87 protein-coding genes and 1 pseudogene (1 of these 88 running past the window's edge) are annotated in these 86402 nt (G+C 71.1%); 39 read left to right on the top strand and 49 right to left on the bottom strand.

Annotation, left to right across the window (positions count from 1 at the left end):
- Positions 1 to 1417 carry the 5' portion of a UPF0182 family protein gene (locus tag AB0C01_RS20825; RefSeq protein ID WP_357571856.1) on the bottom strand. Its footprint begins 1592 nt before the window's first position, so the window shows 1417 of its 3009 coding nt (coding positions 1-1417); its start codon is at positions 1415 to 1417; its stop codon lies beyond the left edge, outside the window.
- Positions 1418 to 1513: 96 nt separating this feature from the next.
- On the bottom strand, positions 1514 to 2527 hold the full coding sequence (locus AB0C01_RS20830) for a PDZ domain-containing protein (RefSeq protein ID WP_357246721.1): 1014 nt from the start codon (positions 2525 to 2527) through the stop codon (positions 1514 to 1516).
- Positions 2528 to 2642: 115 nt separating this feature from the next.
- Between AB0C01_RS20830 and AB0C01_RS20835 the strand changes: the two genes are divergently transcribed.
- Entirely contained in the window at positions 2643 to 3932 is a 1290-nt protein-coding gene (locus AB0C01_RS20835) for a zinc-dependent metalloprotease (RefSeq protein WP_357246723.1), read from the top strand.
- Positions 3933 to 4114: 182 nt separating this feature from the next.
- Here AB0C01_RS20835 and AB0C01_RS20840 read toward each other — a convergent pair whose 3' ends face one another.
- The gene (locus tag AB0C01_RS20840) at positions 4115 to 4723 is read right to left on the bottom strand and encodes a hypothetical protein (protein WP_357246725.1); all 609 of its coding nucleotides are present in this window, start codon (positions 4721 to 4723) and stop codon (positions 4115 to 4117) included.
- Between the two features lie 244 nt (positions 4724 to 4967).
- The gene (locus AB0C01_RS20845) at positions 4968 to 5498 is read right to left on the bottom strand and encodes a M48 family metallopeptidase (RefSeq protein WP_357246727.1); all 531 of its coding nucleotides are present in this window, start codon (positions 5496 to 5498) and stop codon (positions 4968 to 4970) included.
- 512 nt (positions 5499 to 6010) lie between these two features.
- Here AB0C01_RS20845 and AB0C01_RS20850 point away from each other — a divergent pair.
- From AB0C01_RS20850 to AB0C01_RS20860, 3 genes are all read left to right on the top strand, one after another.
- Positions 6011 to 6181: a DUF5679 domain-containing protein gene (locus tag AB0C01_RS20850; RefSeq protein ID WP_167457767.1), complete on the top strand. Its 171-nt coding sequence runs from the start codon at positions 6011 to 6013 to the stop codon at positions 6179 to 6181.
- A 216-nt stretch (positions 6182 to 6397) separates the two neighbouring features.
- Entirely contained in the window at positions 6398 to 7510 is a 1113-nt protein-coding gene (locus AB0C01_RS20855; RefSeq protein ID WP_357571857.1) for a hypothetical protein, read from the top strand.
- Entirely contained in the window at positions 7507 to 8853 is a 1347-nt protein-coding gene (locus AB0C01_RS20860) for an AarF/ABC1/UbiB kinase family protein (protein ID WP_357571858.1), read from the top strand. Before AB0C01_RS20855 ends, AB0C01_RS20860 begins: the two co-directional genes overlap by 4 nt.
- 300 nt (positions 8854 to 9153) lie before the next feature.
- On the opposite strand, the gene AB0C01_RS20865 is transcribed toward AB0C01_RS20860, so the two are convergent.
- The 3 genes from AB0C01_RS20865 to AB0C01_RS20875 form a co-directional block, all read right to left on the bottom strand.
- Positions 9154 to 9519 carry a WhiB family transcriptional regulator gene (locus tag AB0C01_RS20865; protein ID WP_328420094.1) on the bottom strand — a complete coding sequence of 122 codons (366 nt, stop codon included), beginning with the start codon at positions 9517 to 9519 and terminating at the stop codon, positions 9154 to 9156.
- Positions 9520 to 9649: 130 nt separating this feature from the next.
- Complete coding sequence (locus tag AB0C01_RS20870) at positions 9650 to 9898, bottom strand: hypothetical protein (protein WP_357246735.1); 249 nt, start codon at positions 9896 to 9898, stop codon at positions 9650 to 9652.
- A 122-nt stretch (positions 9899 to 10020) separates the two neighbouring features.
- The gene (locus tag AB0C01_RS20875; protein WP_357246738.1) at positions 10021 to 12186 is read right to left on the bottom strand and encodes an ATP-dependent DNA helicase UvrD2; all 2166 of its coding nucleotides are present in this window, start codon (positions 12184 to 12186) and stop codon (positions 10021 to 10023) included.
- A gap of 92 nt (positions 12187 to 12278) precedes the next feature.
- Between AB0C01_RS20875 and AB0C01_RS20880 the strand changes: the two genes are divergently transcribed.
- On the top strand, positions 12279 to 12521 hold the full coding sequence (locus tag AB0C01_RS20880) for a mycoredoxin (protein ID WP_357066605.1): 243 nt from the start codon (positions 12279 to 12281) through the stop codon (positions 12519 to 12521).
- 70 nt (positions 12522 to 12591) lie between these two features.
- Here AB0C01_RS20880 and AB0C01_RS20885 read toward each other — a convergent pair whose 3' ends face one another.
- Positions 12592 to 13896 carry an MFS transporter gene (locus tag AB0C01_RS20885; RefSeq protein WP_357247172.1) on the bottom strand — a complete coding sequence of 435 codons (1305 nt, stop codon included), beginning with the start codon at positions 13894 to 13896 and terminating at the stop codon, positions 12592 to 12594.
- A gap of 214 nt (positions 13897 to 14110) precedes the next feature.
- On the opposite strand from AB0C01_RS20885, the gene AB0C01_RS20890 reads away from it, so the two are divergent.
- The 3 genes from AB0C01_RS20890 (at position 14111) to AB0C01_RS20900 (ending at position 15892) form a co-directional block, all read left to right on the top strand.
- A complete protein-coding gene (locus tag AB0C01_RS20890; protein WP_357246741.1) occupies positions 14111 to 15091 on the top strand; it encodes a helix-turn-helix transcriptional regulator in 981 nt (326 codons plus the stop codon).
- A 74-nt stretch (positions 15092 to 15165) separates the two neighbouring features.
- Positions 15166 to 15405, top strand: a complete 240-nt coding sequence (locus tag AB0C01_RS20895) for a DUF397 domain-containing protein (protein ID WP_357246744.1) — start codon at positions 15166 to 15168, stop codon at positions 15403 to 15405.
- A 211-nt stretch (positions 15406 to 15616) separates the two neighbouring features.
- Positions 15617 to 15892 carry a hypothetical protein gene (locus AB0C01_RS20900; protein ID WP_357246746.1) on the top strand — a complete coding sequence of 92 codons (276 nt, stop codon included), beginning with the start codon at positions 15617 to 15619 and terminating at the stop codon, positions 15890 to 15892.
- 122 nt (positions 15893 to 16014) lie between these two features.
- On the opposite strand, the gene nudC is transcribed toward AB0C01_RS20900, so the two are convergent.
- The 4 genes from nudC to AB0C01_RS20920 all read right to left on the bottom strand — a co-directional run bounded on the left by nudC (position 16015) and on the right by AB0C01_RS20920 (position 20839).
- Positions 16015 to 16974 carry an NAD(+) diphosphatase gene (nudC, locus tag AB0C01_RS20905; RefSeq protein WP_357246749.1) on the bottom strand — a complete coding sequence of 320 codons (960 nt, stop codon included), beginning with the start codon at positions 16972 to 16974 and terminating at the stop codon, positions 16015 to 16017.
- 76 nt (positions 16975 to 17050) lie between these two features.
- Positions 17051 to 18406, bottom strand: coding sequence for a pitrilysin family protein (locus AB0C01_RS20910; protein ID WP_357246752.1), 1356 nt, complete (start codon positions 18404 to 18406; stop codon positions 17051 to 17053).
- Positions 18403 to 19713 carry a pitrilysin family protein gene (locus tag AB0C01_RS20915; protein WP_357246754.1) on the bottom strand — a complete coding sequence of 437 codons (1311 nt, stop codon included), beginning with the start codon at positions 19711 to 19713 and terminating at the stop codon, positions 18403 to 18405. The genes AB0C01_RS20910 and AB0C01_RS20915 overlap by 4 nt, the downstream gene beginning before the upstream one ends.
- A gap of 10 nt (positions 19714 to 19723) precedes the next feature.
- On the bottom strand, positions 19724 to 20839 hold the full coding sequence (locus AB0C01_RS20920; protein WP_357571859.1) for an LLM class flavin-dependent oxidoreductase: 1116 nt from the start codon (positions 20837 to 20839) through the stop codon (positions 19724 to 19726).
- 171 nt (positions 20840 to 21010) lie between these two features.
- Between AB0C01_RS20920 and AB0C01_RS20925 the strand changes: the two genes are divergently transcribed.
- From AB0C01_RS20925 to AB0C01_RS20940, 4 genes are read left to right on the top strand one after another with little or no spacing between them, the layout of a single operon-like run.
- Positions 21011 to 22078: an ABC transporter substrate-binding protein gene (locus AB0C01_RS20925; RefSeq protein WP_357571860.1), complete on the top strand. Its 1068-nt coding sequence runs from the start codon at positions 21011 to 21013 to the stop codon at positions 22076 to 22078.
- Positions 22075 to 22854, top strand: a complete 780-nt coding sequence (locus AB0C01_RS20930; RefSeq protein ID WP_357246763.1) for an ABC transporter ATP-binding protein — start codon at positions 22075 to 22077, stop codon at positions 22852 to 22854. The genes AB0C01_RS20925 and AB0C01_RS20930 overlap by 4 nt, the downstream gene beginning before the upstream one ends.
- Complete coding sequence (locus AB0C01_RS20935) at positions 22844 to 23728, top strand: ABC transporter permease (RefSeq protein ID WP_357571861.1); 885 nt, start codon at positions 22844 to 22846, stop codon at positions 23726 to 23728. The genes AB0C01_RS20930 and AB0C01_RS20935 overlap by 11 nt, the downstream gene beginning before the upstream one ends.
- Before the next feature lie 3 nt (positions 23729 to 23731).
- Positions 23732 to 24163, top strand: a complete 432-nt coding sequence (locus tag AB0C01_RS20940) for an Rrf2 family transcriptional regulator (RefSeq protein ID WP_357246769.1) — start codon at positions 23732 to 23734, stop codon at positions 24161 to 24163.
- A gap of 81 nt (positions 24164 to 24244) precedes the next feature.
- Here the strand turns inward: AB0C01_RS20940 and AB0C01_RS20945 are convergent, their stop codons facing one another.
- The 7 genes from AB0C01_RS20945 to AB0C01_RS20975 all read right to left on the bottom strand — a co-directional run bounded on the left by AB0C01_RS20945 (position 24245) and on the right by AB0C01_RS20975 (position 35422).
- On the bottom strand, positions 24245 to 24445 hold the full coding sequence (locus AB0C01_RS20945) for a hypothetical protein (RefSeq protein ID WP_357246772.1): 201 nt from the start codon (positions 24443 to 24445) through the stop codon (positions 24245 to 24247).
- Positions 24446 to 24661: 216 nt separating this feature from the next.
- Positions 24662 to 25975 carry a DEAD/DEAH box helicase gene (locus AB0C01_RS20950; protein WP_357246775.1) on the bottom strand — a complete coding sequence of 438 codons (1314 nt, stop codon included), beginning with the start codon at positions 25973 to 25975 and terminating at the stop codon, positions 24662 to 24664.
- A gap of 221 nt (positions 25976 to 26196) precedes the next feature.
- Positions 26197 to 26400 carry a cold-shock protein gene (locus tag AB0C01_RS20955; protein ID WP_007464836.1) on the bottom strand — a complete coding sequence of 68 codons (204 nt, stop codon included), beginning with the start codon at positions 26398 to 26400 and terminating at the stop codon, positions 26197 to 26199.
- Positions 26401 to 26626: 226 nt separating this feature from the next.
- Positions 26627 to 30127, bottom strand: coding sequence for an ATP-dependent DNA helicase (locus AB0C01_RS20960; protein ID WP_357571862.1), 3501 nt, complete (start codon positions 30125 to 30127; stop codon positions 26627 to 26629).
- A gap of 27 nt (positions 30128 to 30154) precedes the next feature.
- Positions 30155 to 33823, bottom strand: a complete 3669-nt coding sequence (locus tag AB0C01_RS20965; protein WP_357571863.1) for an ATP-dependent DNA helicase — start codon at positions 33821 to 33823, stop codon at positions 30155 to 30157.
- 187 nt (positions 33824 to 34010) lie between these two features.
- Positions 34011 to 34556: a TIGR00730 family Rossman fold protein gene (locus AB0C01_RS20970; RefSeq protein WP_357246783.1), complete on the bottom strand. Its 546-nt coding sequence runs from the start codon at positions 34554 to 34556 to the stop codon at positions 34011 to 34013.
- Positions 34556 to 35422: a TIGR00730 family Rossman fold protein gene (locus AB0C01_RS20975; RefSeq protein ID WP_357246786.1), complete on the bottom strand. Its 867-nt coding sequence runs from the start codon at positions 35420 to 35422 to the stop codon at positions 34556 to 34558. Before AB0C01_RS20975 ends, AB0C01_RS20970 begins: the two co-directional genes overlap by 1 nt.
- Positions 35423 to 35575: 153 nt before the next feature.
- Here AB0C01_RS20975 and AB0C01_RS20980 point away from each other — a divergent pair, with 153 nt between their 5' ends.
- Positions 35576 to 35749 carry a hypothetical protein gene (locus AB0C01_RS20980; protein WP_357246789.1) on the top strand — a complete coding sequence of 58 codons (174 nt, stop codon included), beginning with the start codon at positions 35576 to 35578 and terminating at the stop codon, positions 35747 to 35749.
- A gap of 42 nt (positions 35750 to 35791) precedes the next feature.
- Here AB0C01_RS20980 and dapE read toward each other — a convergent pair whose 3' ends face one another.
- The gene (gene dapE / locus AB0C01_RS20985) at positions 35792 to 36865 is read right to left on the bottom strand and encodes a succinyl-diaminopimelate desuccinylase (RefSeq protein ID WP_357246792.1); all 1074 of its coding nucleotides are present in this window, start codon (positions 36863 to 36865) and stop codon (positions 35792 to 35794) included.
- A 78-nt stretch (positions 36866 to 36943) separates the two neighbouring features.
- Between dapE and dapD the strand changes: the two genes are divergently transcribed.
- Positions 36944 to 37903, top strand: a complete 960-nt coding sequence (dapD, locus tag AB0C01_RS20990) for a 2,3,4,5-tetrahydropyridine-2,6-dicarboxylate N-succinyltransferase (protein ID WP_357246795.1) — start codon at positions 36944 to 36946, stop codon at positions 37901 to 37903.
- A 50-nt stretch (positions 37904 to 37953) separates the two neighbouring features.
- On the opposite strand, the gene AB0C01_RS20995 is transcribed toward dapD, so the two are convergent.
- Complete coding sequence (locus tag AB0C01_RS20995) at positions 37954 to 41298, bottom strand: S8 family serine peptidase (protein WP_357571864.1); 3345 nt, start codon at positions 41296 to 41298, stop codon at positions 37954 to 37956.
- Between the two features lie 159 nt (positions 41299 to 41457).
- Between AB0C01_RS20995 and AB0C01_RS21000 the strand changes: the two genes are divergently transcribed.
- Complete coding sequence (locus tag AB0C01_RS21000) at positions 41458 to 42015, top strand: sugar O-acetyltransferase (RefSeq protein ID WP_357571865.1); 558 nt, start codon at positions 41458 to 41460, stop codon at positions 42013 to 42015.
- Positions 42016 to 42096: 81 nt separating this feature from the next.
- Here the strand turns inward: AB0C01_RS21000 and AB0C01_RS21005 are convergent, their stop codons facing one another.
- The 5 genes from AB0C01_RS21005 to fdxA form a co-directional block, all read right to left on the bottom strand.
- The gene (locus tag AB0C01_RS21005; protein WP_357246803.1) at positions 42097 to 42744 is read right to left on the bottom strand and encodes a nucleoside/nucleotide kinase family protein; all 648 of its coding nucleotides are present in this window, start codon (positions 42742 to 42744) and stop codon (positions 42097 to 42099) included.
- Positions 42744 to 43394, bottom strand: a complete 651-nt coding sequence (locus tag AB0C01_RS21010) for an SIMPL domain-containing protein (RefSeq protein WP_357246806.1) — start codon at positions 43392 to 43394, stop codon at positions 42744 to 42746. The genes AB0C01_RS21005 and AB0C01_RS21010 overlap by 1 nt, the downstream gene beginning before the upstream one ends.
- Before the next feature lie 10 nt (positions 43395 to 43404).
- Positions 43405 to 44418: a prephenate dehydrogenase/arogenate dehydrogenase family protein gene (locus AB0C01_RS21015; protein ID WP_357246809.1), complete on the bottom strand. Its 1014-nt coding sequence runs from the start codon at positions 44416 to 44418 to the stop codon at positions 43405 to 43407.
- 154 nt (positions 44419 to 44572) lie between these two features.
- Entirely contained in the window at positions 44573 to 45682 is a 1110-nt protein-coding gene (gene dapC, locus AB0C01_RS21020) for a succinyldiaminopimelate transaminase (protein ID WP_357247175.1), read from the bottom strand.
- Positions 45679 to 46005 (bottom strand): ferredoxin, encoded by a 327-nt coding sequence (gene fdxA / locus AB0C01_RS21025; RefSeq protein WP_091422126.1) that lies wholly within the window; start codon positions 46003 to 46005, stop codon positions 45679 to 45681. Before fdxA ends, dapC begins: the two co-directional genes overlap by 4 nt.
- 97 nt (positions 46006 to 46102) lie before the next feature.
- Here fdxA and AB0C01_RS21030 point away from each other — a divergent pair, with 97 nt between their 5' ends.
- Positions 46103 to 47194 (top strand): GNAT family N-acetyltransferase, encoded by a 1092-nt coding sequence (locus AB0C01_RS21030; protein WP_357571895.1) that lies wholly within the window; start codon positions 46103 to 46105, stop codon positions 47192 to 47194.
- Positions 47195 to 47568: 374 nt separating this feature from the next.
- Here the strand turns inward: AB0C01_RS21030 and AB0C01_RS21035 are convergent, their stop codons facing one another.
- The 3 genes from AB0C01_RS21035 to mshB all read right to left on the bottom strand — a co-directional run bounded on the left by AB0C01_RS21035 (position 47569) and on the right by mshB (position 49597).
- Positions 47569 to 48033: a hypothetical protein gene (locus AB0C01_RS21035; RefSeq protein ID WP_357247178.1), complete on the bottom strand. Its 465-nt coding sequence runs from the start codon at positions 48031 to 48033 to the stop codon at positions 47569 to 47571.
- A gap of 65 nt (positions 48034 to 48098) precedes the next feature.
- On the bottom strand, positions 48099 to 48548 hold the full coding sequence (locus AB0C01_RS21040; RefSeq protein ID WP_357246814.1) for a hypothetical protein: 450 nt from the start codon (positions 48546 to 48548) through the stop codon (positions 48099 to 48101).
- Positions 48549 to 48562: 14 nt separating this feature from the next.
- A complete protein-coding gene (gene mshB / locus AB0C01_RS21045) occupies positions 48563 to 49597 on the bottom strand; it encodes an N-acetyl-1-D-myo-inositol-2-amino-2-deoxy-alpha-D-glucopyranoside deacetylase (protein ID WP_357571896.1) in 1035 nt (344 codons plus the stop codon).
- An 86-nt stretch (positions 49598 to 49683) separates the two neighbouring features.
- On the opposite strand from mshB, the gene AB0C01_RS21050 reads away from it, so the two are divergent.
- The 3 genes from AB0C01_RS21050 (at position 49684) to AB0C01_RS21060 (ending at position 53148) form a co-directional block, all read left to right on the top strand.
- Positions 49684 to 51828 carry a prolyl oligopeptidase family serine peptidase gene (locus AB0C01_RS21050; RefSeq protein ID WP_357246820.1) on the top strand — a complete coding sequence of 715 codons (2145 nt, stop codon included), beginning with the start codon at positions 49684 to 49686 and terminating at the stop codon, positions 51826 to 51828.
- A gap of 125 nt (positions 51829 to 51953) precedes the next feature.
- Positions 51954 to 52874 (top strand): alpha/beta hydrolase, encoded by a 921-nt coding sequence (locus tag AB0C01_RS21055; protein ID WP_357246822.1) that lies wholly within the window; start codon positions 51954 to 51956, stop codon positions 52872 to 52874.
- Positions 52875 to 52935: 61 nt separating this feature from the next.
- Positions 52936 to 53148 (top strand): DUF1737 domain-containing protein, encoded by a 213-nt coding sequence (locus AB0C01_RS21060; protein ID WP_357246825.1) that lies wholly within the window; start codon positions 52936 to 52938, stop codon positions 53146 to 53148.
- 19 nt (positions 53149 to 53167) lie between these two features.
- On the opposite strand, the gene AB0C01_RS21065 is transcribed toward AB0C01_RS21060, so the two are convergent.
- On the bottom strand, positions 53168 to 53581 hold the full coding sequence (locus AB0C01_RS21065) for a nuclear transport factor 2 family protein (protein WP_357571897.1): 414 nt from the start codon (positions 53579 to 53581) through the stop codon (positions 53168 to 53170).
- 73 nt (positions 53582 to 53654) lie between these two features.
- On the bottom strand, positions 53655 to 54053 hold the full coding sequence (locus tag AB0C01_RS21070) for a helix-turn-helix domain-containing protein (RefSeq protein WP_357246828.1): 399 nt from the start codon (positions 54051 to 54053) through the stop codon (positions 53655 to 53657).
- 104 nt (positions 54054 to 54157) lie between these two features.
- On the opposite strand from AB0C01_RS21070, the gene AB0C01_RS21075 reads away from it, so the two are divergent.
- Positions 54158 to 55060 carry an NADP-dependent oxidoreductase gene (locus AB0C01_RS21075; RefSeq protein ID WP_357571866.1) on the top strand — a complete coding sequence of 301 codons (903 nt, stop codon included), beginning with the start codon at positions 54158 to 54160 and terminating at the stop codon, positions 55058 to 55060.
- Between the two features lie 93 nt (positions 55061 to 55153).
- Here the strand turns inward: AB0C01_RS21075 and AB0C01_RS21080 are convergent, their stop codons facing one another.
- Entirely contained in the window at positions 55154 to 55993 is an 840-nt protein-coding gene (locus AB0C01_RS21080) for an NAD(P)H-binding protein (protein ID WP_357246834.1), read from the bottom strand.
- A gap of 108 nt (positions 55994 to 56101) precedes the next feature.
- Here AB0C01_RS21080 and AB0C01_RS21085 point away from each other — a divergent pair, with 108 nt between their 5' ends.
- Positions 56102 to 56464 (top strand): helix-turn-helix domain-containing protein, encoded by a 363-nt coding sequence (locus AB0C01_RS21085; protein WP_357246838.1) that lies wholly within the window; start codon positions 56102 to 56104, stop codon positions 56462 to 56464.
- A gap of 39 nt (positions 56465 to 56503) precedes the next feature.
- Here the strand turns inward: AB0C01_RS21085 and AB0C01_RS21090 are convergent, their stop codons facing one another.
- The 3 genes from AB0C01_RS21090 to AB0C01_RS21100 all read right to left on the bottom strand — a co-directional run bounded on the left by AB0C01_RS21090 (position 56504) and on the right by AB0C01_RS21100 (position 58777).
- The gene (locus AB0C01_RS21090; protein WP_357571867.1) at positions 56504 to 57499 is read right to left on the bottom strand and encodes a DUF1152 domain-containing protein; all 996 of its coding nucleotides are present in this window, start codon (positions 57497 to 57499) and stop codon (positions 56504 to 56506) included.
- A gap of 10 nt (positions 57500 to 57509) precedes the next feature.
- Positions 57510 to 58208: a hypothetical protein gene (locus tag AB0C01_RS21095; RefSeq protein ID WP_357571868.1), complete on the bottom strand. Its 699-nt coding sequence runs from the start codon at positions 58206 to 58208 to the stop codon at positions 57510 to 57512.
- A gap of 71 nt (positions 58209 to 58279) precedes the next feature.
- A complete protein-coding gene (locus AB0C01_RS21100; RefSeq protein ID WP_357246846.1) occupies positions 58280 to 58777 on the bottom strand; it encodes a response regulator transcription factor in 498 nt (165 codons plus the stop codon).
- Between the two features lie 423 nt (positions 58778 to 59200).
- Between AB0C01_RS21100 and AB0C01_RS21105 the strand changes: the two are divergent.
- Both AB0C01_RS21105 and AB0C01_RS21110 read left to right on the top strand, forming a co-directional pair.
- Positions 59201 to 59653 (top strand): annotated as a pseudogene (locus AB0C01_RS21105) (phosphotransferase); the annotation flags it as partial.
- A gap of 269 nt (positions 59654 to 59922) precedes the next feature.
- Positions 59923 to 60390 (top strand): nuclear transport factor 2 family protein, encoded by a 468-nt coding sequence (locus AB0C01_RS21110; RefSeq protein ID WP_357246849.1) that lies wholly within the window; start codon positions 59923 to 59925, stop codon positions 60388 to 60390.
- Positions 60391 to 60401: 11 nt separating this feature from the next.
- Here AB0C01_RS21110 and AB0C01_RS21115 read toward each other — a convergent pair whose 3' ends face one another.
- Together AB0C01_RS21115 and AB0C01_RS21120 are read right to left on the bottom strand one after the other, a co-directional pair.
- The gene (locus tag AB0C01_RS21115) at positions 60402 to 60941 is read right to left on the bottom strand and encodes a GNAT family protein (RefSeq protein WP_357571869.1); all 540 of its coding nucleotides are present in this window, start codon (positions 60939 to 60941) and stop codon (positions 60402 to 60404) included.
- A gap of 9 nt (positions 60942 to 60950) precedes the next feature.
- Positions 60951 to 61721 carry a hypothetical protein gene (locus AB0C01_RS21120; protein WP_357571870.1) on the bottom strand — a complete coding sequence of 257 codons (771 nt, stop codon included), beginning with the start codon at positions 61719 to 61721 and terminating at the stop codon, positions 60951 to 60953.
- 219 nt (positions 61722 to 61940) lie between these two features.
- Here AB0C01_RS21120 and AB0C01_RS21125 point away from each other — a divergent pair, with 219 nt between their 5' ends.
- The 3 genes from AB0C01_RS21125 to AB0C01_RS21135 all read left to right on the top strand — a co-directional run bounded on the left by AB0C01_RS21125 (position 61941) and on the right by AB0C01_RS21135 (position 63520).
- On the top strand, positions 61941 to 62813 hold the full coding sequence (locus AB0C01_RS21125; RefSeq protein ID WP_357246858.1) for a CPBP family intramembrane glutamic endopeptidase: 873 nt from the start codon (positions 61941 to 61943) through the stop codon (positions 62811 to 62813).
- Positions 62814 to 62891: 78 nt separating this feature from the next.
- Positions 62892 to 63140: a type II toxin-antitoxin system prevent-host-death family antitoxin gene (locus AB0C01_RS21130; RefSeq protein WP_357571871.1), complete on the top strand. Its 249-nt coding sequence runs from the start codon at positions 62892 to 62894 to the stop codon at positions 63138 to 63140.
- On the top strand, positions 63137 to 63520 hold the full coding sequence (locus tag AB0C01_RS21135; RefSeq protein WP_357246863.1) for a PIN domain-containing protein: 384 nt from the start codon (positions 63137 to 63139) through the stop codon (positions 63518 to 63520). The genes AB0C01_RS21130 and AB0C01_RS21135 overlap by 4 nt, the downstream gene beginning before the upstream one ends.
- Positions 63521 to 63646: 126 nt before the next feature.
- Here the strand turns inward: AB0C01_RS21135 and AB0C01_RS21140 are convergent, their stop codons facing one another.
- The 5 genes from AB0C01_RS21140 to AB0C01_RS21160 form a co-directional block, all read right to left on the bottom strand.
- The gene (locus AB0C01_RS21140) at positions 63647 to 65389 is read right to left on the bottom strand and encodes an ABC transporter substrate-binding protein (RefSeq protein WP_357571872.1); all 1743 of its coding nucleotides are present in this window, start codon (positions 65387 to 65389) and stop codon (positions 63647 to 63649) included.
- A 142-nt stretch (positions 65390 to 65531) separates the two neighbouring features.
- Complete coding sequence (locus tag AB0C01_RS21145; RefSeq protein ID WP_357571873.1) at positions 65532 to 66518, bottom strand: ABC transporter permease; 987 nt, start codon at positions 66516 to 66518, stop codon at positions 65532 to 65534.
- A 10-nt stretch (positions 66519 to 66528) separates the two neighbouring features.
- The gene (locus tag AB0C01_RS21150) at positions 66529 to 67536 is read right to left on the bottom strand and encodes an ABC transporter permease (RefSeq protein WP_357246872.1); all 1008 of its coding nucleotides are present in this window, start codon (positions 67534 to 67536) and stop codon (positions 66529 to 66531) included.
- Positions 67533 to 68561, bottom strand: coding sequence for a dipeptide ABC transporter ATP-binding protein (locus AB0C01_RS21155; RefSeq protein WP_357246875.1), 1029 nt, complete (start codon positions 68559 to 68561; stop codon positions 67533 to 67535). Before AB0C01_RS21155 ends, AB0C01_RS21150 begins: the two co-directional genes overlap by 4 nt.
- Complete coding sequence (locus AB0C01_RS21160; protein WP_357571874.1) at positions 68558 to 69601, bottom strand: ABC transporter ATP-binding protein; 1044 nt, start codon at positions 69599 to 69601, stop codon at positions 68558 to 68560. The genes AB0C01_RS21155 and AB0C01_RS21160 overlap by 4 nt, the downstream gene beginning before the upstream one ends.
- Positions 69602 to 69995: 394 nt before the next feature.
- On the opposite strand from AB0C01_RS21160, the gene AB0C01_RS21165 reads away from it, so the two are divergent.
- The 6 genes from AB0C01_RS21165 to AB0C01_RS21190 all read left to right on the top strand — a co-directional run bounded on the left by AB0C01_RS21165 (position 69996) and on the right by AB0C01_RS21190 (position 77230).
- Positions 69996 to 70184 (top strand): hypothetical protein, encoded by a 189-nt coding sequence (locus AB0C01_RS21165; protein WP_357246881.1) that lies wholly within the window; start codon positions 69996 to 69998, stop codon positions 70182 to 70184.
- Positions 70185 to 70216: 32 nt separating this feature from the next.
- Complete coding sequence (locus AB0C01_RS21170; RefSeq protein ID WP_357246884.1) at positions 70217 to 71653, top strand: TldD/PmbA family protein; 1437 nt, start codon at positions 70217 to 70219, stop codon at positions 71651 to 71653.
- Positions 71654 to 71797: 144 nt separating this feature from the next.
- Complete coding sequence (locus tag AB0C01_RS21175) at positions 71798 to 73180, top strand: metallopeptidase TldD-related protein (protein WP_357247184.1); 1383 nt, start codon at positions 71798 to 71800, stop codon at positions 73178 to 73180.
- A 241-nt stretch (positions 73181 to 73421) separates the two neighbouring features.
- The gene (locus AB0C01_RS21180) at positions 73422 to 74228 is read left to right on the top strand and encodes a hypothetical protein (protein WP_357246887.1); all 807 of its coding nucleotides are present in this window, start codon (positions 73422 to 73424) and stop codon (positions 74226 to 74228) included.
- Between the two features lie 12 nt (positions 74229 to 74240).
- Positions 74241 to 76169 carry a fumarate reductase/succinate dehydrogenase flavoprotein subunit gene (locus tag AB0C01_RS21185; RefSeq protein ID WP_357571875.1) on the top strand — a complete coding sequence of 643 codons (1929 nt, stop codon included), beginning with the start codon at positions 74241 to 74243 and terminating at the stop codon, positions 76167 to 76169.
- Complete coding sequence (locus AB0C01_RS21190) at positions 76166 to 77230, top strand: succinate dehydrogenase/fumarate reductase iron-sulfur subunit (protein WP_357571877.1); 1065 nt, start codon at positions 76166 to 76168, stop codon at positions 77228 to 77230. Before AB0C01_RS21185 ends, AB0C01_RS21190 begins: the two co-directional genes overlap by 4 nt.
- Before the next feature lie 211 nt (positions 77231 to 77441).
- Here the strand turns inward: AB0C01_RS21190 and AB0C01_RS21195 are convergent, their stop codons facing one another.
- Positions 77442 to 77882, bottom strand: a complete 441-nt coding sequence (locus tag AB0C01_RS21195) for a (deoxy)nucleoside triphosphate pyrophosphohydrolase (RefSeq protein ID WP_357246894.1) — start codon at positions 77880 to 77882, stop codon at positions 77442 to 77444.
- A gap of 183 nt (positions 77883 to 78065) precedes the next feature.
- Between AB0C01_RS21195 and AB0C01_RS21200 the strand changes: the two genes are divergently transcribed.
- Complete coding sequence (locus AB0C01_RS21200) at positions 78066 to 78374, top strand: 4a-hydroxytetrahydrobiopterin dehydratase (RefSeq protein ID WP_357246897.1); 309 nt, start codon at positions 78066 to 78068, stop codon at positions 78372 to 78374.
- On the opposite strand, the gene AB0C01_RS21205 is transcribed toward AB0C01_RS21200, so the two are convergent.
- Both AB0C01_RS21205 and AB0C01_RS21210 read right to left on the bottom strand, forming a co-directional pair.
- Positions 78361 to 78783, bottom strand: a complete 423-nt coding sequence (locus tag AB0C01_RS21205) for a VOC family protein (protein ID WP_357571878.1) — start codon at positions 78781 to 78783, stop codon at positions 78361 to 78363. The genes AB0C01_RS21200 and AB0C01_RS21205 overlap by 14 nt on opposite strands.
- Complete coding sequence (locus tag AB0C01_RS21210; RefSeq protein ID WP_357246903.1) at positions 78780 to 79133, bottom strand: DUF1801 domain-containing protein; 354 nt, start codon at positions 79131 to 79133, stop codon at positions 78780 to 78782. The genes AB0C01_RS21205 and AB0C01_RS21210 overlap by 4 nt, the downstream gene beginning before the upstream one ends.
- A 114-nt stretch (positions 79134 to 79247) precedes the next feature.
- Between AB0C01_RS21210 and AB0C01_RS21215 the strand changes: the two genes are divergently transcribed.
- From AB0C01_RS21215 to AB0C01_RS21225, 3 genes are all read left to right on the top strand, one after another.
- Positions 79248 to 80132, top strand: coding sequence for a LysR family transcriptional regulator (locus AB0C01_RS21215; RefSeq protein ID WP_357571898.1), 885 nt, complete (start codon positions 79248 to 79250; stop codon positions 80130 to 80132).
- A 101-nt stretch (positions 80133 to 80233) separates the two neighbouring features.
- The gene (locus AB0C01_RS21220) at positions 80234 to 80596 is read left to right on the top strand and encodes a PH domain-containing protein (protein ID WP_110563545.1); all 363 of its coding nucleotides are present in this window, start codon (positions 80234 to 80236) and stop codon (positions 80594 to 80596) included.
- Between the two features lie 234 nt (positions 80597 to 80830).
- On the top strand, positions 80831 to 81562 hold the full coding sequence (locus AB0C01_RS21225; protein WP_357246909.1) for a class I SAM-dependent methyltransferase: 732 nt from the start codon (positions 80831 to 80833) through the stop codon (positions 81560 to 81562).
- A gap of 113 nt (positions 81563 to 81675) precedes the next feature.
- Here AB0C01_RS21225 and AB0C01_RS21230 read toward each other — a convergent pair whose 3' ends face one another.
- Complete coding sequence (locus AB0C01_RS21230) at positions 81676 to 81987, bottom strand: hypothetical protein (RefSeq protein ID WP_357246912.1); 312 nt, start codon at positions 81985 to 81987, stop codon at positions 81676 to 81678.
- 272 nt (positions 81988 to 82259) lie between these two features.
- Between AB0C01_RS21230 and AB0C01_RS21235 the strand changes: the two genes are divergently transcribed.
- Positions 82260 to 83594, top strand: coding sequence for an MFS transporter (locus tag AB0C01_RS21235; protein WP_357571879.1), 1335 nt, complete (start codon positions 82260 to 82262; stop codon positions 83592 to 83594).
- On the opposite strand, the gene AB0C01_RS21240 is transcribed toward AB0C01_RS21235, so the two are convergent.
- The 3 genes from AB0C01_RS21240 to AB0C01_RS21250 are packed head-to-tail and all read right to left on the bottom strand — an operon-like array spanning position 83524 to position 84775.
- On the bottom strand, positions 83524 to 83967 hold the full coding sequence (locus tag AB0C01_RS21240) for an SRPBCC domain-containing protein (RefSeq protein ID WP_357571880.1): 444 nt from the start codon (positions 83965 to 83967) through the stop codon (positions 83524 to 83526). The two genes, AB0C01_RS21235 and AB0C01_RS21240, sit on opposite strands and share 71 nt — an antisense overlap.
- A gap of 2 nt (positions 83968 to 83969) precedes the next feature.
- Positions 83970 to 84320, bottom strand: a complete 351-nt coding sequence (locus tag AB0C01_RS21245) for a metalloregulator ArsR/SmtB family transcription factor (RefSeq protein WP_357246920.1) — start codon at positions 84318 to 84320, stop codon at positions 83970 to 83972.
- Entirely contained in the window at positions 84317 to 84775 is a 459-nt protein-coding gene (locus AB0C01_RS21250) for an SRPBCC domain-containing protein (protein WP_357571881.1), read from the bottom strand. The genes AB0C01_RS21245 and AB0C01_RS21250 overlap by 4 nt, the downstream gene beginning before the upstream one ends.
- A gap of 116 nt (positions 84776 to 84891) precedes the next feature.
- Between AB0C01_RS21250 and AB0C01_RS21255 the strand changes: the two genes are divergently transcribed.
- Entirely contained in the window at positions 84892 to 85263 is a 372-nt protein-coding gene (locus tag AB0C01_RS21255) for a VOC family protein (protein ID WP_357246926.1), read from the top strand.
- Positions 85264 to 85486: 223 nt separating this feature from the next.
- Entirely contained in the window at positions 85487 to 86293 is an 807-nt protein-coding gene (locus AB0C01_RS21260; protein WP_357571882.1) for a nucleotidyltransferase domain-containing protein, read from the top strand.
- Positions 86294 to 86402: the final 109 nt, after the last annotated feature.

The following is an 86402-nucleotide window of genomic DNA, read 5'->3' on the forward strand; positions in this document are numbered from 1 at the left end:
GCGAGGAGCACGCCTCCTGGGTCTTCTCGCCGAGGAAGCCGGACACGAAGAACGGCTGCCCGCCGCAGACCACCTGGTTGGCCGGGGCGGCGACCAGCCCGTACCCGTGGGTGTAGACGGTGTGCCGGTTGATCCAGGTGTTCTGCTGGTCGGTCAACTCGCCGTAGTTGATCTCCCGGACGCCGACCACGTAGTCGGAGACCTTTCCGTTCACCCCATAGCGGTCGATGTCCAGCTTGGGGCCGAAGTCGTAGAAGCCCCGCACCTGCTGGAGCTGGGTGTACGTCTCGCTGACCAACTGCGGGTCGAGCAGCCGCACGTTCGACACCACCGAGGTGTCGGTGGCCAGGTTTGCCGGTGGGGTGGAGTTGTTCGCCGCGAACGCGGTCGTCTCGGTGGCACCCAACCCGAACGCCGCTCGCGTCGCGTCGATGCTGCGCTGGATGTACGGCGCTTCCTTGTCCTTGGCGCTCGGCTTGACCTCGAAGGTCTGCACGGCCCAGGGGTAGATGCCGCCGATGGCCACCGCGGACACACCGAGCAGCGCCAGCGAGATCCCCGGCCAGACCAGGTTCCGCATCCAGGCGTTGGAGAACACGACGATCGCGATCGCCACCACGATCGAGATGTACGCCAGGATCTCCTTCGCCGGCAGCAGCGCGTTGACGTCGGCGTAGCCGGCGCCGTACAACTTGGCGCCCTCGTTGTACTCCAGCAACATCGCCCGCCGGTCCAGCACGTACGCGACGGCCTTCAACAGCACGAAGACCGCGACCAGGCTGCTCAGGTGCGCGCGGGCCGCGTTGCTCATCCGGTCCCCGACGCCCTGCAGGCGGACCCCACCGAACAGGTAGTGCACCGCCAGCGCGCCGATCACGGCCAGCACCACAGCGGTGAAGGCGACCCCGAGCAGGTAACGCCAGAACGGCAACTGGAAGACGTAGAAGCCGATGTCCACCCCGAACTCCGGGTCCTTCACCCCGAAGTCACCGCCGTTGCGGAAGAGCAGCCACTGGCTCCACCGGTTCTGCGCGGAGAGACCGGCGAAGAGCCCGACCACCGCGGCGGTCAGCGCGATCCAGGTGCCCAGTCGCGGGCTGAGCGCCATCCGATAACGCTCGAGCGTCGCCTGCTCCACCGAGTGCGGACGCAGCCGCGGACGCAACCGGTGCGCCAGCCACAGGTTGCCACCGACGACCACCGCCATGCCGAGACCGACGGCGAGGAAGAGCAACAGTCGGGTCACCAGCACACCGGTGAAGACCTCGGTGTAGCGGACCTCGTCGAACCACAGCCAGTCCGTCCACGCCTGGACACCCCAGCCGAGCAGGGTGAAGAGCACGAACACCCCGACCAGGACCGCGATGGTGACGCGCCCGCGCCGGCTCATCCTCGGAAGGGGGCTGCTGCTACGCATGACCACTGTTGGCTCCGCACGCTCGATGTGATCGGCTCCGACCAGGCACCCAGAGTACGGGGTGTTCCTGAGCGTGTCGGGGCACGGTCACACCGGTCAGCAACGAGTCGGCTGACCCCCCGCGCGCAACGTCTCCAGGGCGGTCATCGCCTCGTCCAACGAACCCACCCGCAACAGCGGCAGACCGGGCTGTGGATTGCGGACCGCCTCGGCGCAGTTGTCCGCCGGCACCAGAAAGACCTTCGCGCCGGCGCGCTTCGCGCCGACCAACTTCTGGGCGATCCCGCCGATCGGGCCGACGGTGCCCTCGTCGTCGATGGTGCCGGTACCGGCGATGATCTGGCCACCGGTGAGGTCGGCCGGGGTCAGCTTGTCGACGATCCCCAGGGCGAACATGAGACCGGCGCTCGGTCCGCCGATGTCGCCCAGGTCGATGCCGAGGGTGAACGGGTGCGGCTGCTGCTGATCGATCTCCACACCGATCCGCGGCCGGCCATCCTGCTCACGACTGGTGACCGTCGCCGTGGCCGGCGCGCCGTCGCGGGTGTAGGAGATGGACAACGCCGTACCCGCCGGCTTGGCCCGGATCAGTTCGGTGACCTTCGCGGCCACCGGCACCGGCTGACCGTCGACGGAGGTGATCACGTCACCGGCCTTCAACGCCCCGGCCGCCGGCCCGTCCCCGGCCACCGTCTTGATCACCACCTGCACCGGAAAGCCCAACTCCCGCAGCGCGGCCGTCTCCGCGCTGGTCTGCGACGCCTTGAAGTCCTCCGCGTTGCGCTGCTCGACCTGCTCGGTCGACTCCCCCGGCGGGTAGACCAACTCACGCGGCACGACGGCCTCGTCGTCGGAGAACCAACCCGCGATCGCCCCCCGCAACCGCACCGTGGGCTGCACACCCACCGTGGTCAGCCGCAACTGGCCGGCGGAGGTCGAGGTCTCCCGCCCGGAGACCTGGATGACCTCCTTGCCGTCCTCCGTGCCGAGGGTGTTGACCGTCGGGCCGGGGCCGAGCACCACGTACGGGATCGGCACCCGCAGCACCCCGATGCTCAGCAGGGCGGTGAACAGGGCACCGAGCAGGACCGTCAGGCCACGACGTCTCATGCCGCAGAGCGTACCGACCGGCCGGACGCCTCCTGCCGGATGCGCCACGCGACTTCGCCCTCAGCGCAACGCCAGCGGCGGCGACCTGGGGCGCGGTCCGCGTACCGTAGACGTCGTGCCTGATATTCCGTTCGGTTTCGCGCTCCCGGGTGGGCAACCACCAGACCCCAACGATCCCGCGCAGATGCAGCAGTTCATGTCGCAGTTGCAGCACCTGCTCTCCGCGCCGGGCAGCGGTCCGGTCAACTGGGACCTGGCCCGGCAGGTAGCTGCCAGCCAGCTCGCGGCCGCCGGCGACCCGGCGGTGTCACCGTTTGAGCGCAACGCGGTCGAGGAAGCGCTGCGCCTGGCCGACCTGTGGTTGGAGCCGGCCTCGTCCTGGCCGTCGGGCATCCAGTCACCGGTGTCCTGGAACCGCAACGAGTGGATCTTCAAGACGCTCGACGTGTGGCGCAAGCTGTGCGACCCGGTCGCCAGCCGGATGGTCGGCGCGATGGGCGACCTGGTGCCACCGGAGGCGCGCGCCCAACTCGGCCCGATGCAGTCGATGGTGGCCACCCTCGGCGGCGCGCTCTTCGGCGGCCAGCTCGGCCAGGCGCTCGGCTCGCTCGCCGCGGAGGTGCTCTCCGCCGGCGACATCGGGCTGCCGCTCGGCCCGGCCGGCACGGCCGCCCTGATCCCGGCCAACATCCGGGCGTACGGCGAGGGCCTGGAACTTCCCGAGGACGAGGTCCGCCTCTACGTGGCGCTGCGCGAGGCCGCCCACCAGCGGCTGTTCCAGCACGTCCCGTGGCTGCGCGGGCATGTGCTCAGCGCGGTCGAGATGTACGCCGCGGGCATCCGGGTCAACCGGGACGCGATCGAGGAGGCGATGGGCCGGGTCGACCCGACCGACCCGGAGTCGATGCAGGCGATCGCCCTGGAGGGCATCTTCACCCCGGAGGACACCCCGGCGCAGAAGGCCTCTCTGGCCCGACTGGAGACCGCACTGGCCCTGGTCGAGGGCTGGGTCTGCCACGTCGTGGACAGCGCCGCCAGCGACCGGCTGCCAAACGTCGTCCGGCTGGGTGAGGCGTTCCGTCGCCGCCGTGCCGCCGGAGGCCCCGCCGAGCAGACCTTCGCCGCACTCGTCGGCCTGGAACTGCGCCCGCGCCGTCTCCGCGAGGCCGCGGCACTCTGGGCCGCGCTCACCGAGCACCGCGGCATCGAGGGCCGCGACGCCGTCTGGGGTCACCCGGACCTGCTCCCCTCGGACGACGACTTCGCCGACCCGGTCGCCTTCGCGATGAACGACATGGACCTGAGCGAGCTGGACAGCTTCGACTTCACCGCCCCCGGCGGGGTGGAGGAGAAGGCTCCCGGTCAGCCCGACGAGACCGACGACGAGGGCGACGCCAAGCCCTGATGTCCGCGTAACGACGGCCTGCGCCCGGGTGCCCCCAGGATCGACAACGGGCACCCGGGCGCGCTGTCGGCAGGGCTGACAGCTCAGTCCGGCTGGCCGGGCACCGGCGGGGCCGGCGGGCTCGCGGGTAGCCGTGCCGGCGGGCAGTGGCACGGACCTTGTGGGCAGGCAGGCTGACGGGTTCAGGCGGGGCGGCCCGAGCCGGAGAGCAGGGCGCGGGTCGCTTCCCAACCCTCGAAGGCCGGGTCCAGCGTGGCCAGGTCAGCCGGGCCGCGCAGTCGACGCCAGCCCGCCGTGACCGCCACGTCAGCGGGGCGCGGGGCGTTGGCGCGCGCCTCGGCCGGCGTCGCCGTGTCCAGGTGCAGCGTCGGGAGCCAGTCCGGCGCGGGCAGTCGTACCGCCACCCCGAGCAGGCCCGGCCCGCCACCCTCGACCGGAGCCACCGCGACCGGTCGGGTGGTGAGGGGGCGCAGCAGCTTGCCGACGGTCAGCGCGGGCAGGTCAGGCACGTCCGCGACCAGCACCGCAGCCTGGTCGTAGCCCTCCAGCGCGGCGAACACGGCGTTCGGCGTGGCCTCGGCCACCTCGTACACCGCCGTGCCGGGCCACACCAGCGCGTCGGCCAGCGCCCGGTCGGCCGGGGTCACCGCGACCGCGACCTCCACCTCGTTGAGCGTGGCGAACAGGTCGATGACGTCTTCCGCGAGAGCCGCTCGCCATTCGGCCAGGTCGACGCCCGGCGGCGACCAGGGGACCGACCCGAGTAACGCCACTACCACCCGTCGCGCCATCCCCCGACCCTAGCGCCCCGCCCACCCCGACCCACCCGCCCGCCTGCCTGCCTGCCTGCCTGCCGAAGGACACGCCCCGGACAGCCGCCCCAAACCGCCGCCCCCGCCGGCACCGCAGTGCACACCCCGCACGGCCGCCACCGCGCCGCGCCCGCCGGCATGATCGACTCGATTTCATTGACAGCGCGGCCTCCGGAGGGCATCGACCGCGCGGCATTCAGGAAGCCGAGTGGATCTAGGTCGATCAGGTGGGGAGGGGAGCGCCGGAGGCGGCGGCAACACCTTCGAGGTAGCCGCGGGCACGTTCGGCTTTGGGGTAGCGGCCGACCAACGCCCAGAACCGCGCGTTGTGGCTGGGCACGATCAGGTGTGCCAGCTCGTGCAGCAGCACGTAGTCGATCACCCAGTCCGGCATTTCCTGAACGCGGTGTGAGATCCGGATGCTGCGGTCGGCAGGGGTGCACGAACCCCATCGGCCGTTCTGGTTGGTGACCCATCGGACGCTGGCGGGCACCGCCTTCGTGGCGTACCCGGGGAGGTAGAGGTCGATGAGCCGGGTGGCACGGGCCAGCAGCTCCGCGTCGGATCGGGCCAGGCGACCCTCGCGGGCGGCGAGCCGGGCGAGCATCCGGTCGACCCACTCGCTCTCCTCGGCCCGGGAGAACTGATCCGGGATGAGAACGACGACTCGCTCACCGTCACGGTACGCGGACACCGTACGTCGCCGACGCTGGCTGCGCCGCACCTCGACGACCGGCTTGCGCGTCCCCGCCATCACTGGCCCGCGCAGCCTCGGCTACGTGTCACGAAGGAAAGCTAATGCCCACTGACCAGGGGTCCGCAAGAGTCAACCACCCGACACGCGCCCGGAAAGTGGTGATTAGTCGACAGGCGTCCCGAAAATTTCTTGACCGCAGCGGCACCGCACCACCTCGTCACCCTTGGTGAACACCGATGGCGCCGGTACGCGGCACTTCCCCACCGTAAGTGATCACGGTGCCAAACGCCCCTCGGGGGTACTCGCACGGGTGTCTGTGGGGGTTTGGTCGGCGTGTCCCCGCCAAACTGACTTATCCGACCTATTTCGCCATGCACACTCTCGACGTCGACTAGCTCACAGTGTCGATGCACAGCTGACATGGAACCGCCCAGACCTGGGTAGGGTCCGCGGACCAGCGGTCACGTAGGTGGCCGTGGAGTGAGACCCAGCGCCGGCGCCCCGTGTGGCCCGCCGCCGGGCACCCCGCCGGGACGGCATCGACCGGCGGACGAGACGAGGAGGGCACCGTGGCCGACCAGGCCCAGACGACCTACAACGGTTACTGCGTGAAGTGCAAGGAGAAGCGGGACTTCGAGGGGCACGTCGAGGTCTCGAAGACCGGAATGAACATGGCAAAGGGCAAGTGTCCGGTATGCGGAACAACAGTGAACCGCATCCTGGGTAAGGCCAAGGTCTGACCCGTACGAGCGGCGGGGGCGGGGTGGCCGACGGTCACCCCGCCCCGTTGCCGTCTCTGCCGGTCGGCGGGTCGCCGGCGCCCTGTCGGTTGGCCGACAGCCCCGTCGAGGGGCTGTGGATAACCCGGCAAAGCCTGTGGACAACGCTGGACAGCGGCCTGAGCGTCTGTGGACAACGATCGACCGAGCGCGAAGAAGTGCTCACGATTGGTGACCATGAGCCGCACCGTTCTGCCCCGCCCCACGTTGCTGCCCGGCCTCAACCGGCTGTGGCGAGACCGCCACACCCTCCAGCTCGGCGTCGGCCCCGGGCCGGCGGTGCTGCTGGAGCTGGCCAACCCGCGTGCCGCCCATCTGCTCGACCTGCTCGACGGCACCCACAGCGAGCGCGCCGTGCTGGCTCGGGCGGCCGCCGCGCAGGTCACCCACGACGACGCGCGTACCCTGCTCGACGCCCTGCGTGTGGCCGGCCTGCTGGTGCCCGCGCACAGCCTGCTCCCCCGTGACCTGGCCGGCCCCGCCCGCGCCCGGCTCACCGCGGAGGCCGGCGCGCTGGCCCTCGCCGCCGCTCGGCTACCCGGCACCCCCGCCCAGGTCCTGCGTCGACGACGGGTCGCCCGAGTCGTGCTCACCGGCGCCGGGGCGCTTGGCGGGCCGCTGACGGTGGCGTTGGCGCAGGCCGGCGTCGGGCAGGTGGTTCCCCTCCTCACCGGCCCGGTGCGCCCCGTCGACCTGGTCGGCACCGGCGTTCCCGCCACCGAGCTGGGTCATCCGCTGGCGTCGGCGGTACGGACCGCGGTCGACCGCGTCGCGCCGGGCACCAACACCCAGCCGGTCCGAGCCGGCCGGGTGGACCTGGTGATCCAACTCGGCACGGACCGGCCGCCCGCGCTGCTCGCCGCCGGTCTCGCCCAGCGCCGACAGCCACACCTGCTGGTCACCCTGCGCGAGGGCGTACCGGTCATCGGGCCGCTGGTCTGCCCGCCCGCCGGACCCTGCCTGCACTGCGTCGAGCTGCACCGGGCCGACCGCGACCCGGACTGGCCGCGGCTCGCCGCCCAACTCGCCGCGGCCGACCCGGTGGCCGCCGGCGCGACCGGCACGCTGCTCGCGGCCATCGGGTACGCGCTGGCCGAGGCCCTGACACAGCTCGACGGCGGGCAGCCGGAGACGCTGGGCGCGGCCATGGAGATCACTGGTGCGGGTCGTTTCCGACGTCGAGGCTGGCCGCCACACCCGGCGTGTGAGTGCTCTGGTGGGCGAGTGTCCGCACCAGCCCGGCCGCAGAGCAGCAGCGAAGCCCTCCGGTCGGTAACAATGGCCGAGTGACCGACATCCCGCGCCGCGCCGTGTCCCGCACCGCCAAGCTCGCCGCCCTGCCGCTCGGCTTCGCCGGCCGGACCGTTCTCGGCATGGGAAAGCGCGTCACCGGGCTCGCCTCCGACGTGATCTCCGCGGAGATCCAGCAGCGCACCGCCGAGCAGCTGTTCAGCGTGTTGGGCCAGCTCAAGGGCGGGGCGATGAAGTTCGGCCAGGCGTTGTCGGTCTTCGAGGCCGCGTTGCCGGAGGAGATCGCCGCGCCGTATCGCCAGGCGCTGACCAAGCTCCAGGAGGCGGCGCCCCCGCTGCCGGTCGCCAGCGTGCACAAGGTGCTGGCCGAGCAGCTCGGCCCGGACTGGCGGGACCGGTTCGTCGAGTTCAACGACGTCCCGGCGGCCGCGGCCAGCATCGGCCAGGTGCACCGGGCGCGGTGGCGTGAGCCGGGGTTCGACGAGTCGGGCGCGCCGAACAGCCGCGACGTGGCTGTCAAGATCCAGTATCCGGGGGCCGGCGAGGCGCTGCTCTCCGACCTGAAGCAGCTCTCCCGCCTGGGCGGGATGTTCCGGGCCATCCAGCCCGGCCTGGACGTCAAGCCACTCCTTGTCGAGTTGCGGGAGCGGATCACCGAGGAACTGGACTACGAGTTGGAGGCCGAGTCGCAGCGCGCCTTCGCCGAGGCGTACGCCGACGACCCGGAGATCTACATCCCGAAGGTGATCAACGCGGCACCCCGGGTGCTGGTCACCGAGTGGGTGACGGGCACTCCGCTGGCCGACATCATCCGCGAGGGCACCGAGGAGGAGCGGGACGAGGCGGGCCGGTTGATGGCCACCCTGCACCTTTCCGCGCCGCAGCGGGCCGGGCTGCTGCACGCCGACCCGCACCCGGGAAACTTCCGGATGCTGCCGGACGGCCGACTCGGGGTGATCGACTTCGGCGCGGTGGCCCGGATGCCCGAGGGCACGCCGGAGCCGATCGGTCGCATCGCCGCGCTGGCCCTGCGCGGTGACGCCGACGAGGTGGTGGCCGGGCTGCGGTCGGAGGGCTTCATCGGCGCCACCGAGGAGATCGACGCCGAGGGGGTGCTCGACTTCGTCCGTCCGATGCTGGAGCCCATCGCGGCCGACGGGTTCCGGTTCACCCGGGCCTGGCTGCGGGGCGAGGCGGGCCGACTCGCCAGCCCCCGCTCCCCCACCTACCAGCTGAGCAGGCAGCTCAACCTGCCGCCGTCGTACCTGCTGATCCACCGGGTGACGCTCGGCTCGATCGGGGTCCTCTGCCAGTTGGAGGCGAAGGCCCCGTACCGCAGCATCCTGGAACGCTGGCTGCCCGGTTTCGCCCCGGTCGCCTGACCACGCACGTCGAAAAGGGCGGGTGCCGGTCGGCACCCACCCTTCCTCGCATCGGGGTGGTACTAGAGAACGCCCAGGTCGCGAGCCGTCTGGTTGCGGCTGTTCATAGCGACGGTACGGGCGGATCGGGTTGCCTCAGTGCGCGTGGTGGTACGACCGGCCTGAGGCCGACGCGTTCGAGCCCTGGACAACGCTTGGTGGAGTAGTTGCATCTCGAAGGCTCCGGTCGAAAGGTTGAACATCGTCATCTCGCTCACTGCCGGTGTGCCACCGGCGTAGTTGGTACGGGTCGGGAACATGTCAGGCTGCCAGCCGGACCGCGCCACGCACCTCGGACAGCCCACTGGCCGCCAGGCGCGCCTCGGCCTCGACCCGAAGCTCGGCGTCACGCGCGACGTCCTCCTTGCGCGGACGGCCACGGGGCCGCTTACGCGGAACAACCGCGCCACGCTCGAAGATCTCGCCGCCCCAGACGCCCCACGGTTCCGCACGCTCCACCGCCCCGGCCAGGCACTCGACGCGCAGCGGGCAGTCCCCGCAGAGCGACTTGGCCAGCTCGAGCTCGGCAGGCGAGTCGGAGAACCACAGGTCGGGGTCGAACTTCCGGCAGGGCAGGTTCGCCTCCATCTCGACGCTCACGTCGAGGGGGGCCAACGCCAGACTCATCTCCCGCTCACCTCTCTCTCACTTCGATCTCATGGATCGCATTCCGACGTACTGAAGACGGGCAAAAAACTGAGGCCGCGGATCCCGGTAAGCGGGTTCCGCGGCCTCGAGGTGAGCCGGTGTCTGATGGTCAGACCGGTTTACCTCGAGGCGGAACGCCGCGGACATCCGTGCGCTTCATGGCGACCTGGATGCCATTGCCAGTGGACCCACTGGTCCCCTCGACTCCGACTGGTGCGACGGTCAGGATCAGCTCGGCCTGAACCTGGTGCACCTGCGGAACCGACGGCCGTGCAGCCGCAAGGGCCACCCGGACAGCCGACAGCGGAGCGTGGACAGACGGCATCGCCGTCAGACGCTCATAGGTGAAGATCTTCACGGGTGCCACCTCCCTCACGTTCCTCGAATCGACTGAACCAACCCCCGTGAGCAGCCGGAATGGCGCCGCTCGCGTGGTGTGTCCTGAGGCTATTCCTCGCGCCGGGGCGAGGGCAAACGAATTTACGACTGGATTTCGAAAGTTTTCTCCGGGCAGACGTCGTCCACCCCGGCACCGTCCACGAGGGCCAGCACCGATTCCCCATAAAGGCCCAGCTTGCGGGGGCCGATACCGGCGATGGCGATCAACTCCTCGGGCCGGCCGGGCCGCCGCTCGGCCAACGCGACAAGCGTCGCGTCGGTGAAGACCACGTACGCCGGGACCTTCTGCGCCCCGGCCACCCGCTGCCGCCACTCGCGCAGCCGCTCGTGCAGCTCCTCGTCGATGTCGGACGGGCAGGTGGGGCAGCGGCCGAGCTTGCGGTCCGGGCCGGCGAGCAGGGTTGCGCCGCAGATCCGGCAGGAGACGATCTGGGTGCGCCGCCGCTCGGGACGGCGGGCCGGACCGGTGCCGGCGGTCGCCCGTTCGGTGCCGCCCGAGCGGTCCAGTTGGGGCAGGAACCGCGACGGCCGCCGGGCTCGTCCGCCCGGTGAGCGCGCGGCGGCGTACGACAGCCAGAGCCACTGCCGCGCGCGGGTGATGCCGACGTAGAGCAGCCGGCGTTCCTCCTCGACCTGCTCGACGGTCTTGGCGTACGTGGTCGGCAGCGTGCCCTCGGCGAGGCCGACCAGGAAGACCGCGTCCCACTCCAGACCCTTGGCCGAGTGCAACGAGGCGAGGGTCACCCCGTCCACCGTCGGTACGTGCTGCTGGGCGGCCCGCCGGGCCAACTCCTCGGTGAAGTCGGTGAGGGTGACGGGGCGTTCCACCGACGCGGCCTCGCCGATCGGCACCACCTCGGGGGTGGCCGCGTACTCCTCGGAGAGCTGGACCAGCGCGGACAGCGCCTCCCACCGCTCGCGGGCGGCGCCGCCGGCCGGGGGCGCGTCCGGGGCCCAGCCGACCGCGGTGAGCGCCTCGACGACGGCGGTCGGCAGCGGTGTCTCCCCGGGGATCGACCGGGTGGCCGACCGCAGCGCGACCATCGCCTGGCGCACCTCGGTCCGTTCGAAGAACCGCTCCGCGCCCTGCACGACGTACGGCACCTCGGCCTCGGTGAGCGCCTTCTCGTACGCCTCGGACTGCGCGTTGACCCGGAACAGCACGGCGATCTCCTTCGCCGGCGTACCCGAATCGATGAGGGACCGGCAGCGCGCGGCCACCGCGTTGGCCTCGGCCGGCTCGTCGGTGAAGATCCGCAGGTCCGGTTCCGGCCCGGGTGGGCGTTGCCCGCTCAACTCCAGCCGCAGCCGCGCCTCGGTGCCCCGGGCCTGGGCGATCACCGCGTTGGCCAGCCCGACCACCTGCGGGGTGGACCGGTAGTCGCGGACCAGCCGGACCACCGTGGCGCCCCGGTGCCGGCGGGGGAAGTCGACCAGGTACGCCGAGGTCGCCCCGGTGAACGAGTAGATCGTCTGGCTGGCGTCGCCGACCACGGTGAGGTCGTTGCGGCCGGCCAGCCAGGCGTCGAGCAGGCGCTGCTGGAGGGGGTTGACGTCCTGGTACTCGTCGACCACGAAGTGCCGGTACTGGGTGCGGACCTGCTCGCCGACGTCCGAGTGCTCCTCGATCCCCCACACCGCGGCCCGCAGCATGTCCTCGAAGTCGATCACCCCGTTCGACCGTTTGAGCTGCTCGTACGCGGTGAACACGTCGGCGACCTTCGCCGGTTCGTGCGGTGTGTCGCGCAGCGCCCGGGCCGCGGACACCACGTAGTCCGTCGGCTCTACCAACGACGACTTCGCCCACTCGATCTCACCGGCCAGGTCCCGCGCCGCGGCCCGGTCGGTGCGCAGGCCGACCCGGGCGGCGGCGAGGGTGACCAGCCGCACCTTGCTGTCCAGCAGCTCGGGCATGGCCCGGCCGGACAGCAGCCGGGGCGCGAAGTACCGCACCTGGCGCAGCGCGGCGGCGTGGAACGTGCGCGCCTGCACACCGCCCACCCCGAGCACGGTGAGCCGGCTCCGCATCTCGGCGGCGGCCCGGGCGGTGAAGGTGACCGCGAGCACGTGCCGGGGGGAGATCTCGCCGGAGAGCACCCGATGGGCGATCCGGGAGGTGATCGCCCGGGTCTTGCCGGTGCCGGCGCCGGCCAGGATGCAGACCGGGCCGGCGGGTGCGGTCACGGCGGAGCGTTGCTCCGGGTCCAGCCCGGCGAGCACCCGTTCCGACGCTGAGTGAACCACCACAACCAGGAATCATCTCAGCTCCTCCCAGCGTTGCAGCGAACAGCCTCGGCTTGATCCGCAAGCCGCGGCCGGAGGAGTTGGAGGATCCGAGGATGCTGACGATGTATTCCACCCCCTGGTGCGGCTACTGCCACCGCCTGAAGTCGCAGCTCGACCGGGAGGGCATCGGGTACGAGGTGGTCGACATCGAGCAGGACCCGAAGGCCGCGGAGTTCGTGATGAGCGTCAACGGCGGCAACCAGACGGTGCCGACGCTGCGCTTCGCCGACGGCAGCGCCCTGACGAACCCCTCGATCACCCAGGTCAAGCAACACCTTGAGACCCTCGACGCCTGATCGGCCGGGTCGCTTTCGGAACGAGCGGTCGCCCCAGTCGGGGCGACCGCTCGTTCGTGTCCGGTATCCGTCACCCGGGCGGTCGCCGGCGGGTGCCCGTCGACACCGGCCGCGCGGCGTCCTCGACCGGTCCCCGGGGCGCCGGGACCCTCGGGCCGGTCGGACGGGTCGGCGGCGTGGGTGGGCGGGTGCCGGGCGGGGCGCTCAGGTGCCGACCCCGCCAGAGGTAACTGCCGGCCGCCAGTGCGGCCATCCCCACCAGCACGAACAGCATCCGGTAGTCCACGAAACCGACGAGCAACGCGCCCGCCCCGATGGAGAACGCCTGCGGCCCGCTGACCACCGCCTGGGTGGCCGCGGCGACCCGACCGACAAGCGCCGGCGGGGTCCGGCGCTGGATCAGCGTGTGCAGACCCACCATCGTCAGGGGCAGGGAGACGCCGGCCAGCAGCACGGCCGCGAAGGCGAGCCGAAGATCGGGGTACGCGAGCACGAACGCGGCTGGCGAGAAGAAGGCCACCCCGGCGGCCAGGGTGCCGACCTCTCCGAACCGGCGGACCAGCGCCGGTGAGCAGAGTCCACCGAGTAGCCCGCCGACGCCCTGCACGGTGACCAGCACACCCACGAACGCGGCGTCGCGGTTGAGCCCCTGGTCGACGTACGCGAAGATGAGCGACTCGCTGAAGCCCATCACCAGTGACCCGAGCCCGTAGCCGAGCAGCGCCCGACGCAGGGCCGGCTCGCCGGCCAAATGCCGCAGGCCGGCACCCAACTCGGCCGGCCAGCGCAGTCGCGTGGGCGAGGGCGCCTGTTGCGGGGTGGGTAGCGCGGTCACCACCGCCGCCGCGGTCAGAAATCCGACCATGCCGATCCCGGCCAACGCCCACCCGCCGAGCGCCGCGTAGAGCGCCGCGCCGGCCAGCGGACCGATCAACCGCATCCCCTGCCGTACGGTCTGCAGCACGCCGTTCGCCTCCGCGAGCAACTCGACCGGCACCAACTCCCGGATGAGCCCGCTGAGCGCCGCGCCGAGGGTGATCGACGACAACCCGTACAGGGCCGCCACCAGGTAGACGACCCAGACGTCACCCGCGTCCGCGACGGTGAACAGGGGGGTGAGCACCACGGCGGTGACCACGTTGGCGGCGACGAAGAACGGCCGGCGTGGGTAGCGGTCGACGAACCAGCCGATCACCGGTGCCAGCGTCATCGGGGCGACGACGGCGAAGATGGTGCCGCCGGCGAGCCCGTTGGAGCCGGTCAGGTCCTTGACCCAGATCGCGAGCGCGAGCAGCAGGATCGACTCGGCGGTCATGCTGGCCAGCAGACCGCCGAAGAGCAGACGGAAGTCGGGGCGGCGCAGGACGGTGCGCATGGGTCCCTCCGGCGGGATGGCGTGCCCGGGTGGGCGTGGTCGACGGGGCTGCGACCGCAGGTCCGTCGTCATCCGGCATTCCTGTGGTCCATTTTTGTCAGACACGCCCCCGTCGGAACCTCCGACGCCGGTCGCGCCGTCCATACTGGCCGTGGGGGGCGAATTTCATACAGTTACCGTCGCGTCTGCGGCGGTCGACGGGAAAGAGGACACTGTGCCTCCTGCCGCACCCAGCCCGATAATGCGTCGTCGACGGTTGGGCCTGGAACTGCGCCGCCTGCGCGAGACCGCGGGGCTCACCGGCGATCAGGTCATCGAGAGGATCGGTTGGGCGTCGGCGTCCAAACTGTCCCGCCTGGAGAACGGCCGCAGCCGACCGGACCCGCAGGACGTCGGCGTACTGCTGGCCCTGTACGGGGCCGACGAGGCAACCCACGCGGAGCTGCTCGGCATCGCCGGCGAGGCCGGCGACATGCGGGGCTGGTTGAAGAACTTCCCGGTCATGACGCAGCAGCAGCGTAGCTGGGCCGAGCTGGAGGCGGGCTGCGCGGAGATCTCCGAGTACAACCCGGTGTTGGTGCCGGGCCTGTTGCAGACCCCCGGGTACGCCAAGGTGCGGCTCGTCTCGGCCCGCGAGGTGAGCGCGGGCGCCGGTGAACCGGAGCCGGGCGACGACCTCGACACCGAGGTGCAGGCGCGCATGGCCCGCCAGTCGCTGCTGACCCGGGAGCCGCACGCGCCGCGCTACACCGCGGTCCTGGAGGAGGCGGCCCTCGGTAACCGGGCCGGACCACCCGAGGTGCTGCACGAGCAACTGGTCCAGCTCTGCGAGCTGGCCCTGCTGCCCAACGTGACGCTGCACGTCCTGTTGCGGGACACCCCAGTCGGCAACTGGTACCTGCCGCCGACCGCGTTCTCCGTCTACCGGTTCGCCGATCCGCTCGATCCGGAGACATTGGCCATCGAAGGGGGGTTCACCGACGTCATGTCGACCGAGGTAATCCCACTAAATAGCTATAAAGTAGTGTTCGAGTGGCTATGCACGGCGGCACTAACCGCCTCGGAAACCCTCTCCTGGCTGATCGAGTCGACGGGACGGCTGACCGAGGCGGTGCCCCCATCCACAGTGGCGTTCGGGCCGGCAACGGCGCCGACCCAACGCCGCAGGGACTCGGGGCGGCTGACGGAACGGTGATCCACGGGGGCCCATCCGTCGGGACGTGCGACACCACTCGTCCCATCGGATCGGTTCACACCAGGAGCAGAACCATGAACGACATCCGCAACACGCCGTCCGTCTCCGCCCGCTCGTTGGCGGACGCCCCGTGGCGTACCAGCACACGAAGCCAGACCTCCAACTGCGTCGAGGTCGCCCCCCTGGGCACCGGCCGGCCCGCTGTCGCGCTGCGCGACAGCAAGGACCGAGGCGGCCCGGTGCTGCTGTTCAATCGGGCCGGATGGCTCGGCTTCATCGCCGGAGCGAAGGGCGGCCAGTTCGATCTGAACTGACCCGGTGACCGGGGCGGGGCCGTCGGCACACTGCCGGCGGCCCCGTCGCGTTCCGGGCGCAAGCCCGCTGAGCAGGCATCGGATGATCGGACGAGGCTCAGAATCAATAGGCGAGTTTGCGTTGCCGGGATGTTCACGCGGCGTAACATGGCCATCGAGTTCGTGGAACTTCCACACTGGCTCTTCCGTCGCGGTTCATCCGGAGACCCTCATGCGGTTCCTGATCGTTCGCACCGACATCCGCGCCGTCGCCGACGGGGACATCGCCGCCGCCTGGGCGGACGGCCACCGACTTCGCGACGAGACGACCGCGCCCGAGCCGCGACGGCAGATCGTGCACGCCGAGGACCGGGACGCCGCACTGCTGCTGGCTCGCGCCCTGGCCGCGGTCGGCGCGGTCCGCGCCGGCCGGCAACGGGTCAAGGTCCTGCCGCTGAGCGAGCCCCGCCCCGCCTTCCGCAACAGATCCAACCGCACCAGCACCTGACTCAGACGTCCGTCGTGGTCGGACCGGCTCCCCCGCCGCGTTCTACGCACCGCCGACCACGACGGCCCGTGTTCCCGGCCTGTGACCGCCGCGGCAACGGCGGCCACAGGCCGGGACCGTGCTCACCGGTCGGCGTCCACCCAACCGTCCAGCCAACGGTGGATGAGGAACAGCGCAATCGACGACGGTGGGGGCAGGATCAGCCGTGCCCCGTCACCCACGTCGACGGTCTGCCCGGCCAGCGCCGCCCCGATCTCCCGGCGCGTGAACCACCTCGCATACGCGATCTCGGACGGATCGACCCGCACCGGATCGGTCGGGTCGGCCGTGGCCAGGAAGCCCAACATCAGCGAGCCGGGGAACGGCCAGGCCTGACTGCCCACGTACCCGATGCGCTCGATCCCGATGCCCACCTCCTCGCGGACCTCGCGCAGCACGGCGGCCTCCGCCGACTCGCCCGGCTCGACGTAGCCGGCCAGACACGAGTAGCGCCGCCCGTCCGGGGTGCCCGCCCAGCCGGCGTTGTTGCCGAGCAGGCAGCGCCCGTCCGGGCCGTCCACGCCGTCGTGCACCAGCACGATCATCGCCGGGTCGGTGCGCGGCCAGATCCGCCCACCGTTGCGGTCCACCCGGGACCAGCCCGCCTCGTCCATGGCGGTCGGTGCCCCGGTGCTCGACGAGTAGCCGTGCCGGCTGTGCCAGTTGGTCAGGGCCAGCGCGGTCGTGAAGATACCGGCCTCCCGGTCGGCGAGCAGGTGACCCACCTCGCGCAGGTTGACCGCCCGGGTCCCCGGCAGCTCCGGCAACGGTGCGTCGACCGCGAAGACCGGCACCCCGTCCGGCTCGACACCGAGGAACATCGCCGTCGACTCCGACCCGGCCGGTACGTCGGCCGCGGCGAGCAGCACGAGCGCCGGCGGGGACGTGTCGGCGCGGGCCAGCGTGCGGCCCTCGGCGGACGAGTCGAGCACCAACACCCGGGCGCGTAGCCACGCCTCGGTCAACCACTGCGAGTCGCCCCGCCGGTGTGCCGCCCGATCCAGGGTGGACCGGGCCAACGGCGGCGCGGCCTCCCCGCTCACGCCCGCGCTCCGCTACGCTCCGCGCCGGCGCGAGACGGCCCGCTGCTGAGCCTCAGGGTTCGCTCACCACGCTCGCTCACGACACCGACTCGGTACGGATCGTGGTGAGCGCGGCCAGCCCCGGCGTGACCCGCTCGGCGTCGCCGAGCACCACGACCGCCGCCCGGGCCGGTGCCAGGTACCGGGCCGCCGCCCGCGCGACATCGTCGATGCTCGCCTTCGCCAACCTGGCCGAGTACTCGGCGAGGAAGTCCAGGCGCAGGCCGTTGCCGGCGTACGCGCTCGTCAACGCGGCCAGTCCCGCCTGGGTGGACATGCCGAGCTGAAGGGTGCCCAGGGCGTACTGACGGGCCTGCTCCAACTCATCGGGCTTCGGCGGCAGCGACGCCAGCCGACCCAGCTCGTACGTCGTCTCCAGCAACGCCGGCCCGGTGACCTCGGTGGCCACCTCGGCGGAGGCGACAAGCACCGACCCGGCCACGGAGTGCTCGATCCCCGAGTGCGGGCCGTACGTGTAGCCCTTGTCCTCGCGGATGTTCTCCACCCAACGGGAGGAGAAGTAGCCGCCGAAGATCAGGTTGGCCAGTTGCAGCGGAGCGTGGTCCGGATCGGTGCGGGACACCGCCGGAAGCGCGATCCGCAACGAGGACTGCACCGATCCGGGTCGGTCGACGAGCAACAGCGGCCCCGGCTCCAGCGGCGGCGTCGCCGGCAACTCCGCGACCCGCCCGGCGCCGGCCCAGTCGCCGAGCGCCCGCTCGGCCGCGTCCAGGGCCTTCTCCGGCTGCACGTCGCCGACCAGCACCAACTGCGCGCCGGCCGGGTGGACCCGCTCGCCGTGCAGGGTGCGCAGCGCCGCCGGCCGAACGGCGCGGATCTGGCCGGGCTCCGGGGTCTGCGTCGCGTACGGGTGCCGGCCGTAGATCCGCTTCAGCAGCGCCTCCCGGGCCAGGTGCGACGGTTGGCTCTGCGCCACCTGGATCCGGTCGACGAGCCGGTCCCGTTCGGTGGCCACCTCGTCGCCCGGGTAGCTGGCGCCGGTCAGCACCTCGGCCAGCAGTTCCAGCATCCGGTCCAGGCCGGTGACCAGGCCCGCGCCGGAGAGCATCAGCCGGTCCGGGTCGACGCCCGCGGAGAGCCCGCCGCCCACCTTCTGCAACTCCGCGGCGATCTGCACACTCGTCATCGACTCGGTGCCGGACAGCATGGTCTGCGAGAGCATCGCGCCGCGGGCCAGGTGGACCCGGCCGAACGGCACCCAGAGCCGCAACTCGACGAGCGGCACGGCGGGCCGGCGTACGGCGATCACCGTGAGGCCGTTGCGCAGCGTGCGCTCGGCCTGCTTGGGCACCTTGAGCTTGCGGGTCGGGCCGAGCGGAGGCAGCGTACGCGGCCCGGCGGGAGCGGTGGTGGTAGCAGTAGCAGCCGTCATCGGGCACCTCCGGCAATGACCTCGATCGCGGCGCGGCGTTCCGGGCGCACGGTGGCCGCGGCGGCCCGGACCTGCTCCTCGGTGACCTCGCCGACCAGCCGGGGCAGCTCGTTGAGCAGGCCCGGTTCGCCGCGTTGCTGCTCCAGCACGGCCATCCGCAGCGCCCGGCCGAGCACCGCGTCGGTGTCGCGCAGCAGGTGCGTCGCCATCCGGGCCTGGGTGCGGTCCAGCTCACCGTCGGTCAGCCCGTCGGTGGCCAGCCGGTCCAACTCCTCGTCGATGGTGCGCAGCACCTTGTCCACGTCGCCCCCGGGCGGCAGGTGCGCCTGCAACAGCAACGCCGTGGGATCGCGGACATCGAAGGGATCGCCCATGAAGCCGAGGTATCCGCCGAGGCTGGTCACCGTGCGGTCCCGCTGCACCAGGCGCTCGACGAGCCGCGACGCGTCACCGTCGGTGAGCACCTCGGCCAACACCACGTAGGGCAGGTAGCCGGCGAAATCGGTGATCGGGTCGGGCACCCGCCAGGCCCCGGCGACCGCCGGAAGCGGCGCCAGGGCATCGGTGTACGAGGTGCGCCGCTCGGCGGTCAGGTCGGGCTCGGTGAAGTCGGGCCGAACCGGTGCCGGGCGGGCCGGCACGTCACCGAAGTGCCTGTTGACCAGCTCGGTCGCCTCGGCCACGTCGATGTCCCCGCTGACCGCGAGGACCGCGTTGCCGCTGGCGTAGTAGCGGCGGAAGAAGTCCGCGGCGTCGGCGACGGTCGCCGACTCCAGGTCGTCGAAGGAGCCGTAGCCGTCGTGCGCGTTCGGGAAGGTGTCGAACATGACCGGCGGCAGGGTCAACCAGGGGAAACCGCCGTACGGTCGGTTGAGGACGTTGACCCGGATCTCCTCCTTGACCACGTCGACCTGGTTGCGCAGGTTCTCCTCGGTCAGCCGGGGGCCGCGCATCCGGTCCGCCTCCAGGAACAGCGCGCGTTCCAGCGCGTTGCTCGGCAGCGTCTCGAAGTAGTCGGTGTAGTCCAGGTGGGTGGAGCCGTTGAACGTCCCACCCGCCCCCTGCACGTGCCGGAAGTGGGCCAGCTTCTCCAGATTTTCCGAGCCCTGGAACATCAGGTGCTCGAAGAGGTGGGCGAAGCCGGTACGTCCCTCCGGTTCCGAACGGATGCCGACGTCGTAGACCACCGCCACCCCGATCACCGGGGCGCTGCGATCAGGGGTGAGCACCACCCGCAGGCCGTTGTCGAGGGTGAACCGCTCGACCGGATACTTCGTCGCTGGAATTCTGGATCTCCGCGCAGGCACGGAGTCGACCCTAGCGCGTCGACACCCCCACCACCCGCGACCTCAGCGGAGCCGCCGAAACCGGGGCGGTGACGAGGGGCAGCACCTCGGCGCCGACCCGCTCGGCCTCCTCCCGGTGGGGCCAGCCGGAGAGGATGAACTCGTCGACGCCGAGCGCGGCGTACTCGTCGATCCGGGCGGCGACCTCGGCGTAGCTGCCCACCAGCGCGGTGCCGGCACCCTCGCGGACGAGGCCGACACCTGCCCACAGGTTCGGTGCGACGGTGAGCCCGTCGGTGCGGCCGGCGTTGAGCGCGGCCATCCGGGCCTGTCCGACGGAGTCCATCCGGCGGAATCTGGCCTGGGCGGCGACGATCCGCTCCGGGCTCATCCCGGCCAGCAGCCGGTCGGCCTCCGCCCAGGCCTCGGCGCTTGTGGGCCGGGCGATGACGTGCAGTCGCAGTCCCGTGCGCAGGCTACGACCGTGTTCGGCGGCGAGCGCCCGGACGCGGGTGACCCGGGCCGCGATCGACGCCTGCGGCTCACCCCACATCAGGTAGACGTCGGCCTGTCGGGCGGCCACCGTCTCGGCGGCCGGGGACGCGCCGCCGAAGTAGACCGGCGGCGGCTCGGCCAGTGGGGTGGCCAGGCCGCCGCCCTCGACTCGATAGTGCGTGCCGGTGTAGTCGAAGGGCCGTCCGGCCCAGGCGCGGCGGAGCACCTCGATGAACTCACCGGTGCGCGCGTAGCGGTCGTCGTGCCCGAGGAAGTCGCCGTACGCCCGCTGCTCGGCCGGGTCGCCGCCGGTCACGATGTTGAGCGACAGCCGACCACCGGAGACGGCCTGGAACGCCTCGGCCTGCTGGGCGATCAGGGTGGGCAGCGCGAAGCCGGCCCGGACCGCGACCAGCATGCCGAGCCGCTCGGTGTGCTGGGCGATCGCCGCGCAGACGATCCACGGGTCGGGGCAGCCGGCGCCCACGGGCGTGAGGACGGCGGTGAAGCCGTGCGTCTCGGCGGCCCGGCCGACCTCGGCCAGGTACGCCACCGTGGCGGCGCGGTCGTGCCGGGCGGCACCCGCCGTGACGGTGGCGGCACCGACCTGGTCGCCGTCGCCGGAGGTGGGCAGGAACCAGTGGAAGGTCATCGCACAGTCGCCTCTCTGACAGTTGCCGGGCGCCGTACCCTAGCAAGCTGGTAGGAAATACCGACATAGGCGAGACGCACCTTCTCGGCATGTGGATGGGCCTTGACGCTGACCACGGGCTGGCCCACTCTTCCTACCAACTAAGTAGGAATACTGCGGATTGGATAGACGATGAGACGGCACCCCTTGCGCCGGTTGGTCACCCTGGCCACCCTTGCCGCCCTCGGGGCGGCGACTGTGGGCAGCGCCGCCGCGTGCGGCAACGACAGCGACGGCTCCGGCGGCGCCTCCGGCGGCCCGGTGACCCTACGTCTCGGCTACTTCCCCAACATCACCCACGCACCGGCGGTCGTCGGCGTGGAGAAGGGCATCTTCGCGGAGAAGCTCGGCGCCGACGTCAAGTTGGACCCGAAGACCTTCAACGCCGGCCCGGCCGCCATCGAGGCCATCTTCTCCGGCGCACTGGACGCCACCTACATCGGTCCGAACCCGACCGTGAACGCCTTCTCCAAGTCCAAGGGTGAGGCCGTCCGGGTCATCTCCGGCGCGGCCTCCGGCGGCGTGGCGCTCGTGGTCAAGCCCGGCATCACGGGCGTGCAGGACCTGAAGGGCAAGAAGATCTCCACCCCGCAGCTGGGCAACACCCAGGACGTGGCGGTCCGATACTGGCTCAAGCAGCAGGGTCTCACCACCACCAAGGAGGGTGGCGGCGACGTGAAGATCGTGCCGCAGGAGAACGCCCAGACGGTCGAGACGTTCAACAGTGGCGCGATCGACGGTGCCTGGGTGCCCGAGCCGTTCGTCTCCCGACTGGTCAACGCCGGCGGCAAGGTGCTCGTCGACGAGCGCGACCTGTGGCCGGACAAAAAGTTCGTCATCACCAACCTGCTGGTCAGCACGAAGTTCCTGAAGGCGCATCCGGACGTGGTGCAGAAGCTGGTCGACGGCCAGGTGGCCGCGAACGAGTTCGTCAACAGCAAGCCCGAGGAGGCCCAGCAGGCCATCTCCGACGCGATCGGCAAGATCACCGGCAAGCCGCTGGACCTGAAGCTGATCAAGCAGGCGTGGCCGACGTTGGAGTTCACCAACGACCCGATCCCCACGTCTTTGAAGGCGGGCCTCGACCACGCCGTCGAGGTCAAGCTGACCGAACCGGTCGACCTCAAGGGCCTGTACGACCTCAAGTACCTCAACAACGCCCTCAAGGCGGCCGGCAAGCCCGAGGTCACCCAGCCATGACGTCGACCACGACGACGCCGCAGAGCGCGACCACCGCGGTCGCGCTCTCCGGGGTGACCAAGGTGTACGGACGCGGGCCGAACGCCGTCCTGGCCCTCGACGGGGTGTCGTTGGACGTCGCGCCCGGCGAGTTCGTCTGTCTGGTCGGCGCGTCCGGCTGCGGCAAGAGCACCCTGCTCAACCTGGTGGCCGGGCTGGACCGGGTCAGCGGTGGGCAGATCACTCTGGCCGGTGGGGTCAACCCGGGCCTGATGTTCCAGGAGCCGGCGCTCTTTCCGTGGCTGACCGTCGACGCCAACGTGGAGGTGCCGCTGAAGCTGCGCCGGCTCCCCCGGGCCCAACGCCGCGAGCGGGTGGCCGAGCTGCTGCGTACGGTGCACCTGGCCGACTTCGGCCGCAAGCGCCCCCACGAACTCTCCGGAGGCATGCGGCAACGAGTCGCGCTGGCCCGTACGCTGGCCCTGGACACCCCGGTGCTGCTGATGGACGAGCCGTTCGGCGCGCTGGACGCGATGACCCGGGACATCCTGCACGACGAGCTGGAACGGATCTGGTCCGAGCGCAAGCTGTCAGTGCTCTTCGTGACGCACAACGTCCGCGAGGCCGCCCGACTGGCCGACCGGATCATCCTGCTCTCCAGCCGTCCCGGTCGGATCATCTACTCCACCGAGGTGAACATCCCGCGCCCTCGTCGGATCGACTCCCCCGAGGTCGCCGCCATCGCCGCCGAGGTCACCGAGCGGCTCCGTACGGAGGTGGGCCGCCATGGCCAATGACACCCTCACCAGCTCGGCGCGTACCGACGCGGAGATCTCCGGTCTGGACGCGCTGGAGATCGCCGGCCGGGACAAGGAGGTCTCCCGGGGCGCGCGCTTCTGGGCGGCCACCTGGCCCAAGTTGGCGGCGCTGGCCATCGCCATCGCCGCCTGGCAGCTCGTGGTCTGGTCGGGCTGGAAGCCGCCGTACTCGCTGCCCGGTCCGCTGGAGGTGGGCCGCGAGCTGGTGGAGCAGGCCCAGGGTCCCCAGCTCTGGGAGGGCCTGGTCACCACGCTCCGCCGGGCCGCCCTCGGATACGTCTTCTCGGTCGCCGTCGGCCTGCTGCTGGGCCTGGCGGTGGCCCAGTCCAAGGTGCTCCGGGCCGCCATCGGCTCGATGATCACCGCGTTGCAGACCATGCCGTCGATCGCCTGGTTCCCGCTGGCCATCCTGCTGTTCGAGCTGAGCGAGAAGGCGATCTTCTTCGTGGTGGTGCTCGGTGCCGCGCCGTCCATCGCCAACGGGGTGATCTCCGGCGTGGACTACGTACCGCCACTGCTCAAGCGCGCCGGCCGCAACCTGGGCGCCCGAGGGCTCAACCTCTACCGGTACGTCATCGCGCCGGCCGCCCTGCCGGCGATCGTCGCCGGTCTGAAGCAGGGGTGGGCCTTCTCCTGGCGCAGCCTGATGGCCGGTGAACTGCTCGTGGTCGGCATCTCACAGACGTCGCTCGGCGCCCAGCTCACCTACTCCCGCGAGTTGTCCGACGCGCCCTGGCTGCTCTCCACGATGATCGTGATTCTGGTCGTCGGCCTGGTCGTGGATGCCGCGTTCGGCGCGGCGGACAAGGCGATCCGGCGGCGCTGGGGCGTGCTCGACCAGGCGGGCAACTGAGCGGTGTACGTCTCCGCGCGCAGCGACTACGCGCTCCGGGCGATGCTCGCCGTCGCCGCCGGTGGCGGCGGCGGCGAGTTGGTCAAGGCGGCCAGCCTGGCCGAGGTGCAGGACATCCCGCTCAGCTTTCTCCAGGGCATCCTGCTCGACCTGCGCCGAGCGGGTCTGCTGCACAGTCACCGCGGCGCCGACGGCGGGTACGCCCTCACCCGCCCAGCCGACGAGATCACCGTGGGCGACGTGTTGCGGGCGGTCGGCGGTTCGCTCACCACGGTGCGCGGACTGCCGGCCGAGCGCGCCGGCTACCACGGAGTGGCCGCCGGGCTGACCGACGTCTGGCTGGCGGTGCACGGGGCGATCGCCACGGTGGTCGACAGCACCACCCTGGCCAATCTGCTCACCCACAACTCGACCGACCGCGCCCCCACCACCTGAAGCGGCGGAGGCGGTGTGGTCGGGTCGGCGCCCCGCCGACCCGACCACACCGCTGGCCCGCGCCGGCCCACCGGCCACCGCTCAGCCCACGTGTGCGACCACCGGGCCGAGGCCCGGGTCGTCGGGGCTGCGCAGCTCCACCAGGCTGCCGGGAGCGTTACCCGCCGAGGTGGCGTGCCAGGGCGCGAAGGCCGCAACCATGGCGAGCAACAGACCGGCGAGCGCGAGCGCGACCACCAGGATCAATTCGCGCACCGCACCCGAGCCGACCTCGCCCGCCATGGTCACCCCTCCCGCGCCGGGCCCCCCGCCCGACTTCCCCCGCTGGCCAGCTTCGACCACGGACAGCCAGGGCACAATCGGCCAGCCGACCCAGCCGAGGCTGATAACCGACTGAGCCGTGTGGTCGGCCGGCCGACCGGGCGGCGCGTCGCTCGCCGCAGACAGACCGACCCGCCTCGCCGAAGCGGGGCGGGTCGGTCGAAGCGCGAAAAGAGATCAGACGGTACGCGGGCGGCGCGGGCGGCGCGACCGACCCGACGCGCGGTGCGCCGGACGGGCGGTGCCGTCGGCGACCGCTCCGCCGCCGGTGCGGACCCGAGCGGCGGGCGCCGGCGGGGCGACGATGGTCACCGGCACGCCGGACGGCTCGCGGGCACCGGTCACCCGGGCCAGCGACCCGTCACCCGGACGCACCTGAACCGACTCGGGTCGGATGCCGGCAACTGCCATCAGTCGCGACACGTCCCGGCGCTGCTCGGGCAGGACCAGGGTGACCACGGAACCGGACTCGCCGGCCCGCGCGGTCCGGCCGCCCCGGTGCAGGTAGTCCTTCGCCTCGGTCGGCGGGTCCACGTTGACCACCATGTCCAGGCCGTCGACGTGGATACCCCGGGCCGCCACGTCGGTGGCCACCAGGGCGGTCACCTGACCGTTGCGGAACTGCTCCAGGATGCGGGTGCGCTGCGGCTGGGACTTGCCACCGTGCAGCGCGGCCGCGCGTACCCCCTTGGAGAGCAACTGGCGGGCGAGCCGGTCGGCGCGGTGCTTGGTGCCCATGAACAGGATGGTGCGGCCCTCACGGGCGGCGATCCGGGTCAGCGCGTCGGGCTTGTCCACGGCGTCGACGTGCAGCACGTGGTGGGTCATCGCGGTGACCGTGGCGGTGCCCGGGTCGACCGAGTGGGTGACCGGGTGGCTCAGGAAGCGGCGGACCAGCCGGTCCACGCCGCCGTCCAGGGTGGCGGAGAAGAGCATCCGCTGCCCCTGCGGCGCGACCTGCTCCAGCAGCTTGGTGACCTGCGGCAGGAAGCCCATGTCGGCCATCTGGTCGGCCTCGTCCAGCACGGTGATCTCGACCTGGTCGAGGCGGGCGTCGCCCCGGTTGATCAGATCGTGCAGCCGGCCGGGGGTGGCGACAACCACCTCGGCGCCGGCCCGCAGCGCGTCCGCCTGCCGCTGCAACGACAGCCCGCCGACGACCGTGGCGCAGCGCAGCCCGACGGCGCGGGCGTACGGGGCCAACGCGGTGGTGACCTGCTGGGCCAGCTCACGGGTCGGCACCAGCACCAGGGCCAGCGGACGACCCGGCCGGGCCTTACGGCCGGCGGTGCGGGACAGCAGCGGAAGCCCGAAGGCGAGCGTCTTGCCGGAGCCGGTACGACCGCGGCCCAGGACGTCCCGCCCGGCGAGCGAGTCGGGCAGCGTCGCCGTCTGGATCGGGAACGGCTCGGTGATGCCCTGCGCGGTCAGCGCGGTGAGCAGCGCCGGCGCCAGACCGGTATGAGCGAAAGAAGGAATAACTGTGGTCATGCGGAAGCCTTCCTCGACGCGGCACGTGTCGAGGGAGGGCGCCGAAGGTGGCGCTGTCACCGGCGGCCAGGGCAGCCAGGACTCACAAGCACGAACCGATTGGAGTACGGGCCGGCCCGCCGCCGGGCCGCCGCCTGCGTGTGCAGGCGGCGGCGAGGCGGGCCGGTCCCGTCACCGTCACACCCGGAGGGCGCGACAGGTAATGCTGACCGATCCGAAGATCAGAGCGGGCGGATGTTCTCCGCCTGCGGGCCCTTCTGGCCCTGGGTCACCTCGAACTCGACCCGCTGGTTCTCGTCCAGGCTCCGGTAGCCGGAGGACTGGATCGCCGAGAAGTGTGCGAAGACGTCAGCGCCGCCGCCGTCCGGGGTGATGAAGCCGAAGCCCTTGTCAGCGTTGAACCACTTCACGGTGCCAATAGCCATGTGTTTCGTCTCCTTGACGGAACGTCGGACACGCACGTGTTGCGTGCCCGAAGAGGAGCGCTCCGCGCGGGGATGCGCGAATCGCCTGTCGCTTCTGGTCGCCCCGCCCGGAGAACTCCGGACACAACAAAGAGCGCCTGGGGCCACAATCCCGCCAGGCGCACACAGAGTCTCTGGTAACCAAAACTGCAACCCGGTCAACGTATCATGGTTTTCCCGCGAGCGGTCAAGCTTGGGCAGAATCTTCGGGCAACTGGGCGATCATGGCCGTGAGCCCCGTCACATCCAACAGATCGGCGGGCCGAACCGTCACCCCGTGCCGGACGTAGTGGAACGCCGCGCCCACCCGGTCCACCGGCACACCAGCCAGGTCCGCCCAGGCCAACCGGTACACGGCCAACTGCACCGCGGCCACCTCCGCCGCCGGCCCCGAGGGCTGCGCGCCGGTCTTCCAGTCGACCACGTCGAACCGCCCACCGGGCCGGGCGAAGACCGCGTCCATCCGCCCCCGCACCACGACCCCGCCGATCACCGTCGCGAAGGGGACCTCCACCTCCACCGGTGACCGGTCGGCCCACTCGCTGGCCAGGAACCGCTCCTGAAGCTCCACCAGCGCCTCGTCGGGCGCGGCATCCGCGTCGGCCGCACCGGGCAGCTCGTCCAGGTCCAGCAGGCGGTCAGCACCGAAGCGCTGCTCCAACCAGGCGTGGAAGGCGGTGCCTCGGCGGGCGTACGGGTTGGGCTCGGCCGGCACCGGGCGGCGCAGCGTACGGGCCAGGGCCGCCGGGTCGCGCCGCAACGCCACCAGCTGGGTGACGCTCAACTGCCCGGGCAGGACCACCTCGACCGCACCGGAGAGCCGGGTCAGCTCGGCCCGCTCGGCCAGCAGCAGATCCGCCTCGCGCTGCCAGCGCGCCACCTCCGGGTCGACCTCCGGCTCGACCTCCGGCTCGACCGGCCCGACCGCCTCGGTCTCCGACCCGATCGGCGTCACCGGCCCGACCGCCTCGGTCTCCGACCCGATCGGCCCGGGGAGCACCGGCCCGACCGGCCCGGGGAGCACCGGCCCGACCGGCCCGGGGAGCACCGCGGCCGGCCCGTCGGCCATCAGGCGGCGTACCAGCCCGGCCGCCTCGGCCAACTCCGGTCGGCGGCCACCCAGCGGGTCGGCCGGCCACTCCGCGCGGACCACCACCTCGGCGGTGGGGTTCGTGGCATCCGGGGTCGGCTCCGGTGCCCAGGCGTCGATCAGGTGCCCCGGCCCACCGTCGAGACAGGCGTCGTACATCTCACGCAGGAAGACCGACGGACCGCGCGGTCGCTTCGTCCCCTCCCCCCACCAGTAACCGGAGCACAGCAGCAGCCGGCGCGGCCGGGTGACCGCCACGTACGTCAGGCGGCGTTCCTCCCGCTCGTCGTGTGCCCGCCAGGCGTCGGTGAAGTCGTTCACCGCCCGTGCCACGGCCCGCTGGTCGGCGGCCTCGTCGAGCGCCAGCTCGGGCAACCCGTCGGCGTCGCCGCGCAGGGGGAACGGCAGCACCCCCAGTCCGCCGAGCCAGTGGTCGGAGTTGCGCACCGGCCCCGGCCACGACCCCCGACACAGGCCGGCCACCGCCACCACGTCCCACTCCAGGCCCTTGGCGGCGTGCGCGGTGACCACCTGCACCGCGCCCTCCACGACCTCCACCTCACCCGGCGCCAGACCGCGCTCCTCGTCCTCGGCGGCGGCCAGGTAGGACAGGAACCCGGACAGTGTCGCGCCGGGCGTCTCCCCGCTGAAGCGGGCCGCCACGTCACCCAGCGCGTCCAGGTGACCCCGGGCCAGACCGGCGTCGCCGGCACCGTCCCGGCCGGCCCGCACCGCGACCTCCACGTCCAGGCCGATGGTCCGCTCGATGTCCGCGATCAGATCCGGCAGCGCCTGGTCCAGCCGGTACCGCAACAGCGCCAGCTCCATGCCGTACGCGCGCAGCCGCGCGAAGCCCTCCGCCGAGTACGCCTGCGCCGGGCCGAGATCGGCCAGCGCCTCCACCAGGGTCGCCTCGTCCAGCAGATCGGGGCTGATCTCCGCGTCGTCGTCGGCGGCCAACTGACGGCGGGCGTTGGCGATGGCGCGGGCCCGCCGGTGCAACGCCACCAGGTCACGCGGCCCGATCCGCCAGCGGGCGCCGGTGAGCAACCGCAGCAGAGCGGCCCCGTCGGTCGGGTCGGCCAGCACCCGCAGCGTGCAGACCACGTCGCGTACCTCGGGGGTGTCCAGCAGGCCGCCGAGCCCCACCACCTCGACCGGGAGGCCACGCTCACGCAGGGCCGACTCGATCGCCGGAATCTGACTGCGGACCCGGACCAGCACGGCGGTGGTCGGGCGCTGCGCCACCGGGATGTGTTCGGGGGCCGCGCCCGGCATCCGGGCCGCTCCCCGCCACGCGGCCAGCACACTGTCGGCGATCCAGTCCGCCTCGTCGGCGTACGTGGGCAGCAACGCGCAGTGCACCGTGCCGCCGGCCGCACCGCCGGGGCTGCGGTGCGGGATCGGCTCCCGGACGGTCAGCGCCGAGCGCAGCTCCGGCACCCGGGCACCCGCCGCCCGCAGCGGAGCCGACAACGCGTTCGCCACCCGGAGGATCTCCGGACGGTTACGCCAGCTCGTGGTGAGCCCGAGCGCCGGGGCCGGCTCACCGTCGGCGCGGGCGAACTCGGTGGGGAACCGGTCGAGGGTGCCGGCGCTGGCCCCCCGCCAGCCGTAGATGGACTGGCACGGGTCGCCCACCGCGGTCACCGGATGCCCACCGCCGAACAGGGCGTTGAGCAGCACCACCTGGGCGTGGCTGGTGTCCTGGTACTCGTCGAGCAGCACCGCCCGGAAGCGGTCCCGCTCGATCTCGCCGACCCCCGGGTGATCGCGGGCCACCCGGGCCGCCCGGGCGAGCTGGTCGGCGAAGTCCATCGCCTCGAAGTCCTCCTTGCGCCGGGCGTACGCCCGCACCAGCGGCAGCAGGCGCAGCCGGGTCTGTTGCAGGGTGAGCGCCTTGCGTACGTCGGCGTACACCCGGCCCGGCCGGGACTGCACCTCGGCGAAGAACCGACCGGTCCAGGCCGCCAGCTGGTCCGGGGCGACCAGGTGCTCGTCCAACTCCCCGGCGAGCGCCAGCACCGCGTCGGTGATGGTGCTCGGCATCCGGTCCACCTCGGACATGTCGCCGTCGTAGTTGCGCACCAGCAGGTCGACCAACTGCCAGCGGGACGCCTCGGTGAGCAGCCGGGTCGACGGCTCGTAGCCGGACCGCAGCCCGTGCTCGGTGACGATCCGCCCCGCGTAGGAGTGGTACGTGGAGACGGTGGGTTCACCGGCGAGCGGGTCGTCCAGCGGGTCGCGGCCCTGCCGGCCGAGTCGGCGGATCAGTTGGTCCAGCCGGGTGCGGACCCGGTGGGCAAGCTCACCGGCCGCCTTACGGGTGAAGGTCAGCCCGAGGATCTGCTCCGGGCGCACGTACGCGTTGGCCACCAGCCAGACCACCCGCGCGGCCATCGTCTCGGTCTTGCCCGACCCGGCTCCCGCGACCACCAGCAGCGGCTCCACCGGGGCGGCGATGATCGCGGCCTGCTCCCGGGTGGGCGCCGGCAACCGCAGCAGCTTGGCCAGCTCCACGGGCGTGTACCGGGGGCCGGAGTCCGCCAGTCGGGGCGCCGGCGTGGGACCCGCACCGAACAGGGTGGGTTGGCTCACGGTGCTGTCTCAGGATGCGACACCCGCTCACTCCTCGCCCTCACGGTTGCGTCGGACGGTCGGCGGCTCGACGACCTGACGCCCCTGCCCGGAGACCGGGCAGCTGGTGCGGACCGGGCAGACCCGGCACTTCGAGTTGGCCACCGCGGCGAACGTGGCGGCTGCCATCGTATCGGCGGTCCTCCGGACCAGCGCGGTCGCCCAACCGGCCGCCGGTCCCTCGCCGGCCGCCGGCTGGTTCTGTTCCCGGGCGTCCTTCGCGGAGGTGCCGAGTTGCACGAGCGCCGCGCCGCCGGACTCGTCACCGAACTCGGCGAACGCGCCCGCCTCCACCGCCGCCTGGTACGCGCCGAGCTGCGGGTGCTCGGCCAGGTCGGTGCCGGTGACGGCGGTGGACTTGCCGGTCTTCAGGTCGATCACCACGAGCCGTCCGGACTCGTCGACCTCCAGCCGGTCGACCCGGCCGGTCAGGTCGACGGGCCGGTGCGGGTCGTCCAACCGGACCGCGAACTCGTGCTCGATGGCGAGCAACCGACGCGGATTGGTGGCCAGCCAGCGCAGCAGCTTGTCGACCATCGCCTCGGCGCGTTCCCGCTCCGGCCCGGCCATCCACCGGGCGGCCAACTCGATGGCGTCGAACCGGGCGGCCACGTAGTCGAGCAGCGCACCCCGGTCGGCGCTGGCGTCCTCGGCGAGCATCGCGGCGGCGTGCACCAGGTTGCCCACCCCCTGCGCGGTGCTGGTCGGGCCACTGCCGCCGTGCCGTTCCAGCAACCACCGCAGGCTGCATCGCAGGGCGCTCTCCATGGCCGACGGGGTGACCCGCACCGGCTCCCCGTCCTCGACGAGCGGCCGGTCGTCGGAGAGCGCGCGCAACCCCCACCAGTCGTCCGGGTGCGCGCCGGGAACCCCGGCGGCGGCCAGCCGGGCCAACTGGGCCGCCGCCGCGCGCCGCCGGCCCGCCGGGGCGGCCGGGTCGGTGATGGCGGTACGCAGTTCGGCCACCAGCGCCGGCAGCGTCAGCGCCCGAGGTGGACGGGTCACCGGCAGTGCCCCGGGACGGTCCGACTCACCGTCATCGCCGGTCGTGCCGTTCGTCGCACCGGCCGCGGCAGTGGTCGTGCCGGCAGTCGCGCCGTTCGTTGCGCCACCGTTCGCGCTGTTCGGCGCTCCATCGGCGGCGGGCGTGGCCTCAGGTGGGCTGGGGGCGGGGTCCTCGGTGCGCGGACCCGGTGGCGGGGGCGGGTCGGCCGGCCCGGCACTCGGCGGGCTGGGCGGCCCGGCACTCGGCGGGCTGGGCGGCCCGGCACTCGGCGGGCTGGGCGGCCCGGCACTCGGTGGGGTGGGACCCAGCTCGTGCAGGAACCGGCTCGGCTGCTCCTGGTGGTCGTCACCGCCGACGGCGGCGGAGGCCACGGCGCTGACCAGCAGCCGGTGCCGGGCCCGGCTGATGGCGACGTGGAAGAGCCGGCGTTCCTCGTCCAGCAACGCCGAGGTCTGGCCCACCACGTTCGCCCTGGTGGCGCCGTCGACAGAGCGGCCGGCCAGCACGTCGACCAGCCGCTCGGAGCCGAGCAGGCTGCCGCGCAGTCGCAGGTCCGGCCAGATGCCCTCCTGGACGCCGGCCACCGCGACCAGGTCCCATTCCAGGCCCTTGGCAGCGTGCGCGGTGAGCAGGCGTACCGCCGCACCCCGGTCGGCGGTCGGCGCGATGGTGTCGGCCGGCAGGTCCTGGGCGAGCACGTGGTCGAGGAAGACCTCGGTGCGGGCACCCGGCAGCCGGTCGGTGAACCGGGCCGCCGCGTCGAAGAGAACCAGGACGGCGTCGAGGTCCCGGTCGGCCGCCTCGGCCCGCCGCCGCCGGGCCAGGTCCCCCTCGCCGGCCGCCGGCCGCCCCTGGTTGATCGCACCCGCCCAGCGCTCGGCGAGACCGCTGGCCTCCCACACGGCCCAGAGCACGTCCTCGGCGGTCGCGCCCGGCCGGGCGGCGGCTTCGCGTGCGATGGCCAGCAGCCCGGCCACCGCCTGCGCCGGCTCCGCCCAGCGCCGCTCGATGCCGGCCAACTCCTCCGGGTCCTGCAACGCCTCGACGATGAGTTCCCCGGACGGGCGGCGGTCACCGCCGGCCAACGCGAGGGCTCGCAGGCCCTGCCGCAGCCGCCGCTCGGCCAGCGGGTCGGCCCCGCCCAGCGACGAGTGCAGCAGCGCGACCGCCGACTCCTCGTCCAGTCGCTCCGGCTCCAGCGCGCAGCGCAGCAGGAGCAGCAGCGGGGCGACCGCCGGTTGCAGGTGCAGGGGCAGATCCTCACCGTGCACCACGGTGGGTACGCCGGCGGCGTGCAGCGCCCGTCGCAGGGTGGGCAGCTGCAACGCGGTGGACCGCACCAGCACCGCCATCCGCGACCAGGGCACGCCGTCGAGCAGGTGGGCCGAGCGCAGCGCGTGGGCCAGCCAGGCGGCCTCACTTGTCGCCGACCGGAAGGTGTGCACCTCGACGGTCCCGGGTGGCGCGTCCGGCAGTGGGTGCAGCCGGCGGTGTGCGGCCGGGCCACGCAGCCGGCGGCCCAGCCGGGCCAGGGCGGCGAGCAGACCAGACCCGGCCCGGTACGACGTGGTCAGCAGCACCTGCGCGGCGGGCGCTCCGGAGGCGGTCCGGAAGCGGTGCGCGAACGTGGTCACCCCGGCCGGGTCGGCGCCGCGGAAGGCGTACGTGGAGGAGTCGGGGTCGGCGAACGCGACGAGCGACTTGCCACCGCCGGCGATCACCGAGAGCAGCTCCAGTTGGGCGGGGTCGGTGTCGGCCAGCTCGTCGAGGTACACGTACGCGAGCCGACGGCGCTCGGCGGCCAGCAGCTCCTCGTCGTCGCGCAGCAGCCCGGTGGCCGCCCGGACCAGCTCCGCCGGGTCGTACGCGATCGAGCCCCGGTTGCTGACGTCGCGCAGCGCGAGCACGGCGACGTACTCCCGGAGGAAGCGGGCGGCGGCCGGCCAGTCGGCGCGGCCGAGCTTCTCACCCAGCCGGGCCAGGTCCATCGGACCCACGCCGCGCTCGGCGGCGCGCATGAGCAGGTCGCGCAGCTGACCGGCGAAGGCCCGGGTCCGCAGGGCCGGGCGCAGGTCGGTCGGCCAGCCGACCGGGTCGTCCTCGGGTTCCTCGCCCACCACGTCCAGCAGCTCGCGGATGATCAGATCCTGCTCCGGGCCGGTCAGCAGGCGGGGTGACGGCTCGCCTCGTTCGGCGGCGGCTCGGCGCAGCAACCCGAAGGCGTACGCCGGGAAGGTGCGCACCAGCGGCTCGCGCAGCACCCGGTGGCCGTCCTGCGCGACCCGGGCCTCGATGCGTTGACGCAGGGCGGTGGCCCCTCGACGGCCGAAGGTCAGCACCAGGATCCGTTCGGGGTCGACCCCCTCGCTCACCCGGGCGGCGACCGCCTCGACAAGCGTGCTGGTCTTGCCGGTGCCGGGGCCGCCGAGCACGAGCATCGGCCCGTTGGTGTGCCCGACCACCTCGGCCTGCACCGGATCGGCCCGCCAACCGCCGCCGTCGACCGTCAGCTCGGACCCGGCCACGCGATCGGGCTCAGCCGACGCGCCACCGGACGTGCCCCCGCGGGCGGGCACGGAAGCGCCGTCCGGCGTCGTCCCGTCCCCCCGCGGCGGTCCCCCGGACCGCCGCACCAACCGGTACGCCTGCATCAGCTCATCCCATCAGACCCATACGACACCCACCCAATCCCCCACGCCACCCCAACCCCACCCCATCCACCCCCGTCGATCATGAGGTTAGCGGCGCGACACGCCGACAACAGCACCGCCAACTCCATGATCACCGGGGCCGGGCCGGGCCGGGGTGGGGTGGGGTGGGGTGTCGGGGCAGGGTGGGTCAGGTTAGGCGGGACTCCAGGGCGTCCAGGGCTTCGGGGACTGTGGTGGTCACCGTCAGGAGGTTGCGGCCTGCTGATCTGAGGAAGTTCTGGTTGGTCAGGCTGTCCAGCCAGTCCAGCAGGGGGCGGTAGAACCCGTCGGTGTCGATCAGCACCATCGGCTTCGCGTGCAGGGCGAGGGTCGCGGTCGTCCAGACCTCGAACAGCTCGTCCAGGGTGCCCAGCCCGCCGGGCAGGGTGAGGAACGCGTCCGACTTGTCGATCATCAGGGTCTTGCGGCCGGCCATCGAGTCGGTCACCAGCAGCTCGTCCGACGCCAGGTCGGCGACCTCCAGATCGACGAGCGACTGCGGGATCACCCCCAGGGTGCGTCCGCCGGCGGAGCGGGCGCCGTCCGCCAGCGCGCCCATCATGCCGACGCAGCCGCCGCCGCTGACCAGCGTGTGGCCGCGCCGGGCCAGCTCCGCACCGGTCTCGGTGGCCAGGTCCAACCAGCGCTGGTCCAGCGTGCGGGAGGACGCGCAGAAGACGCAGATCGCGGCCATCACCTGTCCCGTGGCTGGTCGGCCGCCTGCGCGGCGGCGGCCTGCTGGTCCGCGCCGGTACGCGCGACCGCCTCGTCGCGGACCGCCTCCTGCTCGACGGAGAGCGCGGCCTCCGCCTCGACGATGTACCGCACCGCGGCGCCGACGTCGTCGGTGAGACAGATCAGGTCCAGGTCGACCGGCCCGATCTTGCCACCGGCGGCCATCGTGTCGCGCATCCAGTTGAGCAGGCCCTGCCAGTAGTCGACTCCCATGAGCACCACCGGGAACCGGGTGACCTTGCCGGTCTGCACCAGGGTGAGCGCCTCGAACAGCTCGTCCATGGTGCCGAACCCACCGGGCAGCACGACGAACGCCTGTGCGTACTTGACGAACATGGTCTTGCGGGCGAAGAAGTAGCGGAAGTCGATCGCCAGGTCGACCCACTCGTTGAGGCCCTGCTCGAACGGCAGCTCGATGCCGAGCCCGACGGAGAGACCACCGGCCTCGCTGGCGCCGCGGTTGGCGGCCTCCATCACGCCCGGCCCACCCCCGGTGATCACCGCGTAGCCGGCTCGGGCCAGCGCGCCGCCCACCTGCTCGGCCAGCTGGCACTCGGCGCTGTCCGGGCCGCTGCGGGCGGAGCCGAACACGCTGACCGCGGGCGGCAGATCGGCGAGGGTGTCGAAACCTTCGACGAACTCGGAGAGGATGCGCAGCGCGCGCCAGGCGTCCCTGGTCTTCCAGTCGCTCCGCCCACGCGAGTCCAACAACCGTTGATCAGCGGTACTGCTCGGGATCGACCCCCTGCGCAGCGTGACCGCGCCGCGGTGTCGTTCCTGCCCCGGACCGCGACCGGCCTCCCGCCCGTTGTTGCTCTGGCTCATGGGGCAACCGTAGTGGAGCGGCACCTCGCAGGTGTGCGGGGCGGGGACGCCGCGAAATAGTTCGGGATCATGGGCAACTAATTCGCTCCCCCGTACGTCTTACTATTCACATACCGGGTATGCCCGGCGCGCGCCTTCGGGGGAGGAGACAGCGTGATCAGTAACAGCGAGATGATCCGGATCCGTCGCCAGATGCAGCGACGGATCCGAGACGTGGTGGCCGAACGCCGCCGCACCCGACTGCAGGACCCACCCCTGGTCTCCCCCGCCGCCGCGCCCGCAGGAGCCGATCAAGAGGTTTGCGTCGCCGACAACGGGCCCGGCTGACGCAAACCTCTTGATCACCGGGGCGAGCCGGGTCAGGCCGGGTCAGGCCGGGGCCAGCCAGCGGTGCAGGGTTGCCGCGCCGTCGCGGATCTTGCTGATCTCGACGTGCTCGTCCTTGTGGTGGGCCAGGTTCGGGTCGCCGGGACCGAAGTTCAGCGCCGGGATCCCCATGGCCGCGAACCGGGCCACGTCCGTCCAGCCCAGCTTGCCGATCGGCGCCGCGCCCACCGCCGCCAGGAACTCCTTCGCCGGAGCCGCCTCCAACCCGGGGGTCGCACCGGCAGCCGCGTCGGTCACCACCACGTCGAAGCCAGCGAACACCTCCCGCAGGTGCGCCTCCGCACCCGCCGGGTCGCGATCCGGCGCGTACCGGTAGTTGACCTCGATCTCGCACCGGTCGGGGATCACGTTGCCGGCGACCCCGCCGATGATCCGTACCGCGTTCATGCCCTCGCGGTAGTCGCACCCCTCGATGGTGACCCGGCGCGCCTCGTACGTCTGGAGACGCCGCAGCACTTCGGTGGCCGCGTGGATGGCGTTCACCCCGTGCCAGGAGCGCGCCGCGTGCGCCCGCTCGCCCGTCGTCGTCACGAGCGCGCGCATGGTGCCCTGGCAACCCGCCTCGACGATGCCGTACGTCGGCTCCAGCAGCACCGCGAAGTCCGCCTCCAGCCACTCCGGGTAGGCCTGGGCCACCAGGTTGAGCCCGTTGTACCGCGACTCGATCTCCTCGGCCTCGTAGAAGAAGTACGTCACGTCGTAGCGCGGGGCGGGCAGGGTCACCGCCAGGTGCAGCGCGTACGCGGTGCCGGACTTCATGTCCGAGGTGCCGCAGCCGTACATCAGGTCGCCGCGCATGGTCGACGGGAAGTTGTTGTTGAGCGGCACCGTGTCGAGGTGCCCGGCCAACACGACGCGCTGCGCCCGACCGAGGTCGGTACGCGCCATCACGGTGTTGCCGTGCCGGTGGGTGGTCAGGTGCGGTACGCCCCGCAGCACCTCTTCGACACAGTCGGCGATCGCCTTCTCGTTGAGGGACACGGACTCTATGTCGACCAGCGCGCGGGTCAGCTGTACCGGATCGGCGAGGACCTCGGGGGTCAGCGGGTTCTCCATGGTTCGCACGGTACCTTCAGGTCTGTCCGCGCGAGGAGTGAGCTGAGGCCGACCCGGCCGCGACCGAGAGGTGTAACAGTGACGTCCGCAGATTCCGCCTGGGGTATTGGCCTGGCCACGGTCACGGCAGATGAGCAGGTGCTCGACACCTGGTACCCGACCGGCAAGCTGGGCCTCGGTGAGCTGCCGCTGGTCGCCGGGGAGGACAAGTCGGACGTGCTCGACCTGCCGCCGGCGGCGCTCGGTGACCGGGCACTGCCCGGTCTGCGTACCGTCCAGGTGGTCACCGTGATCGGCTCGCTCGACGACCCGATCAAGGACGCCCCGGACGCGTACCTCCGGTTGCACCTGCTCTCGCACCGCCTGGTGCGGCCCAACCAGCTCAACCTCGACGGCATCTTCGCCAAGCTGGCCAACGTGGCCTGGACGTCCGCCGGGCCGTGCCCACCGGAGCGGGTGGACGAGCTGCGGGTGATCGAGCGGGCCGCCGGCCGCCACCTGTCGGTGTACGGGGTCGACAAGTTCCCCCGGATGACCGACTACGTGGTGCCGTCCGGGGTGCGGATCGCCGACGCCGACCGGGTCCGCCTGGGCGCGCACCTGGCGGCCGGCACCACCGTGATGCACGAGGGCTTCGTGAACTTCAACGCCGGCACCGTCGGCACCTCCATGGTCGAGGGGCGGATCGTGCAGGGCGTGCTGGTCGGCGACGGCTCCGACATCGGCGGTGGGGCCTCCATCATGGGCACCCTCTCCGGCGGCGGCACCGACAAGATCAGCATCGGTGAGCGGAGCCTGGTCGGCGCGAACGCCGGCGTCGGGATCTCGCTCGGCGACGACTGTGTGGTCGAGGCCGGCTGCTACATCACCGCCGCGTCGAAGATCACGCTCCCCGACGGCCGGGTGGTCAAGGCCCGTGAGCTGTCCGGCGTCGACGGCCTGCTGTTCTGGCGCAACTCGGTGACCGGCGGGCTGGAGGCCCGGCCCCGCACCGGCCGGGGCATCGAGCTGAACGCCGCCCTGCACGTCAACAACTGACGGACCCGCCGGGTCCGCGGCACTCGGCCGCGGACCCGACGGGGTACGCCTCAGCGCAACCGGTACGCCTGGATGATCCGCTGCGTCACCGTGTTACCCGCGGTGTCCCGGGCGGTGGCCCGCAGCGACACGTGACCGGTGCCCGCCGGATGCCGCAGCAGAGCCGACCAGCCGTTGGCGGAGGAGCGGACCAGCTTCGCCGTGGCCCAGGTCTTCCCGCCGTCGTACGAGACGTCGACAGTGAGCTTCTGCACCCGGGCGGCCGGCGCGCCGGGCTGCCGCTGCACCCGCACCGGGACGACGAAGTCCTGACCCGCGGGTGCGCTGTTGTCGACCCGCAACGGCGGGGTGAAGCGCACCGCCGACAGCGGCAGTCGGGCCGGTGTGTCACCGGTGACGTGCCGCGACCGGAAGGTCCAGGTGGATTCCACCTCGGTGCTCAGGTCGGTGAAGCTTCGCTTCGAGGACGCGACGAGGCGGTAGTCCGCCCTACCCGGCGGCACGGTGAACTCTCCGTAGCCGGCGTACTCGCTCTCGCCGACCAGCTCGCCGTTGCGCCAGAGCGTGGTGTGCTCACTGTCGCTCAGTGACGCGCCCGGGTGCCCGGCCGCGTCGCTGAACATCGGCACGTCGGCCAGGATGGTGTCGCCGACCCGGCTGACGCTCTGGTGCGGCCAGCGCGGGTTCGGGAAGGACGGCGAGTACGGGGCCTGGTTCCAGATCTCCTGCACCGTCCGCCCGGCCCGGTACGCGGTGGCGGTGGAGAAGAGCGCTGCCCGCGGGTTCAACCAGCCCTCCTCGTCCCGCGTTCCGAAGTAGATGTCGGTCTCCCACTTCACGCCCCTGGTGTTGTAGTGCTCGACCCGCTGGCCGGGCACGACGGTGGGCAGGACCAGGGCGGAGCCGCCGACGTTGTACTCCAGGACGGGGTACACGGTCCGCTCGGCCTCCAGGTCCGGGTAGCCACCGCGGAAGCGGTGCACGACGGTGGCCAGATCCCGTCGGGTGTAGTCGCGGACGAACCCCGTGGGCATCCGGCCGGGGATCGCCTCGGCCAACGCGTACAGGTACGGGCTGTTGGCCGTGTCCGGCTTGGTCCACTGGCTGCTGACGGTGGCGACGAACCGGTCGGCGGAGACCGCCTTGCCGAGCTGGCCACTGGTCAGGCCGGTGAACGTGTCCGCCCAGAGCCCGACGCCGTATCCACTGCCGTCGTCGGCCGTGAAGTTGCCACTGATGTCGATCAACTCCGGGGCGGCCCCCCGCTCGGGGACGGTCGTCCGTACCGGCTTCGCCCGGCGGGCGTCCACGACTATCCGGGTGTCCCGTTCGACGGTCAGTTCGGGCTGCACCAGGACGGACACCCCACCCGACTCATCGTCCGGCGCCGGCTCGAAGATAATGCTGCTCAGGCCGTAGTGCCCCTTGGGCAGTCGCACGGTGGAGACTCCGTCGACGCCCTCAAGGTCCCACCAGGCGAAACCGTCCAACCCGACCAGGCTGCTCGAATGGTCAGCGGTGCGCTCGCCGGCGCGGTTCAGGTGCTCCATGGTCAGCGTGTAGCTCTCCACCTCCCGGTGCACAGCCAGCGGGGTGACCGCGACCGCCGCCCCGGACCGGGCCACGATCCGCCCGGTCCAGTAGCCGTCGGCGTCGCCGAGCCGGGTGTCCGCGGTGACGGTCGTGGCGGCCGTACCGCCCGCCGGCACGGTGAGTTGGTTGGCGCCCAACACGAACAGACCGGCCGGCAGCGCACGACCGCCGGGGCCGGCGCCCTCGACGCCCAGGTCCACGGTGACCGGGTCCGGACCGTCGTTTCGCCAGGTCACCGTGCGGATGATCGGGGCGTCGTCGGCGTGCGGCCAGAGCGCACGCCCGAACGAGACGCTCACCGGGTCGCTGGTGATCGCCTGGGTGGTCGCGTGCGCGACGTCGACCCGCCCGGCGCCCTGCTGGTAGGCGGTCTGGTCCGGGTGCGGCTTGGCGGCGGCCATCAGGGTGGCCTTGAGCCGGTCGGCCCGCCACCCGGGGTGCTGCTGGGCCAGCAGCGCGGCCGAACCGGCCACGTGCGGGGTGGCCATCGAGGTGCCGGAGAGGGTGACGTAGCGGTCCCCCACCGGGTCGCCGATGACGCCGGTGGCGGACCGCGCGGCGACGATGTCGACGCCGGGCCCGGTGATGTCCGGCTTCAGCGCCTCGTCGCCGACCCGCGGTCCCCGGCTGGAGAATTCGGCCAGCTCGTCGTCCCGGTCCACCGCGCCCACGGCGAGCCCGGCGTCGGCGCTGGCCGGGGAGCCGACCGAGCCGTCCGAGCCGTCGTTGCCGGCGGCGAGGACGAACAGCGTGCCGGTCTGCGCGGTCAGGGTCTGCACCGCCTCCTCCAGCGGGTCGACCTCGGGGGTGTCCCAACCGCTGAGGCTCATGTTGACCACGGCGGCCTTCTTCTCCACCGCGGCCCACTGCATGCCGGCGAGGATCGCCGAGTCGGTGCAGCCCTGGTCCTCACAGACCTTGCCGTCCAGCAGCGTCGCGTCCGGCGCCACACCCCGGTACTTGCCGCCGGAGGCCGCGCCGGTGCCGGCGATGGTCGAGGCCACGTGGGTGCCGTGGCCGATCATGTCCCGAGCTTCGGGGACCTCGGTGAAGTTGCGCGCCTCGGCCACCTTGCCGGCCAGGTCCGGGTGGGTTGCGTCGACGCCGGTGTCCAGCACCGCGACGGACACTCCCGTGCCGGTGAACCCGGCCGCCCAAGCTGCGGGTGCGCCGATCTGCGGCACGCTGTGGTCGAGGGTCACCCGGCGACGGCCGTCCAGCCAGATCCGCTCGACGCCCCCCGCCGCGTCGATACGGGCCCCGGCGGGGCCGGTGGCGACAGTCGCCCAGACCGCGCCGAGGGAGGACTTGTCGCTGTGCAGGGCGGCGCCGTGAATCGCCGGTAGGTCGCGGGTCACCCGCGTGCCGGGCAGGGCGGCCGGGGCGCGCCGGGCGGAGCCGGTCTCGCCGTACGTCACCAGCAGCGGCAGGTTGTCCCGGCGGGCGTCGTCGTAGCCGGCGGCGATCAGCCCGGTCACGTCGAACAGTCGCCGGTCGACCCGGCCGGCGCGGACCAGTGGCAGGGCGTCCTCCGGCAGCACGGTCAGGTGACCGCGGACGCGGCTGGTGAGGAAGCGCAGGTGAGCACGCTCGGGACCGGGGCGGACGGCCGCGGACCCGGACGCGGTGACGGTGACCCGGTCTCCGGTGAGCAGGGTGACCGTCTTCGCGGTGGCGCTGGCGGTGGGCGCGCCGGTCGCGGTACGCGGGGCGGCGTCGGGGGCGATGGTCGGTGGGCTGGCCACGGCGATCGCCGGAGTGCCCAGGACGAGGGCGGCGATAGCGGTGATGGCGGTGGTCATTCTGCTGCGTCGATGCAACGGATCCTCCTCGGTGGAGCGTTTGTACTGCGAGACGTGCATAGACCGCCGTCAGTATTGCATACCCGGTATGCAAAAAAGGGGTCGAAAATATGACGGACCTGCCAACCAGCAGCGGAGTCGGCGGGCATCATCGACCGGGTGACCTCCATGAAGGACCGGATGCTGGCCGGCGAGCCGTACCTCGCCGACGATCCCGAACTCATCGCCGACCTGGACCGGGCCGCCCGCCTGATGGAACGCTTCAACACCAGTCCCGCGGCAGATCCGCAGGGGCGGCTGGGGGCGCTGCGCGAACTGCTCGGTGACGTGGGCGAGGACGCGTGGGTCCGCCCACCGTTCTACTGCGACTACGGCTGGCAGATTCGCATCGGCCCGCGCAGCTTCGTCAACTACCACGCCGTCTTCCTCGACGTCGCGCGGATCACCATCGGCGCGGACGTCCAGGTCGGACCGAACGTGCAGCTGCTCACCCCGACCCATCCCGTCGATCCCGGCCCGCGACGGGACAAGTGGGAGGCCGCCAAGCCGATCACCATCGGCGACAACGTCTGGCTCGGCGGCGGCGCGATCGTGCTGGCCGGAGTGTCGATCGGTGCGAACACCGTCGTCGGCGCAGGCGCGGTGGTGACGCGGGACCTGCCCGCCAACGTGGTCGCCGTCGGCAACCCCGCCCGACCCATCCGTGACCTGGACTGACCCCACCGACCCCACCGACCCCGGCGGGTCCGGCCGCCGCCGGCACGGGCGGGCAGACCACGCTGGCTTCGAGCCCGCCGGTCAGGCCGGCGGCGACTCCGGCAGGCGGACCACCAGGTCGGCTCGGTCGGCGGTCGGAGTTATCCGGGCCGCGTTGGCCTCGTCACTGCCCAGCGCCCACTCGCGGGCCTGCTCCGGCGACCGCCCGAACGCCTCGTGTCGGGCGGTCAACCGCCGATGGCGCAGGTCGGCGTCCAGGTCGAGGAACCACGTCTCGTGCAGCAGCGCGCGCACCTCCTGCCACGGAAAATCCGGCAGCAGCAGGTAGTTGCCCTCGGTCACCACCAGCCGGACCGACGGCGGCACCTCGATCGCCCCGGCCACCGGCTCCTCCAACTCACGGCGGAACTCCGGCGCGTACACCGAGGTGGGCTCCAACCGACGCAGTCGGCGCAGCAACGAGACGAACCCGTTGGCGTCGAAGGTGTCCGCCGCGCCCTTGCGGTCCGCGCGGCCCAGCCGGACCAGCTGGGACTGCGCCAGGTGGAAGCCGTCCATCGGCACCAGTCTGGCGGCCGACCCGACCGCGGCCACGACCTGCTCGGCCAGCGTCGACTTCCCCGCGCCCGGCGCGCCGGCGATGCCCAGCAGTTGCCGCGGACCGGCCTCGGCCAGTGCCAGCGCGCGCTGCACCAACTCGTCGACCGACAGCACGTGAGCCGGTGGCATCAGTCGAGGACCGGCGCGCTGATCGTGAACCGCGCCTGCACGGCCGCCTGGACGGTCTGCGGCTGCGGGTCCAACTCGAGTTCCGGCGGGCCGCCACCCGGGCCGCCACCTCCGGCGAACGCCGCACGGGCGAACATCGGCCGGTCCGCCGGCCCGGCGTCGGCCAACTCGAGCAACGAGGTGACCTGGGCACCGAGCGCCTCGGCGTACTCCCGGGCGCGTACCAGCGCGTCGCGGATCGCGGCGTGTCGGGCCTCGCGGTGCGCGGGGCTGTCCGGGCGAAGCTCCCACCACGGCCCGGCCACCTCGACCTGGTCCTGGTCAGCCAACCGGAGCATCAACTCGCCGAGGGCGGTGAAGTCGGTGACGGTGACCGTGGTGGTCACGCTGCCGTGCCAGGCGACCACCCGTTCACCGGAGCGACGGGTCTCCGGCCGCACCCGCAGATCGCCGGTCTCCCGCCGTGCCACCGCTGGCCCGGAGCCGTCCAGCAGCACCCGGACAGCAGCGGCACGCTCGGCCAGCCGGGTCAGGGTCGCCTCCCGATCCCGGTCCCGCGCGGTCGCGGTGACCGCGAACCGGGCCAGCTCGGGCGGCACCTCCCGGTACGCCTCGCCGCGCACCTGCACCACCGGACCGTCCGCCGCCATGCCTCTCAGCCTAGTCAGCCACGGGCCGCCGCGCCGTGTAGGAGACGGTGTCGACGCCGACGTGCAGACCCGTCAGGTGACCACCGGCCACCCCCAGCTCGCACAGCCAGGACACCTCCGCGGCGTGGTCACCGCCGATCGGGAACTGCCTGTCGTACGCGTCGAACCGGCGATCGCGCAACGCCGCGCGGGCGGCACGTGCCTCGTCGTACCGGGCCGTGAGCGCCGGTGCGTCGCTGGCGCTCAGCGCGGCGGTCAGGTCGTCCAGGAACGCGGTGACCTCGGCCAGCTCGCGCAGCACCCGCTCCCGGTTGCCGAGCAGCATGTTGGCGGTCCGACCGGCGGGGGTGCCGGCGACCCGGGTGCCGTCGGAGAAGCTGCCGGCGGCGAGCGCGAGTATCGCGTCGCGCAGCGGGGCGCGCTGCACCGCACCGGCAAGCGCGCCGGCCAGCAGGTGCGGCACGTGTGAGGCGAGCGCCGCGACCGAGTCGTGCTCCGTCGCGGACATCGGCACCACCTGGGCCGCGAAGAGGTCCACCAGCAACTCGGCCAGCCAACGGAACGCCGTCGTGGCCGGCCCAGCGGTGGGACAGAGCACCCAGGCGGCGCCGCTGAGCAGCTCCGGCCCCGCCGCCGTCAAGCCCGCCCGGTCGGTGCCGGCCATCGGGTGGCCGGGCACGAACCGGTGCGTCAGCCCGTGCGTGGCGGCGAACGCCGCCACCTCCGCCTTGGTACTGCCCACGTCGGTCAGCACACAACGCTCACCGGTCATCGCGGCCACCTCGACGAGCGTCGCCGGCAGCGTCGGCAGCGGCCCGCAGAGGAAGACCACGTCCCGGTCGGCCACCGCCTCGACCAACCGGTCCGGAGCGGGTACGCCCAGCCGGCGGGCCTCCCGCCGGGTGCCCTCGTCCGGATCCCACCCGGTCACGTCGACGCCTGCGGCGTGCAGTCGGAGCAGCACCGAACCACCGATCAGGCCGGTGCCGACCACCGCCGCCCGCACACCGGGGCTGTCCACCATCCGCGTACCTCGACGTTCCTGCTCGGGTGTGGGGCAGGTCGGGCCGAGGATATCGTCCGGGGCCGGCGCGGACGCCGGTCAGCCCTCGGCGGCCATCGCGTCAGCCCGTGATCCGCAAGATCGTAAATCCCGGCGAGGCCGCCCGGACGTACGGTCAGACCTGGGCGAGGCGGGCCGCGACGCCCGCGATGTGCTCGTCGGACTCGGTCAGCGCCGCCCGTACGTGCTGCTGGCCGCCAGGACCGTAGAAGACGCCGGCGGCGACCAGGATGCCGCGCCGCGCCAGCCAGTCGACGGTCTGCCAGCAGTCCTCACCTCGGGTGAGCCAGAGGTAGAGACCTGCCTCGGAGTGCTCGACGGTGAACCCGGCACCGGTGAACGCGGCGGCCAGTTTCTCCCGCCGTGCTCGATAGCGCTCCCGCTGCTCCTCGGCGTGCCGCTCGTCGTCCAGCGCGGCCACCATGGCCGCCTGCACCGGCGCGGGCACGATCATCCCCGCGTGCTTGCGCACCTTCAGCAGCTCGGCGACGAGCGCTGGATCACCGGCGACGAACCCGGCCCGGTAGCCGGCGAGATTGGATCGCTTGGACAGCGAGTGCAGGGCGAGCAGCCCGGCATAGCTGCCACCGCTGACCTGCGGCGACAGCACCGAGACCGGCTCCGCCGACCAGCCGAGCGGCAGGTAGCACTCGTCGCTGGCGACCACCGCGCCGCGTTCCCGAGCCCAGTCGACCACCTTGCGCAGGTGCGCCGCGGGCAGCACCCGACCGGTCGGGTTGCCGGGCGAGTTGACCCAGACCAGCCGGACCCGCGGGGTCGGCCCGACCGAGGTGAGCGAGTCGGTGCGGACGACTGTCGCGCCAGCCAACCGGGCGCCGTCCTCGTAGGTGGGGTACGCGATCGACGGCACCACCACCACGTCACCCGGGCCGATGCCGAGCAGCGTGGGCAGCCAGGCGACCAGCTCCTTCGAACCGATGGTCGGCAGCACACCCAGACCGTCGACCCCAGCACCACAGGCTCGGGACACCCACGCCGCGATCGCGGCCCGCAACGCCGGGGTACCGGCGGTCAGCGGGTAGCCGGGAGCATCGGACGCGTCAGCCAACGCCTGGCGGATCACCTCGGGCACCGGGTCGACAGGCGTACCCATCGAGAGGTTGATCAGGCCCTCCGGATGGGCCGCGGCCAGAGTGGCCGCGGCATCCAGGGTGTCCCAGGTGAACTCGGGCAGCCGCGACGAGACCGGCGCGGGCCGGTTCAGTGGCCCTCGCCGCGCGGTGGCTGCGCGGCGACGAAGGTGGCGTCCTTCTCCACCTTGCCGATCTTCGAGGCACCGCCGGGCGAGCCCAGCTCCTCGAAGAACTCGTAGTTGGCGCCCGTGTAGTCCTTCCACTGCTCCGGGACGTCGTCCTCGTAGAAGATCGCCTCCACCGGGCAGACCGGCTCACAGGCACCACAGTCGACGCACTCGTCGGGGTGGATGTAGAGCATCCGATTGCCCTCGTAAATGCAGTCGACCGGGCATTCCTCGATGCATGCCTTGTCGAGCACATCCACGCACGGCTCGGCGATGATGTAGGTCACCGGTCTTCTCCTCCGCAAGACACGCCGCGATCACCCGCGACGGTAAGAGCCTAGTATCTCGCCGGGGAGGGGGTCGATCGTGCTCCGACAGCAGGATGTGGGATACCGAATCGTAGTCCGCCGGATTGTGGGGATTCGCGAGGGCCGACCGCTCTTCTCCGACGCCCTCGGCGAGCTGGTCGAGCTGAGCGAGACTCATCTCACGCTCTCCACCGCACAGGGCCATCTGCGCGTCCCGGTCGCGCAGGTCCACCGCGCCAAGCGGGTGCCGCCCACCCGCCGGCCAACCGCCGCGGCGGTCGTCGCGTTGGAGCGGGCCGCCGACGAGGCCTGGCCGGCACCGACGCGGGGCCAGCTCGGCGACTGGCTGCTCCGCTCGGCGGAGGGCTGGAGCGGGCGGGCCAACTCGGCGCTGCCGATCGGCGACCCCGACCGACCGCTCCCCGCCGCCGTAGACGCGGTCGAACGCTGGTACGCCGAACAGGGCCAGCCGCCGATCATCAACACGCCGCTGCCCCTCGCCGCCCCGGTCGGCGCCGAACTGGACGCCCGCGGCTGGGCCGCCCGCCCGCCGGTCCTGGTGCAGACCACGCCGCTCCCGCTACGACCGACCGGCACCGCATCGGCTGCCCGATCCACCACCACCGAGCAGCCCAGCGCCGACGGGGACACCGGCACGGCCACCACCGACGGGCAGGCCGGCGCAGACGGGCAGGCCGGCGCAGACGGGCAGGCCGGCGCAGACGGGCAGGCCGGCGCAGACGGGCAGGCCGGCGTGTGGAGCAGTGCGGTCGTTGAGCTGGCCAGCGCGCCGAGCGCGGAGTGGCTGGCCGTCGCCGCCGGCCGCAAGGGCGGCCTGCCGGACGCCGCTCGGCACGTGCTCACCGCCGTGGACCTGGTCCGTTTCGCCCACGTGTACGTCGACGGCACGCTGGTGGCGGTCGGCCGAGGCACGGTGACCGGCCAGGGGCGCTGGCTGGGCCTCAGCCTCATCGAGGTTCTACCGGCCGCCCGCCGTCAAGGGCTGGCTGTCCGGGTGATCCACGAGTTGGCCGGCTGGGGCGTGTCCAGTGGCGCGACGCACGCCTTCCTCCAGGTCGAGCAGCACAACACGGCGGCGGTGGCGCTCTACCGGCGACTCGGCTTCAGCACACACCACACCTACCTGACCCGAGTCGCCCCACAGTGACGAGGACCGGCGCACAGGGGCAAACCCGCGCACGTGGCGAGCCGCGCACGTGGCGAGCCGGGCACGCGTAGCGAGCCCGGCTCCGTGATCGGCTCGACTTCCAGGAAGTCGTGGCGTCCGCCAGCCCAGGACGGCCCGACTTCACGAAACCCGAGTTGACCAACAAGAAGTCGGGGCATCCGCCCCCTCGGGACAGCCCGACTTCACGGAAGCCGAGTTGATCAAACCGCGAGCCCGGGCAGCGCAGACCCGCCCGAGCCAAGCCCGCCCACCCACGCACGCACGCCCAACCACGCACGCCCAACCACGCACGCCCGCCCAACCACGCACGCCTGGCTTGTCAGCGGTGCGGTCGGTCGTGGCGTGCGCGCTCGTCAGCGGCGGACGACGCGGCGGGGTTTGGCGGCTTTGACCTCGGCATACCGCTTGAGCTGCCACGAGCGGTAGTCACGCCCCAGCGCGGTGAGCACCAGGTAGCCGATCAGCACCCCGGCGACGGAGGCCAGCAGGTACAGCCAGAGCTGGGCGAAGAACGTCGGCGCGCCGCCAGCGAACGGATTGTGGCCGATCAGCAGAGGCCCGACCAACACGGTCAGCAGCATCGCCGCCAGCACCACGAGGGCCATGTCGGCCGCCCAGTCCGCCAGCGGCCGGCGACGACCCCAGCGGAAGGCGACCACGGCCAGGGTCACCCCGATCACCGCGAACATCGCCAACGACACCCGGTCGGCGGCCGTGTCGTCCTGCTCGAAGCCGAACCGGATGATCAGCCGGGCGACCACGTTGACCGCGAACAGTGCTGCCACGAGCACCGCGATGTCACGCCACCGTCTGTCCACCACCGGACCTCCTGCCGTACGCCCCGTCGCGGGGCTCACATCCCTGGCTGGAATATCTACCACCCTTACCTGGGTGGCGTCATCAGCCCGACCGTGGACGGCGGAGCGAGGATCTGCCGGAAGCCCATCACCGCGAAGGTCATCGCACCGGCCACGATCATGGCCAGGCCGACCCAGTTGTCGCCGGCCAGCAACAGGTCACCCTCGTTGGTCCGGATGGCGGCCACCGCCATCAGCGCGAACCAGGGCACCGCCGGCAGCGCCACCGCCCACCTGCGGCCGACCGCCTCGTGCGCGAACCAGCTCAGCACGATGTTGGCACCGACGGCGAGGAGCGCCGACACGCCGATCAACTGCCCGCCGACGCGGACCGTGGAGAGCAGCAGCTCCAGCACCCCGCTCAGCACTCCGGCGACCACCACGACGACCGCGCCGGCCAGCCGTAGGCCCAGGTCGAACAGTCGCGGCGGTGGTCCCGCCGGGGGCGGGGCATCCAGGTCGTCCAGAACCGTCATCGCCGCGGGCAGGGTCACCGGGAACCCGCCGCCGCGACCGAGGACCGGTCCGGCGCGGTCCCGACCGAGGATCGGTCCGAGACGGTCCCGACCGGAGACCGGTCCGAGACGGTCCCGACCGGAGACCGGTCCGAGACGGTCCCGACCGAGGACCGGTCCGGAGCAATCTCCTCGGGGAGCCCGGCGAAGAGGTCGTCCTCCCAGGCGTACGGCCCGGAGCCCGGTCCCTTCTCGCCGACCGCGAGGGTGAAGAACTCCACGCCCATGAACTCGCCGCCGAAGTTGCCGGCGATCGAGTAGAGCCAGGAGGTGGCCGGGATCTGGGTGGCGTGCGCCCGCATCGCGTCTTCCTTGGCCGCGTGCTGGTCGGTGCCGTCGATCCGGGCGGCGATCTGGTCGTCCGGGGTGCCGAAGGGAAGGTCGGCGATGTCGGCGATGCCGCCGAACGGGTTGTCGGAGGACCCGGCGAAGTGCGCCATGCCGGCTTCCAGGACGCTGAGCGGCATCGCGGTCCAGTAGACCTTCAGCGGGGCGCAGCCCTCGGCGGCGGCCAGCTCGACAGCGCGCATCGCGACCCGGTGGGCCTGGATGTGGTCGGGGTGGCCGTAGAAGCCGTTCGGGTCGTACGTGATCAGCACCTGCGGCCGTACCTCTCGCATGATCTCCACGAGATGCCCGGCGGCCTCGTCGAGGTCGGCCTGCCAGAAGGCGCGGGGGTGTTCGTTGGTGGCGAGCCCCATCATCCCCGAGTCGCGGTAGCGGCCGGCGCCGCCCAGGAAGCGGTGGTCGCTGACGCCGAGCGCGGCGCACGCGGCGGCAAGCTCGGCGATGCGGTACCCGCCGAGTTGGTCGGCCTCGGCGGCGGCGAGCTGGGCCAGCGCGGGCACGTGGATCTCGCCCTCCTCGCCGAGGGTGCAGGTCACAAGCGTGACGTGGGCCCCGTTGGCGGCATAGTGGGCCATCGTCGAGCCCGTGCCGATCGACTCGTCGTCGGGGTGCGCGTGGACCAGCAGCAGGCGGCGGTCGGGCAGCATCGTCACGACGGTCACTCTAACCGGCGGCCAGGTCCCACCGGCGTCGACGCGTCCGCCCAGGTCGGCCACATCACCTCCCGTACCGCTCTACGATTTGGTCTGTGGACTTTCCGGAGCTGGCCGCCCGCACCCGCCGGTTCAGCCACGGCGCGCCGCGCGCTGTCTCCGTGGCCGACGACGGCTCCCGGGTGATCTTCCTGCGCTCGGCCGGGCCGGAGGACCCGGCGGACGCGCTCTGGTTGCTGGACGTGGCCACCGCCGAGGAGCGCCTGATCGCCGACCCGACGACCCTGCTGGGCGAGGGCGGCGACGTGCGGTCCCTCTCCCCCGGCGAACGCGCGCTTCGTGAGCGCTTACGGCTCAGCGCCGCGGGCATCGGCTCGTACGCGCTGGACGCCGCCGGGCGGATCGCGGTCTTCGCGCTGGCCGGGCGGTTGTTCCGGGCCGATCTGGTGCACGGTGACGTGGTGGAGGTGGCCACCGTCGGTCCGGTGCTGGATCCGCGTCCCGACCCGACCGGGCAGCGGCTGGCGTACGTGACCGACGCGGGCGAGGGTGTGCGTCGCGGCGAGCTGCGGGTGATCGAGGCAGACGGCACCGACACCCTGCTGGCCGGCGAGGACGCCGGGGTGAGCTGGGGGTTGGCCGAGCACATCGCGGCGGAGGAGTTCGGCCGGTTCCGGGGGTACTGGTGGGCGCCGGACGGGCGCATGGTGCTCGCCGCCCGGGTCGACGAGTCCCGCCTGGATCGCTGGCACCTGCACGACCCGGCCGAGCCGGCCAGCGCGCCGACCGCCGTGGCGTACCCCCGGGCTGGTGGGCCGAACGCGGAGGTCAGCCTGCACCTGCTGGACCTCGACGACGGCTGGGTCGACGTGCACTGGGACCGGGAGACCTACCCGTACCTGACCGCGGTCAGCTGGGTCGAGGGCAGCCCACTGATCACCGTGTTGCGGCGGTCGCAGCAGCACGGGCTGGTGCTCGCGGTGGATCCCCGGACGGGTGAGACGCAGGTGCACGCCGAGCTGGCCGATCCGCGCTGGGTCGAGCCGATCACCGGCACCCCGGCGCACCTGCCGGACGGCCGGGTGCTCGTCGGCGGGGAGTTGGCCCACGACGGGTACGACGCGCGGTGCCTGTTCGCGGACGGCACACTGCTCACTCCGCCGTCGCTGTACGTGCGGCGGGTCGTGGGTCGGCTGCCGGCCAGTTCCGGGCCGGCCGACCTGCTGGTCGAGGCCAGCGACGGTGAGCCGAGCGAGCGGCACCTGTTCCGGGTCCGCACCACCATCGGCGGTGGGGTGGACGCGCGCCGGATCACCACCGACCCGGGTTGGTACACCGCCGCCGTGGGCGGTGACGTGCTTGCCGTCGGGATCGCGTCGCTGGACCACGCGGGGGTGCGGTGGACGGTTCGGCGCGGCGACCAGGAGTTGGCCGAGCTGCGGTCGCTGGCCGCCACCCCTCCGTACTCTCCGCTGCCGTTGCTGGAACGGGTGACCGATCGGCGGTTGCCGGCGGCGGTGCTCTACCCGGACAACCACGTGACGGGCCGGCGGCTGCCGGTGCTGCTGGACATCTACGGCGGGCCGGGGCACCAGGAGGTCGTGGCGGCACGGGCCGCGTGGTTGGAGCGGCAGTGGTGGGCCGATGCCGGGTTCGCGGTGGTCACCATCGACAACCGGGGTACGCCGGGGGTGGCCCCGTCGTTCGAGAAGGCGATCCACCGGCGGATGGCCGACGTGACCCTGACCGACCAGATCGACGCCCTGACCGCGCTCGCCGGTAAGCACCCCGACCTGGACATGGCACGGGTGGGGATCCGTGGTTGGTCGTTCGGCGGGTGGCTGGCCGGGTTGGCGGTGCTGCGCCACCCGGAGTTGTTCCGGTGCGGGATCGCGGGCGCGCCGGTGACCGACTGGGCGCTGTACGACACCGCGTACACCGAGCGTTATCTGGGGTTGCCCGAGGACGGCATGGACGTCTACGCGCACCACTCACTCGTCGAGTTGGCCGCCGAGCCGCTCACCGGCCCCGACCAGGCCCGCCCGTTGCTGCTGGTGCACGGCCTGGCCGACGACAACGTGGTGGCCGCGCACACGCTCCGGCTCTCCGCGGCCCTGCTGAGCACCGGCCGCCCGCACGCCGTCCTGCCGTTGACCGGAGCCACCCACATGGCCGCGAACGGCACCGCCGAGCGGCTGCTCCCGCTGGAACTCGACTTCCTCCGTACCCATCTGCTGTAAGCGGTGTTCGATAACTGATTTCGGCACGTCGGGGGCCCTGTCGCATGCCATGCTGACGAAGCGGGACCCGGCGCTGAGATTGCCGAGGGTGATACCGCTTTCCCTCATTCCGAAAGGATTCGACAATGGTGGGCATTGCGCAGAAACCCTCGGTCGCCGCCGTCCAGGAAGGCGAGTTCCCGGTCACGCACTTTCGTACGGCGACCGTGAACGGAATCGATATCTTCTACCGCGAGGCCGGCCCGGCCGACGGCCCGGCCGTCCTGCTGCTGCACGGATTTCCCACGGCGTCCTCGCAGTTCCGCCACCTGATCCCCCTGCTCGCCGATCGATATCGGGTGATCGCGCCGGACTTTCCAGGTTTCGGTCACAGCGCCAGCCCGGACCGGTCGACGTTCGACTACACCTTCGCCAACTTCGCCGATCTGATGGACGGCCTCCTCGGCCAGCTCGGCGTGGATCGCTATGCGCTCTACTGTTTTGACTACGGGGCGCCGACGGGGTTCCGGATGGCCCTCAAGGGACCTGAGCGGATCAGCGCGCTCATCGTGCAGAACGGCAACGCGTACGAAGAGGGGCTGAGCGAGTTCTGGGATCCGATCAAGGCTTACTGGGCGGAGAAGACCGACGAACGCCGTCAGGCCATCGCGTTCATCCTCAACTCCGACACGGTCAAGCAGCAGTACACGGCGGGGGTGCAGGACCTCAGTCGGCTCGACCCCGACCGGTGGGCCCACGACGACATGCAGCTCGCTCGCCCCGGCAACGCGGACATCCAGCTGGATCTGTTCTACGACTACGGCAGCAACGTCACGCTGTATCCGGAATTCCACGCCTTCTTCCGTGACCACCAGCCGCCGACGCTTGTCGTCTGGGGCCAGAACGACCCGGTCTTCCCGGCCGCTGGCGCCCACCCCTATCGCAAGGACCTGCCGGCGGCCGAATTCCACCTGCTCGACACCGGCCACTTCCTGCTGGAAGACAAGATCGACGTCGCTGCGCCGATGATCCACGACTTCCTCGACCGCTCCATCGGTCGTTCCTGATCGGAGAACGGGTTGGGGGCTGGGGACTGGTCGCCGGCATCGCAGCGGGGAGAATGCGGCGGTGTCGGATTTCACGAAGCCACTCGGCTACCGTCTCATCACCGGACCCGATGACGCCGAATTCTGCGCCCGCGTCAGCGCGCTTCTCGATGAGGGCTATCGACTGCATGGGTCACCGGCGCTGACCTACGACGGCGAACGTGTCATCGCCGCTCAGGCGGTGGTGCTGCCACACTCGGTCGGAGCCGAGGCGGCCACGGACGACGCCAGGTAGGGCCACGGTAGGGCCACGGTCACCAACGCTCCACGAGGTGTTCCCGGCCCGCCGGCGGATCGTACGGTTCGGGCCAGTAGTCGATGATCTTGCTGATCAGCCCCTGCTCGGACATCTCCAGCCAGACGCACGCGTCCTGCTGCTCGTCGCCGACGCGAACATCGACCAACAGGGCAGCATGACGGCCATCGGCGATCACCCGTCGCGGCCGGAGGTGCCAATCGCCGGGATACTCGGTGTTGAACCGCAGGAACGCGTCCCGGCCGCGAATGCGCTCCCGGGTCTGCGGCATCTCGTAGACCACATCATCGGTGAGCAGGGCGGCCAACCCGGACCAGTCGCGGCGCTCCAGAAGATCAGCGTAGGCGTGGGCGGCCCGCCGGGCCGTCGAGGTGTCATCCACGACGCGGACCCTAGCCGTCACGAGCGACAGTCCGGCGAGCCCTCGGTGCACCGACGCGCCGCCGGGCCGTCACTCGTCCCGGCCGTCACGCCGCAACAAGAGGTCAGGGGCGAGCGTCGAACTGGGTCCGCGCTTCGAAGACGCGGTCCATGTGTGTCTCCGCCCAGTCCTTGATCGCGACCATGACCGGGAACAGCTCATGGCCGAGCGGGGTGAGCGCGTAGTCGACGCGGACCGGCATCGAGGCGGTGACCGTGCGGGTGACCAGGCCGTCGCGTTCCAGCGTGCGCAGGGTCTGGGTGAGCATCTTCTGGCTGACGCCAGCGATGCGGCGGGCGAGTTCGCCATGCCGCTGCGGGCCGCTGGCGAGCGCTGGGATCACCAGGGCGACCCACTTGTCAGTGAGCCTGCTCAGCAGCTCGCGGGTCGGGCATTGTTCCAGGAACGCGTCGTAGTCACGTTTGGCCTGCTCGCGGCGTTGCGCCGCAGTCATCGTCGCCATCTTGTCTCCTCGGGTTCCCTAGGCACTTTACGGTACCTACTTACCGACAGTGCCGGCGATTCGTACGGTTGTGGTGATCACGAGGTCCCACGAAGGAGTCGGCGATGCGCGCAGTCAGCTATGCACAGTTCGGAGGGCCGGAGGTCCTGCGGGTGATCGACGTGCCGGTGCCCGAGCCCGGTCCGGGGCAGGTCCGGGTGCGGGTCGCGGCGTCAGTCGTACATCCGGTCGATCTGATGCTCCGCTCCGGCCGGTTCCCGGCCCCGTTGCCGACCGATCTGCCGTACACGCCGGGCTGGGACGTTGCCGGCAGCATCGACGCGGTCGGCCCATCGGTCGAGGAGTTCGGGATCGGCGACGAGGTCATCGGCTTCTCGCACTGGCTACACACCACGGTCGGCACCCACGCGGAGTACGTGGTCCTCGACGCCGCCGGGCTGACCTCCGCGCCCGCCGGCGTCCCCGCCACCGAATCGGCGACCCTGCCGACCAATGGCCTGGCCGCCGCCCAGGCCATTGACCTGCTCGCGCTCCCCGCGGGTTCGACCGTGCTCGTCACCGGCGCCGCCGGGCAGGTCGGTGGGTTCGTGCTGGCGCTGGCCCGGGCGGCCGGTCTGCACGCCACGGGACTCGCCGGGGCCGACGACCGCGAGTTCGTCGAGTCGCTGGGCGCGGCGTTCCTTTCGCGCACCGACGATCCGACGGGGACGTTCGACGCGGTCATCGATCTGGCGGTGATCGGCCCCGCGCTGCTGGACCTCGTCCGGGACGGCGGCGGCTACGTGGCCGCGTCACCTCCACTTCGCCCGGAGCCGGTGCGGGGAATCCGGACCCTCGCACTGGAGGTGCTACCGGACGGAGCCCGGCTGGGTGAGTTGGTCAAACTCGTCACCAGCGGCGACCTCCCGCTCCGGGTCGCCGACGTGTACCCCTTCGCCGACGCGGCGGCGGCCCACGACCGACTGGCCCAAGGTGGCGTGCGCGGCGGCGTGGTGATCGTCCCCTGATCGGCCGCTCACAACCCTGCCGATGACCGGCCAGCCGCGCACGGCTGGCCGGTCATCGGTCCGAGGGAGGAGACGCTTCGATGGTCTGCCGCGTCAGCGAAAGGCGTCGACGTTGCGAGCGGCCCACGCGGCGAAGGGGCGCGGCGGTCGGCCCAGGACCTCGGACACGTCCGGGCTGATCCGCTGCTCACGTGCGGTCGGCGCGCCGATGATCGCCAACGTTCCCTCGACCACCGGCGGGGGCATGAACCGCAGCAACTGTTCGCGGGCCTCGTCGGGCGTCTGCTCGACGAAGCTGATCGGCTCGCCGAGTGCGGTAGCGAGATCGGCGACCCGCTCACGTGGTGTGCTCAGCGCGGGACCGGTCAACTCGTACGTGCGACCGGCGTGGGCGTCGTCGCGGAGGGCGACGGCCGCCACCTCGGCGATGTCGTCCGGGTCGATCACCGGCAGACCGACCCCACCGAACGGTGCGGCCACCGTCCGGCCCTTGCGGACCGGCTCGACCCAACTGAGGGCGTTGGAGGCGAAGCCGCCGGGGCGCAGGATCGTCCAGTCGAGGCCGGACCGGCGTACCTGCTCTTCGATGGCGTGCAGTGGAGCGTGCGACGCGGTCCCGGGCCTCGTGCCGACCGCCTGCGAGGATTGCAGCACGATGCGTTTCACGCCGGCTTCCGTGGTGACCCGCAGGATCTCGGGCACGTCGAGATGCGCCCCGGCGCCCTCCACGAGCAGGAACAACGCCTCGGCGCCGGCGAGCGCCGGCCGCAGGCTCTCCGGCCGCTCCAGGTCCGCACGATGGTGGCGCACCCCGTCCGGTACGACGACCGGACGTCGTGCACGGGACACCGCCGACGCCGCGGCACCCGACGCCGCGAGGATCGACAACAGCTTCCGACCGACGTTCCCGGTGGCGCCTGTCACGACGAACATGTCTGAACCTCCAAGTCGACCGCGTCGGTCACGCGGTTGGAGGCGACGTTAGTAGCGTCGATATAGTAGGTACCTAGAGGATAGTAATGGCTTTATGACGGAGGCCACATGCAACGGTCAACGCACCCCGAGTTGGCCTGCCCGGTCGCGCCGGTCGTCGACATCGTGTTCAGTCGATGGACCACACCGATTCTGTGGGCTCTGCACGAGTACGGGCGGCAGCGATTCGTGGAGCTGGAACGCCGGCTGACCAGCATCACACCGAAGGTGCTCACCCAACGGCTGCGCCAACTCGAACGCGACGGGCTGGTGGCACGCACCTACCACGCCGAGGTGCCACCCCGCGTGGAATACGAGATCACCGAGCTGGGTGCCAGCCTCGGTCCGCTCTTCGCGCACCTGACCACCTGGGCCGACGCCCACCTCCCAGAGGTGGAGCAGGCACGGCAGGCCTACGACGCCGACCGATGAGCCCCAACCCCGGGTGCACGCTCCGCCGCTGGCGAGCGATCAGTGTGGGAACGCGCGGGGGATGCGTGCGTCGAGGAGTTCGTCGCGGAACGCCTGGATGCGTGTGATGACCTGCCGTCTGCCGACGGTGTTCTCAATACGGTCGAGGTACAGGCATCGGGCGGCGAGTTTGTCCAGATCCACGGTGAAGTAGATGGCCATCAGCGGGTTGACGAAGAGGTCGCCGCCGCCGGTACGCCTGGTGAATCGGACGTCCCCGAAAGCGCCGCTGGTGGCGGCGGCGATCTGCCCCTGGACGATGCTCGGCCGCTGCGGGGTGGCGGCCTGGGCGTCGGCGACGGCAGCGCGGTAGAGCTCCGCCTCCCGGCTCGAACCGGGGATGGACAGAGCGCCGAGGTAACCACCGTCCCGGTCGAGCGCGGCAAGGTTCTCCAGCACCTGAACGTGATTGACGCCGTCGTAGGCGTCGATGCCGAAGCCGAGACTGGTCACCAGCTTGACCGGTACGTCCAGCGCGGCCACTGCGGCCACGCTGGTCATGTCCTCCACCGGCGTGCCGAGATCGCTCTCGTCGCCCCGCAGCAGGACATCCGTGCCGCCGTCGACCAGGACCACCGCGTCGATGTCGAGGTGCTCCACCAGGTGCCGGTACGCCGCCCGTAGCGGCTGGACACCGAGGGGCGGAAACGCGTACACCGTCGACGGCAGTTGTTGAGCCGCCAGCCAGCGGGCAAGCGTTCGTTCGGGGAAGTACCAGTCGGGGCTGGCGGTATCCGGCTGTACCGCTGCGACGTGTTCCGCCACCCACGCGTCCCGGTCCATCACCTCAAGCTCCGAGAAGGAGAGGTTGGCCAGGTGCACCTGCGCGCCGGCGCGCCACAGCGCGAACGCCAAGGGCAGGCCCGCGTACACGTCGAACCCCCCGCCCGCTCCGGCGATGAGGATGCTCCGCGCCGGAGCCAGAGCGGCAAACAGCGGCGGTACGGCCAACAAGAACGCACCGGAGTCGGCCGACAGCGCGGCAGGGGTGATCACCACCCCATGATCACCGACGCCGGCGGCGTACCGCACTCCGGCTTCCCTCCTCCTGCCGGCCGCGGCTGGAGACGAACGCGGAAAGCAGGATGATCGCGAAGATCAGCAGGTTGAGGGCCCATCGAGGGTCGTCGACGTGCAGCGCAGCGGCGAACTGATCCTTCTCCGCTGTGGTCAGCACCGCTGTGGACCGCTCCGCCGCAGCGAAGTCCAGGCGGTCGGGCGCGAACACCAGGTAGGTCCAGACCCGGTGGACGAGATACACGGCGGCTGCGGCGACGAAGAGGATCCGACGGGTACCGGGACGCCATCCGAGGACCAGCAGTCCCGGGAGGATGACGAGTTCGGTGGGGACGTTCGCCGCGATCGCGACCGGAATGCTGGGGAGGAACATCGTCACCATCGTCTCGCCGGTGATCGAGGAGCTGTCCAGCGCGGCACCCAGCATCACCAGCCCGATGGCGCCGCCGAACGCGAGCAGCGCCATCGTCACACAGCCCAGCGCCACGAGGCCATCCTCGACCCAGGCGCTCAACGCCGGTCTGCGGCGGATCCAGCGCGCGACGAGCCCGATCAGTACCGCCCATCCGGCTCCGGCCAGCAGGGCGATCGGCAGTGGCAGAAACTCCATCAGGGACAGCCCCTGCACCACGATCGTGAACAACGCGACGAGGGCGAACGGCGCTACGTGATCAATACGCTGTTTCATGCCCCCGGACGTTAGGAAGGACCACCGGGGAGGGCATCTGCCGATCGGTCTACCGCTGGTTTAAACAGGGTTTATTCCAGCAGACCGGCCTCGCGGGCGTGCGCGACGGCCTGCAGGCGGCTCGTCGCATCGAGCTTGCGGAAGATGTGGTTGAGGTGCGCCTTCACTGTGCCGGTCGCGACGAAGAGCCCCTTGGCGATCTCCGCGTTCGTACGACCGGTCGCCAACTGTCGTAGCACCTCCAGTTCGCGCGAGCTGAGCGGCTCCGCGAGCCTGCGCCGTACCGCGACTGGCGACGGCCCCTGAGCGGCGACGGGCACGGCCAGACCTGCCGGTGCCAGGTCGGCCCCGGACGGGACGGCTGCGACCCAGCGGACGGCCAGCACCGCGACCGCCAACACGAACGCGCCGAACAGTGGGATCGCCCACCACTGGCCACTGCCACGCTCCACCATCGCGAACGACAGCCCGACGACGACCATCGCCCAGACGAAACAGCCGACCAGCACGGCAGCGACGAACAGGCGTCGACGGATGGACGGTGACCGGAGCCAGGTGGTGACGCGCATCGGCAACTCCCCACGGTCAGGAACCGTGCCGAGCCTAACCCGTCCCGCTCACAGCACCCGAGGTTGACGGCGAGCTGGGTGATCGTGGCTGGGGCGTCCGGGGCGCGGGCGACCTACTGCGCACTGACGGCGGATGCGGGAAAGGCTCGGTGTCCCACACTCCAGACAGGTATGGGAACCCGGTCGACAGGTGATCAGTCGTGAACTCTCATGGTCATGACTTCTCTCCCGGTAGGAGCCGTCCGTGGTAATCGCCCGACCACGAATCGACCGCACGCCGGTGCCGTCAGTCAGGCCGAGAAGGAGTATCGGTGGTTGCCACGGTTGGCCCCGCACCTACCGCTGGCCATCCCGCAACCGGTCGCGGTGGGTCGGCCGGACCTCGGGTATCCGTGGCCCTGAACGGTCTCTCAATGGCTTGACGGCGAGGTGGCAACCTCAGCTGCTCTGGCGCAGTCGCGGAAGGCCGCCGTCGCTCTGGCCGGATTTCTCAGCGCACTTCAGCGGTTCCCGGTCCTGGAGGTGCCGCAGGGCGACGGTCGGGCGTTGGCTGCCCGGGACGACGAAACACGTACCAGGATCGCGCAGGTTGCCGGGGTCTTCGACGCGGCGGCCCTGACGTCGGTCTGGGAGACGGCGCTGAGCACACCGGGCTGGAACCGCCCGCCGGTCTGGTTCCACGGCGACTTTCACACTGGCAACATTCTGACCGTGAACGGCCGCGTCAGCGCCGAGATCGACTTCGGTGGCCTCGGTGTCGGCGATCCGGCACGGGACATGACCAGCGCCTCTACTCTGATGTCGCGCACCACGCGTGCCGTCTTCCGCGCCGCTCTCGGCGTGGACGATCCGACGTGGGCCAGGGGTCGCGGATAGGCACTCGCTACCGGCCTGAACGCCTACTGCTCGTACGCCGCCTCCGATGCGCGGGTGGCCGCACAGACCACCCGGCAAATCGCGGAAGCGCTCATCGGTTGATGGATTCACGGCCGATCTCAGCGCACCCGACAAGGCCGACCAGGCGCTCCGGGGCAGCCAGCTCGGGGCTGAGGTCGGTAGGGTGCCGTCGTTGGGGTGCCGGCCACTCCCGGATGCAGTCCTCGGCATGCCCCAAGTGACATCCACCGATTCGAAGGAAGCCCGGCATGACTAGCCCACGCGAAACCTTCCTCCGGCTGGTGAACGGCGTCTGCGACGGTCCGTACGAGGACTTGGCCGACCTGTACGCCGAACAAACCCACGTCACGCATCCGTTCCACCCGCTCAACCCGCCACCGCTACTCAGTCGCAGTGAGCTGCACGAGCACTTCACCTCGCCACCTCCGGTCGCCCGGACGCTGAACCGCAAGCCGGTCGACGTGACGATTCACGAGACCGCCGACCCGGAGGTGATCGTCGCCGAGTTCGCCTATCAGGGGCGGGTCGACGAGACGGGCGAGGCGTTCACGGTGCCGTGTGTCTTCGTGATGCGCATCCGCGACGGGCTCATCATCGAGTCCCGCGACTACATCGACCACATCTCCAGCGCGCGGGCTTGGGGTCAACTCGACAGTCTGCTGACCGCGCTTCGTCCGCAGCAAAGCACCGCTATTGAAAGCTCAGTCCAGCCCTGATTCACGGCCGGTTACGGCGTCCAGTCGCGCCGGAGCAGACCGTAGATCACCATGTCCACGAAGCCGTCGCCGTCGTACTCGCGCTCCCGCTGGGTGCCTTCGTGCGTGAAGCCGCACGTCTCCGCAGTACGCCGCATGGCCGTGTTGCTGGCCACCGTCTCCAGTTCCAGACGGCGTAGGTTGCGGTTGCGGAAGCCGTACCGGCAGAGCAACCGGATCACTTCGGTGCCGTACCCCTGACCACGTGCCTCGGGTAGCAGCGAGATGCCGAGGTGGGCGTACTGGTTGAACGCGTCGATCCCCCACAGCGCGCCGCCACCGAGGAACGTGCCGTCGGCCACGGTTTCGGCCAGCAACGGCACCGCGGCCCGGCCGTCGGGTGGCTCGCTGACCTGTTTCTCCAGCCGAGCCCGGATGTGGCCGACGTGGCGCGGCAGGAACGGCTCGCCGTCTGTGATCAGGTGCAACTCGGGATCACCGTAGAGGCGGAACATGTCCGCCGCGTCGTCGGGCGTGGGCGGGCGCAGTCGGACCCGATCGGTGGCGAACATGCCGCGACGCTAACAGCCGGTGTGGAGATCCACGACCGGGTTAGCATCGTCGCGCAGGTCGCTGAGGGCGAGGGCGAGTCGGGTCGCCAGGGCCGCGTCGGCGAGCGCGAGTTCCGCGATCAGCGCAGCCGTCGCCGCGGTGAGTGCACGGGTGAGTTCGGCTTCGTCGAGCGCGCGTACCAGGGTGGTGTTCAGCGGCGCGGTCACCGCGGTGGGAAGCAGGTGGGCGCCCTTCGCATGGCTCGTGGGGTGACCGAGTCGCAAGCAGGCCAGGGCGAGAACCTGGCCGCGTAGGGCACTGATCCACTGCTCGGCCTGCCACCACCGGTGTCGTTGGATGCACGTCCGCGCGTGCAGGGCGTGGTGCCATCCCAGCCCGACCAGGGTCCGGCGACCAGGGGACGGGTCGTCCTTCGCCGGTACGGGATGCCCGAAGACGGTACGCCAGGTAGGACCGAGCGGCCCGAACTCCGCGGCCGGGGTGAACCCGATGTCCACTTCGAGCAGGTCGGGAAGCAGGAACACCCGGTACACCGCCGGACCGGACGGCAGGTCCCAGTGGTGCACGGCGGCGAAGTCCCCGTAGAGCAGGTCGGTCCAGCGGTGCATCGCGGGATCCAGCGGTCCTTCGATGCCGAACACCAGGTCGATGTCCGACCATCGGTCGCCGCCGTTGAGGGCGTGGGATCCGGTGATGGCGGCCCCGACGACGGCGGGGTCTTCGTCGGCCAGGCCGAGTAACCGCTCTCGGATCGAGTCACGCTCGCCGGCGGAGAACACCGCGCCACCCTATCGCCACGGTTTCGGCGACCCGTCCGGCAGGACGTCCCGACGACGCTGTCGGGAGCGTGAGCGCCACGGGCAACGTCGTGAGGAGGAAGGCCGCGGGCCGCCCACAGAGTCTCTGGACCAACGCTATGGGCGAGGTATACCCAGCCCTACGCCGTTTCGATAGCTGGGCGTAGTGGTCATCGCCCGGCCGAATGGTTGCCTGGCGTGATGCCGAGAATCAAGGGACTGGGAACGTTCCTACTCATCACCTTTGGCGCAACGTGGACCGTCGAGATCACGCTCTACCTGCTGGGTTTCTCGCTGGCGGATCCGCTCGTGCAGATCCTCTCCCTCGGCTGGATCGCGCCCGCCGCCGCCGCTTTCATTGTTCGCCGCTGGGTCACACGTGAAGGCTTTGCCGACGCCGGATTGGCGCTGCGGCTACGCGCGGCGTGGCCCCACTACCTTGCGGCCTGGCTGGGACCGCTGGCATTCACCGTCGCTGCCGTCGGCATCGCCGCAGCCCTGGGGCTGTGGCGGCCGACCCTGGCACCGTTGAACGAGCTGGCACCTGGCCTGCCGTGGTGGGCCTCCCTGATTGTGCTGATGCTCGTCGTACCGCTACTGGCCCCGCTCTACTGGGGCGAGGAGTTCGGCTGGACCAGCTACCTCCGGCTGCGGATCTTCCCCGGACGACCACTGGCCGCCACCCTGGCCACCGGCCTGATCTGGGCGGTCTGGCACTATCCGCTGCCGTTCCTCGGGTACATCGAGTTCAGCAACGTGACCCTGGGCCTGCTGGTCTGGACGGTGTCCTTCCTGTGCCAAGAGATCATTCTTGCCTGGCTGCGGCTGCGCAGCGGCAGCATCTGGACCACGAGCGTCGCGCATGCCGGAAACAACATGACCCTGTCACTGCTGACCGGCACCCTGCTGGGTGAGGCCTCCAACGTCATTGCAGTCACGGTGTTGATGACCGCTCCGATGGCAGCGGTGGCTGGCTGGATTCTGCTCAGCGGGCGATACCGGGCCGTGCCACAACGCCCGCCACACCAGCGTTTCGCCGCCTCAACCGGCCACCAGCGCGAGCCCAGCCGGTGAGGTGAGCGGGCCTGCCAACGATGCGGTCACCCCGCGACAACCTCCGACGAAGGTAGCACAAGTGCTACAGTAGCGTGTATGCATGAAGTGGGACTGCGGGAGATGCGGCAGAATGCCAGCGACCTGGTGCGCAGGGCGCAGGCCGGCGAACGCGTCACGATCACTGTCGCCGGCAGACCGGCCGCCGTGCTCGGCCCGGTCAGTCCTCGAACCTGGCGCGAATGGGACGATCTGGCCGGCGTGTTCGATCAACCCACCGACCCGGAGTGGGCAAGAGATCGGGACCTCCTCGACGACAGCGTCACCGATCCATGGGTCGAGCGGTGAGCCGCGGGATCCTCGACACCAGCGTCCTCATCGCTAGCGATGTAACCCCGATTCCAGGCGAACTGGCCATCAGCGTCGCCAGCCTCGCCGAACTCCAGTTCGGTGTCCTGGTCGCGAAAACCGCCGAGGCGAGAGCACTTCGTCTAGCCCGGCTGAGCGCAATCCAACGCCGATTTGATCCGCTTCCCATCGACGAAGCCATCACCGACAGCTATGCGCGACTGGCTGCCCGCGTCGTCGAGATCGGCCGTCAGCCACGAGCCAGGGTGATGGACCTACTCATCGCCGCAACCGCGCACGCCCACGACGCCGCCATCTACACCCGCAACGCCGACGACCTCGCCGGCCTCGAAGACCTCATCACGATCCACACCATCTGACCGCGTCCCGCCCAGCCGGCCAGATGAAACGGGCAGGGCCGCACCAAGTGACCTGTTCAGCGGAAACAGAAGGATCCCCTCCCGACGACGCTGTCGAGAGAGGATCCTGCTGGCTTGCGGTGTGCCTTACTGCGTGACGTACGCGTTCACGAACGACGGGTAGCCGAAGACGCTGGAGATGAAGATCCCGCCGGCCTTCGACCCGTGCACGTTGTAGGCCACGTCGACGAACAGCGGCACCACCGGCGCGTGCTCCTTCATGATCCGCTCGTCGAGCTTGGCCCACTCGGGACCCTGGTCGGCGGCGGGCATGGCCTGGATGCGGTCCATCTCGGCGTTGATCGCCGGGTCGTTGAAGTAGGACTGGTTGCTGTTGCCCTCGGCCTTGATGGTCCGGCCGTCGTAGAGCACCGGCAGGATCGATGCCCCGCTCGGCCAGTCCGCCGCCCAGTTACCGATGTACAGGTCCCAGGGGTTGTCCTTCTTCTTGATCTCGTCGAGCTTCGCGTCGTCGGAGATGTTCCGCAGCGTGATCTTGAAGCCGGCGCGCTCCAGGTTGGCCTTGAGCTGTGCGCCCTGCTGCTGCTCGGTCGAGTTGTCCGCGACACCGAGGACCAGCTCCGGCGTCTTCCCCCCGAGCAGTTCCTTTGCCTTGTCCACGTTGCCGTTGGCGCCCGCCGGGTACGCGTCGTACGCCTTGTAGCCGATGGTGGCCGACGGCATCAGCGTGGTCAGCGGCGCGGCGACGGTCTGGCCGCCCATCGCCTTGATGAAGCCCTCGCGGTCGATGGCGTAGTTGAGTGCCTGGCGGACCTTCAGGTCGGTCACCCGCTGGTTGTTGATCACGAGCTGGTTGGCGCTCGGGGTCGGCGAGAGAATGGTCCGCGACTTGAGCGCGGCGTCCCCGGCCACCTTGGCGACGAGCGAGGCGGGCACCGTGTTGAAGGCGAGCGCGCTCTGGTCGGCGCCGTTGTCGGCGATCACCCGGTTGTTGGCGGCGTCCGCGGTCGGGCCGAAGCTCCAGACGAACTGGTCCGGGTACTGGTGCCGGACCGGGTCGGTCTTCGCGTCCCAGTTGGTGTTGCGGTCCAGGGTGAGCTGCACGCCCACCTGGTTCTTGGCGACCTTGTACGGCCCGGACGAGAACGGCTGCTTGTCCAGGTCGACGCCGGTGTCCTTGTCGGCGGGCAGCGGCGCGGTGGTCGGCAGCGAGACCGCGAACGGCAGGTCACAGCGGGGCTTGGCGAACTCGAAGCGCAGCGTCTTGGCGTCCGGGGTGCTCAGGCCGGGCGGCAGCGAGGTCTTGTTCTTCTTGAAGTCCCACTTGGTGTCGAACTGCGGGGTGTCGGCCAGCCACTCCTGGATGTAGGTGGGGCCGCCGGAGAGGTCCGGGTCGAAGGACCGGGCGATGCCGTACGCGATCTCCTTGGAGGTGATCGGCCGGCCGTCCTCGAACTTCACCCCGTCCTTGATCGTGAATTCCCAGACCTTGCAGTCGTTGTTGACGTTCTTGCCCGGCGTCTCGGCCAGGTCGCCGACCAGAACGAGGCCGCCCTTGCCGTCGTCCTTCCAGGTGGTCAGGTAGCGCGCGAAGAGCGGGTTGGTCATCAGACCGGCGAACGAGTACGTCCGCTGCGGGTCCAGGTGGGAGATCGGCGACTCCCGGATGATGGTGAAGGTGCCACCCTTCGCGGCGCCGCTCACCTCGGCCGCCGGCCCCTGCGAGTCCTTGGGGTCGGTCGCGATGACCCCGGTCTGCTGCCGGTCGGTGTCCACGGTGGTGCCCTCGCCCGTGTTCTTCGAGCACGCACCCAATGCCACCACCAGAGCGATCGCGCCGCCCGCGGCGGCCACCACGCGTGGTCTCATGAATACCCCCTTCACATGTGCCGTGCGTTTCGTCGGGGCGAGAACCGCCGACGTCCCGAGGATCGTAAGGAAGAAAACCTACGAGTTGTGTAACAGTTGTCGATAAATTTCGCCAGCAGCCACGCCCTGGACAGCGGCCGGGTCAGCGCAGCCGCACCCGGGGGTCGATGGCCGCGTAGAGCAGGTCGACCAGCATGTTCGCCAGCACCACGAAGACGGCCGCGATCAGCACCGTGGCCATGATGGTGGGCAGGTCACCCGAGCGCACCGCGTCCACCGCCGTACGTCCCAACCCCTGCACGCCGAACGTCGTCTCGGTGATCACCGTGCCGCCCAGCGCCCCGCCCACGTCCAGCCCGGCGATGGTCACCACCGGGGTGATCGCCGCGCGCAGCGCGTGCCTCCCGTACACCGTGGGTTTGGCCAGGCCCTTGGCCCGCGCGGTCCGGACGAAGTCCTCGGACAGCGTCTCCAACATCTGCGCCCGGGACAGTCGGGCGTAGATGGCCGAGAAGAGGAAGGCCAGCGCCACCCAGGCGAGCACCAGTCCGCTGGCCCACTTCGCCGGGTTGTCGAAGAGGGAGGTGTAGCTGGGCACCGGCAGCAGCCGCAGGTTGTAGACGAAGACCAGCAGCAGCACCGCGCCCACGAAGTAGAGCTGCAACGACGCGCCGGTCAGTGAGAAGCCGATGGCCGCCCGGTCGAGCCAGGTGCCGCGCCGCAACGCGGAGACCATCCCCAGCCCCACCCCCAGCAGCAGCCAGAGGATCGCCGCCGGGATGACGATGCTCAGCGTCACCGGCAGCACCCGGCCGATGGTGTCCGAGACGGCCTCGTTGGTGACGTACGACCAGCCCAGGCAGGGCGCGTCACACCGGCCGCCCTGAGCGCTGCCCAGATCCCGGCCGGTGACGATGCCCTTCATGTAACCGGCGTACTGGCTGACCAGCGGGTCATTCAGGCCCAGGTCGTCGCGGACCCGCTCCAGCCGCTCCGGGTTGCAGTTCTTCGAGCAGATGCTGCTCGCCGGGTCGCGCGGCAGGGCGAAGAACATCAGGAAGGTCAGCACGCTCACCGCGAACAGGGTCAGCGTGGCGGAGAACAGCCGCTTGATCAGAAACCGTGACATGAGCCCACCCCTACCGGGACGACTTCGGGTCGAGCGCGTCCCGCAACGCGTCGCCGAAGAGGTTGAAGGCGAACACCAGCGCGAAGATCATGATGCCCGGGAAGAACACGTAGGCCGGGTCGGTCTGGAGGAAGTCCAGACTGTCGTAGATCATCCGGCCGAAACTCGGGGTCTCGTCGCTGAGGCCGACGCCGATGAACGACAGCGCGGCCTCACTGGTGATGAACTGCGGCACGGCGAGGGAGAACGACACCAGGATCGGCGCCCAGATGTTCGGCAGCAGTTGCCGGAACAGCATGTGCCCCAGCCCGGCCCCGCTGGCGCGGGCCGCCTCCACGAACTCCCGTTCACGCAGCGCGATCACCTGCCCGCGGACCAGCCGTGCCGTGCTGGTCCAGCCGAAGATGGCGAACACGGCGATCAGCACGCCGATCCCGAAGGCGGACGACACCTGCCCCCGCTCACCGTAGAACCGCAGCGTGATGGTGGGGGTGAGGGCCAGGGCGATGATCAGGAACGGCATGGCCAGCGTCAGGTCGGTGATCCAGTTGATCACCGCGTCGAGCCAGCCGCCGAGGTAGCCCGCGAGCGCGCCCAGCACGATCCCGATCGTCGCGGTGATCAACGCGGCGGCGAACGCGACGAACAACGACGTCCGCAGCCCGTAGATCAGCCGGATGAAGATGTCCCTCCCCAGCCCCGGCTCCAGGCCGAACCAGTGCTCGCCCGTGACGCCGCCGGCGTAACCAAGCGGCATGCCGAAGCCGTCCAGCAGGTTCTGGAACTGCTCCCGCGGCCCGACACCGTAGGCCATCTCGATCAGCGGAGCCGCCAACCCCACCAGCAGAAAGAAGACCAGGAGTACGCCGCTGACCACGGCCGTCCGGTCCCGGCGCAGCCGCAGCCAGGCGAGCTGACCGGGTGAACGCCCGACCACACCCTTCGCGGCGGGCGTGCTCGCGTCCGGGTCGGACTCGATCTCGGCCAGCGCCACACCCTCCACCGGGGACAGGCTCACGACGGCACCTCCTCGACGAACGGAGCCGCCACCTCGGGGCTCGTGCTGGCCGCTTCCCCTTCGGGGAAGTGGCACGCGGTGGCCTGGCTGCCCCCGTCGCGGGGGATCAACGCGGGCTCCTCGGTGGCGCAGACGTCCTGCGCCTTCCAGCAGCGGGTACGGAACCGGCAGCCCGACGGCGGGTCGAGCGGGGTCGGCACGTCACCGGTCAGCCGGATCCGACCCGCCGGGCCGAGCTGGGTGACGTCCGGGATCGCCGAGAGCAACGCCCGGGTGTACGGGTGCTGCGGGCGCTCGTAGATGTCCGCCCGGTCGCCGATCTCCACGATCCGACCCAGGTACATGACCGCGACCCGCTGGCTGAAGTGCCGGATCACGGCCAGGTCGTGCGCGATGAACACGAACGCCAGGCCCAGCTCCCGTTGGAGGTCACGCAGCAGGTTGACCACCTGCGCCTGGATCGAGACGTCCAGCGCGCTCACCGGCTCGTCGGCGACGATCAGCTTGGGCCGCAGGGCCAGCGCGCGGGCGATGCCGATGCGTTGACGCTGGCCGCCGGAGAACTCGTGCGGGTACCTGTTGTAGTGCTCCGGGTTCAACCCGACCAGTTCCAGCAGCTCCTGCACCCGGGCCTTCACGCCACCCGGGGGCTTGATCCCGTTGACCTGCAACGGCATCGCCACGATCCGACCGACGGTGTGCCGGGGGTTCAACGAGGCGTACGGGTCCTGGAAGATGATCTGGAGTTCCTGACGCAGCGGGCGCAACTCACGGCGGCCGGCGTGGGTGATGTCCCGCCCGGCGAACTCGATGCTGCCGCTCGTCGGCTCCAACAGCCGCACCAGCATCCGACCGGTGGTGGTCTTGCCGCAGCCCGACTCCCCCACCAGCCCGAGCGTCTCGCCGGGGCGCACGTCGAAGTCGAGCCCGTCGACCGCCCGCACCTGGCCGGTGGCGCGCAGCCCCTGGCGTACCGGGAAGTGCTTGGTCAGCCCACGTACCCGCAGCAGTGGTTCGTCGGTCATCGGGCCACCCCCACGGATGCGACGTCCTCGGCGTAGAACGTGACACGTTCCTCGGCGCTGAGGTGACAGGCGACCAGGTGACCGTCGGCCCCGGCCGCCCGCAGCTCGGGCACCTCGCTGCGGGACCGGCTGCCGACCCGGTCCGCGTACCGGCAGCGCGGGTGGAACGCGCAGCCGGACGGCAGGTTGATCAGGCTGGGCGGGTTGCCGGGGATCGGCACCAGGTCCGCGTCCGCGTCGCCGTGCAGCGACGGCACGCTGGAGAGCAACCCCCAGGTGTACGGATGCTGCGGCGAGCGGAGCACCTGCTCGACGCTGCCCCGCTCGACGGCACGCCCCCCGTACATGACGAGCACGTCGTCGGCCACCTGACCGACCACGCCGAGGTCGTGGGTGATCAGGATGATCGCGGAGTGGAACTCGGCCTGGAGGTCGGCGAGCAAATCCAGGATCTGCGCCTGCACGGTGACGTCCAGCGCGGTGGTCGGCTCGTCGGCGATCAGCAGCGCCGGGTCGTTGACCAGGGACATCGCGATCATCGCCCGCTGGCGCATGCCGCCGGAGAACTCGTGCGGATACTGGTCGAAACGGCGGGCCGGCTGCGGGATGCCGACCCGGTCCAGCATGTCCACCGCCCGCTGGCGGGCCTCGCGCCGGTTGGCCTTCGGGTGGTGCACCCGGTACGCCTCGGCGATCTGCCGGCCCACCGTGTAGTACGGGTGCAGCGCCGACAGTGGATCCTGGAAGATCATCGCCATGTCCCGGCCGCGTAGCCGGCGTACCTCCTCGTCAGGCAGGCCGACCAACTGCCGCCCACCGACGGAGATCTCTCCGGTGATCGTGGCGCGCTTCGCGTCGTGCAGGCCGAGGATGGCCAGCGAGGTGACGCTCTTGCCGGAGCCGGACTCGCCCACGATGCCGAGGGTGCGACCCCGCTCCACGGCGAACGACACCCCGTCGACCGCGCGCACCACGCCGTCCTCGGTGTCGAACCGGACCCGCAGGTCACGCACCCGCAGGTAGGCATCCGAACTGTCCACGGCCGCCTCCCTCAGTGACGAAGAGAACTTACATGAAAGTCCTGAGGGTGAAAATAAGCTACAAAGTCCGTACCTGTCAGCGGGCCCGAGCGTAACGAGTCCGCATCGGCCCCGCACCCCCGTCACCTCGCCATCCACGCCCGTTCATCCCGCCCTCACGGTGGGCACCCCGCACGCCGCCCCGCGCCCCGCGCAACTTCCCCGAAGTTGCTGCCTCAGGCGCGGCGGAGGCAGCAACATCCCTGATACTGCGCGAATCTTGACGACGATCACCGCCCCCCGAGTGACCGGAAGCGGAGTTGGGGCACCCTCCGCCGCCAAGGTCACGCTCGAACCAGGATCTAGTGGCATCGCCGAAGCGCCGATACCACTACATCCAAGATCTAGCGCGATCTTGCAGCACCTGTACGCCGCAGCAGGGGTGGGATGGTATCTGCTCGTCGAGCAGGAGAGCCTGACCGTGAAGCTCCACCAGCTACAGGGCGCCCACTACGTGGAGCGGGCAACCACGAAGCGCGGTGAGGTTCTGGAGCTGGCGGAGCCGGTGCGGGCCACCATCCGGCCGGAAGACCTCGTCCCCTGACGGGTGTCGGTCGGCTGGCCTAGGGTCGGTCCATGACCGAGTTCGACGCGGCCAGCGCCGCCGTCCAGGCCGCCCTCGACGCGGGCGCACGGTACGCCGACGCGCGGGTGATGCACCGTCGCTACGAGTCGATGACCGCGCGCAACGGTGACGTGGAGGAACTGACCCAGGACGAGAGCATCGGGCTCGGCGTCCGGGCACTCGTCGGTGCGAGTTGGGGCTTCCACGCCGTACCCGATCTCTCGGACGCCGCCGCCCGCGACGCCGGCCGGCGCGCGACGCGGACCGCCATGGCCAGCGCACGTGTTCCCGGCCCGCCTGTCGACCTGGTCCCGGCGCAGGCGGTCACCGCGAGCTGGGCCTCCGGCTGCGAGATCGACCCGCTCGGGGTGCCCCTGTCGGACAAGGGCGACCTGCTGGTCGGCGCGACCCGCACGATGGCCGACCACGGCGCGGACCTGGCCGAGGGCCTGTACCAGATCTGGGACACCGCGAAGTGGTTCGTCTCCAGCGAGGGTCACCGGATCGACCAGCGGATCCGCGAGTGCGGCGCCGGCATCTCCGCCACCTCGATCGGCGACGGGGAGACGCAGCGCCGGTCCTGGCCCAGCTACCGGGGGCAGTACGGCACCACCGGCTGGGAGCTGGTCGAGTCGCTGGACCTGACCGCGCACGCCGCGCAGATCGCCGAGGAGTCCCGGGCGCTGCTCACCGCGCCGGTCTGCCCGGCCGGCGAGACCGATCTGATCCTCGGCGGCGAGCAGTTGGCCCTGCAGATCCACGAGTCGGTGGGGCACGCCATCGAGCTGGACCGGATTCTCGGCTGGGAGGCGGCGTTCGCCGGCACGTCCTGGTTGGATCTGGCGCAGCTCGGCTCGTTGCGGTACGGCTCCGAGCTGATGAACATCACCATCGACCCCACTATCCCGGGCGCGCTGGGCAGCTTCGGCTTCGACGACGAGGGCTCGCCGGCGGTCAAGCGGGACGCGGTCCGGGACGGCCGCTGGGTGGGGGTGCTCGCCGGCCGGGACTCCGCGGCCATGGCGAGCCTCGACTACGGCGGCAGCGTACGGGCCGACGGGTGGGCTCGGCTGCCGATGGTGCGGATGACGAACGTCGGCCTGGAACCCGGTCCGCACACCCTGGAGGAGATCATCGCGGCGACCGACGACGGGGTGCTGATGGACCTCAACCGGTCCTGGTCGATCGACGACAAGCGGCTCAACTTCCAGTTCGGCTGCGAGGTCGGCTGGGAGATCAAGAAGGGGCGGCGGGGGCGGATGCTGCGCAATCCCACGTACACCGGGATCGGCCCGCTCTTCTGGCGCTCGATGGACATGCTGTCGAGCGAGACGGTTTCCTGGGGCACGCCCAACTGCGGCAAGGGCCAGCCCGGCCAGATCGGGCACACCGGCCACCCGGCCGCGCCGGCCCGGTTCCGCAACGTCCGCGTGGGGGTGTCCGCGTGAGCGCGAGGAGTGAGCCGATCTTGCGAGCCCCGCAGTCGCGAACGAAAGGCGGCCCAGCGTGAGCGCGAGGAGTGAGCCGATCTTGCGAGCCCCGCAGTCGCGAACGAAAGGCGGCCCAGCGTGAGCGCGAGGAGTGAGCCGGAGCTGGCCGGTCAGGTCATCGAGCTGGCGCGTCGCCTCGGTGGGCCGGGGGCGCAGGCCGAGGTGGTGGTGACGCGGGCGGATCTGGCGCTGACCCGGTTCGCCAACTCGGCCATCCACCAGAACGTCGCCGAGTCGACGGTCGGAGTCCGGCTGCGGGTGCACGTCGACGGTCGGACCGCCGCCGGCAGCGGCAGCGTGATCACCGCCGAGGGGCTGAGCGCGCTGGTCGAGCGCACCCTGGCGGCGGCGCGGCTCTGCCCGCCCGACCCGGGCTGGCCGGGGCTGGCCCCGCCCACACCCTCGCCGGAGGCGCCGGCGGTCGACGAGGCCACCGCGCACGCCGAGCCGGATCAGCGGGCCGATCGGGTGGGCGCTTTCGTGGCCGCCGCCGGGGGCCTCAGCACGGCCGGTTACTGCCGTACCGCGCATCGCTCGTCGGCGTTCGCCAACTCGGCCGGGCACATGGCGTACGGCCGTTCGGCGGAGGCGGCGATGGATGGCATCGCCCGCAGCGATGGCGCGGACGGGGTGGCCCGGCGCAGCGCCGACCGGCTCTCCGACCTCGACGGCGCCGAGCTGGGCGCGCGGGCGGCGGCGAAGGCCCGGGCGGCGGCCGACCCGGTCGAGCTGCCACCGGGGCGCTACGAGGTGGTGTTCGAGCCGGCCGCCGTGGCGGACCTGTTGCAGAACCTCTCCTGGTACGGCTTCAACGGCAAGCGGTACGCCGAGCGGCAGTCGTTCGCCGAGCCGGGTACGGCCCAGTTCGACCGGGCGGTGACCCTGGTGGACGACCCGCTGGGCGCGTCGGGGCTGACATTCGATGCGGAGGGCACCGGTCGTCGGGCGCTGACCCTGGTCGAGGCGGGCACCACCCGGGCGGTGGCGCACGACCGGCGGACGGCCGACGCGGCGGGTGTGCCGTCCACCGGGCACGCGGTCGCGGGTGGAGCCACCTGGGGGCCGATGGCCCGTAACCTGCGGCTGTCCGGCGCGGCGGCCGGCCCGGTCAGCGCGACGGGCCGGAGCACCACCGGCGGGGCGGCCGGCGCGGTGGTCGACGCGGACACCGCGGCGCTTGTCGCCGGTGTACGCCGGGGGTTGCTGGTCAGCGACCTCTGGTACACGAGGGTGCTCGACCCGAAGAGCCTCGTCGTCACCGGGCTGACCCGTAACGGCGTCTGGCTCATCGAGGACGGCACGGTGGTGCGGGCGGTCCGTGATCTGCGGTTCACCGAGTCGTACCCGCGCGCGCTCGGACCCGGGGCGGTGCTCGGGGTGGGCGGGCGGGTGGTGCGGCAACCGGATCGGGTGGACGGTGCCTGGTGGACGGCTCCCTCGCTGCGACTGGCGTCCTGGCACTTCAGCGGAGGCGCCTCGGGATGACCGCGGCGGACCGCCGCGGACCGACGTACCGCGGCTTTTCCGCAGGCCAGACACACGGGACACTCCCTTGCGCGGACGGCTCGCAGAGATCGGCGTAACGTGTGTCACTTAGCTGCGTCGGTCGATCCGGCGTGGTCGTTGGTGTGCGCAGGACGTGGCAGCGGGTGCGGGTTCGCCGGTCCGCGTGCCGACCGGAGAAAGATCAGCCCGCCCGTACGGGCCCGTCGAGGAGACGACTCGAATGACTTCAACGGCAACGAAGCCGCGGGGAGCGCGGGCGCGCGCCGCGATCGCGGCGAAGACGTTGCGTACCGACCGCTGGTGGTTCGCTCCGCTGATCACCGTGATCGGGCTCAGCGCCTGGGTCGCGTACGCGACGGTCCGGGTCTTCCAGCATGACAACTACTGGGTCGACGCGTACCACTACCTGACCCCGTTCTACTCCCCGTGCGTGACGGACCGGTGTGTCGAGGCGGCCTCGCACTTCGGGCGGTTCCTGCCCGGCTGGTGGGTCATCCCGGATGCCGCGCTGACCCTGCCGTTCCTGCTGCTGTTCCGGCTCACCTGCTACTACTACCGCAAGGCGTACTACCGGTCGTTCTGGCTGTCGCCGCCGGCCTGCGCCGTCCCGGACGGCCACAAGGAGTACGCCGGGGAGACCCGCTTCCCGCTGCTCGGTCAGAACCTGCACCGCTACTTCTTCTACGCCGCCGCGGTCATCTCGCTGATCAACACCTGGGACGCGATCCTCGCCTTCCACTCGCCCAAGGGCTTCGGCTTCGGGCTCGGCAACATCATCCTGGTGCTCAACGTGGTGATGCTCTGGGCGTACACGATCTCCTGCCACTCCTGCCGGCACATCATCGGCGGCCGGCTCAAGCACTTCTCCAAGCACCCGGTGCGGTACAAGGCCTGGACTGTCGTCTCGGCGTTGAACGTCCGGCACATGCAGCTCGCCTGGATCACCCTCGGCACCCTGGCGCTGGCCGACTTCTACATCATGGCGCTCGCGGCCGGCTGGTTCTCCGACCTGCGGTTCATCAACTAAAGGGCCCCTGACATGACCACTACCACTCGCATCGAACGACACCACTACGACGTCGTCGTCATCGGGGCCGGCGGCGCCGGTCTGCGCGCGGCGATCGAGGCCCGGCTCGCCGGCAAGAAGACCGCGATCATCTCCAAGTCGCTCTTCGGCAAGGCGCACACGGTGATGGCCGAGGGCGGCGCGGCAGCCGCCATGGGCAACGTGAACAGCCGGGACAACTGGCAGGTGCACTTCCGCGACACCATGCGTGGCGGCAAGTTCCTCAACAACTTCCGGATGGCCGAGTTGCACGCGAAGGAGTCGCCGCAGCGGATCTGGGAGCTGGAGACGTACGGGGCGCTCTTCGACCGCACCAAGGACGGCAAGATCTCGCAGCGCAACTTCGGTGGCCACGAGTACCCGCGCCTGGCACACGTCGGCGACCGGACCGGCCTGGAGCTGATCCGCACCCTCCAGCAGAAGATCGTCTCGCTTCAGCAGGAGGACCAGCGGGAGTTCGGCTCGTACGACGCCCGGATCAAGGTGTTCTCCGAGACCACGATCACCGAGCTGCTGCTCGACGGTGACCGGGTGGCCGGCGCGTTCGGGTACTACCGCGAGTCCGGTGAGTTCATCCTCTTCGAGGCGCCGGCCGTCGTGCTCGCCACCGGTGGCGTCGGACGCTCCTACAAGGTCACCTCGAACTCCTGGGAGTACACCGGGGACGGGCACGCGTTGGCGCTACGCGCCGGGGCGACGCTGATCAACATGGAGTTCCTCCAGTTCCACCCGACCGGCATGGTCTGGCCGCCCTCGGTGAAGGGCATCCTGGTCACCGAGTCGGTGCGTGGTGACGGTGGCGTCCTGAAGAACTCCGAGGGCAAGCGGTTCATGTTCGACTACGTCCCCGACGTCTTCCGCAAGCAGTACGCGGAGACCGAGGAGGAGGCGGACCGCTGGTACACCGACCCGGACAACAACAGGCGTCCACCGGAGCTGCTGCCCCGGGACGAGGTGGCCCGCGCGATCAACAGCGAGGTCAAGGCCGGTCGGGGCTCCCCCGCCGGTGGCGTCTTCCTGGACATCGCGAGCCGGCGTTCGGCCGACGAGATCCGCCGGCGGCTGCCGTCGATGTACCACCAGTTCAAGGAGCTGGCCGACGTCGACATCACCGCCGAGCCGATGGAGGTCGGGCCGACCTGTCACTACGTGATGGGCGGCGTCGAGGTTGACCCGGACTCGGGTGCCGCCTTCGGCCACGTACGCGGACTGTTCGCCGCCGGTGAGGTCTCCGGCGGAATGCACGGCTCCAACCGGCTGGGCGGCAACTCCCTGTCCGACCTGCTGGTCTTCGGCAAGCGGGCGGGCGGGCACGCGGCCAGCTACGCCGACGGGCTCGCCGCCCGACCGAAGGTGGCAGTGGACGCGGTCGAGGCCGCCGTGGAGACCGCCCTGGCCCCGCTGCAACGGGACACCGGCGAGAGCCCGTACACCCTCCAGCAGGACCTCCAGGTGGTCATGGGGGATCTGGTGGGAATCATCCGCCGCGAGGGCGAGCTGGCCGACGCGCTGAGCAGGCTGGCCGAGCTGCGCGAGCGGGTCGCCAAGGTCAGCGCGTTCGGCGGCCGGCGCTACAACCCGGGCTGGCACCTCGCCCTGGACCTGCGCAACATGCTCGTGGTCTCGGAGTGCACCGCGAAGGCGGCGCTGGAGCGGCAGGAGTCGCGCGGCGGGCACACCCGGGAGGACTATCCGGCGATGGAGCCGAAGTGGCGGCAGGTCAACCTGGTCTGCTCGCTGGACGGCGACAGCGTACGGCTCACCCGTAAGCCGCTGCCGAAGATGCGGCCGGAGCTGATCGGCCTCTTCGACCGTGCGGAGCTGGCCAAGTACCTCACCGACGAGGAGCTGGCCGACTTCGACGCCCTCGTCGCCGACGCTGGAGAGGCGGACAACCGATGAGCGCGAAGCGTCAGTTCCGGATCTGGCGGGGCGACGAGACCGGCGGTGACCTGCAGGACTACATGGTGGAGGTGAACGAGGGCGAGGTCGTCCTCGACGTCATCCACCGCCTCCAGGCCACCGACGCGCCGGACCTGGCCTGCCGGTGGAACTGCAAGGCCGGCAAGTGCGGCTCCTGCTCCATGGAGATCAACGGCAAGCCGCGGTTGGGCTGCATGACCCGGATGTCGACCTTCGGCGACGAGGAGACCGTCACGGTCACCCCGCTGCGGACCTTCCCGGTCATCCGGGACCTGGTCACCGACGTCTCGTTCAACTACCAGAAGGCCCGGGAGACCCCGGCGTTCGCCCCACCGGCGGACGTGGCCCCCGGTGACTACCGGATGCAGCAGGTCGACGTCGAGCGCTCGCAGGAGTTCCGCAAGTGCATCGAGTGCTTCCTGTGCCAGACGGTCTGCCACGTGATCCGTGATCACGACGAGAACAAGCAGGCGTTCTCCGGCCCCCGGTACTTCATCCGGGCAGCCGAGCTGGACATGCACCCGCTGGACACCCGGACCGACCGCAAGGAGTACGCGCAGGCCGAACAGGGCCTCGGTTTCTGCAACATCACCAAGTGCTGCACCGAGGTCTGCCCCGAGCACATCAAGATCACTGATAACGGGATCATCCCCATGAAGGAACGGGTCGTCGACCGCAGGTACGATCCCCTTGTGTGGCTTGGTAGCAAGATCTTCCGTCGGGGCGAGACTCCCCAGACCAGCGTGACCACCGCCCGCCAGGGCTCGACGACGTCGGGCTCGGCCAGGGGCGGGGTGCACTCGCACGCGGGTGGTTCCCACGACCCGCGCGCCGAGGCGCAGGCGCAGAGTGGCGTGAACTGGGACCGGGAGGTGCCCCACCCGACCGCTCCGGCGGTGGACGACCGGGGCAAGCTGCCGCTGACCGAGCTCACGTTCGACCGGGCCGCCGCGCCGTCGCCGTTCGGTGACGACGTCACCTTCCCGCTGCCTCCGGAGCACCTCAACTTCGCGCACCCCGACCAGGACAAGCAGCACTAGAACCCGAACCAAAGACGGGGGCCGTGGCTATCGCCACGGCCCCCGTCCCCGCTTCCAGCCCACCCGCCTGCTCTGCCGCCTGGTCACCTGCCTGCTCCGCCGCCTGCTCCGGTGATCAAGAGGTTTGCGTCACGACACGCCGCGCCGCATGACGCAAACCTCTTGATCACCGGAGGCTGGGCGGGAGAGGGCGGGAGGGGCGGGGCGGGGGTTAGGGGGTTTTGAGGAGGGGGCGGAGGGCGGCCACGATGGGGGCGTCGGCGGGGAGCCAGGTGACCGAGTCCAGCTCGTTGGCCGAGAGCCACCGCAGCGCCTCGTGTTCCAGCGCCTGGGGCTCGTCGCCGTGGAGCAGGCGGGCGGCGTACACCTTGAGCACCGAACGGCCGTGCGCCATTCGTACGTTGCGGCCGACCCGATCGTGGACCTCGACGCGTACGGCCAACTCCTCGGCGCACTCCCGGACCAGCGCGTCGGTCTCGGTCTCCCCCGGCTCGACCTTCCCGCCGGGAAACTCCCACATTCCGGCCACCTCGGGCGGGGCGGCACGCGCACAGGCGAGCACCCGCCCGTCCCGGATGATCGCCGCACCGACGATCACCTTCAGGTCCCGTCGTTCGGTCTGCCCGCCGCCATTCGCCCGTTCGGTCCGCACGGGCGTCCAGGGTGCCAGATCAATCGGCGGTTTGGGTACCGTAGCCGTCCGCTAGGCCAACAGAACACGGAAGTGTGGGCGTGGACACCCCTTCCGAGCAACGACAAACTAGAGGACACCGACAAGACACGGGATGGCGACGATTTGGCCACGAGCCGACAACGGCGCTTGGGGGGTGCGGTGATGCGCGTGCTGTTCAACAGCAGGGCCAAGCAGGACTACCTCTCCGACGCGTTGACCCTGCTAGCTGGTTGGACACGCGAAGGCGAGCAGATCCGACGGACGCTCGCGATCGACGATACCCAACACGCCGCCCTAACTGAACGGGTCAAGGTCGTCGCTGACGCGCTGCACCTGCGCCCCGAGATCAGCCGCCTGCCCGACCGCACCCAGATCCGGGTCGGGCACGGCAACGGCGAGCCGTTGACCGAGGGTGAGGTCCTGTTGGCCGCCCGCATCGAGGACGCGTACCGGGCGGTCACCGAGTCCTGACGACCGTCTCCGGCTCCGACCCGGCGTCCTGCGGGTAGTAGCGCAACTCCACCGAGTTGCCGTCCGGGTCCCGCACGTAGATCGAGGTCGCCGAACCGCGGGCGCCGAACCGGCTGACCGGCCCGGTCAGCACGGTGAAGACCCCCGACTCGATCACCTGCGCCCAGTCCAGTGGTGCCACCACCAGGCAGAAGTGGTCCACGTTCGCGCCCAGCGGCGCACCTCGGACGAGGTCGATGATGCTGTCGGGGCTGATCCGCACCGACGGGAACGGGACGGTGCCGGCGCGCCACTCGTCGACCCGTACCGGTGCCAGCCCGAGCCGGCCGCAGTAGAAGTCCAAGGACCGTTCCACGTCGGCGACGGTCAGTACCAGGTGGTCGAAACCGGTTACCCGCACCCCGCTCACGCCTCCTCCAGGTGTGCCGCCGCGCGCAGCCAGCCGCTGAACAGGGCTGGATCGATGTCGGCGACCTCGCGCAACTTCACCGCCGCCATCGCCCGCGCACCGGGCATCAGCCGCCCCGACGGGTCGGTGATCTCCTGCCCCCGCCACAGCCCGAAGGTGACGTACGACCCGTACGCCTTGACCAGGCAGACCGGACGCTGGCCGGGCCGGTCGCCCAGGCCCCAGACCGGGTGCCCGTGCCACATCGCCCCGGTCGCTCCGGGCAGCGCCGCCGCGATGATCGGCGTCAGCTTCTCGCCGATCTCGCGCAGTGGGCCGGCCAGGCCGGCCAGGTAGTCGTCAATGCTCACGTCCAGCGCCTTTCGCTCGGTGTTCCGTGCCGTTCACGATGCCGGGACGAGGGACGCCGACCAAGATCTGATGCCGCTACGATCGTTGCCCACAGGTCAACGATGGGAACCGGTGTGCTGGAGCGGTACGAGGTGGAGACGTTCCTGACGCTCGCGGAGGAGCTGCACTTCGGCCGGACCGCCGAGCGGTTGACAGTCAGCACCGGCCGGGTCAGCCACATCGTGAGGAAGCTGGAACGCCGGATCGGCGCACCGCTGTTCGCCCGCACCAGCCGGGTCGTCCGGCTCACTCCGATCGGCCGGCAGCTCGCCGACGAGCTGGCTCCGCTGGTCGCCGAGATGGACGAGGCCGTTCGCCGCGCGACCGACGCCGCCCGGGGCGTGACCGGGACGCTGCGGGTGGCGTTCCTCGGCGAATGGACCGCACCGGTGCTGCTGCGGGCGGTGGCCCTGTTCGCTGAACGGCACCCGGACTGCCGGGTGGAGGTGCACGAGGCGCAGTTGTCCACCACCCGATCGGGGCTGCTCGACGGCTCGACGGACGTTCTGATCGCCTCGTACCCGTTCGACGGGATGGCCACCGGTCCGGCGCTGCTCGCCGAGGATCGGGTACTGGCGGTGGCGGCGGGTCACCCCCTCACCCGGGAGCGGTCGGTGTCGTTGGAGGTGCTCGCCGACCATCCGGTGGTGCAGTACCCGGCCGTGACCTCGACGGAGTTCAAGCGGGACCGCACCCCGGAGCGCACCCCGTCCGGCCGGCCGGTGCCGAAGGGACCTGCCGGGAACACCTTCTCCGAGATGCTGTCCCTGGTCGCGCTGGGCCGGGGTGTCCTGCCGGTGGGCGAGCACACGCGGCGCTACTACCCGCGCCCCGACGTGGCGTACGTGCCCATCCACGACGCCCCACCGATCGAACGCGGGCCGGTCTGGCTGCCCAGCAACACCACCACCCGGGTCCGTGAGTTCGTCCGCGCCGCGACCGACGCGAACCCCCGATGAGACACGCCGAGTTCCGCCACCACCGTCTGATCCGGGGTACGACGCGGAGTCGTGGTCCTCGCCCGGGTGGGTCGGTGGCACCGGTTTTTTAACCTGGATCCATGGCGAACATCGCGTACGACCGCAAGGAGCAGGTCCAGCAGATCGAGAGCGGACTCCTCGACGGCGAGCAGATCATCGCCGTCTACGACGCGGTCGGCACCGGCACCGGGTTCATCGGGCTGACGGACCGTCGCGTGATCATCCAGGACCGCTCGTTCATCGGGAAGCGGTTCGCGATCACCAGCATCCCGTACTCGAAGATCACCAGCGTGAGTGTGGTCAGCAACAAGTCCTGGGGTGGCTCGTTCTTCTCCACCGGGGCGATCGCCATCCACGTGGGGACGCACACCTACGAGGTGGAGTTCCGTGGCGCGCAGAAGAGCCACCACGTGCACAACGTGATCCTGCACCACATCTCCTGAGCGCCCGACCACCGTGGCCCGGCCAGGCATATATGCCTTGCCGGGCCGCGGCCGTCTCTGGTCTGCTCGGTCGACAGCCGCGCGAAGGGAGCAGCCACCATGCCCGACACGACGAAGTCCCTCCGACCGAACGTCATCCGACCTGAGGAATCGAGGCTTCGTGAGCAGATCTGCTCCGACTCCCGTGGCGCGGGAGCGCGCCACTGACCCCCTGACCAACCCCGGAGGCCGCTGATGTCGGTCTTCGACGATCCCGGCCTCTTCGGCCGGCTGTGGGCCGCCGGCTACGACAGCCCAGGCAACCCCGACCCGGTGCCAGCGGTGGACTTCCTGGCCGATCTGGCCGACGGTGGGCCGGTTCTCGAGCTGGCGATCGGAACCGGCCGGGTCGCGCTGCCGCTGGCCGAGCGCGGTCTCGACGTGCACGGTGTCGAAGCGTCCGAGGAGATGCTGGCGCAGATGCGGGCCAAGCCCGGCGGCGACCGGATCCCCGTGGTCGTCGCCGACATGGCGGACGTACCGGTGACGGGTGAGTTCCGGCTCGCGTACCTGGTCTTCAACACGCTGTTCAACCTGGTGGACGCCGAGCGGCAGGCGGACTGTTTCCGCAACGTCGCCCGGGTGCTGTCGCCGGGCGGGGCGTTCGTCATCGAGACGTTCGTGCCGGACCCGCGCGACTTCGACCGCCACGAGCAGGTGCAGGTCTGGGGCGTCACCGAGGACTCCGCGACGATAAGACTGCATCGGTACGACCGACCGGCGCAGTCCTTCATCCGGCAGACCATCACCTTCGACGCCGACGGTGTGCACCTGAAGCCGTTCGCCATGCGCTACGCCTGGCCACACCAGATCGACGAGATGGCGCAGCAGGCGGGGCTCCGGCTCACCGAGCGGTACGCGGACTGGCACCGGCAGCCGTTCACCGCTGACAGCCCGTCGCACATCTCCGTCTACCGGGCGGAGTAGCAGTTGGTCGACTCCGGTTCCGGGAATCCGGGATGTCGAGGTCTCCTTGACCCCCCGACTTCAAGGAGCCGGAGTCGATCTCGCGATTCGCCGGCCCGACCGGCCAGGCTCTACTACGTGATGAGCTTGTAGTCACTCTGGAACGTGCCGTACTCGGCAGGCGAGACCCAGCAGCTGAAACGAACTCCAACCAGGCGCGGTTCCGCGATGTTCAACTGAATCGCCAACATTTCGGCGTCCGTCCGGTACGTCCGGTCAGCGTTGCCTGCGCGCTGAAATTCGACGATCCCCCCGCGTCTGCCGACGACCACGTACTCCCTTCTCTCACCGCGCGCCTCCGTACCACCGTGCGTGGTGTCGACATGCCGCTCATCGATTGGCTGGCCGCAGAGGCCGCAGAGAGACGCCGGCTCAGAAGCTTCCATGCCGAACAAGGTAGCGGCGTGGGCATCGGGCCGGACGCCAGCTTTCCGATGCTGCCGTGCGGTGCGGCACCGGGGGTACAGACATTGCAGCGGTAGGCCCGACCCGCCGCGAGGGGCTCGGCGACCGACTACGAGCGGTATCCCTCAGCGGCGACACCGCACCGGTCGCCGACGAGCGCCCGGACCGGTAGGTGACACGTTGCGCGTTCGACTGATTCTGCTGTCGGCAGTCTTCCTTGCTCTGCCGGGCCCGCGCCGGGTGAGCTGGCAGCATGCCAACGGACACCGCCCGGTTCCCCCGCACCTCGCCGTACTGGCCGGTGGTCAGTCATCCGCAGCTCCGGCGCGTCCTGCCCGGGCTCGCCGTGTCGGCGTTGGGCGACGGCATGGCGGTGGTCGCGGTGATCTGGCTCGCCAGCGACCTCGCCCCGCCCGGTCAGCGCGAGACCTGGGCCGCGCTGGCCATGGCCGCGTACACCGTGCCGAGCGCGGTCGGGACTGTCGTCTTCGGCCGGCTGCTACGTGGACGCGGCGGCGCCCAACTCGCCGGGTGGGACGCGATCCTGCGGGCGTGCGCGCTCGCGGCGATCCCGCTCGCCCACCTCGCGGGCGTGCTCACCCTCGGGCTGTACGTGGTCCTGCTGGCCGCGTCGGCCCTGCTGCACTCGTGGGGCTCGGCCGGACGTTTCACCCTGATCGCCGAGCTGCTGCCGCAGCGACACCACCTCCCCGCGAACGCGGTGCTGGGCACCATCGCCGGGTTCGCCACCATCGTCGGCCCACCACTGGCGGGCATCCTGATCGGTTGGGCGGGACCGGTGTGGGTCATCGCGATCGACGCCGCCACCTTCGCCGCGCTGGCCCTCACGTACCGCCTCGCCCTTCCCACCAGCGACGAGGCCCCGCGGGCCGAGCGCGGCGCTTCGCGGACCGCCGGCCTCGCGGTCATCCGCCGCAACCCCGCCCTGCTGGGCCTCCTGGTGTTGAGCCTCGGGTTCTTCTTCCTCTTCGGACCGGTGTACGTGGCCATGCCGTTCCACGTCAAAGACGACCTGCACGCCTCCGCGACGCTGCTCGGCATCTTCTACGCCGCCTTCGGCGTCGGCGGTCTCGTCGGCGGCCTGGTCGCCGGTTACCTCCGCCGCTGGCCGCTGCGGGTCACCACCATCGGCATCGTCGTCGGGTTCGGGATCGCCATGCTGCCTCTCGGCCTGGGTGCGCCGCTCGTCGTGTCGTTGCCGGCCTTCGCCCTGGCGGGACTGATCTGGGCACCGTACATGTCCACGTCGATGGCGCTGTTCCAGCGCAGCACGTCGACCGAGCAACTGCCGGCGGTGCTCGCCGCGAACGGCGCCGTCCTCGTGCTGGCGGTGCCCCTGGGCACCATGCTGGGCGGGCCACTCGTGCGTGCCGTGGGCGCGCGCCCGACGATGCTGCTCTGCGCCGTGGCGATCGTGGCCCTCGGCCTGGTCGCCGGAGGGTTCGCGATCTCCCGGTGGAGCGCGCGACCCCCCGGCGGGCCGACCGGCACCGAGGTCAGTGTCCGTCGCCGATCTGTACGTCGTCCGGTGCCGGCCGGCCGCGCCCGGTCTCCACGAACGCCTTGAGACTCAGCAGGAACGTCGCCCACTTGGTGCTGCACTGGTGCATCAGCTCGGTCGGTTCGCGCCAGCCTTCGTGGGTGAACTGGACGATCGTGAACTCGCCGCGTTCGTCGAGACGCCAGCCGATCTTGGTGCCGATCCATTCCGCCGGACCGTCGGTGACCCGCCACCGCACCCGGCCGGCCGGGTCCAGCTCAAGGATCTCCAGGTCGAACCCGGGGTCGTCGCCGAACCGGACGGCCAACCGGCCGCCGACCTCGCTCTTGCCTGTCGTGTCGACCGACCACCAGCCGGCAACGCCCTCGGGAGATGCCACCGCCTGGTAGACGTCGTCGAGCGGGGCGACGACGCCGACTTGGTGCAGGATGTCGACCATTGTCATTCTCCTTCGTCGTGGTGGCGGTTGCGCTCGATCGCCTCGGCGATCCGCTTGATCCGGCGGAGCCGGGCGTCCCAGGTGGAGCCCACCGCCGACAACTGCGCGACGGCGCGGGCGAGCTGCGCCTCGTCGACCTGGTAGTGACGCTCGCGACCGGCCGACTCGGCGTGGATCAGCCCGACCCGGTCCAGGACGGCCAGGTGCTTCGCGACGGCCTGCCGGGTGACGGGTAGTCGCCGGCTCAGCGACGTCGCGGTGCCCGGCCCGTCGGAGAGCAGAAGATCGATCATCGTACGACGGGTGGGGTCACCGATCGCCGACCACAGCTCGTCGTCGACAGCGGTGCTCACGGCGTGGCGACCAGCCGTGCGACGTACGCGCCCAGCCTGGGCAGGTAGTGGTCCCAACCGTTCTCGTGGTCCTGGTACTGCGCCTCCAGGACGGCGATCTCCCAGCCCATCTCGCGGAACCCGGTCTCGGTCATCCGGATCTGCGTGCCCGTGCCGCTCGGGGTCAGGTCGAAGGTGACGAGCAGTGCCGACCCACTCCGGTCCGGCTCGGTGAAGCACCACCGGAAGGAGAATCGCTTCGGCGGGTCGACCTCGACGACGGCGAGCGCGACGGTCGTCGTCTCGCCGGTGTCGGCGTTTCGCCAGATCAGTTCGCCGGGCGCGCCCGCGACCGATTCGAACCGCGCGTCGTCGGGCCACCACTCCCGCATGTGCTCGGGCTGACTGACCACCTCGAAGACCACCTCGGGTGACGCGTCGACGTGGATGTCGCGCTCGATGGTTCCCTGTTCCATGCGCCCCAACCTTTCGCAACCTTTGGTTGCACTCAACCTACGACAGCCCTCCGCCCTCGCGCAACCTTTCGTTGCATGTCGCGGTCTGGTCGTACCCGGGGCGCACAATGCCGTGCATGTCTGAGCCATCGCCGCACCGGCACCACGCCATCGACTACGTCGAGTTCACGGTGACCAACCTCGCCGAGGCCAAGCGCTTCTACGCCGACGCGTTCGGCTGGCAGTTCAACGACTACGGTCCCGGGTACGCGGGCATCCGCAGCCCGCACGACTCCGGCCCCGAGGTCGGCGGCCTCCGCCTGGACCAGGCCGTCCAGCAAGGCGGTCCGCTGGTGCTGCTCTACTCAAGCGACCTGGACCGGTCCGTGCAGGCCGTGAAGGAGGCCGGCGGCCAGGTGGTGAAGGGGCCGTACGAGTTTCCCGGTGGCCGCCGGTTCCACTTCACCGACCCCAGCGGCAACGAGCTGGGCGCCTGGGCCGAGCGCTGATCGCATGCACACGTTGGTGGTAGCCGTGCATCCCGAGGCCGGGTCCTCACGCACCACACGGCTCGGCAGCTGGCGGCCTCGTTGCGTGCCGGCTCCGTCGAGATCGCCGACCTGATCGTGGACTACTGCGGCAGCCGTCGTGGCGTCACGGCCTTCGTGTACGAGTCCGAGCAGGACGACTCCGCCCGAGCTGACGATCACCTGCTGCGGCAGAGTGACCCCCATGACCGGCAGAGGATTGACCGTCGACGGAACGATCGCGCGCGAAGGCGAGCTGAGTCGGGTCCCACCGGCATTCGCCGGTGTCGTCGACGCGGCACGCACCCGGATAGTCGAGGGCTTCGGCGGCGGCCGACTGCACAGCGCCTACCTCTACGGCAGCATCCCGCGTGGCACCGCCGTACCTGGAGTCTCTGATCTTGATCTGTTGCTCGCTCTGAACGCCGAGCCGACCGCGGCCGACCGGCGGGATGCCACGCGGATCGAGCAAGCCCTCGACCAGTCTTTCGACGAGATCGACGGCGTGGGCATCCTGCTGTTCAGCGCACGTACGCTGCTCAGCGAGCTGGAACGCCACGATCTCGGCTTCTTCGTCGCGTGCCTGTGCACTCCCCTGCTGGGCGACGACTTCGCCGACCAACTCCCCGGCTACCGGCCCACTGCCCTGCTCGCCCGCGAGACGAACGGCGACCTGGCAATCGCGCTTCCAGAGTGGCGTCGGCAAGCGGCCGAAGCGAGCACCGACAACCACCGTAGGAGTCTCTGCCGGCTCGTCGCCCGTCGCATCGTCCGGACGGGATTCACGCTGGTCATGCCTCGCTGGGAAGGCTGGACAAGCGACCTCGTCGAGTCCGCCGAGGCGTTCGGTCTCTACTACCCGCAACGCGCCGAGCAGATGCGCGCCGCTGCGAGGATCGGGCGCGCGCCCTCGGCGGATCCGGCGGTACTACGCCACCTCATCGACGACCTGGGGCCGTGGCTCGCGGTGGAGTACGCGGCCGTCCATGGTGAGAAGGCGGTACGTCCCTGACGTTGCACCACGCCCTAGGGCGTGTCTTCAAAGGCTCACAACCATTGGAGTAGCGCGGCGATGGTGACTGTGGCCTGGAACGAGGTCGCGGTCTTGTCGTAGCGGGTCG

Origin of the sequence: Micromonospora sp. NPDC048905 (genome assembly GCF_040649655.1) — a bacterium.
Lineage (GTDB): Bacteria > Actinomycetota > Actinomycetes > Mycobacteriales > Micromonosporaceae > Micromonospora.

Bases quoted from the DNA above. Each gene is read 5' to 3' on its own strand.
- AB0C01_RS20830 (WP_357246721.1), bottom strand. From the start codon at position 2,527: ATGAGACGTCGTGGCCTGACGGTCCTGCTCGGTGCCCTGTTCACCGCC.
- AB0C01_RS20840 (WP_357246725.1), bottom strand. From the start codon at position 4,723: ATGGCGCGACGGGTGGTAGTGGCGTTACTCGGGTCGGTCCCCTGGTCG.
- AB0C01_RS20845 (WP_357246727.1), bottom strand. From the start codon at position 5,498: ATGGCGGGGACGCGCAAGCCGGTCGTCGAGGTGCGGCGCAGCCAGCGT.
- AB0C01_RS20855 (WP_357571857.1), top strand. From the start codon at position 6,398: ATGAGCCGCACCGTTCTGCCCCGCCCCACGTTGCTGCCCGGCCTCAAC.
- AB0C01_RS20865 (WP_328420094.1), bottom strand. From the start codon at position 9,519: ATGAGTCTGGCGTTGGCCCCCCTCGACGTGAGCGTCGAGATGGAGGCG.
- AB0C01_RS20880 (WP_357066605.1), top strand. From the start codon at position 12,279: ATGCTGACGATGTATTCCACCCCCTGGTGCGGCTACTGCCACCGCCTG.
- AB0C01_RS20885 (WP_357247172.1), bottom strand. From the start codon at position 13,896: ATGCGCACCGTCCTGCGCCGCCCCGACTTCCGTCTGCTCTTCGGCGGT.
- AB0C01_RS20895 (WP_357246744.1), top strand. From the start codon at position 15,166: ATGAACGACATCCGCAACACGCCGTCCGTCTCCGCCCGCTCGTTGGCG.
- AB0C01_RS20900 (WP_357246746.1), top strand. From the start codon at position 15,617: ATGCGGTTCCTGATCGTTCGCACCGACATCCGCGCCGTCGCCGACGGG.
- AB0C01_RS20910 (WP_357246752.1), bottom strand. From the start codon at position 18,406: ATGACGGCTGCTACTGCTACCACCACCGCTCCCGCCGGGCCGCGTACG.
- AB0C01_RS20920 (WP_357571859.1), bottom strand. From the start codon at position 20,839: ATGACCTTCCACTGGTTCCTGCCCACCTCCGGCGACGGCGACCAGGTC.
- AB0C01_RS20925 (WP_357571860.1), top strand. From the start codon at position 21,011: ATGAGACGGCACCCCTTGCGCCGGTTGGTCACCCTGGCCACCCTTGCC.
- AB0C01_RS20930 (WP_357246763.1), top strand. From the start codon at position 22,075: ATGACGTCGACCACGACGACGCCGCAGAGCGCGACCACCGCGGTCGCG.
- AB0C01_RS20935 (WP_357571861.1), top strand. From the start codon at position 22,844: ATGGCCAATGACACCCTCACCAGCTCGGCGCGTACCGACGCGGAGATC.
- AB0C01_RS20945 (WP_357246772.1), bottom strand. From the start codon at position 24,445: ATGGCGGGCGAGGTCGGCTCGGGTGCGGTGCGCGAATTGATCCTGGTG.
- AB0C01_RS20950 (WP_357246775.1), bottom strand. From the start codon at position 25,975: ATGACCACAGTTATTCCTTCTTTCGCTCATACCGGTCTGGCGCCGGCG.
- AB0C01_RS20955 (WP_007464836.1), bottom strand. From the start codon at position 26,400: ATGGCTATTGGCACCGTGAAGTGGTTCAACGCTGACAAGGGCTTCGGC.
- AB0C01_RS20965 (WP_357571863.1), bottom strand. From the start codon at position 33,823: ATGCAGGCGTACCGGTTGGTGCGGCGGTCCGGGGGACCGCCGCGGGGG.
- AB0C01_RS20970 (WP_357246783.1), bottom strand. From the start codon at position 34,556: ATGGCCGCGATCTGCGTCTTCTGCGCGTCCTCCCGCACGCTGGACCAG.
- AB0C01_RS20975 (WP_357246786.1), bottom strand. From the start codon at position 35,422: ATGAGCCAGAGCAACAACGGGCGGGAGGCCGGTCGCGGTCCGGGGCAG.
- dapE (WP_357246792.1), bottom strand. From the start codon at position 36,865: ATGGAGAACCCGCTGACCCCCGAGGTCCTCGCCGATCCGGTACAGCTG.
- AB0C01_RS20995 (WP_357571864.1), bottom strand. From the start codon at position 41,298: ATGACCACCGCCATCACCGCTATCGCCGCCCTCGTCCTGGGCACTCCG.
- AB0C01_RS21005 (WP_357246803.1), bottom strand. From the start codon at position 42,744: ATGCCACCGGCTCACGTGCTGTCGGTCGACGAGTTGGTGCAGCGCGCG.
- AB0C01_RS21010 (WP_357246806.1), bottom strand. From the start codon at position 43,394: ATGGCGGCGGACGGTCCGGTGGTGCAGGTGCGCGGCGAGGCGTACCGG.
- AB0C01_RS21015 (WP_357246809.1), bottom strand. From the start codon at position 44,418: ATGGTGGACAGCCCCGGTGTGCGGGCGGCGGTGGTCGGCACCGGCCTG.
- AB0C01_RS21040 (WP_357246814.1), bottom strand. From the start codon at position 48,548: ATGACGGTTCTGGACGACCTGGATGCCCCGCCCCCGGCGGGACCACCG.
- AB0C01_RS21055 (WP_357246822.1), top strand. From the start codon at position 51,954: ATGGTGGGCATTGCGCAGAAACCCTCGGTCGCCGCCGTCCAGGAAGGC.
- AB0C01_RS21070 (WP_357246828.1), bottom strand. From the start codon at position 54,053: ATGGCGACGATGACTGCGGCGCAACGCCGCGAGCAGGCCAAACGTGAC.
- AB0C01_RS21075 (WP_357571866.1), top strand. From the start codon at position 54,158: ATGCGCGCAGTCAGCTATGCACAGTTCGGAGGGCCGGAGGTCCTGCGG.
- AB0C01_RS21080 (WP_357246834.1), bottom strand. From the start codon at position 55,993: ATGTTCGTCGTGACAGGCGCCACCGGGAACGTCGGTCGGAAGCTGTTG.
- AB0C01_RS21085 (WP_357246838.1), top strand. From the start codon at position 56,102: ATGCAACGGTCAACGCACCCCGAGTTGGCCTGCCCGGTCGCGCCGGTC.
- AB0C01_RS21095 (WP_357571868.1), bottom strand. From the start codon at position 58,208: ATGAAACAGCGTATTGATCACGTAGCGCCGTTCGCCCTCGTCGCGTTG.
- AB0C01_RS21100 (WP_357246846.1), bottom strand. From the start codon at position 58,777: ATGCGCGTCACCACCTGGCTCCGGTCACCGTCCATCCGTCGACGCCTG.
- AB0C01_RS21110 (WP_357246849.1), top strand. From the start codon at position 59,923: ATGACTAGCCCACGCGAAACCTTCCTCCGGCTGGTGAACGGCGTCTGC.
- AB0C01_RS21115 (WP_357571869.1), bottom strand. From the start codon at position 60,941: ATGTTCGCCACCGATCGGGTCCGACTGCGCCCGCCCACGCCCGACGAC.
- AB0C01_RS21125 (WP_357246858.1), top strand. From the start codon at position 61,941: ATGCCGAGAATCAAGGGACTGGGAACGTTCCTACTCATCACCTTTGGC.
- AB0C01_RS21130 (WP_357571871.1), top strand. From the start codon at position 62,892: ATGCATGAAGTGGGACTGCGGGAGATGCGGCAGAATGCCAGCGACCTG.
- AB0C01_RS21140 (WP_357571872.1), bottom strand. From the start codon at position 65,389: ATGAGACCACGCGTGGTGGCCGCCGCGGGCGGCGCGATCGCTCTGGTG.
- AB0C01_RS21145 (WP_357571873.1), bottom strand. From the start codon at position 66,518: ATGTCACGGTTTCTGATCAAGCGGCTGTTCTCCGCCACGCTGACCCTG.
- AB0C01_RS21155 (WP_357246875.1), bottom strand. From the start codon at position 68,561: ATGACCGACGAACCACTGCTGCGGGTACGTGGGCTGACCAAGCACTTC.
- AB0C01_RS21170 (WP_357246884.1), top strand. From the start codon at position 70,217: ATGACCGAGTTCGACGCGGCCAGCGCCGCCGTCCAGGCCGCCCTCGAC.
- AB0C01_RS21180 (WP_357246887.1), top strand. From the start codon at position 73,422: ATGACTTCAACGGCAACGAAGCCGCGGGGAGCGCGGGCGCGCGCCGCG.
- AB0C01_RS21185 (WP_357571875.1), top strand. From the start codon at position 74,241: ATGACCACTACCACTCGCATCGAACGACACCACTACGACGTCGTCGTC.
- AB0C01_RS21190 (WP_357571877.1), top strand. From the start codon at position 76,166: ATGAGCGCGAAGCGTCAGTTCCGGATCTGGCGGGGCGACGAGACCGGC.
- AB0C01_RS21200 (WP_357246897.1), top strand. From the start codon at position 78,066: ATGCGCGTGCTGTTCAACAGCAGGGCCAAGCAGGACTACCTCTCCGAC.
- AB0C01_RS21220 (WP_110563545.1), top strand. From the start codon at position 80,234: ATGGCGAACATCGCGTACGACCGCAAGGAGCAGGTCCAGCAGATCGAG.
- AB0C01_RS21225 (WP_357246909.1), top strand. From the start codon at position 80,831: ATGTCGGTCTTCGACGATCCCGGCCTCTTCGGCCGGCTGTGGGCCGCC.
- AB0C01_RS21230 (WP_357246912.1), bottom strand. From the start codon at position 81,987: ATGGAAGCTTCTGAGCCGGCGTCTCTCTGCGGCCTCTGCGGCCAGCCA.
- AB0C01_RS21235 (WP_357571879.1), top strand. From the start codon at position 82,260: ATGCCAACGGACACCGCCCGGTTCCCCCGCACCTCGCCGTACTGGCCG.
- AB0C01_RS21240 (WP_357571880.1), bottom strand. From the start codon at position 83,967: ATGGTCGACATCCTGCACCAAGTCGGCGTCGTCGCCCCGCTCGACGAC.
- AB0C01_RS21250 (WP_357571881.1), bottom strand. From the start codon at position 84,775: ATGGAACAGGGAACCATCGAGCGCGACATCCACGTCGACGCGTCACCC.
- AB0C01_RS21255 (WP_357246926.1), top strand. From the start codon at position 84,892: ATGTCTGAGCCATCGCCGCACCGGCACCACGCCATCGACTACGTCGAG.
- AB0C01_RS21260 (WP_357571882.1), top strand. From the start codon at position 85,487: ATGACCGGCAGAGGATTGACCGTCGACGGAACGATCGCGCGCGAAGGC.